This window comes from Sphingomonas sp. Leaf343 (assembly GCF_001423765.1).
Lineage (GTDB): Bacteria > Pseudomonadota > Alphaproteobacteria > Sphingomonadales > Sphingomonadaceae > Sphingomonas.
In genome coordinates this window covers 1-111,581 of the sequence record NZ_LMPG01000014.1, presented here as the reverse complement: position 1 = coordinate 111,581, position 111,581 = coordinate 1, and the positions used below count along the sequence as shown (strand labels likewise).

Annotated in this window: 112 protein-coding genes and 3 tRNA genes (1 of these 115 running past the window's edge); 49 read left to right on the top strand and 66 right to left on the bottom strand. The window is 66.9% G+C overall.

The features are described from left to right. Positions 1-206 carry the end of a J domain-containing protein gene (locus tag ASG07_RS13295; RefSeq protein ID WP_055847538.1) on the top strand. It extends 328 nt beyond the left edge of the window, so the window shows 206 of its 534 coding nt (coding positions 329-534); the start codon falls outside the window, past its left edge; its stop codon occupies positions 204-206. Next, positions 203-493 (top strand): hypothetical protein, encoded by a 291-nt coding sequence (locus tag ASG07_RS13290; protein WP_055847535.1) that lies wholly within the window; start codon positions 203-205, stop codon positions 491-493. Before ASG07_RS13295 ends, ASG07_RS13290 begins: the two co-directional genes overlap by 4 nt. Positions 494-641: 148 nt before the next feature. Here the strand turns inward: ASG07_RS13290 and ASG07_RS13285 are convergent, their stop codons facing one another. From ASG07_RS13285 to ASG07_RS17530, 10 genes are read right to left on the bottom strand one after another with little or no spacing between them, the layout of a single operon-like run. Next, on the bottom strand, positions 642-1,046 hold the full coding sequence (locus ASG07_RS13285; RefSeq protein ID WP_055847531.1) for a SufE family protein: 405 nt from the start codon (positions 1,044-1,046) through the stop codon (positions 642-644). 48 nt (positions 1,047-1,094) lie between these two features. After that, positions 1,095-1,328: a hypothetical protein gene (locus ASG07_RS13280; protein ID WP_055847528.1), complete on the bottom strand. Its 234-nt coding sequence runs from the start codon at positions 1,326-1,328 to the stop codon at positions 1,095-1,097. Positions 1,329-1,341: 13 nt separating this feature from the next. Next, a complete protein-coding gene (locus tag ASG07_RS13275; protein ID WP_055847525.1) occupies positions 1,342-1,587 on the bottom strand; it encodes a hypothetical protein in 246 nt (81 codons plus the stop codon). Between the two features lie 11 nt (positions 1,588-1,598). Further along, on the bottom strand, positions 1,599-1,892 hold the full coding sequence (locus ASG07_RS13270) for a hypothetical protein (RefSeq protein WP_236694681.1): 294 nt from the start codon (positions 1,890-1,892) through the stop codon (positions 1,599-1,601). Next, a complete protein-coding gene (locus ASG07_RS13265) occupies positions 1,889-2,131 on the bottom strand; it encodes a hypothetical protein (protein ID WP_236694680.1) in 243 nt (80 codons plus the stop codon). Before ASG07_RS13265 ends, ASG07_RS13270 begins: the two co-directional genes overlap by 4 nt. A 55-nt stretch (positions 2,132-2,186) precedes the next feature. Beyond that, positions 2,187-2,534, bottom strand: coding sequence for a hypothetical protein (locus tag ASG07_RS13260; RefSeq protein WP_055847519.1), 348 nt, complete (start codon positions 2,532-2,534; stop codon positions 2,187-2,189). Between the two features lie 27 nt (positions 2,535-2,561). Next, positions 2,562-2,939, bottom strand: coding sequence for an envelope stress response membrane protein PspC (pspC, locus tag ASG07_RS13255; RefSeq protein WP_055847516.1), 378 nt, complete (start codon positions 2,937-2,939; stop codon positions 2,562-2,564). Position 2,940: 1 nt separating this feature from the next. Beyond that, the gene (gene pspB / locus ASG07_RS13250; RefSeq protein ID WP_055847513.1) at positions 2,941-3,234 is read right to left on the bottom strand and encodes an envelope stress response membrane protein PspB; all 294 of its coding nucleotides are present in this window, start codon (positions 3,232-3,234) and stop codon (positions 2,941-2,943) included. A gap of 1 nt (position 3,235) precedes the next feature. Beyond that, positions 3,236-3,925: a phage shock protein PspA gene (gene pspA / locus ASG07_RS13245; protein ID WP_055848076.1), complete on the bottom strand. Its 690-nt coding sequence runs from the start codon at positions 3,923-3,925 to the stop codon at positions 3,236-3,238. A gap of 37 nt (positions 3,926-3,962) precedes the next feature. Continuing rightward, positions 3,963-4,103 carry a hypothetical protein gene (locus ASG07_RS17530; RefSeq protein WP_168377351.1) on the bottom strand — a complete coding sequence of 47 codons (141 nt, stop codon included), beginning with the start codon at positions 4,101-4,103 and terminating at the stop codon, positions 3,963-3,965. Positions 4,104-4,275: 172 nt separating this feature from the next. Between ASG07_RS17530 and pspF the strand changes: the two genes are divergently transcribed. Beyond that, positions 4,276-5,319, top strand: a complete 1,044-nt coding sequence (gene pspF, locus ASG07_RS13240) for a phage shock protein operon transcriptional activator (protein WP_055847511.1) — start codon at positions 4,276-4,278, stop codon at positions 5,317-5,319. An 86-nt stretch (positions 5,320-5,405) separates the two neighbouring features. After that, on the top strand, positions 5,406-6,014 hold the full coding sequence (locus ASG07_RS13235) for a superoxide dismutase (RefSeq protein ID WP_055848071.1): 609 nt from the start codon (positions 5,406-5,408) through the stop codon (positions 6,012-6,014). A gap of 44 nt (positions 6,015-6,058) precedes the next feature. On the opposite strand, the gene ASG07_RS13230 is transcribed toward ASG07_RS13235, so the two are convergent. Both ASG07_RS13230 and ASG07_RS13225 read right to left on the bottom strand, forming a co-directional pair. Then, on the bottom strand, positions 6,059-7,495 hold the full coding sequence (locus tag ASG07_RS13230) for a class I SAM-dependent methyltransferase (RefSeq protein ID WP_055847509.1): 1,437 nt from the start codon (positions 7,493-7,495) through the stop codon (positions 6,059-6,061). A 79-nt stretch (positions 7,496-7,574) separates the two neighbouring features. After that, positions 7,575-8,210 (bottom strand): OmpA family protein, encoded by a 636-nt coding sequence (locus ASG07_RS13225; RefSeq protein WP_055847504.1) that lies wholly within the window; start codon positions 8,208-8,210, stop codon positions 7,575-7,577. 218 nt (positions 8,211-8,428) lie between these two features. Between ASG07_RS13225 and tagH the strand changes: the two genes are divergently transcribed. Further along, positions 8,429-9,331, top strand: coding sequence for a type VI secretion system-associated FHA domain protein TagH (gene tagH, locus ASG07_RS13220; protein WP_055847501.1), 903 nt, complete (start codon positions 8,429-8,431; stop codon positions 9,329-9,331). Here tagH and ASG07_RS13215 read toward each other — a convergent pair. Together ASG07_RS13215 and ASG07_RS13210 are read right to left on the bottom strand one after the other, a co-directional pair. Then, the gene (locus ASG07_RS13215) at positions 9,303-11,201 is read right to left on the bottom strand and encodes a serine/threonine-protein kinase (protein ID WP_055847498.1); all 1,899 of its coding nucleotides are present in this window, start codon (positions 11,199-11,201) and stop codon (positions 9,303-9,305) included. The genes tagH and ASG07_RS13215 overlap by 29 nt on opposite strands. Beyond that, positions 11,198-11,953, bottom strand: a complete 756-nt coding sequence (locus tag ASG07_RS13210; RefSeq protein WP_055847495.1) for a PP2C family protein-serine/threonine phosphatase — start codon at positions 11,951-11,953, stop codon at positions 11,198-11,200. The genes ASG07_RS13215 and ASG07_RS13210 overlap by 4 nt, the downstream gene beginning before the upstream one ends. A 116-nt stretch (positions 11,954-12,069) precedes the next feature. Between ASG07_RS13210 and ASG07_RS13205 the strand changes: the two genes are divergently transcribed. After that, a complete protein-coding gene (locus ASG07_RS13205) occupies positions 12,070-13,416 on the top strand; it encodes a M23 family metallopeptidase (RefSeq protein ID WP_055847491.1) in 1,347 nt (448 codons plus the stop codon). On the opposite strand, the gene ASG07_RS13200 is transcribed toward ASG07_RS13205, so the two are convergent. From ASG07_RS13200 to ASG07_RS13185, 4 genes are read right to left on the bottom strand one after another with little or no spacing between them, the layout of a single operon-like run. Continuing rightward, positions 13,391-14,239 (bottom strand): CPBP family intramembrane glutamic endopeptidase, encoded by an 849-nt coding sequence (locus ASG07_RS13200; RefSeq protein ID WP_055847488.1) that lies wholly within the window; start codon positions 14,237-14,239, stop codon positions 13,391-13,393. The two genes, ASG07_RS13205 and ASG07_RS13200, sit on opposite strands and share 26 nt — an antisense overlap. Next, the gene (locus ASG07_RS13195) at positions 14,236-17,415 is read right to left on the bottom strand and encodes a CHAT domain-containing protein (protein ID WP_055847484.1); all 3,180 of its coding nucleotides are present in this window, start codon (positions 17,413-17,415) and stop codon (positions 14,236-14,238) included. The genes ASG07_RS13200 and ASG07_RS13195 overlap by 4 nt, the downstream gene beginning before the upstream one ends. After that, entirely contained in the window at positions 17,412-27,653 is a 10,242-nt protein-coding gene (locus ASG07_RS13190; RefSeq protein ID WP_082474806.1) for a two-partner secretion domain-containing protein, read from the bottom strand. The genes ASG07_RS13195 and ASG07_RS13190 overlap by 4 nt, the downstream gene beginning before the upstream one ends. A gap of 50 nt (positions 27,654-27,703) precedes the next feature. Continuing rightward, positions 27,704-29,500 (bottom strand): ShlB/FhaC/HecB family hemolysin secretion/activation protein, encoded by a 1,797-nt coding sequence (locus tag ASG07_RS13185; RefSeq protein WP_055847475.1) that lies wholly within the window; start codon positions 29,498-29,500, stop codon positions 27,704-27,706. A 196-nt stretch (positions 29,501-29,696) separates the two neighbouring features. On the opposite strand from ASG07_RS13185, the gene ASG07_RS13180 reads away from it, so the two are divergent. Further along, a complete protein-coding gene (locus ASG07_RS13180) occupies positions 29,697-30,932 on the top strand; it encodes a CaiB/BaiF CoA transferase family protein (protein ID WP_055847472.1) in 1,236 nt (411 codons plus the stop codon). Further along, on the top strand, positions 30,929-32,161 hold the full coding sequence (locus tag ASG07_RS13175; protein WP_055847468.1) for an NAD(P)/FAD-dependent oxidoreductase: 1,233 nt from the start codon (positions 30,929-30,931) through the stop codon (positions 32,159-32,161). The genes ASG07_RS13180 and ASG07_RS13175 overlap by 4 nt, the downstream gene beginning before the upstream one ends. 31 nt (positions 32,162-32,192) lie before the next feature. On the opposite strand, the gene ASG07_RS13170 is transcribed toward ASG07_RS13175, so the two are convergent. After that, positions 32,193-33,077, bottom strand: coding sequence for a diacylglycerol/lipid kinase family protein (locus ASG07_RS13170; protein WP_055847464.1), 885 nt, complete (start codon positions 33,075-33,077; stop codon positions 32,193-32,195). Positions 33,078-33,146: 69 nt separating this feature from the next. Between ASG07_RS13170 and hemB the strand changes: the two genes are divergently transcribed. Further along, the gene (gene hemB, locus ASG07_RS13165; RefSeq protein ID WP_055847461.1) at positions 33,147-34,136 is read left to right on the top strand and encodes a porphobilinogen synthase; all 990 of its coding nucleotides are present in this window, start codon (positions 33,147-33,149) and stop codon (positions 34,134-34,136) included. Continuing rightward, positions 34,136-36,364: a fused MFS/spermidine synthase gene (locus ASG07_RS13160; protein WP_201781026.1), complete on the top strand. Its 2,229-nt coding sequence runs from the start codon at positions 34,136-34,138 to the stop codon at positions 36,362-36,364. The genes hemB and ASG07_RS13160 overlap by 1 nt, the downstream gene beginning before the upstream one ends. Before the next feature lie 4 nt (positions 36,365-36,368). Here ASG07_RS13160 and ASG07_RS13155 read toward each other — a convergent pair whose 3' ends face one another. Further along, positions 36,369-36,875, bottom strand: a complete 507-nt coding sequence (locus ASG07_RS13155; protein WP_055847457.1) for a hypothetical protein — start codon at positions 36,873-36,875, stop codon at positions 36,369-36,371. 83 nt (positions 36,876-36,958) lie between these two features. Between ASG07_RS13155 and ASG07_RS13150 the strand changes: the two genes are divergently transcribed. After that, positions 36,959-37,035: transfer RNA gene (locus ASG07_RS13150), tRNA-Arg, on the top strand. 107 nt (positions 37,036-37,142) lie between these two features. Beyond that, entirely contained in the window at positions 37,143-38,312 is a 1,170-nt protein-coding gene (locus ASG07_RS13145) for an alpha-hydroxy-acid oxidizing protein (protein WP_055847453.1), read from the top strand. Between the two features lie 63 nt (positions 38,313-38,375). On the opposite strand, the gene ASG07_RS13140 is transcribed toward ASG07_RS13145, so the two are convergent. Continuing rightward, positions 38,376-39,464: an acyl-CoA dehydrogenase family protein gene (locus tag ASG07_RS13140; RefSeq protein WP_055847450.1), complete on the bottom strand. Its 1,089-nt coding sequence runs from the start codon at positions 39,462-39,464 to the stop codon at positions 38,376-38,378. Continuing rightward, positions 39,464-40,660: an acyl-CoA dehydrogenase family protein gene (locus ASG07_RS13135; RefSeq protein ID WP_055848065.1), complete on the bottom strand. Its 1,197-nt coding sequence runs from the start codon at positions 40,658-40,660 to the stop codon at positions 39,464-39,466. The genes ASG07_RS13140 and ASG07_RS13135 overlap by 1 nt, the downstream gene beginning before the upstream one ends. 138 nt (positions 40,661-40,798) lie before the next feature. Between ASG07_RS13135 and ASG07_RS13130 the strand changes: the two genes are divergently transcribed. Continuing rightward, positions 40,799-41,326, top strand: coding sequence for a hypothetical protein (locus tag ASG07_RS13130; protein ID WP_055847447.1), 528 nt, complete (start codon positions 40,799-40,801; stop codon positions 41,324-41,326). On the opposite strand, the gene ASG07_RS13125 is transcribed toward ASG07_RS13130, so the two are convergent. Genes ASG07_RS13125 through ASG07_RS13110 form a run of 4 tightly spaced genes read right to left on the bottom strand, consistent with a single transcriptional unit; the run spans position 41,301 to position 45,174 of the window. Beyond that, a complete protein-coding gene (locus tag ASG07_RS13125) occupies positions 41,301-42,056 on the bottom strand; it encodes a 3'(2'),5'-bisphosphate nucleotidase CysQ (protein ID WP_055847445.1) in 756 nt (251 codons plus the stop codon). The genes ASG07_RS13130 and ASG07_RS13125 overlap by 26 nt on opposite strands. Beyond that, entirely contained in the window at positions 42,038-43,951 is a 1,914-nt protein-coding gene (gene cysN, locus ASG07_RS13120) for a sulfate adenylyltransferase subunit CysN (protein WP_055847442.1), read from the bottom strand. Before cysN ends, ASG07_RS13125 begins: the two co-directional genes overlap by 19 nt. Before the next feature lie 46 nt (positions 43,952-43,997). Next, positions 43,998-44,897 (bottom strand): sulfate adenylyltransferase subunit CysD, encoded by a 900-nt coding sequence (gene cysD, locus ASG07_RS13115; protein ID WP_055847439.1) that lies wholly within the window; start codon positions 44,895-44,897, stop codon positions 43,998-44,000. 49 nt (positions 44,898-44,946) lie between these two features. Further along, entirely contained in the window at positions 44,947-45,174 is a 228-nt protein-coding gene (locus tag ASG07_RS13110; protein ID WP_055847436.1) for a hypothetical protein, read from the bottom strand. A 100-nt stretch (positions 45,175-45,274) separates the two neighbouring features. Here ASG07_RS13110 and ASG07_RS13105 point away from each other — a divergent pair, with 100 nt between their 5' ends. Then, a complete protein-coding gene (locus ASG07_RS13105; RefSeq protein ID WP_055847431.1) occupies positions 45,275-45,802 on the top strand; it encodes a hypothetical protein in 528 nt (175 codons plus the stop codon). A gap of 4 nt (positions 45,803-45,806) precedes the next feature. On the opposite strand, the gene ASG07_RS13100 is transcribed toward ASG07_RS13105, so the two are convergent. From ASG07_RS13100 to ASG07_RS13075, 6 genes are all read right to left on the bottom strand, one after another. Then, a complete protein-coding gene (locus tag ASG07_RS13100) occupies positions 45,807-47,045 on the bottom strand; it encodes an N-succinylarginine dihydrolase (RefSeq protein ID WP_055847428.1) in 1,239 nt (412 codons plus the stop codon). After that, positions 47,045-48,061: an arginine N-succinyltransferase gene (locus ASG07_RS13095; protein WP_055847424.1), complete on the bottom strand. Its 1,017-nt coding sequence runs from the start codon at positions 48,059-48,061 to the stop codon at positions 47,045-47,047. The genes ASG07_RS13100 and ASG07_RS13095 overlap by 1 nt, the downstream gene beginning before the upstream one ends. Then, on the bottom strand, positions 48,058-49,263 hold the full coding sequence (locus ASG07_RS13090; protein WP_201781025.1) for a hydrolase: 1,206 nt from the start codon (positions 49,261-49,263) through the stop codon (positions 48,058-48,060). The genes ASG07_RS13095 and ASG07_RS13090 overlap by 4 nt, the downstream gene beginning before the upstream one ends. A 19-nt stretch (positions 49,264-49,282) precedes the next feature. Beyond that, positions 49,283-50,182, bottom strand: coding sequence for a DUF481 domain-containing protein (locus ASG07_RS13085; protein ID WP_055847420.1), 900 nt, complete (start codon positions 50,180-50,182; stop codon positions 49,283-49,285). Between the two features lie 82 nt (positions 50,183-50,264). Further along, complete coding sequence (locus ASG07_RS13080) at positions 50,265-50,747, bottom strand: RNA pyrophosphohydrolase (protein ID WP_055847417.1); 483 nt, start codon at positions 50,745-50,747, stop codon at positions 50,265-50,267. Continuing rightward, positions 50,744-51,730, bottom strand: coding sequence for an alpha/beta hydrolase (locus tag ASG07_RS13075; protein WP_055847414.1), 987 nt, complete (start codon positions 51,728-51,730; stop codon positions 50,744-50,746). Before ASG07_RS13075 ends, ASG07_RS13080 begins: the two co-directional genes overlap by 4 nt. A gap of 44 nt (positions 51,731-51,774) precedes the next feature. Here ASG07_RS13075 and ASG07_RS13070 point away from each other — a divergent pair, with 44 nt between their 5' ends. Genes ASG07_RS13070 through ASG07_RS13060 form a run of 3 tightly spaced genes read left to right on the top strand, consistent with a single transcriptional unit; the run spans position 51,775 to position 55,435 of the window. Beyond that, positions 51,775-52,776: a histone deacetylase family protein gene (locus ASG07_RS13070; RefSeq protein ID WP_082474805.1), complete on the top strand. Its 1,002-nt coding sequence runs from the start codon at positions 51,775-51,777 to the stop codon at positions 52,774-52,776. 60 nt (positions 52,777-52,836) lie between these two features. Continuing rightward, a complete protein-coding gene (locus ASG07_RS13065; RefSeq protein WP_055847410.1) occupies positions 52,837-54,186 on the top strand; it encodes a cryptochrome/photolyase family protein in 1,350 nt (449 codons plus the stop codon). A 40-nt stretch (positions 54,187-54,226) separates the two neighbouring features. Next, entirely contained in the window at positions 54,227-55,435 is a 1,209-nt protein-coding gene (locus ASG07_RS13060; RefSeq protein WP_055847407.1) for an SAM-dependent methyltransferase, read from the top strand. A gap of 3 nt (positions 55,436-55,438) precedes the next feature. Here ASG07_RS13060 and ASG07_RS13055 read toward each other — a convergent pair whose 3' ends face one another. Together ASG07_RS13055 and purF are read right to left on the bottom strand one after the other, a co-directional pair. Continuing rightward, positions 55,439-56,149, bottom strand: coding sequence for an SDR family NAD(P)-dependent oxidoreductase (locus tag ASG07_RS13055; RefSeq protein WP_055847402.1), 711 nt, complete (start codon positions 56,147-56,149; stop codon positions 55,439-55,441). 11 nt (positions 56,150-56,160) lie between these two features. After that, entirely contained in the window at positions 56,161-57,615 is a 1,455-nt protein-coding gene (purF, locus tag ASG07_RS13050) for an amidophosphoribosyltransferase (protein WP_055848059.1), read from the bottom strand. A gap of 120 nt (positions 57,616-57,735) precedes the next feature. Here purF and ASG07_RS13045 point away from each other — a divergent pair, with 120 nt between their 5' ends. The 5 genes from ASG07_RS13045 to ASG07_RS13025 are packed head-to-tail and all read left to right on the top strand — an operon-like array spanning position 57,736 to position 61,155. Then, positions 57,736-57,987 (top strand): DUF7218 family protein, encoded by a 252-nt coding sequence (locus tag ASG07_RS13045; RefSeq protein ID WP_055847399.1) that lies wholly within the window; start codon positions 57,736-57,738, stop codon positions 57,985-57,987. 52 nt (positions 57,988-58,039) lie between these two features. Continuing rightward, positions 58,040-58,396 carry a phosphoribosyl-AMP cyclohydrolase gene (gene hisI / locus ASG07_RS13040; RefSeq protein ID WP_055847396.1) on the top strand — a complete coding sequence of 119 codons (357 nt, stop codon included), beginning with the start codon at positions 58,040-58,042 and terminating at the stop codon, positions 58,394-58,396. Continuing rightward, on the top strand, positions 58,393-58,890 hold the full coding sequence (locus ASG07_RS13035) for a hypothetical protein (RefSeq protein WP_236694679.1): 498 nt from the start codon (positions 58,393-58,395) through the stop codon (positions 58,888-58,890). Before hisI ends, ASG07_RS13035 begins: the two co-directional genes overlap by 4 nt. 31 nt (positions 58,891-58,921) lie before the next feature. After that, positions 58,922-59,347, top strand: coding sequence for a MerR family transcriptional regulator (locus ASG07_RS13030; RefSeq protein WP_055847393.1), 426 nt, complete (start codon positions 58,922-58,924; stop codon positions 59,345-59,347). Between the two features lie 5 nt (positions 59,348-59,352). After that, entirely contained in the window at positions 59,353-61,155 is a 1,803-nt protein-coding gene (locus tag ASG07_RS13025; protein ID WP_055847390.1) for an acyl-CoA dehydrogenase C-terminal domain-containing protein, read from the top strand. A gap of 129 nt (positions 61,156-61,284) precedes the next feature. On the opposite strand, the gene ASG07_RS13020 is transcribed toward ASG07_RS13025, so the two are convergent. The 3 genes from ASG07_RS13020 to ASG07_RS13010 are packed head-to-tail and all read right to left on the bottom strand — an operon-like array spanning position 61,285 to position 64,900. Then, positions 61,285-62,691, bottom strand: a complete 1,407-nt coding sequence (locus tag ASG07_RS13020) for a cell wall hydrolase (protein WP_156361888.1) — start codon at positions 62,689-62,691, stop codon at positions 61,285-61,287. 11 nt (positions 62,692-62,702) lie between these two features. Then, positions 62,703-63,623 carry a cysteine synthase A gene (gene cysK, locus ASG07_RS13015; protein WP_055847386.1) on the bottom strand — a complete coding sequence of 307 codons (921 nt, stop codon included), beginning with the start codon at positions 63,621-63,623 and terminating at the stop codon, positions 62,703-62,705. After that, positions 63,620-64,900, bottom strand: a complete 1,281-nt coding sequence (locus tag ASG07_RS13010) for an MFS transporter (protein WP_055847383.1) — start codon at positions 64,898-64,900, stop codon at positions 63,620-63,622. Before ASG07_RS13010 ends, cysK begins: the two co-directional genes overlap by 4 nt. Before the next feature lie 137 nt (positions 64,901-65,037). Between ASG07_RS13010 and pdhA the strand changes: the two genes are divergently transcribed. Beyond that, entirely contained in the window at positions 65,038-66,084 is a 1,047-nt protein-coding gene (gene pdhA / locus ASG07_RS13005) for a pyruvate dehydrogenase (acetyl-transferring) E1 component subunit alpha (RefSeq protein WP_055847380.1), read from the top strand. A gap of 1 nt (position 66,085) precedes the next feature. After that, positions 66,086-67,522 (top strand): pyruvate dehydrogenase complex E1 component subunit beta, encoded by a 1,437-nt coding sequence (locus tag ASG07_RS13000; protein ID WP_055847378.1) that lies wholly within the window; start codon positions 66,086-66,088, stop codon positions 67,520-67,522. 39 nt (positions 67,523-67,561) lie between these two features. Here ASG07_RS13000 and ASG07_RS12995 read toward each other — a convergent pair whose 3' ends face one another. From ASG07_RS12995 to ASG07_RS17305, 3 genes are read right to left on the bottom strand one after another with little or no spacing between them, the layout of a single operon-like run. Beyond that, positions 67,562-68,896, bottom strand: a complete 1,335-nt coding sequence (locus tag ASG07_RS12995) for a pilus assembly protein TadG-related protein (protein WP_168377350.1) — start codon at positions 68,894-68,896, stop codon at positions 67,562-67,564. A 14-nt stretch (positions 68,897-68,910) separates the two neighbouring features. Next, positions 68,911-69,447 carry a TadE/TadG family type IV pilus assembly protein gene (locus tag ASG07_RS12990; RefSeq protein WP_055847370.1) on the bottom strand — a complete coding sequence of 179 codons (537 nt, stop codon included), beginning with the start codon at positions 69,445-69,447 and terminating at the stop codon, positions 68,911-68,913. Further along, positions 69,447-69,989, bottom strand: coding sequence for a TadE/TadG family type IV pilus assembly protein (locus ASG07_RS17305; RefSeq protein ID WP_055847365.1), 543 nt, complete (start codon positions 69,987-69,989; stop codon positions 69,447-69,449). The genes ASG07_RS12990 and ASG07_RS17305 overlap by 1 nt, the downstream gene beginning before the upstream one ends. Before the next feature lie 95 nt (positions 69,990-70,084). Here ASG07_RS17305 and ASG07_RS17300 point away from each other — a divergent pair, with 95 nt between their 5' ends. Further along, complete coding sequence (locus ASG07_RS17300) at positions 70,085-70,729, top strand: squalene/phytoene synthase family protein (protein ID WP_168377349.1); 645 nt, start codon at positions 70,085-70,087, stop codon at positions 70,727-70,729. A 54-nt stretch (positions 70,730-70,783) separates the two neighbouring features. Beyond that, positions 70,784-71,245, top strand: coding sequence for an EF-hand domain-containing protein (locus ASG07_RS12975; protein WP_055848052.1), 462 nt, complete (start codon positions 70,784-70,786; stop codon positions 71,243-71,245). On the opposite strand, the gene trmFO is transcribed toward ASG07_RS12975, so the two are convergent. The 4 genes from trmFO to ASG07_RS17525 all read right to left on the bottom strand — a co-directional run bounded on the left by trmFO (position 71,178) and on the right by ASG07_RS17525 (position 73,794). After that, on the bottom strand, positions 71,178-72,548 hold the full coding sequence (trmFO, locus tag ASG07_RS12970; protein WP_055847358.1) for a methylenetetrahydrofolate--tRNA-(uracil(54)-C(5))-methyltransferase (FADH(2)-oxidizing) TrmFO: 1,371 nt from the start codon (positions 72,546-72,548) through the stop codon (positions 71,178-71,180). The two genes, ASG07_RS12975 and trmFO, sit on opposite strands and share 68 nt — an antisense overlap. 82 nt (positions 72,549-72,630) lie before the next feature. After that, positions 72,631-72,996 (bottom strand): hypothetical protein, encoded by a 366-nt coding sequence (locus ASG07_RS12965; RefSeq protein ID WP_055847353.1) that lies wholly within the window; start codon positions 72,994-72,996, stop codon positions 72,631-72,633. Between the two features lie 110 nt (positions 72,997-73,106). After that, positions 73,107-73,565, bottom strand: a complete 459-nt coding sequence (locus tag ASG07_RS12960) for a VOC family protein (protein WP_055847350.1) — start codon at positions 73,563-73,565, stop codon at positions 73,107-73,109. A 64-nt stretch (positions 73,566-73,629) separates the two neighbouring features. Next, positions 73,630-73,794 (bottom strand): hypothetical protein, encoded by a 165-nt coding sequence (locus ASG07_RS17525; RefSeq protein ID WP_168377348.1) that lies wholly within the window; start codon positions 73,792-73,794, stop codon positions 73,630-73,632. Between the two features lie 301 nt (positions 73,795-74,095). Here ASG07_RS17525 and ASG07_RS12955 point away from each other — a divergent pair, with 301 nt between their 5' ends. After that, a complete protein-coding gene (locus ASG07_RS12955; protein WP_055847347.1) occupies positions 74,096-74,539 on the top strand; it encodes a DUF488 domain-containing protein in 444 nt (147 codons plus the stop codon). Positions 74,540-74,544: 5 nt separating this feature from the next. Here the strand turns inward: ASG07_RS12955 and ASG07_RS12950 are convergent, their stop codons facing one another. The 6 genes from ASG07_RS12950 to yaaA all read right to left on the bottom strand — a co-directional run bounded on the left by ASG07_RS12950 (position 74,545) and on the right by yaaA (position 80,484). Beyond that, positions 74,545-74,847: a hypothetical protein gene (locus ASG07_RS12950; RefSeq protein WP_156361875.1), complete on the bottom strand. Its 303-nt coding sequence runs from the start codon at positions 74,845-74,847 to the stop codon at positions 74,545-74,547. Positions 74,848-74,885: 38 nt separating this feature from the next. Next, the gene (locus ASG07_RS12945; protein ID WP_055847340.1) at positions 74,886-75,752 is read right to left on the bottom strand and encodes an endo alpha-1,4 polygalactosaminidase; all 867 of its coding nucleotides are present in this window, start codon (positions 75,750-75,752) and stop codon (positions 74,886-74,888) included. A 58-nt stretch (positions 75,753-75,810) separates the two neighbouring features. Further along, the gene (locus ASG07_RS12940) at positions 75,811-76,158 is read right to left on the bottom strand and encodes a DUF952 domain-containing protein (protein WP_055847337.1); all 348 of its coding nucleotides are present in this window, start codon (positions 76,156-76,158) and stop codon (positions 75,811-75,813) included. Beyond that, positions 76,155-78,965, bottom strand: coding sequence for a DNA gyrase subunit A (gyrA, locus tag ASG07_RS12935; protein ID WP_055847334.1), 2,811 nt, complete (start codon positions 78,963-78,965; stop codon positions 76,155-76,157). Before gyrA ends, ASG07_RS12940 begins: the two co-directional genes overlap by 4 nt. A 101-nt stretch (positions 78,966-79,066) precedes the next feature. Then, positions 79,067-79,747: an SDR family NAD(P)-dependent oxidoreductase gene (locus ASG07_RS12930; RefSeq protein WP_055847330.1), complete on the bottom strand. Its 681-nt coding sequence runs from the start codon at positions 79,745-79,747 to the stop codon at positions 79,067-79,069. Beyond that, on the bottom strand, positions 79,744-80,484 hold the full coding sequence (yaaA, locus tag ASG07_RS12925) for a peroxide stress protein YaaA (RefSeq protein ID WP_055847327.1): 741 nt from the start codon (positions 80,482-80,484) through the stop codon (positions 79,744-79,746). The genes ASG07_RS12930 and yaaA overlap by 4 nt, the downstream gene beginning before the upstream one ends. A gap of 207 nt (positions 80,485-80,691) precedes the next feature. On the opposite strand from yaaA, the gene ASG07_RS12920 reads away from it, so the two are divergent. Further along, on the top strand, positions 80,692-81,978 hold the full coding sequence (locus tag ASG07_RS12920) for a hypothetical protein (RefSeq protein ID WP_055847324.1): 1,287 nt from the start codon (positions 80,692-80,694) through the stop codon (positions 81,976-81,978). Positions 81,979-82,047: 69 nt separating this feature from the next. Here ASG07_RS12920 and ASG07_RS12915 read toward each other — a convergent pair whose 3' ends face one another. Then, positions 82,048-82,512, bottom strand: a complete 465-nt coding sequence (locus ASG07_RS12915) for an Lrp/AsnC family transcriptional regulator (protein WP_055847323.1) — start codon at positions 82,510-82,512, stop codon at positions 82,048-82,050. Positions 82,513-82,676: 164 nt separating this feature from the next. Here ASG07_RS12915 and ASG07_RS12910 point away from each other — a divergent pair, with 164 nt between their 5' ends. Beyond that, on the top strand, positions 82,677-84,437 hold the full coding sequence (locus ASG07_RS12910; protein WP_236694678.1) for a sensor histidine kinase: 1,761 nt from the start codon (positions 82,677-82,679) through the stop codon (positions 84,435-84,437). Continuing rightward, positions 84,434-85,423, top strand: a complete 990-nt coding sequence (locus ASG07_RS12905; protein ID WP_055847322.1) for a polysaccharide deacetylase family protein — start codon at positions 84,434-84,436, stop codon at positions 85,421-85,423. Before ASG07_RS12910 ends, ASG07_RS12905 begins: the two co-directional genes overlap by 4 nt. Here ASG07_RS12905 and ASG07_RS12900 read toward each other — a convergent pair. Next, positions 85,413-85,772: a Rieske (2Fe-2S) protein gene (locus tag ASG07_RS12900; RefSeq protein ID WP_055847319.1), complete on the bottom strand. Its 360-nt coding sequence runs from the start codon at positions 85,770-85,772 to the stop codon at positions 85,413-85,415. The genes ASG07_RS12905 and ASG07_RS12900 overlap by 11 nt on opposite strands. Before the next feature lie 89 nt (positions 85,773-85,861). Between ASG07_RS12900 and ASG07_RS12895 the strand changes: the two genes are divergently transcribed. The 7 genes from ASG07_RS12895 (at position 85,862) to ASG07_RS12870 (ending at position 90,811) form a co-directional block, all read left to right on the top strand. Then, positions 85,862-85,938 (top strand) — tRNA-Pro (locus tag ASG07_RS12895). 421 nt (positions 85,939-86,359) lie between these two features. Beyond that, positions 86,360-86,809, top strand: a complete 450-nt coding sequence (locus ASG07_RS12890) for a hypothetical protein (RefSeq protein WP_055847317.1) — start codon at positions 86,360-86,362, stop codon at positions 86,807-86,809. A gap of 93 nt (positions 86,810-86,902) precedes the next feature. After that, positions 86,903-88,930 carry an NACHT domain-containing protein gene (locus ASG07_RS16990; RefSeq protein ID WP_236694696.1) on the top strand — a complete coding sequence of 676 codons (2,028 nt, stop codon included), beginning with the start codon at positions 86,903-86,905 and terminating at the stop codon, positions 88,928-88,930. A 524-nt stretch (positions 88,931-89,454) separates the two neighbouring features. After that, complete coding sequence (locus tag ASG07_RS17295; protein WP_156361873.1) at positions 89,455-89,610, top strand: hypothetical protein; 156 nt, start codon at positions 89,455-89,457, stop codon at positions 89,608-89,610. After that, positions 89,610-90,239, top strand: a complete 630-nt coding sequence (locus ASG07_RS12880) for an SOS response-associated peptidase family protein (RefSeq protein ID WP_055847311.1) — start codon at positions 89,610-89,612, stop codon at positions 90,237-90,239. Before ASG07_RS17295 ends, ASG07_RS12880 begins: the two co-directional genes overlap by 1 nt. A gap of 52 nt (positions 90,240-90,291) precedes the next feature. Beyond that, on the top strand, positions 90,292-90,498 hold the full coding sequence (locus ASG07_RS12875) for a hypothetical protein (RefSeq protein ID WP_055847309.1): 207 nt from the start codon (positions 90,292-90,294) through the stop codon (positions 90,496-90,498). A gap of 7 nt (positions 90,499-90,505) precedes the next feature. After that, positions 90,506-90,811 (top strand): hypothetical protein, encoded by a 306-nt coding sequence (locus ASG07_RS12870; RefSeq protein ID WP_055847306.1) that lies wholly within the window; start codon positions 90,506-90,508, stop codon positions 90,809-90,811. A 1-nt stretch (position 90,812) separates the two neighbouring features. Here the strand turns inward: ASG07_RS12870 and ASG07_RS12865 are convergent, their stop codons facing one another. Further along, positions 90,813-91,799, bottom strand: a complete 987-nt coding sequence (locus tag ASG07_RS12865; protein ID WP_168377347.1) for a right-handed parallel beta-helix repeat-containing protein — start codon at positions 91,797-91,799, stop codon at positions 90,813-90,815. Positions 91,800-91,864: 65 nt separating this feature from the next. Continuing rightward, positions 91,865-92,263: a hypothetical protein gene (locus tag ASG07_RS12860; protein WP_055847298.1), complete on the bottom strand. Its 399-nt coding sequence runs from the start codon at positions 92,261-92,263 to the stop codon at positions 91,865-91,867. Between the two features lie 207 nt (positions 92,264-92,470). Between ASG07_RS12860 and ASG07_RS17290 the strand changes: the two genes are divergently transcribed. Continuing rightward, positions 92,471-93,244, top strand: a complete 774-nt coding sequence (locus tag ASG07_RS17290) for a PEPxxWA-CTERM sorting domain-containing protein (RefSeq protein WP_168377346.1) — start codon at positions 92,471-92,473, stop codon at positions 93,242-93,244. A 104-nt stretch (positions 93,245-93,348) separates the two neighbouring features. Here the strand turns inward: ASG07_RS17290 and ASG07_RS12855 are convergent, their stop codons facing one another. The 3 genes from ASG07_RS12855 to ASG07_RS12845 all read right to left on the bottom strand — a co-directional run bounded on the left by ASG07_RS12855 (position 93,349) and on the right by ASG07_RS12845 (position 96,082). Next, positions 93,349-95,055, bottom strand: a complete 1,707-nt coding sequence (locus tag ASG07_RS12855) for a hypothetical protein (protein ID WP_055847296.1) — start codon at positions 95,053-95,055, stop codon at positions 93,349-93,351. Positions 95,056-95,080: 25 nt separating this feature from the next. Beyond that, positions 95,081-95,341, bottom strand: coding sequence for a hypothetical protein (locus ASG07_RS12850; RefSeq protein WP_156361870.1), 261 nt, complete (start codon positions 95,339-95,341; stop codon positions 95,081-95,083). Between the two features lie 285 nt (positions 95,342-95,626). Next, the gene (locus ASG07_RS12845) at positions 95,627-96,082 is read right to left on the bottom strand and encodes a M15 family metallopeptidase (protein ID WP_055847288.1); all 456 of its coding nucleotides are present in this window, start codon (positions 96,080-96,082) and stop codon (positions 95,627-95,629) included. A 77-nt stretch (positions 96,083-96,159) separates the two neighbouring features. On the opposite strand from ASG07_RS12845, the gene ASG07_RS12840 reads away from it, so the two are divergent. Next, on the top strand, positions 96,160-96,357 hold the full coding sequence (locus tag ASG07_RS12840; RefSeq protein ID WP_055847285.1) for a hypothetical protein: 198 nt from the start codon (positions 96,160-96,162) through the stop codon (positions 96,355-96,357). 1 nt (position 96,358) lies between these two features. Here the strand turns inward: ASG07_RS12840 and ASG07_RS12835 are convergent, their stop codons facing one another. The 5 genes from ASG07_RS12835 to ASG07_RS12815 form a co-directional block, all read right to left on the bottom strand. Beyond that, positions 96,359-96,751 (bottom strand): hypothetical protein, encoded by a 393-nt coding sequence (locus tag ASG07_RS12835; RefSeq protein ID WP_236694677.1) that lies wholly within the window; start codon positions 96,749-96,751, stop codon positions 96,359-96,361. 20 nt (positions 96,752-96,771) lie between these two features. After that, entirely contained in the window at positions 96,772-97,230 is a 459-nt protein-coding gene (locus tag ASG07_RS12830; RefSeq protein WP_236694676.1) for a hypothetical protein, read from the bottom strand. Between the two features lie 104 nt (positions 97,231-97,334). Then, on the bottom strand, positions 97,335-98,783 hold the full coding sequence (locus ASG07_RS12825; protein ID WP_156361868.1) for a DUF6441 family protein: 1,449 nt from the start codon (positions 98,781-98,783) through the stop codon (positions 97,335-97,337). Positions 98,784-98,821: 38 nt separating this feature from the next. Further along, entirely contained in the window at positions 98,822-99,160 is a 339-nt protein-coding gene (locus ASG07_RS12820) for a head-tail joining protein (protein WP_443024608.1), read from the bottom strand. 83 nt (positions 99,161-99,243) lie between these two features. Then, positions 99,244-99,579, bottom strand: a complete 336-nt coding sequence (locus ASG07_RS12815; RefSeq protein WP_055847267.1) for a DUF2190 family protein — start codon at positions 99,577-99,579, stop codon at positions 99,244-99,246. A gap of 81 nt (positions 99,580-99,660) precedes the next feature. Between ASG07_RS12815 and ASG07_RS17285 the strand changes: the two genes are divergently transcribed. Continuing rightward, the gene (locus tag ASG07_RS17285; RefSeq protein ID WP_156361867.1) at positions 99,661-100,215 is read left to right on the top strand and encodes a hypothetical protein; all 555 of its coding nucleotides are present in this window, start codon (positions 99,661-99,663) and stop codon (positions 100,213-100,215) included. 361 nt (positions 100,216-100,576) lie between these two features. Here the strand turns inward: ASG07_RS17285 and ASG07_RS12795 are convergent, their stop codons facing one another. Next, entirely contained in the window at positions 100,577-100,816 is a 240-nt protein-coding gene (locus ASG07_RS12795) for a hypothetical protein (protein ID WP_055847252.1), read from the bottom strand. A 123-nt stretch (positions 100,817-100,939) separates the two neighbouring features. Between ASG07_RS12795 and ASG07_RS12790 the strand changes: the two genes are divergently transcribed. The 5 genes from ASG07_RS12790 (at position 100,940) to ASG07_RS12770 (ending at position 103,771) form a co-directional block, all read left to right on the top strand. Beyond that, positions 100,940-101,473, top strand: a complete 534-nt coding sequence (locus ASG07_RS12790) for a hypothetical protein (RefSeq protein WP_156361866.1) — start codon at positions 100,940-100,942, stop codon at positions 101,471-101,473. Further along, complete coding sequence (locus tag ASG07_RS12785) at positions 101,470-101,730, top strand: hypothetical protein (protein ID WP_156361865.1); 261 nt, start codon at positions 101,470-101,472, stop codon at positions 101,728-101,730. The genes ASG07_RS12790 and ASG07_RS12785 overlap by 4 nt, the downstream gene beginning before the upstream one ends. Further along, complete coding sequence (locus tag ASG07_RS12780; RefSeq protein WP_055847240.1) at positions 101,727-102,812, top strand: tyrosine-type recombinase/integrase; 1,086 nt, start codon at positions 101,727-101,729, stop codon at positions 102,810-102,812. The genes ASG07_RS12785 and ASG07_RS12780 overlap by 4 nt, the downstream gene beginning before the upstream one ends. Before the next feature lie 392 nt (positions 102,813-103,204). After that, positions 103,205-103,600: a PEPxxWA-CTERM sorting domain-containing protein gene (locus ASG07_RS12775; RefSeq protein ID WP_055847236.1), complete on the top strand. Its 396-nt coding sequence runs from the start codon at positions 103,205-103,207 to the stop codon at positions 103,598-103,600. 95 nt (positions 103,601-103,695) lie between these two features. Continuing rightward, positions 103,696-103,771, top strand: a tRNA-Ile gene (locus ASG07_RS12770). Between the two features lie 134 nt (positions 103,772-103,905). On the opposite strand, the gene ASG07_RS12765 is transcribed toward ASG07_RS12770, so the two are convergent. Beyond that, positions 103,906-104,172: a hypothetical protein gene (locus tag ASG07_RS12765; RefSeq protein WP_055847232.1), complete on the bottom strand. Its 267-nt coding sequence runs from the start codon at positions 104,170-104,172 to the stop codon at positions 103,906-103,908. A 141-nt stretch (positions 104,173-104,313) separates the two neighbouring features. Further along, the gene (locus tag ASG07_RS12760) at positions 104,314-105,717 is read right to left on the bottom strand and encodes a M20/M25/M40 family metallo-hydrolase (protein WP_055848044.1); all 1,404 of its coding nucleotides are present in this window, start codon (positions 105,715-105,717) and stop codon (positions 104,314-104,316) included. Between the two features lie 178 nt (positions 105,718-105,895). Here ASG07_RS12760 and ASG07_RS12755 point away from each other — a divergent pair, with 178 nt between their 5' ends. From ASG07_RS12755 to ASG07_RS12740, 4 genes are all read left to right on the top strand, one after another. Next, the gene (locus ASG07_RS12755) at positions 105,896-107,692 is read left to right on the top strand and encodes a DUF6055 domain-containing protein (protein ID WP_168377345.1); all 1,797 of its coding nucleotides are present in this window, start codon (positions 105,896-105,898) and stop codon (positions 107,690-107,692) included. 103 nt (positions 107,693-107,795) lie between these two features. After that, positions 107,796-108,374, top strand: a complete 579-nt coding sequence (locus ASG07_RS12750) for a PEPxxWA-CTERM sorting domain-containing protein (protein WP_055847223.1) — start codon at positions 107,796-107,798, stop codon at positions 108,372-108,374. 409 nt (positions 108,375-108,783) lie between these two features. Next, positions 108,784-110,586 (top strand): DUF6055 domain-containing protein, encoded by a 1,803-nt coding sequence (locus ASG07_RS12745; RefSeq protein WP_055847220.1) that lies wholly within the window; start codon positions 108,784-108,786, stop codon positions 110,584-110,586. A gap of 73 nt (positions 110,587-110,659) precedes the next feature. Then, on the top strand, positions 110,660-111,238 hold the full coding sequence (locus ASG07_RS12740) for a PEPxxWA-CTERM sorting domain-containing protein (RefSeq protein WP_082474798.1): 579 nt from the start codon (positions 110,660-110,662) through the stop codon (positions 111,236-111,238). A 70-nt stretch (positions 111,239-111,308) separates the two neighbouring features. Here the strand turns inward: ASG07_RS12740 and ASG07_RS17280 are convergent, their stop codons facing one another. Next, the gene (locus ASG07_RS17280; protein WP_156361863.1) at positions 111,309-111,512 is read right to left on the bottom strand and encodes a hypothetical protein; all 204 of its coding nucleotides are present in this window, start codon (positions 111,510-111,512) and stop codon (positions 111,309-111,311) included. Between the last annotated feature and the right edge of the window lie 69 nt (positions 111,513-111,581).

Sequence of the window (111,581 nt, the reverse complement as noted above, 5' to 3'; positions counted from 1 at the left end):
CGCGCGATGAACTGCGGGCGCTGTCGGCACTCGGGCTGGAAGAGGACGCCAGTTTCGACGATATCCGCGCCGCGTGGCGTCGCATGGCGAAGGAGAACCATCCGGACGTCCGCCCCGGCGATCCCGATGCCGCCGTCCGGTTTCAGGCGGTGCAGGCGGCGTACGAAATCCTCCGCTCCGCCGAGGAACGGCGCAGCCCGGCATGAAGGTCGCGAAAAGCGACTGGCAGGGCGTCGTCCTCGTTTGCGGCAAATGCAGCCGCAAGGTCGATGGCGGCTTCGGTCCCAAGGGGCGCACGCCGCTGGTCAAGCTCCTCCGCAAGCTCGCGGGCAAGGGGCGGAAGGCGCGGGCGGGCGTCGTCGAGAGCCGCTGCCTGAAACTCTGCCCCAGGAACGCGGTCACGGTCGTGGATGCGCGCCGCCCGGGCGAATGGCTGGTGATCGCCCCCGGCGAGCCGATCGACGAACTCGCGGCGAGGGTGGGACTGGGCTGAAGGGTTGAAGCTCCCGCATCTTACCGCACCTCCCCGGCGAAGGCCGGGGTCCCGGTGCGGCGTTTCACGTGAGCCTCGCCACCTTTCACTGAAGCTGGACCTCGGCCTCCGCCGGGGAAGGGCAAATGAAGACCGGTACGTACCGCGCTCAAGCGTACCGCGCGGCCGTGTCCCGAATCAGCGCGATCATGTTCGGAATACCCTGGGTCCGGTTCGAGCTCAGCTGGTTCTTCAGGTCGAACGGCGCGAGTTCGGCCTCGATATCGGTCGACAATATTACCCCGGCGGGACGGTCCTGCACCGCCAGCAGCACCAGCGCGATGATTCCCTTGGTGATGGCGGCGTTCGAGTCCGCCAGAAAGTGCAGCCGCCCCGTCTCCGGCGCGACGGGATAGACCCAGACCGCCGCCGAGCAGCCTTTCACCAGCGTCGTGTCGGTTTTCAGCGCCGCCGGCATCTCTTCAAGTTCGCGACCCAGATCGATCAGCAGCCGATACCGATCGTCAGGTTCGAGAAACTCGTATTCTTCGCGGATATCGCTCAGGCTGGTCATCTCCGCCGCCTAGCCTTCCCGGCCGGAGCGGGCAACCGGACCGGGCAACTACAGGTCAACGCCGGCGGCGATCGCCTCCAGCTTCTTGATACGCTCGCGCAGGTCGGCGATCTCGATCCGGGCGCCGGCGGTCGGCACCGGCGCATCGCCCGGCATCCGGTCCAGCTCGCTCGCCTTCAGCGCCAGCCAGCCGCGCCAGCCGGCAAGGCCGCCGAGAACGACCATGCCCGTGCCCGCCAGTGCGGACAGGGAGAGGGTGACGGTGACGAAGGGGTCGACCATGATGACGCTCCTTTCAACGGTCGCGCAGCCGCTCGATCTCGCGATCGAGGCCGATGCTGCCATGATTGTCGGTGACGACGCGCTCCAGCACGGATACGCGCTCTTTCAGTTGGCGAATTTCGTCGGACGCGGCCTTCAGCGCCTCGATGCTCTGCGGATCGGGACCCGGCATCCGGGCATGCGCCGCGTGGCGACCCGACAGGACTTTGCCGATGGTGGCGATCAGGACGATCAGGACGACCATCGCATAGGCTGACATGTCGTATATCCTCAGTTCAGCGGCGACTTGGCCGGCGCGGGATCGCGCAGATCCTCGATCTGGTCGGCGAGGGACGTGCCCCGATCCGTCACGATCCGCTCCAGCACGCGGATGCGCTCTTCCAGCCGGTCGTTCTTCGCGGCGTTCAGCGCCGCCTGCTCGTTCAAGGTCGTGGCCAGCCGCTCCTTGTGCCTGAGCCACGTTTTGAAGATCTCCAGGCCGATCCCGAGGATCACCGGCAGGCCGACCACGACGAAGGCGATGGCGAACACGGTAAAGCCGTTGACCATGAAAAAGTCGGTCATGCTTCCAGCCTCAATTTCTCGATCTCACGGGCGGTACGGGTACCGGGATCGGTGGCGATCTGCTCCATGATGGCGATCCGCTCCTGCAAACGGTCGATCTGCTGCGACCGGCGTTCGTTCTCGTTGTCGAGCAACTCGACGCCGCGACGTGCCACCAGATCGGGCGCGGTCATCGCCTGCTTCACCTTGCGGCGGCCATACCATTGGATGGCCAGCGTGATGACGGCGCCGGCGAACATGAAAAACACATGATCGGGTCCCATTGGTCTTCCCCTGTTGTCGTTTATGCGCGTCCTAGCGGTCCCGCAGCGCGTCGATCTCGCGGGCGGTGCGCTCGGCGGGATCGGTGGCGATGCGCTCCAGCACCGCGATCCGCTCTTCCAGCCGGCTGACCTGCCCGGTCAGCTTCTCGTTCTCGTTGGTCAGCAGCACGATCTTGCGGTCGTCGTCGATGTCGCCATCGGTGTGACGGCCCGTCATCCAGTTCATGCCGCCGTGCCGCTTGTGCCGGCGTCCGCCGAACCCGCCCCAGTCGTTGGTCGGCTCGTAGCCATGTCTGGCGCGGATCCAGTTGTTCACAATCCAGCCGCCGGTCGACATCGCGATGATCGCGAGGACGAAGAAAGGTCCACCCCAGTCCATCGTATCTCTCCCCTGTTGAGCGGGCGCCTAGCGCAGCCGCTCGATCTCGGCGGCCAGCGCGGTGTTGCGGCTGGTGAAGTGGGTTTCCATGTCGGCCAGCCGGCGGTCGATATCGCGCAGCTTGCTGCGGACCTCGGCGCTCGACCGCTTGGGGTTGCTGCGCACGCCCTGCCAGAACTTGGCGTCCTCGCGGGTTTCGTAGAGGCCGATCGGCTTCGCTTCCGCGACCCACGCGATCACCCAATAGGCCACGATGAGCCACCATTGTTGGGCGACGACGGTGAGCGCGGCGAGCCCCAGCCGGACCCAGAGCACCTCGACCCCCGTGTAATCGGCGATCCCGGCGCACACGCCCTTGTACTTGGCATTCTGCTTGTCGAGGTAGAAACGGGTACGGGCAGCCATGTCACATGCTCCGGTTGGAGTTGCGGTCGTTGGTGTAGCGTGGCGACGGCAGCGGCTGCGTCGCCTGCGGGGCGTTCAGGCCCGGCTTCCAGTCCGGGTGGTCCGCGGCGACGATGCGCTCGACGGTCTGCACCCGTTCCTCCAGCCGGCGAGCGAGATTGTACATCTCGTCCAGCATCTGCTCGTCCTCGGTCGTGATCTTCGGAGCCTGCTTCCACTTGGTCACATAGTGCATGATGAGCCAGGGCAGGCCGACCAGCGCACACAGGATCGCGACCAATCCTTCGATATCCATCTCAACCCTCCCGGTTGCCGTTGCCGCCGGCATTGCCGGACAGGCGCAGCTTCAGCGCGGCCAGTTCGGCATCCACCTTGTCGCTCTGGCGCAACTCGTTGATCTCTTCGTCCAGCGTCTTGCCGACACCCAGACCCATCGCCTCCGCGCGGCCCTCGGCCTCGTCGGCGCGGCGTTCCAGCTCGCCGAAGCGGCTGAACGCTTCCTGCGTCTTGGGTCCGGCATACATGTCGCGCAGGCGGAAGCGGTTGTTCGCCGTCTCCAGCCGCGTCTGGATGTTGGACTGCTTGTTGCGCGCCTCGCGCAGGCGGCCCTGCAACTTGGCGATGTCCTCTTCCGACGCCCTCAGGGCATCGTCGAGCACCTGAACCTCGGCGCGCAGCTGGTCGGCCATGTCCGCCGCCTTCTGCCGCTCGACCAGGGCAGCCTTCGCCAGATCCTCACGGTCCTTGCTCAGCGCCAGTTCGGCCTTCTCGGTCCAGTTGGCCTGAAGGCCGTCAAGCTTCGAAATGTGGCGACGCATCTCCTTTTGATCGGCGATCGTCCGGGCGGCGGAGGCGCGCACCTCGACCAGCGTTTCCTCCATTTCGAGGATGATCATGCGGATCATCTTCGCCGGATCTTCGGCCTTCTCCAGAAGGTCGGCGAAGTTGGCGGCGACGATGTCGCGGGTTCGGGAAAAGATGCCCATCGAATACTCCTGAGGGACGCGGAAGGCGTTCATCCCCTTATGCCATGAAGCGGACGGTGTGTGCGACCGCAGACTTGCTCGCGCCGTTCGCCGCCGCGCTGGCGGGGCCGACCGCGGACAGGACGCAGGTGGCGCTCATCACGGCGGTCAGGGCGAGCGCTGCAAACTTCTGGAACATGATGATCTCCGTTTCCGAACCTGTGGGCCACCGTATCGGCGGTATGTCAGGGTCATTGCAGCCTCCGTGCCAATTTCAAAAATGGCGGATTTCCGCCGCTTACGGAATAAATCGCCGGTCATCTGGCGTTCAGAACTTGCCAAGTGTCGGGATTCTGCGCCAACCATCGGCTATGGAGCGAACCAGTCAGGTCATCGGCCAATCGGGGGCCTTTCTCGACGCGCTCGAACGCGCCAGCCGCGCCGCCGCGCTCGATCGTCCGGTGCTCGTCATCGGCGAGCGCGGGACGGGCAAGGAACTCGTGGCGGAGCGTCTTCACCGACTCAGTCCGCGCTGGGATCAGCCGCTCGTCGTCATGAATTGTGCCGCGCTGCCGGAGACGCTGATCGAAGCGGAATTGTTCGGGCATGAGGCTGGCGCCTTCACCGGCGCGACCAAGGCGCGGACGGGCCGGTTCGAGGAGGCCGACGGCGGCACGCTGTTCCTCGACGAGCTGGGTACGCTGTCGATGGGCGCGCAGGAACGCCTGCTGCGCGCGGTCGAATATGGCGAGATCACGCGGATCGGCTCCTCGCGTCCACTGCGCGTCGATGTCCGCATCGTCGCCGCCACCAACGAGCATCTCCCCGACAAGGTCGACGCGCATGAGTTCCGCGCCGATCTCCTCGACCGGCTGTCGTTCGAGGTCGTGACGCTGCCGCCGCTGCGCAGCCGCCAGAGCGACATCATGGTCCTTGCCGACCACTTCGCACGGCGCATGGCCGCCGAGCTAGGCTGGGACCGTTGGGTCGGCTTCGGCCAGGCCGCGACCGAGCAGCTCACCAAATATCGCTGGCCCGGCAATGTCCGCGAACTGCGCAACGTCGTGGAGCGCGCCGTGTACCGCTGGGATGCGGATGGCCCCGTCGATCACATCGATATCGATCCGTTCGCCTCGCCCTATCGTCCGCAGGGCCGGGCCGGTCCGACGGCGGCTCCGGCCGCGCAATCCGCTGCTCCCGCCGCCGTCGAGGGGCAGGACGAGGAAGTCGTGGCTTGCAATGTCGGACCATCCGACTTCAAGAGCAGGGTGGCCTTGTTCGAACGCGATCTGCTCAGCCGCGCGCTGGCGGAGAACCGCTTCAACCAACGCCAGACCGCGGAGGCCCTGGGGCTTTCCTACGATCAGTTGCGCCACGCCTTGCGGCGGCACGACCTGATCGGTGCGACCGGATAGCGAACTTGTGGAGTGGACACGCGTTATGAGCCTGATCCTAGTCTGACCCTCCACCGCCTTTTCCAATGTTTTCAATGGAGACGTACATGGCCTTCGAATTGCCCCCGCTGCCCTACGATTATGATGCGCTGGAGCCGACCATCTCCAAGGAGACGATGACGGTCCACCACGACAAGCACCACAAGGCCTATACCGACAAGCTCAACGAGGGCGTCGAGAAGGACGCGTCGCTCGCCGGGAAGTCGATCGAGGACATCCTCGCCACCGTGTCGAGCCAGCCGCCCTTGATCCGCAACAATGGCGGCGGTTACTGGAATCACGACTTCTTCTGGAAGACGATGAAGAAGGGTGGCGGCACGCCGTCCGGCAAGCTCGCCGAGGCAATCGAGCGCGATTTCGGCGGCGTCGACAAGCTGAAGGAAGAGTTCAACACCAAGGGCGTGGGCCAGTTCGGTTCGGGCTGGGCGTGGCTGATCGCCGACGACAGTGGCAAGCTGAAGATCACGTCGACCCCGAATCAGGACAATCCCCTGATGGACGTCGTGCAGGACCGGGGTACGCCGCTGCTCGGCAACGACGTTTGGGAGCACGCCTATTACCTGACCTACAAGAACGACCGTGCCGCCTATCTGAAGGCGTGGTGGGACGTGGTCGACTGGGACACGGTCGGTCAGCGCTACGACGCGGTCGCCTGATCAACGGAGCGGCCACGGGCGACATCGCCCGTGGCCGCTTCTCCTTACCGCTGCACCAGACCGAACCGCGCGAGCGTCCGGAATGCCTCACCCGCTCCGATTTCGCCGGCATGGGGTGTCTGCTGCCATTCGCGATCCAGCATCGCCATGTCGCGGCTGCCGTCGAGCAACATCAGGAACGCGCGCGCACCGGCGTCCTCCAGATTCAACAGCGCGTGGTTCAGCGTCACCACCACCTGCTGGCCGCTCGCCACCGTCATCCGCGCCAGCGGGCTGGCGAAAGGCCGCTCCGACGACACGGCTGCGGGATATGCCGCGCTGTGTAGATCGACCGCACCCGCCCGGTAAAGTTCGACCAGCGCCGCCAGCCTCTCTTCGTCGTCCGCTGCGATGACATCCGCGATCCGGACATAAGCCGGCGAAGCCCCGGCCGCCGCCGTCAGCGCCGCAGCGACGATCGGATCGCCGACCGTGAAGCTGCCGTTCGGCAGCGTGAAACGCCCGTCGCCCTGCGGTTGCGCCTTTGTCGCGAGCCACAGCCGATGAACTCCCGTTACGTCCAGTGTTCGCGAGGGACGCCTGTCCGATCGGATCAGCAGCGTATGCGCGAAGAACCGCAGTTGTTCGTAATCCAGCGTCTGCGCCCGCCGGACGAACGCGGCCTCGCCGTCGCCGGCATCGACGCCGCGGGCATCGTCTTCGTCCAGCAACAACCCGCTGCCGATCATCGGCGCCTGCGCCTCGTTCAGGTAGGACAGGCCGCGCGCGTTGGCGGCAGCGACCACATCCTTCAGCGCCTGCGGTGCGAAGACCTCGCCCAGCTCGTCATGGTGCAGCACCTCCGGCCGCTTCCGCGCGATGCTCAGGGCTTCCTCTCGCAGCGATGCGATCCCGGGCAGATCGGGATCGCGGGGCTGGCCGAAATCCAGCAGGAACGCCTGTGCCGCCTCCACCCGCTGCTGCGGATCGCCGATGCCGTCAACATGGTGAAGCATCATGTCCCGCAGCGCCTGACGCAGGTGACCACCCGGCAACGCATTGTAGCTGATATAGACGATGCCGTCGGCGGACAGCGCACGCCCGGCCAGCGTCATGATCGCGGACCGCACGATCTCCGGCACCCAGGCATAGACGCCGTGGGCGATGATATAGTCGAACGGTCCGTCGAGCGTCTGCGCCTCCGCGACGATATCGCCGACCCGGACCTCGATATTGTCGAGGCCGAGCAGTTCGACCAGCCGCCGGCCGCGTCCCACCGGCACGGCGGCGAGATCGATGCTGACGAACCGCGCCTCAGGATACGCCACGGCGAGCGAGATCAGATTCAGCGCATCGCCGCCGCCCAGCTCCAGCACGCGCGCCGTCTCGATCGGAGGCGGGGTCAGGCCGTGCAGCGTGGCGATCGTCGCCATCACGTCGGGGTGCGTCGACGGGATGATCGTCGTGGGATAATCGACGACGTCATAGGCGTTGGCGCTCAAGGGTCGCCTCCGGCAAGTCGGGACGTGGCACCGCCGCCCGCGCCGGGGCGGGGCGGCGGCATGCGCGATGGTCGGGCGATCAGCTCTGGCGAACGAACTCGACACGGCGGTTGCCGGCGGCGCGCGGCGTCAGGCCGGCCTTCGGCTTGTCGAATCCGAACCCGCGGGCGTCCAGGCGCTGCGCATCCACACCCTGTGTCACGAGATAGTCGACGACCGACTGGGCGCGGCGCTGCGACAGATCGCGGTTCGATTCGCGGCTGCCGACCGCGTCGGTGTGGCCCTCGATGGCGAAGCGCATCGGCGCGAGCTGCGGCGACTTCATCGCGGCGGCGAAGGCGCGCGCCTCCGCCTTGGCCTGCGGCGTCATCTCCGCCGAGCCCATGTTGAACGTCACGAGCATGTCCAGACCCGATCCCGACCGGCGTGCGGCCTGACGTACGGGCGCCGGTCGGCGGCGGATCGGCGCATCGGCACGGGCGGCGACGGCGGGAGCAGGCGCTGCGGCAGGACGCGCACCCGACGGCTTGGCGAGGCTGAAGGCCTTTTCGTCGCCGACCTTGATCTTGCCGTTGACCGGCGGTGGCGGCGCGTCGCAGGTGTTTGTCACCGCACAGATAATTTCGTCCGGAGTATTCTTGGCCTGCTGCGCGTCGGCATGGCCCGCCAACAAGGTCGCTGCGGTCATGGCCGCGATCATCGTCGAAGTCCGCATGATGAAATCCCCCTTGAAACAATAACGAAGTCTGGTCGCCGACCGAGTCGGGATTACCCAAATATTAGCGCAGCGTCAGTTGGCGTACAATCGTCCAGTCATGCACCAAGATCATGACGACAGCCGAAGGATTCTTGCCTGTATCGCGGCGACGGCTACACATGGGAATATCGCGGACCCACGAGGTTCGTGTCGTTTTCGCCGATCCGACGAGTGCCATGCCGCTGATCCTCACGCTTCACCCCTCCGCCACCGGCCATACGCTGCCGCCGGTCCGTATCGACGCCAGCGATGTCGTGATCGGCAGCGGGGTCGATACCGATGTCCGGCTTCCCGACGGTCACGGGCGGATCGCGCCGCGCCAGTGCCAGATCGGGTGTCGGGAGGGGGTGTATCTGGTCGTGGATCTGGGCGGCTTCGGCACCCGGCTGAACGACGCCGTTCTCGATCGGCCGCAGCGGCTCTCGCCCGGCGACCGGATCGGAGTCGGCCCGTACGAGTTGGCGGTCACCGCGGCGGGGGTGGGGCAGGCGAGCGGCGCCGCCGACGCGCTGCTGGCGGCGGCGGGGGTGTCTCGGGCGAAAGTCGCGGGCGACGATGCCGCGATCCTGACCACAGCCGGCGTGCTGTTGCGCAAGCTGGTCGACGGCATGGTGTCGCTGCTGGCGGCGCGAGCCCGCGCCAAGGCGGAGATGGGGGCGGAGGCGACCGCGCTGGCGATCGGTGGTGGCAACCCGATGAAGCTGGCGCGCGACGGCGAACAGGCGCTGGCGCTGTTGCTCGCCCCGGCGGCGCGTGGCGTGATGCCCGCCCCGGCGGCGGTCGCGGATTCGTTCGGCGATCTGGAGGCGCATCAGGCGGCAACGCTGCGCGCGATGCAGGGCGCCATGGCGGCGACGCTCGACCGCTTCTCCCCCACGGCGATCCGGGCGCGTGCCGACCGGCGCGGGCTGATGGCGCGCGTGCTGCCCGGATCGCGCGACGCCGCGCTGTGGCAGGCCTATGAACGCGAATTCGACGGCGTCGCGCAAACCTCCGGCGAGGATTTCGTCGACACGTTCGCCCGAGAGTTTCGGGAGGCGTATCAGCGGCTCAGTTCGGCAGCTCGTCCACCATCTTGAACCACACCATCTCCGCGCGCCACCCACCCCTGGCCGCGGCGTCGGCAAACCGCTTCCGCCATTCCGGGCTGCGCGTGCCCGCCCCGGTCGCGACCAGATCGTCCGAGAAGCCGCCATTGCCGGTCAAAAGCAGGATGCCCGACCAGCCGGCCGCATCGGCATCAGCCTGAATGCGGTATTTGCCACCACCCAGATCCGCGACCGGGAATCCGGGCTTCTCCATCGCCTTGAACACCGCCGCATTCTCGATGAGCGGAGAGATCGTCCCCTTCGGATCGAGGCCGTAGAGCGCGAAGTCCTTCACGTCGGCGCCCAGAGTCAGGTTCAGGACCGTGCGCGCGGCGATCTTGCCGGCATAATCGCCATCGGCCAGCCGGCTCATCTCAAAATGCCGTTGCGGCACCGCCAGATGCGTCGTCGCGTCGGGACTGCGGATCGCGCGGAACGCGTCGAGCGAGCTGCACGCCTCCGCGGCGATCGGCGCGACTTCAGCGAAGTCGACGCTGGCGACGCTCGCACCCGTCTTCTGCACGGCCTGCGACACGGCGGCCTCCGCCTGGATCGGCTGTCCTGCGACCCCGGCCAGCGCCAGCGTGACGCCGTCCGCGGTCGTCAGCGCCTGAGTCACGTCCAGCCAGCTGCAGGTCACGTTCGGCAGCACCGCCGTCACCGCCGCGCGCGCCTTCGCCGCTGCCGAAACGGACGGCGCGACGGCCGTCGACGTCGCGGGGGGCGGCGTCGATCCGCTGCCGCCGAACGCGATATAGCCGACGGTGCCGAGCAGCGCCGCCGCCGCGACACCGCCGCCGATGTAATATTTCAGGGAGCTAGAGGACGTCGCCGGGGCCGGTTTCGGCGCAGCGTCGCGGGCGGTCGCTGCCGGCGCGACGGGCGGCGGCGTCGCGGCCCCGCCACCCAGGCGATCCAGCACCGCATCCATCGACCGCAGCCGCTCCGCCGGGTTTGCGGCCAGCATCACCGCCAGCACGCCACGCAACGGCTCGCCAATGTCCGACAGGTCGACCCCCTTGCGCCGTTTGTCGATCGCATCGACGAAGCTGCCGCCGAGATCGACGTTGCGACCCCGTGCCACCGCGAGGATGACCAGCGCGAGGCTGTAGACGTCGGACCACGGCCCGACCTCCCGATCGAAATCGCCGAGCTGCTCGGGGGCGACATAGGACAGCTTGCCCGCGAAACCGTCGCCGATGATCGTCTTCGATCCGGGATCGAGATCCTTGGCGATGCCGAAATCGATGATCCGCGCCCGATCGAGCCGCCCATCCTCCAGCAGCACGTTGTCGGGGGAAATGTCCCGGTGGATCGCGCCGAGCGCATGGGCGGCGCGCAGGCCCTCCGCCAGACAGCGGAGCATGCCGGTCAGCGTCGGCAGGTCCGCCGTCTCGCGGCCCAGCACGTCGGCCAGATTGGCACCGTCGACGAATTCGGTGACGATATACAGCACGCCGAGCTGCGGCTCCTGCGCCAGCACCCGGTACTGGACCAGCGCCGGATGCGACAGGCGCGTCAGCGTCTTGGCTTCCTTGCGGAACATCGCCTGGATGTTGGGATCGGCCGCCAATGCGGGCAGCATCACCTTGATCGCGACGCGTTCGTCGCTCGTGATGTTCACGCCCTCGAACACCTCGCCCATGCCGCCGCGCGCGATGAAGCGCTTCACCTCGAAGATGTGGTTCAGGACATCGCCGACCTGGATGCGATCGCCGTCGAGGCGCGGGGCCATCGGCGCGAACGAGGTGTTGAGCGAGGTCGCCGCCGGAGCAGGCGAAGTTGGCGGGGGCGTCGGCGGGCCGCCAGAGGGCATGAAGACGGTGCGATCGTCGTCGGGCGGGCCGTTGTCGTCGTTCATTGCACGGTATCCGCAGGCTGGAAGATGAGCGCCGTCGTCTCGTCGAGCGCGATGGTGACGATCGTGACGTTGTCCGGCGCGCCGCGGGCCAGACAATGGCGGATCAGCGTCGCCGGCGCATCACCGTTCGCGCGTTCGAGCACGCCCGCGATCTCGTCGTCCGACAACAGGCCGTGCAGGCCGTCGCTGCACAGCAGGAAGACGTCGCCATCGGCCGCGGTGTCGATGACGCTGGCGATCTCCACCGAGGGCTCGACGCCGATCGCCCGCGACAGGACATGGCCCAGCGGATGCCCGGCCGCCGCCTCCGGGGCGAGCAGGCCGCGATCGACCATCTCCTGCACCTGCGAATGGTCGCGCGTCAGCCGGTGCAGCCGACGTCCCCGCAACAGATAGGCGCGGCTGTCGCCCGCCCACAAGACGCCGAAACGCCGGTCGACGATTGCGAGCGCCACGACGGTCGATCCCATCCGCGCGCCGGCGACCAGTGATTCCGAATGGATCGCACCGTTCGCGGCGTGGATCGCGCGCGTCGCGTCGTCCAGCAGCGTTTCGAGATCGCCGCGCCGTCCGACGCCGGCCAGCGCGCCCGCGATCGTACGCGAGGCCCGGTCGCCCGCAGACAGACCACCCATGCCGTCGGCGACCGCCCATAGCCCGGCCTGGCCATCGGCATGCCAGCTATCCTCGTTCAGCCGACGCACCGCGCCGACATCGCTGCCGGCCTGCCACTCGGTTCGCAACGCAGTCATCGCGCGGCCATGCCTGATCCCCCAAACCCCGGCCATCGGTAGCCCGCGCCCGATCATGGCGCAATCCGCTCGATACCTTGGCCGGACCGCGCTATCGGTGGGGCGGGGGAGTTCACATGGCAGATGACGGCAGCACGCAATCGTTCGACCCGCGCAGCTGGGTGCGCCCAGCGGCGGGCCCGATACCTGCACCTCCCGAACCCGCGCCGCCGCCCGTCGCCGGTCGTCGCAGGCCGCCCCTGCTGGCGATCGGCGGCGCGGCGGCGCTGATCGCGGTGGGCGGCGGCGCGGCGTGGCTGTCGCGCGACCCTTCCGTCGCCGGGACGGCGACGACCGCCACCGCCGAGCCGGCCGCCGGCCCGACCCCGGCGCAAGCCGGCACGATGCGGCGGACGCTGGTGCTGTCGGGTCCGGGCGACCTGAAGGCTGCGCTCGTCTCCAGCGGAATCACCGTCGCCGTCGCCGATGCGGCCGTGGCGGCGACGGCGGGCGCGCTGAAACCGGGGGAGATCCGCGCCGTCATCACGCTGGTTCCCGGTGAGGCCGGGCCGACCCTGACCAAACTGGAGGCATCGAACCCCGACAGTTCCGGCGTGGTCGTCAGTGCGGACGGGCAGGGCGGCTTTACGGCGTCGCGAATCGCCGCGAACCTGACGAGCCGCGTCATCGTCAAGCGTGGCACGATGGACGCCGACAGCTTCTATTCGTCCGCGGTCGCCGCCGGCATCACCGACAGCCTGATCCCCGATTTCGCGCAAGCGCTCGCGTTCGACTTCGACTTCCAGCGCGAGGTGCACAAGGGCGACGTGTTCGAGGCGGCGTTCGAGCAGGAAACCGATCCGAACGGCTCGCCCGTGGGTCCGCCGAAACTTCTGTACGCATCGCTGACCACCGCGGACAAATCGGCGGCCGTCTATCGCTTCGCGCCACCCGGAGAGGCTGCGGGCTGGTTCGACGCCAGCGGGCGCAGTATCGTCCGCGCGCTGCTGCGGACGCCGGTGGAGGCGGCGCGCGTGTCGTCCAGCTTCGGCTTCCGCATCCACCCGATCCTGGGCTTCGCTAAGCTGCACAAGGGCACCGACTTCGCCGCGCCGATCGGCACGCCGATCTTCGCCAGCGGCGATGCGCAGGTGGAGTTCGCCGGGCCGAAGGGGCCGAACGGCAATTTCGTGAAGCTGCGCCACGACAATGGCTGGGAGACGCTGTACCTCCACATGAACCGCTTCGGGGACCGTATCGCCACCGGCGTGCGTGTCGCGCAGGGTCAGCGGATCGGGGAGGTCGGCACCACCGGCCGCTCGACCGGACCCCACCTCCACTACGAACTGCATATCGACGGCGAACCGGTCGATCCGATGAGCGTGAAGACCGAGAGCGGCAAGACGCTGTCGGGTCCCGCGCTGGAGGCGTTTACGAAGGAACGTGACCGGATCGACGTCAGCCGGACGCGGGAGGCGAGCTGACCACCGGCGCCGGCGTCGTCCGCCACGCGATCAGAGGCAGGATCAGCGCGATCAGCACCAGCGTCACGCCGATGCTGGCATTGAGCCCCTCGGCCGAGCCACCCCACCACGCGCTGCCGACCAGATCGAGATCGGCGATCGTTCCGAAACTGCCGACGCCGGGATTGGGATCGAGGCCGAACAGCATCGCCTCCGCCCAGTTCCATCCGGTGTGCGCGGCGGCCGCGGCGAGGATGCCACCGGTGCGCAGCGCGATCATGCCGAACAACGTCCCCGCGAGGAAGATGTTGAGCAACGTCATCGGGCTGCGTGCGCCCCCGGCGACATGCAAGGCGGAAAACGCCAGCGCCGCGACGACCACTCCGGCCGCGGCGCCCCAGCCGCGGATCAGCACCGGCTGAAGCCAGCCACGGAAATAAACTTCCTCCGCCGTCGACTGGATGACGACGGTGAGCGTGCCGATCAGCAGCAGGCCGATGCCATGCGTCGCCGCGGTCCGGCCCGGCTGCACCAGTCCGGCGATCATCGCCAGCAGCATCGCCACGGTCAGCCCGCCGATCCCGACCGCCAGTCCGACACCCGTCATGACGTCGCTTCCGAACGTCAGCCGCCGCCGCTCGACCCGCAGCCCTGCCATTGCGACGGAAACCAGCAGGCCGAACAGCACCAGCGTGAACACCGACTCCATTCCGCCGTCGCCCAATCCGGCGAACCACGACCACCCCATTGCGATGCCGAACCCGGCCTGGGCGCTCAGCACCAGCATGCCCGCGGCGGCGACCGCCGCGATCAACGTCGCGCCCGCGCGCATCGTTGCGCTCACCTGGCGGCCACGCGGGTCGCGTCTGTGCCGCTCGACAACATCGTCTTGCTCGCATCGCCGACGAGGAAATAGGCGCCCCAGAAATAGGGATGCGAGAAGTCGGGCTTGGCGATCGTCGTGCGTTGCGCCGCGCGCAGGGCGGCACCGATCGTGGCGGTGCGCCCGGTCGCATAGAATGTGCGGATGAACGCGTCCGTCTCCACCGATGCGGGCACGTTCCAGTATGTCGCCAGCACCGCGCGCGCGTTGGCGGTGATGAACGCCCGGACCAGCCCGTCCAGCGTCGCCGCCGACTCGTCCTGCCCGGACAGCCGCCCGCCCAGCTGCGACACGCCGCTCGCGGTGTCGCAGGCCGACAGGACGACGAGGTTGGCGTTCAGTCTCAGCCCGGCGATTTCGGAGAAGGTCAGCAATCCGTCGGAGGGATAGCCGCCTGCCTCCGCCGGCGGTTCCAGTGAGGTGACGAGCGACGGCGGGATGCGGTGGCAGTCGACGCGCATCTCCGGCAGCCCGTGCGTCGCGAAGTGGATCACCTGGTAACGATCGAAATCGCCGCGCTGCCCCTCCGTCACCAGCGCGGCGTCGTTGAACGCCTGACCGATCACCTCCGGGGCGTTCGGGACGCCGAGTGCCGTCGCGGCGATGCCGATCTCCGATGCGCTGACCGGCCGATTGGCGTTCATGATCTGCGCCAGATCGCCATAGCTGATGTCGCATCCCTGACCGAAACTGATGCGTCGGCTGGTCAACGCGTCCGACAACGCCGCTGCCGGCGCATTCTGGCCGAAGCCGATAAACGGGTTCGCCGCAGTCGATTCCGGCAGTGCGCGGGAGATCAGGAACGATCGGGCCGACAGTGCGCCGGACAGTTGCGCCTGCGACCCGAGAAACGCCACCTTCGAGTAATCATTGGGCTGGGTCGCGCGAGTCGACACGTAACCGCGCACGCTGGCCAGATCGGTGACCAGAACGCCCGCCGGCAGGTTTTCCAGCGGCCCGGAGGGGTCGACGACGATCGCATCCGCCTTCAGCAAGGCGCGTTCGGCCGGGCCGGCGATCAGCTTGAACAGCGTGAAGGCGGCGGGCACATCGAAGAAGGGCAGGCTGCCGCTGTCGTTGCGGATGGAGGTGCGGACCTTTGCCGCGATGCCATCCACTTCCGGCACGGTCGCCGCCAGCGCGTAGACATAGGCGCGGTCGCGATCGATCACGATTCCGTATGTCCGGCTCCGCAGCCTAGTGACCTTCAGATACGCCTCGCCGGGGCGCAGCGCCTGTTGCACCTCGGCGATCGTCGCGGGCCGATCGTCGACCGAGCGATAGCGTTGATCCGCGGCCAGCGTCGCATTGACGCTGGCGAGTTGCACCTCCGCCGCGCCGCGTTCCTGCTCCAGCAGCTTCGCCTCTTCGGGCGATGCCGTCGCCAGTTGATAGCGGATGCGAACGACCTGACGCTCCAGTTCGGCACGGTCGCGAACCTTCGCGCCGAGCGGGCCGTTGGCTGTCACGATCCGCTGCAATTGCGCGACCTGACGCGCGATCGCGGGTTCGCCGACCGCTTGGATCGCGCGGAAGAACCGCTCCTCCACCGCCGCGATCGGCGCGGCCGCATCACGATCCGCGAGCAGATCGAGATAGGTCTCCATCGCCGGGGGCACGATCCCGCCCGCCGCGCTCGATGCGATCAACGCCTCGACCGAGGCATCGAAATCGGCGAGCACCTTGGTCTGGTCCGCGCCCGGCTGTCGCGCGAACAGGCTGGCGCGTTCCAGTCCGGTTTCGGCGATCAGCGGACCGGCGGAATTGCCCGGTGCCTGCGCACCCGACCCCGAGCGGCGAGCGCCGACCGGTGCCAGCAGACAGGTGCGTGGGTCTTCGGGCGCGACGTTCTGGAGCGTCGCCAGCGCGCAGTCGAAGTGGACGAGCGCCGGGCCGATCCGCCCGTCTCGCGCCTCGACCCGCCCGAACTGGCGCTGGATACGCGCCTTGATCGGGATGATCGCCGCCGGATCGACGCTGCGCTGGAGCTGCGTGACATTGCCCACCGCGCGCTGCAATGCGGAGCGGGCACGGCCGGTGTCGCCGGTCGCGAGAAAGGCGACGCTGCGCGCCCATTGCCGTTGCGCCTCCAGCAGCAGCCGCGACAATTGCGCCGTATCGCTGTTCGCGATCGATGCGGTGGCACCGGTGCCCGCGCTTGGCTGGTTGAGATCGGCCAGGACCGCCGGGTCCTTCAGCGGCTGTCCGGCCGCGTCGCCGCTGCCCAGCGCCTCGACCGCCTTCGCGAAATCGCGCCGGTTGATGAGGTCGAGCCCGCGATAGGTCGCGCGCTTCGACTCAAGGAACGCGGCGCGATCGATGTTGGGCTGCTGCGCGAGCAGGGTGCCCGCGCGGTCCAGATGCTCGCTGGCGGCATCGAACTGGCTGATGTTCGAATCCGCCAGTCCCGCCTCCAGCTCCAGTTCGACCCGGTTGAGCGGCGGCGTGCTGGCGGGCAGACGGCTGAGCGCGTCATTGAGCAGGCGCGACGCCTCCACATAGACGCCCCGCTGATTAAGGGCGATGCCCGTCTGCAACGCAGCGGCAGGATCGATCTCGCTCGCCGCGGTGGCCGGCATCGCCGTTGCCGGGGCGGGCGGGATGGCGGCGACGTCGATCGAACTCGCGATCACGACGTCGCGACCGGCGGGGGGTGCCGCAATCCCGGCGGCGGTGCGCAGCGTCGCCTCCAGCGGACCCAGCGCCGTGGCGGCGGCCGCGCCGATGAAGTGGACGCCGTCCCGCTCGAACCGGATCGTCGTGACCGGCAGGCCGAGCGTCGCATCGATGCAGGCGCGCGCCTCGACCTGTCCGACGCCCTCCATGGCGATGGACACCGGGGCGCCGCAGCGTTCCGCGTCCACCGCCGGCGGGGTCGCGCCCCGCACCGCCAGCACCGATCCTTGCGGACGACTGGCCGCGACGCCGCGGCAGGTGATCGCCCATGCGCGGTCGAACAGGCTGGTCAGCCGCGTGTCGTTCCACGCGCGGGTCGCCGCGCAGGGTTCGCCATTGGCGTCGCGCCCCAGGACGAAGCTTTCGGGCGGAGCCGTCATCCGCGCCTGCACCGGCGGTGACAGCGCGCCGCCCAGAACGGCCAGCGTGGCGAGGCCGTGACGAACATCGACGCGCTTCACTTCGTTTCTCCCACGGGCGGGCAGGGGGCATCGGCGGTGCCGCACGCCTGATCGGTGCTCGGCACATAGCCGCCGATGTCGGAGAACAGCGCCTCGTTATTGGTGCCGACCAGAGGATCGAACGGCAGCGACAGGTCGTCCGCGGTCCGGAATATTTCCGACCGGCTGGTGTCGAACACGTTGAGCGTCGCCTGCGCGATCGAACTGGACAGGCAACCGCCACCGGCCGATCCGATCACGCAGCCATTGGCGCGGCTGTTGGTCCGGCTGACCGCCGCGTCCACGATGATCGCGTCGCTGCCCAGCAACGACGTCGCCGTGCTGCCGATGCCGTTGATCGTGCCGAACAGCGCGAAGGCGTTCGGCGTCGCGCCCCCGGTCGCGACCAGCTGCAGCGCGCCGCTGGTCGGCGCGGCGGGTGTCGTGCCCAGCACCGCGCCCGTCGTATCCCCCGCGCGCCCGGTATTCTGAAACAGCGCATATTGCGCATAGCGGACGATCAGCGACCGCGCGGTCAGCACCACCGGATCGGTATAGCCCGGCTGTCCCGTAAAGGAGGGATTGTAGAGCGTGCTGCTTGGCTGGGCGACATAGCGGCTGGCGACCTGATCCGTCGCCAGCGGCGTGCCGCCGGCGGTCAGCCCGAGCGTGGACAGGAAGTCGGTATCCAGCCCGACGCCGATCCGCTCCGCCCGCAGATCGAGCGTGGCATCGCCGACCAGCAGGCGTCCGCCGCCGCCCTGCGTCGCTGCGATCCGCAGCGTGGTGGCGCGCCCGCCCGATCCGTCGGCCGCAGCGCTGCCGTCGCCGCCCAGCACGATCTGGCGGGACGCGCTGGAGCCTGTCGCCGTCATCCGGCCGAGCACGTCCAGCCGGCCGCCGGTCCGCAGTTCGAAGCGGGCGGCGCCCGTCGCCGTGCCGATCGCCAACGCGCCGACCCGCACGTCGCGCAGGCGGGAGTCGACGACGACGGTGTTCGCCGCGATCCGTCCGACCTCCGCCGTGGACAGGTCGAACCGCCGTCCGGACCGGTCGAACTCCGCCCCGTTGTCCGCAGAAGTATCGCCGAGCCGGGTCAGGCCGGTCGCCCCGATGTTCGTCAGCCGGATCGTGTCCGCCGTCATCGCCGCGCCGATCGTCGCATCCTGCGCCGACACTGCGATCGTCCTGCCCGCTGCCGATACGATGCCGAGCGAAGCGGCATCGCCCGCCGCGATCGTCACGTCGCCGCCGGTCGTGCGGATCGTGCTCGCCGCGGCCAGTGCGACATCAGCACTTGCGGTCAGCTTCGCGCCGGCCGTGCCTGCGGTCAGCACCAGGGCCGCGCCGCCGCTGATCGCGCCGTTCCGGGCTGTGATCGTCACGCCGCCGCCCGCCGCCTGACGGGCGGTCGCGGCGGTGCCGATCGCCACGGTCGCGGCGTCGATCGCGTAATCCCCGCCCGCGGCCAGATCGCCGGCGACGCCTGCGCGGCCGGTCGCCGTCAGCGCCACGTTGCCGCTGGCGGAGCCGTTCGCCAGCGAGAGATCGCCGCCGTTGGCCGTCAGCGTCAGGGCACCGCCCCGCGCCGTGGCGTTGCCGATCGTCACCGTACTGCCGGCGGCGGTCAGCGCCTGCCCGGCAATGAGCGATCGGGCGGTCGTCGCGCCGGTCGACCGCGTCCGGATCGCACCGCTCGCATCCGCAGTGTCGATCGCCAGCTCACCGCCCGCGGTGAACGCCAAGTCGCCCGCCGCGGCCAGTGCACCGATGCCGATCGATCCGCCGCTGGTGATCGTCGCAGCGCCGCCGCTGCTGGCGGTCGTCAGCCGGGCGTCGCCGCTGGTCGTCACCGCCAGCGGCCCGCCCGCGACCACCTCGCCAAGGGTCAGCATCGCCGCGCGGATCGTGCTGGCGGCGCCGCTGCGCAGCCTGATGATATCGGCAGTTCCGCCCGCCTCGATCGTCGCCGCGCCAGCAGTCGCGAACAGGTCGGTCGCGGACACGTTCCGGCCGGTCGTAGCGGTCAGGGACGTGCCGGCCGCGACCGTGCCCAGCGCCATGTCCGACCCGCTCTTCGCGGCGATCGCCTGCGCCGCGACCAGCGTCGTCGCCGTCAACGCCTCAGACGCGGCCAGCGTCATCGTGCCCCCCGAGGACAGCGTTTCCGCCGCCAGCGTACGGGCGCTCACAGTCATCGCGCCGCCGCTGGCGAGCGAGGCTATTCCGGCATTGCCACTGTCCGCGACGATCTGCGCTGCACCGCCGGCATTGCCGGTCGCCAGCGACAGGTCGCCTCCGGTCGCGGTCAGGGCCAGCGATCCGCCGCGCGCCGCGGCGCTGCCGATATCCAGCGTCGCGCCGGTCATCGCCAGAGCGCCGGCCGCGATGACCCCGCCTGCCGTCAGGGCGTTGCCGGCCGTCGTCCGGATCGCGCCGCCGCGCGATTCCAGCGTGCCGATCGTCATGGCGCCACCGGCGGCGAGCAGGATGTCGTTCGTGGCGCCTCCCTGCGCCACGCGTTGCCCGGTCGTGCTGACCACCGTCAGCGTGCCGCCGGCATCGACCGATCCGATCACGACGCGATCGGCGCGGATATCGGTCGCACCGCCGCTGGTCAGGGCATCGATCGTCGCAAGCCCGCCTGCCGCCGCGATCGTCGCGGCACTTCCGGCGCGCGTCTCGCGCAGGGTCAGATCGCCGGCGGCTGCCGTCAGCAACAACGCCCCGCGCGTCGCCGTGACGGCGTCGACGGCGATGCTGCCGGCGTCGATGCCGACGCTGTCGCCTGCCGTCAGCCGCGTCGCCACGACCGATCCGCGCGTGCCGATCGTCAGGTCGCCGCCTGCATCGATCGTCCCGATCGCGGCCCGGTCCGCCCGGATCGTCGTCGTGCCGCCGCTCGTCAGTCCGCCGATGTTCGCGAGTCCGTTGACGGCGTCGAGCGTCGTGATGCTCCCGCTGCGTGCGGTGCCCAGCGTCAGGTCGCCGGTCGTTGCCGTTAGCCTCGACGCGCGCAGAGCCTCGACCATATTGATGCCGATCACGGACGCTGTCGCATCAATGGTGTCGCCCACCGTCAACCGCCCCGCCGCCAACGCCCCAAGGGCGGCGACCGACAGGCTGCCGCCGACGTCCGCCGTGCCGATCGTCACCCGATCCGCGCCGATGCTCGTGGAGCCGCCGCTGGTCAGTGCATCGATGCCCGCAAGCCCGTTGCTCGCGATCAGCGTCGCGGTCGTGCCCGCCTTTGCGGAGCCCAGCATCACGTCGGAAGACGTCGCCACCAGCCGCAGGGATCCCCGCACCGCCTCCGTGGCGGCGATCGTCATACCCGTTGCGGAAACATCGACGCTGGACGCCGCGGTCAACCGCGTCGCCGTCAACATGCCAGCCGTGGCGATCTTCAGATCACTCCCCGCATCGATCGTCCCGATCGCACTCCGGTCGGCCGCGATCGTCACCGCATCCCCGGCTATGAGTGTTCCGATCGTCGCCAGTCCGTTCAAAGCCGTCAGCGTCGTGGACCGACCAGAGCGGCCGCTATCCAGCCTCAGGTCGCCGGCCGTGGAGGTCAGCCGCAGGGTGCCCGCGATGGCTTCGGCGGCATCGACGGTCATGCCGGACGCCGTGACGTCGATGTCGGAAGCCGCGGTCAGGCGCGTCGCGGTCAGGCCGCCAGCCGTAGTGACTTCCAGACCGTTCCCGGCATCGATCGTCCCGATCGCACTCCGGTCGGCCGCGATCGTCACCGCATCCCCGGCAACGACCGTTCCGATCGTGATCAGCCCGCTCGTGGCCGTCAGCGTCGTGGACCGACCAGAGCGGCCGCTATCCAGCCTCAGGTCGCCGGCCGTCGAGGTCAGGCGCAGGGCTCCTGCGATGGCTTCGGCCGCATCGACGACCATGCCGGACGCCGTGACGGCGATGTCGGAAGCCGCGGTCAGGCGCGTCGCGGTCAACCCGGCCGACGTGGTGACTTCCAGATCACTCCCCGCGTCGATCGTCCCGATCGCGCCTTGGTCGGTCGCGATCGTCACCGCATCCCCGGCTACGAGCGTTCCGATCGTCGCCAGTCCCTTCAAAGCCGTCAGCGTCGTGGACCGACCGGAGCGGCCGCTATCCAGTCTCAGGGCGCCGGCGGTGGAGGTCACGTCCAGCGTCCCCGATGTCGCTTCGGCTTCGTCGATCGCGTTGCTCGCCGCCGTGACGGCGATGTCGGTCGCGGCGGTCAGGCGGGTGGCGACGAGCGTGCCGTTCGCCAGGATCGACAGGTTCGCCCCGGCGTCGATCGTCCCGATCATGGCCCGGTCGGTCCTGATGTCGGTCGTGGTGCCGCTCGTCAGCGAACCGATCGTCGACAGGCCGGTGGTGGCGGTGAGGAGCGCCGCGCCGCCGGATCGTCCCGTATCCAGCGACAGGTCGCCGGAGGTTGCGGTCAGGCGCAACGCGCCGGCCGTCGCCGTGGCATCGACGATGTCGATCACGCCCGCCGTCGCGCCGATCTCCCGCGCCACCGTCAGCCGGTTCGCGTCCAGCGTCCCTCCTGCGGCGATCAGCAGGTCGCGGCCGATATCCGCCTCGTTGATCGCCATGGCCGTCCCGGCCCGGAGCGAGGCATCCACGCCAGTCGTTACCGTTCCGAACCGGCTGGCGGCTGCGCTGTTCGTGGTCAGCCCTGTTCCGGCCATCAGCGCGTCGGCATCGATCCGGGCCGCCACGACCGTCGTCGTCGTGCCGCTGGTCAGCGAACCGACACGGGCAAGGCTCGCGGCCACGATCGACGCGGTCGATCCCGCCGTTCCCGTGCCGATGCGCGTGTCGCCGCCGGTCGCGGCCAGCGTCAGCGCACCCGTCCGCGCGATCCCGCCCGTCAGGTCGATCGACCCCGCCGTGACCGTCAGGTCGGTGCCGGCATCCACGCTGCCCAGCAACGCCGACCCCACCGCATCGATTCCGATCGCGGTCGCCGCGGTCAGGTTCGCGCGCGTGCCGTTCGTGACCCCGCCGATGCCGCCGTCCAGGTTGGTCAGCTGGATTCGGCCCGACCGGCTGATCGCCGTGTCCAGCGAAATCGCGCCCGTCCCGCCGACGAACGGCACGCCCAGGCCGCTGCGCACCAGCACATCGCCTTCGGCGTCGATCGCACCGATGGTGATGCCGACCGCCGGCACGCCCGCCACATTGCGGCGTGCGGTGATGTCGACGCCGCTGGCCGCGCTGGTCAGCGTGCCGGCCACGATCTCGCGTCCCGTCACCGCGATGCCGTTTCGTCCCGTGACGGTCCCCAGCCGGATCAGGCCCGCGCCCGACAGGCTTTCGTTCGTCGCCACGGTGACGATGGCGCCACTGCTCGCAAGGTTTGCTGCACCGAAGCCGCTGCCGATAGCGCGCCCGGTGATGTCGCCCGTCGCGGTCGCACCGATCGTGTCGCGTGCAGTCGCGCCACCCAGACGCAGATCACCGGTCGCGTCCAGTGCCACGCCGCCAGCGACCGCGCCGACCAGTGTCACGTCCAGCGTCCCGCCCGTGCTGCGCAACGTCGCGCCGGTGATGCCGAGCGCGGTGCCGATCGTCGCCGTCGCGCCGGCGGCGACGATCGATCCACCCGCGGTCAGGCTGGTGGCCGCCAGCGCGCCTGTCGTCGTCAGGCGGATATCACCATCGCTGGTCGCCGATCCGATCGTCAGCGTAGGGCCGGTCGTATCGATGCCGAGCGTGTCGGTCAGCGTTACGGTGCCCAGCGCCACGGGGCCATCATGGCTGAACGTCGTCGCCGTGAAACCGGGGTCGTAGGACACCAGTGACCGGGCATTGACGACGTCGAGGCGGATCGTCGCGCCGCTGTTCGCGCGTAGCCGGACCGTCGAGATGCGACCGATACCGCCGGCGGCGACGGTGCTACCTGACAGGAAATCGATCCCTGCGCCGCTGCGGAGGATCAGGTCGCCGCCATCGCCATCGATATCGGACGCCAGCACCAGATTGCTGCGACCGATGATCGCCCCGCTCTGCGTCTGGATATCGACGGCGCCGGTCGCCGTCTGGCTCAGTGGCACGCCGTTCAGGCCCAGCGTCGCGGACCGTCCGGTCACCGCGTAGAGCCGGCGGGCGGTCACGCCACCGATCATCGCCACGTCGCCACCCGCGACCACCGTTACGCCGTCGCCGCCGACGTTACCCAGTTGCACGTCCTGAGCCGCGATCACCGCCACGTCGCCGCCGGTGGTCAGATCGGCACCGTCGAATCCGGTCAGCAGCCGGCCGTCCGTGGCAATCCCGCCCCGCGCCAGCCCGCTCACCGATCCCGCCGCAGTGACCCCGATCGCCGATCCCCGGACGTCGCCGAGCCGCGCATCGCCGGCGGAATCGATCGTGACGTTCCCCCCGCCGATAGTCCGCAGCGCGGTCGCGATGACATTGCCGCTGCCGGTCGTCCGCAGTGTGGCGGCGCCGCCGGCCACGCCGTCGTCCAGCACGATGCCCGCGACGCTCGCCGACGCGGCGTTGGCGGCCGTCAGCGCCAGCGCGCCGGTCGTGGCCGTCGCGCGGCCGATCCGGATCGCTCCGGCGGACGCGGCATTCAGCGGATCGCCCGCCGCCACGGTCACCGACCGTCCGGCTTCGAACGTGGTCACGTCCGCCAGCAGGCCCGTCGTGACGATCGTGTCGAACGCCGACGCCCGCAACAGCGTCGCCGTCGTGTTGCCGGCCGCCGTCGTGGAGATCGTTCCGCCGCTGCTCGTCAGCGTCCCGAACAGCGCGTCCGTGCTGCTGACGACGTCCAGATTCAGGCCGGTCGACAGCGTACCGGTCACGCGCAGGTCACCCGTCGTGCCGGCCTTTTCCAGCGATGCCGTCGTACCGGCGCTGCCGCCGCCAAGCTCCAGCGTCCCCGTGCGCGCAGTCAGGCTGAGTGCCGTCCCCGCGATTGCCGTGCCAATCGACAGGCTGTTTGCCGCCGCCAGGGCAGAGCGATCGACCGCACCGGAAGACGTTCCGGAGGTCAGGGAGGTCAGCGCCAGCGCATTGGCCGCGCGCACGTCCGCCCGCCCGCCCGCGGCGATCACCCCCGTTCCGGTGATCGCGTCTCCGGCGACCAGCGTGACGTTGCCGACCGATGTCGTCGCCGCGCCCGATGCGGCGAAGGCGATGCTGTTGCCGGCGGTGATCGCGACATCGCCGGCGGCCTGCGCGCGTCCGCGAACGGTCACGCCGCCCGCTGCGATCAGCGCGACGCCCTGACCGGGATCGAGGACGGTGATCGAACGCGTCAGGATGTCGCCGGACGTGTTCGCGCGGAACTCCCCCGACAGCGTTACCGCCCCGCGCAGATCGATCGTGCCGGAGGTCGTCAGCGGCGAGAACAGGGTCTGGCCCGCATCGACCGAGAGCAGTGCGCGCGCGTCGACGATGCCGAGTTGCAGCGTTCCTCCCGCCGTGCCGAGACGCACGCCGACATCTGCGGTCCGCCCGATACCGCCGTTGAGGCGGCTGTCGCCGGCGAACAGGATATCGCCGCCGGTCGCGTCGAGGATCAGCGACCCCGTGCCGCCACCGGCCGCCGTCACCGTCAGCAGCGACTGACCGGTGATCGATCCGTTCCGCGCGGTGACCGCGACATCGCCGGCCGCGATCTGGGTTTCGGCCGTGCCGTTCCCCAGCACGACCTGCCTACCGCCGACGATGTAGTCCCGGCCAACGGCGATGCTGCCCGTCACGCTTGCCGTACCGTTGGCGGCATCGACGATCAGGTCGGTGCCGATCGCCGTGGAGTTGCCGAGTGTCCCGTCCGTGCCCGCGCCGACGCCCGGCCCCGTGCCGGTGGCGGTCAGCGTGGCCGTGCCCGCCCGTGCCTCGATGCTGCCGACGGTGAAGCTCGACGCCGTCAGGCCCAGATCCGTGGCGGCGATCAGACGTGTGGCGCTGGCCGCGTTGCCGACGGTGATCGCCGTCGCCCCGGCGACGCTTTCCAGCGTGCCGAGCGTGGCCGTATCGCCCGCCCGCGCCGTGACCAGCCCATTGCCCTGATACGTCCCCGTCAGCGTCAGCGCGCCGCCCGCATCCAGCAACGTGGTGGTACCCGCCCGCCCGCCAACCAGCTGCAGCGCGCCGGTACCCCGGCTGGTCAGCGACAATGCGCCGCTGTTCGCGACGGCGGTGCCGATCGCGACGCTGCCGCCGATCCCGGTCAGCCCCGTGCCCGCCTGCAAAGTCGTCGCCGCCAGTCGGCCGCCGGCATCGGCATCGATCGTCGCCGCCTCCAGCAGCCCGATCGTCGTCCCACCTGCGGCGCGCAGCGTGGCGGTCGTCTGCGCGAAACCATCGATCAGCCCCATCGTGCCGAGCGCATCGCGCGTCCGGATCGATAGGGTCGACCCGAGCGCGTCGACGGTCCCCAGATCCGTCGATGTGCCGTCCACAGTGACGCTGCCCGTCGCGCGGACGGTCGTCGCCTTGACCAGGCCGCTCGTCGCGATCAGGCTCACGGTGTCGCCAGTTGCGTTGCCGGTCGTCAGATCCGATGCCGTCGCAGTCAGGGACAGCAGGCCACCCGTCGTCGCGACGGACGTCGCATCGATGCTGGCCGCACTCACGCTGGCACCGGTGCGCCCGCCCACCGTGCCCAGCAGCGCCGATCCGCCGACGGTCACGCTCAGGGCACGGCCGGCGGCCAGGTCGGCCCGCGTGCCCGGCGTGGTTCCGGCGATGCGCCCGCCGGTCACCGTCAGGTCGCTGGCGGAGTCGGTCGTCGTAGCCGATCCGATCAGGCTGGCGGTCGTGCCGCCCAGCGTCATCGCGCCGAACGAGGTCGCCGATCCGATCGACAGTGTGCCGCCATTCGCCGCCAGCGACAGCGCCCCCGCCGTCGATATCGCACTCGTTCCGGTCAGGTCGCCGCTGGCCGTGCCCGACAGCACACCCGTCGCCGTCAGCGTGCCGAAGTCCAGATTTCCACCCGTGGCGGCCAGCGTCAGCGCGCCGCCCGTCGCATCGGCGGTGCTCAGCCCGATATTGCCCGTATCGGTGCTCACGGTGACCGACGAACCCGACAGCGCGCCAAGCACGATATCACCGTTCAGCGCATTCGCCACGATCCCCTGGCTGGCGCTCAGGATCGACGCGAAGGGGGAGGGGGCGCTGCCCCGACCGATACCGCCGCTGCTGGCGAGCCGGATCGCGCCGCCCGCTCCGGTCGCGGTCAGCCCCTGATTGAGCGCTGCTCCCCCCAGCGCCAGCGACACCACGCCGCTGTTCGCCGGCGAAGGTCCGCCCAGACCGTCGTCGGCGAAGGTCACGCCGGCATCCGCACCCGGAACATTGCCCGCGATCAGGACGACGCCGCGATCCGTCGCCAGCGCCGACGTCGCGGTGACAGCCGCCCGGATGTCCAGAACGGCCTCGTTCACCGTCTGCCGCGTCGCCGCCACGAACAGCGCCGACCGGCCGCCGATCGTCCCGCTGACGACCATCGGTCCGTCGCCGTCGGTCGTCGTCGTGCCCAGCGATGTACCCTCGCGCACGGTGAAGCCCAGCGGGTTCGCGGCATCGTAGGTCAGCGTGACATCGCTCGCGGCGACCAGTGCTACGTCGCCCGTCGCCGCGATCGTGCCGGCGCTGTCGATGCGCGCGCCGATCAGCGCCACCTGGCCCAGCTGATCCGCCGCCAGACCCGTCGCCGTCAGCCCCGCCGTCGACGCGACCGTGATGCCGGCGGGATCGCCCGGCTGCGCGAAATTATAAAGTCCCGCCGTAAAGTCGGCATCGGAGATCGCCAGCGTGCTCGCGACGAGGCCGCCGACGTTCACGATCGCGTCCGCGCCGAACACGATGCCACTGGGATTGACCAGATACACCGCGATGTTGCTGTCGCTGTTCAGCGTACCGGTGATCTCCGTCGCGGTCCTCGGCAGGATGCCGCCGGTGACCCGGTTCAGGATCGTCATCCGCGAACCGTCCGACGCGACCCGCGCGTCCGAGATCGTCACCGTCTGACCCGTACCGATGTTGAAGCTTTGCCAGTCGACGATCGTGCCCGTCTGTTTCACGCCGATGCTGTCGGTCGGGAGGCCGCGGATCACCCCGTCGGGCGCGCCGATCAGCGTTCCGGCCGGAGCGACGATCGGCAGCGCCTGCCCGTGCGCGGCGCCTGTGGCGAACGTCGCCAGACATCCGCCCAGTGCCGTCGTCAGCACCAGCCTGCCGCGCAATCCCCGGCGGTGGCGGGGCTGGGTGGGGGCGGGCCGGCTGCGGGTCATCGGATAATCCTTGGTTCTTGCGCCGTACTGAAGATGGTGGAGGGTCGGGGCTATCGCGGCCGCGGGGTCAGCTGCGCGGTCACCGACAGCAGCACCCGGTCGGTCGGGCGACGCCTGTCGAACGACAGCGCCCGGTCGAGCGAATGGGCGTAGCCGATGTCCATCAGCATCTTGCCCGGCAACGACACGCGCAGTCCGCCGCCCACCGAGCGCAGCTTGCGGTCCGTTTCGGTCGAAAAGCTGTCGAGGTTCGTCAACCACACCGTGTCCGCGAACCCGTAGAATTGCAGCGGCACCGGCGAGGTCTGGAACAGATCGGCCCGCGCCTCGGTATGGATGCCCGCCGCACGGTCGCCGGTATTCGCCCCCGGATCGTAACCGCGCCCGACCGTCAGGTTGCCGATCGCGAACTCCTCGAAGTTCAGGAGCGGCCGATCGGTGTATTGCGCCCGAATGTTCGTCACGACGCTCAGGACGCGGTTGGCGCGCAGCAGCAGGTCGAGATCCGCGCGCACCACCGTCGCCTTCGGATCGCCCTCGAACCGCGACGGAGTGTAGCCGCCGGCGGACACGGCACCCAATCTGGTGGCGTTCAGGATGCCGAAACCCTGCCGCACCTCCGCCGACGCCCCCAGCGCGAACGCGTCGAGCCCGTCCGGCCGCCGACCGCGCAGATTGCCGTCGAGCCGCACGAACCCGATACGCAGCCGGTCGCGATTGAGCGGTGACGAGGCACCGTCGCCAAAAACGCGCGTCCGTTGCTCGATCACCTCCGCGCCGCCCGTCACCGACAGGTTCCGCCGCACCGTCCGGACGACGGGCAGCGTCACGTCCAGTCCACCGATGAACGACCGCGATCGCAGGTCGAGCAGTCCCAGATCGGGACGCGACCACGCATAGGTGCTCCGCACCCCCAGCGTCAGGCCCTGATTGCCGATCGGAAAGATGTATCCGCCCTGCACGACCTGTTGTTCGTCGAAATCGATCGTCGACGATGCACCGACATAGACGATGTCGCCCGCGGTCAGTACCGAATAGGTTTCCCCACGCAGATACGCCGTGCCACGCCCGATCTGGCGCGATCCGTAATTCTGGATGTTGCCAATGATGGCGAAGTTCTGGGTCGCGACCACCACGTCGCCGATCACGTCGCCGGGGGCGGTGCCGGCCGGGCGCAGCGACAGCCGCACGTCAAGGCCGGGGACGTCGCCGACCAGCAGCAGGATGCGCTCCGCATCGCGTTCGTTGATCGGGTCGAGCGCGCGGATCTGCGCGATGCGCGCCGCCAGCACGTCGCGATACCGTCCCGCCTCGCCATGGATACGGACTTCCGTGATCCGCGCCATTACGACTGCCAGCTTCAGTTCGCCGGTCATGATCTCCTGCGGCGGGATCTGGACCGAGGCGACATAGCCCGACGCCCGTAGCGCGGCATTGGCGGCGTCGCGGATCGCGCAGACGTTGCTGATCGGCTGTTCGCCCCGCACGATAGGGACGATCGGCGCGAGAATCGCGGCGATGGCGGGGGGCAGCGTGTCGCGGCCCGCCGGTACGAACGTCACCCGGTCGATCGCGACCTTCAGCGGCGAACTCGCCAGCGCGCACGGCGGGCGCCCGAACGCCTCGCTGCCATCGACGCTGACGCTGGTGCCGGCCGGCGCGCTTTGCGGCCCCGGCTGCTCCACCTGCTGCCGGGTCGGAAGACCCGTAGGCGTCGTCGGCTGCGGCGTGGTCTGCGCCGCCAGCATGGTCGGCATCGCGATCAGCGCCGGGCTGGCAATCAGCGCAAATCCGAGCGCGACAGGACGCGTGCATATCGCGCTGCTGCGCGTCGTCTTCGGCGCCACCGGCGCTCCACGTCTATAGAGTCCCCACCCCATCGAATCCCCCTGCGGGTCTTTTACCTCCCGTTCATCATGTCGCCAAGTACTAAAACTATCGCTGTATTTTCAGAACGCCGGGTTTTTACTGGTTGCCACGCCCGAACCCTTTGGCAGCGCAGCATGATTGTTACGCGGGTCGCGCTGCTTCTATAGGGGGGCGATGACCGATCCCGCCACGCCAGCCGCCCTGTCCGGCATCCGCATCCTCGACCTGTCCCGGGTCCTGGCCGGCCCTTGGGCGACGCAGATGCTCGCCGATCTGGGCGCGGATGTCGTGAAGGTGGAAGCACCCGGCTGCGGCGACGATACCCGCGCCTGGGGGCCGCCGTTCCTGATCGACGGGGCGGGGCAGGAAGATGCGGGGGAAAGCGCCTATTACCTGTCGTGCAACCGCAACAAGCGATCGATCGCGATCGATCTCGCCGATCCCGCGGGCGCGGCGATCGTCCGCGATCTCGCCGCGCGCGCCGATGTCGTGGTGGAGAATTTCAAGGTCGGCGGCCTCGCCAAATACGGCCTCGACTTCGCCAGCCTGTCGCACTTGAACCCGAAGCTCGTCTATTGCTCGATCACCGGCTTCGGCCAGACCGGCCCCTATCGCGACCGCCCCGGTTACGACTTCGTCGCACAGGGCATGGGCGGCTTCATGAGCATCACGGGGGAGGAGGGTGGCCAGCCGCTACGCGCCGGCGTCGCGATGGCCGACCTGTCGACCGGCCTGTACGCCGCCGTCAGCATCCTCGCCGCGCTGCGCCACGCGGAACGGACCGGACAGGGCCAACAGATCGATCTCGCCCTGCTCGATACGCAGGTCGCGATGCTCGCCAATCAGGCGATGAACTTTCTGGTCGGCGGCATCGATCCGGGCCGGCTCGGCAACCGGCATCCGACCGTCGTGCCCTATACCACGTTCGATGTCGCGGACGGGACGATCGTCATCGCGGTCGGCAACGACCGGCAATTTCGGCTTTTGTGTCGGGAGATGGGTGTGCCCGACCTCGCCGACGATCCGCGCTTCGTCACCGCGCGCGTACGCCAGATCAACCGCGATGCGATCGAGGCGATCGTCCGCGACCATGTCCGCGATCTGCACGCCGAACCGCTCGTCGAGCGGCTGGTCGCAGCGGGCATCCCCGCCGGCCCGGTCAACAGCATCCGCGAAATCTTCGCCGACCCCGTCATCGCCGCACGCGGCACCGTCCACCGGTTCGAGCGGGAGGATGGCGCGACGATCCCCAGTGTCGCCTTTCCCGGCAAGCTGTCCGCGACCCCCGCCACCTTCCGCCATCGCCCGCCGCGCATCGGGGAGAACGCAGTCGCGATTCTCGCCGACTGGCTCGACCTTGACGAACCCTTTTCGAACACGGATCGCGGGGCGCAGGGAGAGACGCGTTGACCAGCTACGATATCCTCATCGTCGGGGCCGGCCATGCCGGCGCGCAGGCGGCGATCGCGCTGCGGCAGCGCAAGTTCGTCGGCAGTATCGCGATCCTCGGCGAGGAGCCCGAGCTTCCCTATGAACGGCCGCCGCTGTCGAAGGATTATCTGGCCGGCGACAAGCCGTTCGACCGCCTGCTGATCCGGCCGGCCGCCTTCTGGGTCGAGCGCGACGTGACGATGCTGACCGGCCGCCGCGTCGTCGCCGTCGATCCCGCTGCCCGCACCGTCACGACCGACGATGGCGCGCGCTTCGGCTATGGCGAACTGATCTGGGCGGCGGGCGGCCACGCCCGCCGGCTGAGCTGTGCCGGCCACGATCTCGCCGGGGTCCATTCCGTCCGCAGCCGCGCCGATGTCGATCGCATGATCGCCGAACTGGACGGCACCACGCGTGTCGCTGTCATTGGCGGCGGCTATATCGGCCTCGAAGCCGCCGCAATCCTGTCGAAGCTGGGCAAGCAGGTGATCGTATTCGAGGCGCAGGACCGTGTCCTCGCCCGCGTCGCCGGGGCCGCGCTTTCGGGCTTCTTTGAAGCCGAACACCGCGCCCACGGCGTCGACATCCGTCTGGGCGCCGCGGTCGACTGCATCGTGGAAAGCGCAGGGCGCGCTGCCGGCGTGCGGCTGGCGGACGGAGACGTCGTGCCGGCGGAGATGGTCATCGTCGGCGTCGGCATCGTGCCCGCCGTACAGCCCTTGCTGGCCGCCGGAGCCGAGGGTGGCAACGGCGTGGCGGTCGACACTTATGGCGCGACCAGCCTGCCGCATGTCCACGCGATCGGCGATTGCGCGCTGCACGCGAACATCTTCGCGGACGGTCTGCCGATCAGGCTGGAATCGGTCCAGAACGCCAACGATCAGGCGACCACCGTCGCCCGTGCGCTGACCGGCGCGCCCGAACCCTATGTCGCCGTGCCGTGGTTCTGGTCCAACCAGTATGACCTCAGGCTCCAGACCGTTGGCCTCTCGACCGGTCACGACCGGGAGGTCCTTCGCGGCGATCCCGCCACCCGCAGCTTCTCGATCGTCTATCTGAAAGCCGGACGCGTCGTCGCGCTCGACTGCGTCAACGCCATCAAGGATTATGTGCAGGGCAGGGCGCTGGTCCTGTCGGGTGCCATGCTCCCTGCCGAACGGCTGGCGGATGCAGCCGTCCCGCTGAAGGAGCTGGCCGCCGCGGGCTGATCCGGCTGCGCGCCGCCAAGGCGACCGGACATCATGGCGCGGGCGGTGCCATCACCTCGATCACGCTCGCCGCGATTCGCGCGGTGACCGGCGTTTTCGCCAGCACCTCGCCGTCGATCGAGATCGGCAGCCGCGGTTCCGTATCGATGTGCACTTCCTTCCCGGAAAAGCTGATCGTGTCGTGGTGCCGCGCTTCGTGCCCGAAGAAGCTGAGCGCCCAGTTCTTCACCAGTTCACGCTTGTAATGGCCGCGCACCGCCTGGACGACGATCTCGCCGGAGTTCACCGACGCCTCGTCCACCAGCCACGTACCGCCGTGATAGGGGCCGTTCGAAATCCGCACTTCCACGACGCGCATCTTCCGCCTGGTCTTGCCGTCGTCGACATGGAGCATGAACGGCTTGAACCGCGTGAACTGATAGGATGCCCAGCCGAGATATCCGATCCGGCCAAGCACTTTCTTCAACCCGTGCGGCACCGTCTCCGCGATCTGCGGGCTGATCCCCATCGCCGCGCAATTGGCGAAATAGTCGCCGTCGATCATACCCAGATCGATCCGCCGCATATGGCCGGCGCGGATCACCTCCACCGCCCCTTCGATCGTCAGCGGAATGCCGAGCGTTCGCGAAAAGCTGTTGGCGGTGCCCAGCGGCAGCACCCCCAGGATCACGTCGTGCCCGACCATCAGGTCGACCAGCCCGCTGATCGTGCCGTCGCCACCCCCCAGGATCAACAGATCGGGTTTGGCCGACAGGACGTCGCGGACCGTCGCCTCCAGCTTCTTCGGATCGTCGACCGCGCGGGCATCGACGTCATAGGGAAGACCCTGCATCGCCGCGCACGCTCGTTTGAACAGTTTCTGCCCTTTACGGGACTTGGCGTTGACGACCATCGCCGCCGACTTGATTTCCCGCATTCGATACGCTCCCGCAACCAACGCCGCCAACGCTTGCGACCGCGCGTTCGATCCCGCAAAGCGTCCGGCATGTCGTCCTATCCCGCCGTCCGCCTTCGCCGTACCCGCGCCTCCGGCTGGAGCCGTCGCCTGCACGCGGAAAACGTGCTCACGCCCGCCGACCTGATCTGGCCGCTGTTCGTGACCGAAGGGCAGGGGGTGGAGGAGCCGGTCGCCAGCCTGCCGGGCGTGTCGCGCTGGTCGGTCGACGGTATCGTCGCCCGCGGACGGGAGGCTCGCGATCTCGGCATCCCGTGCATCGCGCTGTTCCCCAACACTCCTGCGCACCTGCGCAGCGACGACGGGCGGGAGGCGCTGAACCCCGACAACCTGATGTGCCGCGCCATCCGCGCGTTGAAGGATACCGTTCCGGAGGTCGGCGTGCTGACCGACGTCGCGCTCGATCCCTATACCAGCCACGGCCATGACGGGCTGGTCGATGCCACCGGCTATGTCGTCAACGACACGACCGCCGACATGCTGATCGGGCAGGCGCTGGTGCAGGCGGAGGCGGGAGCCGACATCGTCGCGCCGTCCGATATGATGGATGGGCGCATCGGCCTGATCCGCGCGGCGCTGGAGCAGGGCGGCCACCACAACGTCCAGATCATGAGCTACGCGGCCAAATACGCGTCCGCCTTCTACGGCCCGTTTCGTGACGCGGTTGGTTCGCGCGGCCTGCTGAAGGGGGACAAGAAGACCTATCAGATGGACTCCGCTAATGCGGAAGAGGCGCTGCGCGAGGTCGCGCTCGATCTTGCGGAGGGGGCGGACACGATCATGGTCAAGCCGGGCCTGCCCTATCTCGACATCGTCCGCGCCGTGAAGACCCGGTTCGAGGTGCCCGTCTTCGCCTATCAGGTGTCCGGCGAATACGCGATGATCGAGGCGTCGGCCGCGGTGGGGGCCGGCGACCGCGATGCGCTGGTGTTGGAGACGCTGATGGCGTTCAAGCGGGCGGGATGTTCGGGCGTCCTCACCTATCACGCAGCACATGCTGCCCGGTTGCTCGGAGCGTGATGGCCGGGGATCGTGACGGGATAACCTCCCGCATCTCCGGCACTACTCCTCTGGGTCGCGCGCTGTTCGTCGCGACGATCCTTGCCGGGTCGTTCCTGCTGTTCCTCGTCCAGCCGATGGTCGCGCGGATGGCGTTGCCGCGGCTGGGCGGTGCGCCCGCCGTGTGGAACTCGGCGATGCTGGTCTATCAGGCGCTGCTGCTCGGCGGCTATGCCTATGCCCATGCGCTCGGCCGCGTGCGCCCGCGGATGCAGGCTGCGATCCATATCGGCGTGCTGCTGGTCGCCGCGCTGTGGCTGCCGATCGGGCTGATGTCCGCCGATCTGCCGCCCGATGCGCAGCCGGCGGTGTGGGTGCCGTGGCTGTTGCTCGGATCGATCGGCCCGCTGTTCTTCGCCGTCTCCGCGCAAGCGCCGCTCATCCAGCGCTGGTTCTCCCTCGCGAGCGGCGGGCGCGATCCCTATGCGCTCTACGCGGCGTCCAATTTCGGCAGCTTCGCCGGGCTGATCGCCTATCCGCTGCTGGTCGAACCCGGTCTGGCGCTTCACGAGCAAAGCCTGATGTGGAGCGGCGGCTATGTCCTCGTCATCGCGTTCGTCCTCGCCTGCGCCGGCCTGCTGCCACGGACGCCGGCCGAGGCGCATGTCCGCGCCGACAGCCCTCCGCCCGCGCGCGCCGCCGTCGTCCGCTGGATCGCGCTCGCGCTGGTGCCGTCGGGGCTGATGCTCGCGACCTCGACATACATCACCACCGACATCGTCGCGATGCCGCTGCTCTGGGTGCTGCCGCTCGGCCTGTATCTGCTCAGCTTCACGATCGCCTTTGCCGACAATCGCGCGCCCGCCGACCTCATCACCCGCATCGCGCCGGTCACCATCCTGCTGTTCGGCGGCGTCATGATGGCCGGCTACAATCAGGGGCCGTGGTTCAGCCTGGGCGTATCGCTGCTGCTGCTGTTCATGGTGTCGGTCGCGCTGCATACCGCCATGTACCGCTCGCGCCCCGCGCCCGACCGGCTGACCGGATTCTATCTGGCGATGTCGCTGGGCGGTGCGCTGGGTGGCGTATTCGCCGGATTGCTCGCGCCCGTGCTGTTCGACTGGACCTACGAATATCCGATCCTGATCCTCGCGGCGGGGGCGCTCGCGCCGCAGACCTTCCTGACCAACGCCATCCGCGATGTCTGGTTCGTCGGCACGACCCGGCGCATCGCCTTTCTGACGGTCGGGCTGGCGATCGGCATCCTGATCCTCCTCCGCTTCAACGGTCCGGCGGCCCTGTTCGGCGAAGGCCATGACGGTTTCGCCTTCATCATCGTCGCGGCGATCGGCCTCGCCACGATCGGCTTCCGTCCGGCCTATCTCTGCGTTCTCGCCGCCGCACTGATGATCTTCGGCGGCTATCGCTCGATCGCGCTGTCGCTCGACCCCGGCGCTCGCACGCGCAGCTATTTCGGCGTCTACACCGTGCGTGGCGACGACCGTGTCCGCGAACTCGATCACGGCACGACCGTCCACGGCATCCAGTTGCGCGGCAGCGTTGCCCGGGAAAAGACGCCGACGACCTATTACGCTCCCGGCTCCGGCGTCGGTCAGGCGATGCGGGCTGCCCCCGCGCTCTATGGTCCGGCGGCCCGCATCGGCGTCGTCGGTCTCGGCACCGGCACGCTGTCCTGCTATGCCCGGCCCGGTCAAAGCTGGCGCTTCTACGAGATCGATCCCGCCGTCATCCGCATCGCCCGCGATACCGGCCAGTTCACCTACCTGTCGCGCTGCCTGCCGAACCCGACGATCCGGCTCGGCGATGCCCGCCTCAGCCTCGCCGCCGAACAGGCGTCGTCGCTCGACCTGCTCGCGCTCGACGCCTTCTCGTCGGACGCGGTACCGATGCACCTGATGACGCGGGAGGCGTTCGCGACCTATGCCCGCGTCATGTCGCCGCGCGGTCTGGTGCTGGTCCACATCTCCAACCGCTTCCTCGATCTGGAGCCGGTGGTCGCCGCGGCGGCGAAGGCCGGCGGCTGGCATGCGGCGGTGATGAACTACCGGCCGTCCTCGCTGGAACGCGATGCCTCATCGTCGCTGTGGGTGGCGCTGTCACGCGATCTCGCCGTGCTGGCCACGCTCCGCCGGCAGGAACCCGACTGGCGCGATATCCGGCCGCGGCCGGGGATGGCGGCGTGGACCGACGATTATTCGACGATCCTGCCGCTGTTGAAGCACTTCTAGGCGATCAGGCGGCGGGCAGGGCCGCCTGCAACCGGTCGATCGTTGCGGTGTGCCGATTGCCCTCCGCCGCGATCCGATGCTGGATCGAATCAAGCGTCGGATAGGGCGGCTCCAGCGCCGCCGCCCGCGCGGTCGCCAGATCGCCGGCCTCGCTCGCCAGCCCGCTCGCCTGCGCGCGCCAGTCGTCGAGCGAACCCAGCGCCGTCTGCGCATCCAGCCACGCATCGCTGCCGACCGCACGCCCCTTCGCCGCGCGCGCCGCCGTCTCCGCGCGCGCCGCATCCCGGTCGAAACCGCTTGTCACCGCCGCCAGCCGCGCCGTCAGGTCGGCGATCTTCGCGTCCAGCGCGACGTCGACCTTCAGCGGCTCTGGCGGCGGCGGCGCGGGCTCCGCGAACCCGACCTTCTCCGTCGGCCGCACGGCAAGCGACGGATAGACGCTGGCATCCCGCGCACACGCGCCCAACAGAACGAACGACGAGACGAGCAGCGCGGGCAGGACCTGTTTCATGCTGTCACCCCTAGAAGCGCCACTTTTTCCGCGCAACGGACTTGCCACCCCGGAGGAGCCTGCTAAGAGCGCACCTCCATTGCGCGCCCGTAGCTCAGCTGGATAGAGCATCAGACTACGAATCTGAGGGTCGGACGTTCGAATCGTTCCGGGCGCACCATTTGGAACTCCTGAAAAGCCGGACCGGCGACGGTTCGGCTTTTCCCGTTTATGGCCTATCGAAACGCGCATCGGCCGCTATCCTCCCGCAAAAGCACGGAGAGGATCATGACCGACCATCCCGCCCCCGGTCCCCTGCGGCTGGCGCAGACCTATGCGGCTGGCCTGATGGGCCACCGCGCAACTGTCCCGTTCCGCATCGACGAACTGGAGGCGAAGGCCGGGGCGACGATGACGCCCGAAGCATCAGGCTATCTGCGTTCGGCCGGCGCGGAGGCAACGGCGCGCGCCAATCGCGCGGCGCTCGATGCGATCCGCCTCGTCCCGCGGATGCTCCGGGACGTGGCCAAGCGCGACCTGTCGGTGGAGCTGTTCGGCCGCCGTCTGCCCGCCCCCGTGCTGCTCGCCCCGATTGGTGTTCAGGACCTGGCGCATCCCGATGCCGATCTCGCCACGGCGATGGGCGCGGCGGTGCGTGGTATCCCGATGATCTTCTCCAATCAGGCGTCCGTCGCGATGGAGGACTGCGCCGCCGCGATGGGCGACGCGCCGCGCTGGTTTCAGCTCTACTGGACGCGCTCCGACGCGCTCGCCGAGTCGCTGGTGCGCCGCGCGGAGGCGTGCGGATGCGATGCGATCGTCGTGACGCTCGACACGACGATGCTGGGCTGGCGACCCGTCGATCTCGGCCACGGCTTCCTGCCGTTCCTGAAGGGGCAGGGGATCGCGCAATATGTCACCGACCCGGTGTTTCGCAGCATGCTCGCCCGGCCGCCGAAGGAGGACCCGCTCGCCGCCGCGCAGCTGTTCACGCAAATCTACTCCGATCCCGGCGTCGACTGGACCCGCCTGCGCAGGATCCGCGAGTGGACGCACCTGCCCGTCGTGCTCAAGGGCATCCAGCACCCCGCCGACGCGCAACGCGCTGCGGAGGAGGGATGGGACGGCATCGTCGTGTCCAATCACGGCGGCCGGCAGGTCGACGGCGCGGTCGGCTCGGCATCGCAACTCGCGGCCTGCGTCGACGCGGTCGCCGGCCGCGCCCGCGTCCTGTTCGACAGCGGCATCCGTGGCGGGGCCGATGTCGTCAAGGCACTGGCGCTGGGCGCGGACGCCGTGCTGCTCGGGCGACCCTATATATGGGGACTGGCGATCGACGGTGCGGACGGAGTCACGGCGGTCATCGACAATGTCGTCGCCGAACTCGATCTGACGCTGGGTCTGATCGGCTGTCACTCGGTCGCCGGGCTGGGGCGGGAGTATCTCGCCGACCGGTAAGGACGTGGGTTACACGCGCCCGGCACAGCCAGCCGTATGCCTTTCGTCACGCCACCCCGGTTTCTACGCCGCCTCCGCCCTGCCCAGCGCGATGTAGCGCTGCAGATGCTCGTCCTGATCGCCCAGCTGGTGATCGATCATCGTCAGCCGCTTGGCGTAATGGGACAGCGGCAACTCCCACGTCATGCCGATGCCGCCGTGAAGCTGGATGGCTTCCTCCGCGACCAGCTGCCCCGTCGCGCCGACGGTGTACTTCGCCGCCGCCAACGCACGGTCGGCACCCGGCTTCCCGAACGCGTCGGCCGCATTGATGACGGCGGAGCGCGCCTGCTCCACCTCCAGCAGCACGGTGGCGATACGATGCTGAAGCGCCTGGAACTTGCCGATCGGCACGCCGAACTGCTTGCGTGTCTGGAGATATTCGATCGTCGCCGTCTTCGCGATATCCATCGCGCCCAGCGCCTCCGCCGACAGCGCCAGCAGTCCCGCCGCCTCCGCCGCCGCGAGCGCGGCCCCGGCATCGCCGCCGACCGCCTCCGCGACGCGCACGCCGTCCAGCCGGACCTCGCCCGCGCGCCCGCCGTCGACGGTATTGTAACCGTCGATCGTCAGCCCCTCCGCCCCTTTCGGCACGACGAACAGCGCGACACCGGCGTCGGTCTGGGCCGATACCAGCAGCACGTCCGCCGCCTCCGCCTGCGCCACGACCGCCTTCGCGCCGGTTAGCGTCCAGCCATCTCCGTCCCGCGTCGCGCGGGTCATCAGCGGCTCGTCCGGCGCGCGGTCTTGCGGCTCGGCATGGGCGAACGCCGCGATCGTGGTGCCCGCGACGATGCCCTCCGGCACCTCGCCCGCCGCCGCCAGCGCGCGGCCGACCATCAGCGTGCCGAGGAACGGTTCCACCGCCAGCGCCCTGCCCAGTTCCTCGAATACCACCATGATGTCGAAGCCGCTGCCGCCGAACCCGCCGATATCCTCGCCGAACAGCGCGCCCGCGATCCCGAGTTCGCCCAGCCCAGCCCAAACCTCGGGCGAATATCCCGTCTCGCCATACGCAGCCTTGTTGCGCGCATCGACCGGCGCCGCGTCCGCCAGATAGCGGCGTAGCGTGTCGGCCAGCATCTGCCGGTCCTCGCTATGCTGAAAATCCATCAGAGCCCCACGATCATCTTGGAAATGATGTTCTTCTGCACTTCGTTCGATCCCCCGAAGATCGACAGCTTGCGCATGTTGAAATAGGTCGGAGCGGCCGCGCCGGCGTCCTCCGGCCCGACCGGCTCGCCGTTGTAACCCTCCTCCAGCGCCTCCGGGATGAACGGGATCGCATAGGGACCATAGGCGCGGCGGGAGAGGGCGGTGATCGCCTGCCGGATTTCCGTGCCCTTGATCTTCAGCATCGAGCTCTCCGCCCCCGGCGCACCGCCCCCCGCCGCCGCCGCGACGACGCGCATGTTGGTCGTCGCCATATTGGCGAGGTCGATCTCGATCCGTGCCATCCGCGCGGCGAACAGCGGGTCGTCGACCAGCTTGCGACCGCCCCGCGTGATCTTGCCCGCGACGGTGCGCAACCGGTCGAACGCCGCCGCCGACGATCCGACCCCCGCGATATTCGTCCGCTCGTAGGTCAGCAGGTATTTGGCATAGGTCCAGCCCCTGTTCTCCTGCCCGACGAGGTTCTCCACCGGCACGCGTACGTCGGTGAAGAACACCTCGTTCACCTCTGCATCGCCATCCAGCAGCACGATCGGCCGTACCTCGATGCCGGGCGACTTCATGTCGATCAGCAGGAACGAGATGCCCTCCTGTGCCTTCGCGGCAGGATCGGTGCGGACGAGGCAGAAAATCCAGTCCGCGAACTGGCCCAGCGTCGTCCACGTCTTCTGGCCGTTGACGACATAATGGTCACCGTCCCGGACCGCGCTTGTCTTCAGGCTGGCGAGATCCGATCCCGCGCCCGGCTCCGAATAGCCCTGGCACCACCAGTCGGTGCCATCCAGGATGCGCGGGAGGTAGTGCTGCTTCTGCTCCTCGCTGCCGTATTTGATGAGCACGGGGGCGAGCATGCTCAGCCCGAACGGCACGATCCGAGGCGCATTTGCGCGGGCGATTTCGTCCTCGAAGATCGACCGCTGAACGACCGTCCAGCCCGGCCCGCCATATTGCTCCGGCCAATGGCTCGCCAGCCAGCCACGCGCATTCAGGACAGCGTGCCATTCGACCATGTCTTCCCTGGTCAGCGACAGGCCGTGCGCGACCTTGTTCGACAGCCGTGCGGGAAGCTTCTCCTTCAGGAAGCTGCGTACCTCATCGCGGAAAGCCTCCTCGTCGGGCGTGAAGCTGAGGTCCATCATCCGTCTCCGTATCTTGTACGGTCGGCATATCACGCCCGGTCGCGGACGCAAACGCTTCCATACCGGATATTCGATAATTGGCGTCGTTGCGTCGATTGTTGCTACATGTCACGATGTTCATCAAAGGGGCATCGAATGAGTGAATGGCAGGCGGCCGTGGCCGCAATGCGCCGCGGCGACACGGTGGGTGCTGCGGGGTGTGCGATCGTACTGGGCGCCGGCGGCCGCGTCGGCTCGGCCTTCGCGCGCCGGCTACACGACGACGGTTTTCTGGTGCTGACCGATCCTGCCGATCCCGTTACCGTCGCCCGTGCCGCCGCCCCCGCTTATCTATTCGACTGCGCCTATGCGGATGGCGATCCTGCCGGCCACGTCGAGCGCGTCGTCCGCCATTTGACGGATTGGCGCGACTATGCGGGCATCTTCGTGCCCTCGTCGGGCTGGATCGACAGCGACAGCGACTATGCCCGCGCCAAGCGGGCCGTCGAGGCACTGGTTGCCTTCTACGCCGCGCTCGGCGCGCCCGTCGTCACCGATCGCATCGGCTACTTTCCGGGCGACGGTGTCACGCCCGATCCCACGGAGCCGATGATCGCGCAGGCCATCGATGGCGACACGCTCTACGCGCGCGTGATGGCTAGGCTGTACCAGCCTGCGCGATGACGCCCAGCACCTGCTGCGCCAGCTCCGGCCGGCAGATCAACAGGTCGGGCAGCAACGGGTCCGCACAGTTATAGACCAAAGGACTGCCGTCGATCCGCGACGCGTGCAGCCCCGCCGCCAGCGCCACTGCGGCGGGCGCGCAATTGTCCCATTCATACTGTCCGCCGGCATGCAGATAGATGTCGGCGCGCCCGTCCACGACCGCCATCGCCTTCGCACCCGCCGATCCCATGCCCAGCATCTCCGCATCGAGCGCGGTGGCGACCCGCTGCGCGATGTCGGGGCAGCGCGTCCGGCTGACGACGACCCGCGGCCTGCCGGGCGGGGGAGGGGCGGCGACCCGCGCGTGATCCGTGCACCAGACCTGGCCCCATTGCGGCACCGCCACCGCCCCGAACGCTGGCCGACCGTCGATCGCCAGTCCGATATGGACAGCCCAGTCGTCCAGCCCATCGGCATAGTCCCGCGTCCCGTCCAGCGGATCGACGATCCACACCCGCCGCGCCCCGCACCGCGCGCGGTCATCCAGGCTCTCTTCGGACAGGATGAAGTCGTCCGGCCGCGCTTCCGCCAGCCGGCGCAGGATCAGCGTGTTGGCTTCCCGGTCGCCGCGATCGCCCAGCGCCCGGCCCGTCTCGGCACGCTCCGCCCGGATCGCGCGCAGCAGGTCGCCAGCCTCGTTGGCGATGGCGGCGGCGAGCTCGGTGTCCGTCACAACTCGTGGCTCCATACGCCAACGACATACTCCACGATCCGCTCGGCCGCAGCTTCGGGAGTTTCGCGCGTCGTGTCGATCCTGATCTCTGGCCGCTCCGGCGCTTCGTAGGGGCTGGAGATGCCGGTGAAGTCCCGGATCTCACCCGCCCGCGCCTTGGCGTACAGGCCCTTCGGATCGCGCGCCTCCGCCGTCGCCAGTGGCGTATCGACGAAGATCTCCACGAACTCGCCCGCCGGCAGGCGCGACCGCACCATCGCCCGCTCCGCCCGGAACGGCGAAATGAACGCGGTCAACACGATCAGCCCGGCGTCCGCCATCAACCGTGCGACCTCGCCGATCCGCCGGATGTTCTCGATCCGCCCCGCATCCGAGAAGTCGAGATCGCGGTTCAGCCCATGCCGGATATTGTCGCCGTCCAGCAAGAAGCTGTGCTTGCCTAACGCGTGCAGCTTCTTCTCGACCAGATTGGCGATCGTCGACTTGCCCGATCCCGACAGGCCGGTGAACCACAGCACCCGCGGCGACTGCCCTTTCTGCCGGGCATGCGCCTCCCGCGTCACATCCACCGACTGCCAGTGGACGTCGGTGGCCCGCGCCAGCGCATGCTGCACCATCCCCGCCGCGACCGTCGCGTTGCTCGCGCGATCGATCAGGATGAAGCCGCCCAGATCGGCACCCTCCTCATACGGCTCGAACACGATCGGCCGATCGGTATAGACCTCCGCCACGCCGATATCGTTGAGCGCCAGCGTCGTCGCCGCGACCTCCGCCTGCGTGTTAACATCGACGGTGTGGCGCGGCGGCTGCACCGTCGCATTGACCATCTGCGTGCCCAGCTTCAGCCAGTATCCGCGTCCGGGCACCAGCGGCTGGTCCGCCATCCACACGATCGTCGCGAGCATCTGGTCGGCAGCCTGGGGCGGTGCATCCGCCGCGGCGATCACGTCCCCGCGCGAACAATCCACTTCGTCCGCCAGCACCAGCGTCACCGACTCGCCCGCCGTCGCATGCCCGCGCTCGCCGTCGGCGGTCAGGACACGCGCCACCGAGGTGTTGCGCCCGGACGGCACCACGCGCACCCGGTCGCCGACCGCCACGCCGCCGCTCGCGATCATCCCCGAAAAGCCGCGAAAATCGAGATCGGGTCGATTCACCCACTGCACCGGCAACCGGAACGGCCGCGCCGCCGAGCGGTCGCTGTCGACCGGTATCGCCTCCAGATGCGCCAGCAGCGTCGGCCCGTCATACCAGTCCATCGCCGGTGACGGCGTTGCGACGTTCTCCCCGGTCAGTCCGGACAGGGGAATCGCCGTGAAGCGCTCGATGCCGATCCCCCTCGCAAACTCGGCATAATCGGCAACGATCGCGTCGAACCGCTCATGATCGTGGCCGATCAGGTCCATCTTGTTCACCGCCAGCACGATCTCGCGAATGCCGACCAGATGGGCCAGCCAGCTATGCCGCCGCGTCTGCGTCAGCACGCCCTTGCGCGCGTCGATGAGGATCACGGCGCAATCGGCGGTCGACGCGCCCGTGACCATGTTGCGCGTATATTGCTCGTGTCCGGGCGTGTCGGCGACGATGAACTTGCGTTTCTCGGTCGCGAAGAACCGGTAGGCGACGTCGATCGTGATGCCCTGCTCGCGCTCGGCCGCCAGCCCGTCGACCAGCAGCGCGAAGTCGATATTCGCCCCCTGCGTCCCCATCCGCACAGAATCGGCCTCCAGCGCGGCGAGCTGATCCTCGAAGATGGTCTTCGAATCATACAGCAGGCGACCGATCAGCGTCGACTTGCCGTCGTCCACCGACCCGCAGGTGATGAACCGCAGCATCGTCTTCGCGGCATGGCCGGCGAGGTACGCGTCGATATCCTCACCGATCAGCGCCTCGGGGGTGTAGGCCGTCATTCTGCCCTCTCCCTCTCAGGGAGGGGAGCTTCGATCAGCACACCCATCAGAAATATCCCTCCCGCTTCTTCTTCTCCATGCTCGCCGCCTGATCGTGATCGATCGCGCGGCCTTGACGCTCGGAGGTCGTCGTCAGCAGCATTTCCTGTATCACCGCTGACAGCGTATCCGCCCGGCTCTCCACCGCGCCGGTCAGCGGGTAGCAGCCGAGCGTGCGAAACCGGATCGATCGCTCCACCGGCACTTCACCGGGCAGCAGGCGGAACCGGTCGTCGTCCACCATCAGCAACATACCGTCGCGCTCGACGGTAGGGCGAGGGGCCGCGAAGTAGAGCGGCACGATCTCGATCCCCTCGGCCAGGATGTATTGCCAGATATCCAGCTCGGTCCAGTTCGACAGCGGAAATACGCGCAAGCTTTCGCCCCGGTTCAGCCGTGCATTGTACAGCCGCCACAATTCGGGCCGTTGCGCCTTCGGGTCCCAGCCGTGGCTGGCCGACCGGAACGAGAAGATGCGCTCCTTCGCGCGGCTCTTCTCCTCGTCGCGCCTCGCGCCGCCAAAGGCCGCGTCGTAGCCGCCCGCGGTCAGCGCCTGCTTCAATCCCTCCGTCTTCCACAGATCGGTGTGCCGCCCGCCATGATCGAACGGGTTGATCCCCGCCGCCACCGCGTCCGGGTTCTTGTGGACGATCAACTCCATGCCGGCGTCCGCCGCCGCCTTGTCGCGCAGGTCGTACATCGCCCTGAACTTCCACGTCGTATCGACATGCAGCAGCGAGAAGGGCGGTCGCCCCGGCGCGAACGCCTTCTTCGCCAGATGCAGCATCACCGCCGAATCCTTGCCGACGGAATACAGCATCACCGGTCGCTCCGCCTCGGCGACGACCTCGCGCAGGATGTGGATGCTGTCGGCTTCGAGCCGTTGAAGGTGGGTGAGCGTACTCATCGACGCTTCAGATAGTCACGTCGCCGCACCATGCGACCAACTTATCCTGTCAGTCGCAAAAGTCCGCCCGCTCGCGCTCCAGCGAATCGAGGATGCGCGCGCCCGCCATGAACACCGCGACGGGGCACAGCGCGAACAGCATCACGCCGCCCCAGCCAGGATACTGGTTCATGTAATGCACGCCCCGCTCCGTCGCGCCGTTGGCGAGACCGTAGATCACGAGGAACGCCTCGAACTTGGTCTTGATGACGAACAACCGGGCGAATCGGGACCACATGTGCGAAGCCTAGCAAGGCCGGTGCCAATGGCGGAAGTGCGTGTTGTTTTCGTAACCGACATGGTAAATCGTAAATTAATTCGACAGGAGTGGGGGCTTCATGACGATTTTGAACGGTTCGGCAGGCATCATGATCGGGGCGGAGGAGGCGGGTTGTTTTCGCGGGACTCCCGACCGTGTCATCCTTGGCGGACCGCTGAAACTCTACCGCCTCGCGGGATCGCGATCGGGCATCGCCGGTCCGGAGCGGGGCGCATGGTGGTTCGACGGGGAGATGCTCGCCGCCCTTGCCGACGACGTGCTTGAGGCGACGTATGACGGCAATGCCTTCACCCGCCGCAACATTCTCGCCGGCACGCGGACAGATCTGGCGGTGAAATCATCCTGGAGCAATATGGGCTGGTTCTGCTGCCTGACACTCGACGCCGCCCAGCAACTGATTGGCTGGCGTGGCGAGGCGCTGGCGCAAAAGGACCATGGTGCCGGCTTTTTCGAAGGTCTGTTGCCGGGTGGCGGCACTCAGTTCTTTATCCCCGGCCTCGTGACGGCGCTATCGGTGGCAATCACGCGAGAGCCGACGCACACGGCGCTGTCGCGCCTGTCGCGTACCCCCAACTGGCGCGGCTGAAGCGTCAGGCGAGCGCCTTCAGGTCCAGCGCTCGCAGCAGTTCGGCCCGCGCCGCCTCGACCGCCGCCACCAGTGCCGGGTCGCGCAACCCGTCCGCCGCGATCTCCTCCGGCCAATGCGCCTCGATCACTGCTGCAATCCGGTCCAGCCGCGCATGGTCGACCAGAAACCGCGGATCGACCGTTACCGGGTCGGCGACCACCCGTAGCCGCAGACACGCCGGTCCGCCGCCGTTCGCCATCGATTCCCGTACGTCCACCACCTCGACGCGGCGGATCGGTCCGTTGCCGGCGACATGCTCCATCAGCCACGACCAGACGGGCTCCGTCTCCCGCACTTCGCCCGGCACGATCAGCGACATGCTCCCGTCCGGCAGCGTCACCAGTTGGGCGTTGAACAGATAGCTCGAAATCGCATCGGCCAGCGAAACCCGCGCCGCCGGCACCTCGACGATCTCCACCGCTGGCAGCGCCGCGCGCAATTCTGCATAGAAGCCGTCACGATCCGCGAATGCCTGCTCGTGCGCGAACAGCACCCGCTCGTTCGCCACCGCGACGACATCGTTGTGGAACGCGCCCGCCGCGATCGCCGCTTCCGACTGTTCCACGAACAGCGCGCGGCCGACTCCGTGTCGCCGCGCGACAGCGGCGCTCGCATCGCGATGCTGGCGGGCAGGGAAGGGGCCGCCACTGCGCCCGTAGACGAACACCTCGACGCCCGCCTCGCCATGCCGCTCGCACAGCCGCATGTGATTGGCCGCGCCCTCGTCTCCGAACGGGGCCGGCACCGGGCCATGCACCATGAACGACGGATCGACGAACGCGACGCGCAGCTGCGCCAGCGTCGCCGGCCATTCGTGGCTGCGATGCGGCATCGTCACCAGATTGGCGACGGTCAGGTGACACCGGCCGTCCGCACAGTCAGCGGCGGGCGACACCGTCGCCGCATTCGCCGCCCACATCGCCGACGCCGACATCGCCTGCGCCAGCAGATGCGGCTCCGCTGCTTCTACATCGCTCGCCAGCGTCGCCAGCCAGTCGCGGTCGGGCCGCGGGTGCGGCAGCAATATGCCCTGCACCAGCCCGAGATCGAGGTTCGCGCGCATCTTGGCGAGGCCCTGCAACGCCGCCGCGCGCGGCCGCGACACCAGCCCGGCGTTGCGCGTCGCCGCCAGATTGCCCGGGCTCAGGCCCGCGTAATTGTGGCTCGGCCCGACGATCCCGTCGAAGTTGATCTCGCGCATCACAGCCGCCCGACGTGCATGACGCGATCATCCTCGCCGACGTTCAGCGTCGCCGCTGCCTCGGCGGACAGCGCGATCCCGTCCGCCGCCTCTCGCACCAGCCCGAAAGTACAGCGGAAATCCGCCATGTGGCCGCAGGCGACCAGCGCCTCCGCGCCGCCGTCGCGATCGACCGCGACGATACGGCTCTCCCGCGCCTCCCGGATCGATCGCACGGCATCGGTCCGCGCCGTCATCGTCGGTCCCCCATCGAAGATGTCGCAGTAATTCTCGTACGCGAAGCCTTCGTTCTCCAGCATCCGCATCGCCGCGCGCCCGCTGGGGTGGGGCAGGCCGATTACCGCCCGCGCATGGTCCGACAGCATCGCCGTATAGATCGGATGCTTCGGCATCAGGTCGGCGATGAACTGGTGGCCGTTCGTCGCATTGAACTGGTCCGCGTCCTGAAAATTCATGCCGAAAAACCGTCCGGCCAGCCCATCCCAGAACGGCGACCCGCCCGCCTCGTCGATCACCCCCCGCAACTCCGCCAGGATCCGATCCGCGAACCGCTTCCGGTGCATCGCAATGAACAGGTACCGCGCCCGTGCCAGCAACAGCCCGAGCCCGCCGGCCCGCTCGCCCGGATGCAGGAACAGGCCGCCGACCTCCGACGCCCCCTCCAGATCGGTGGTCAGGGTCAGCATCTCGGCGCGGAATGTCCGCCCCAGCTCCTTGCTCGCCTGCGTCAGCGTCCCCAGCCGATAGCTGTAGAAGGGGTGCCGCTGCCCGACCCGCGTGAAGATCTGGCACGTGCCGCGCACGTCGCCGCTCTCGACATCCTCCAGGACCAGCACGAACAACTCGTCCTCGATCGCCTCGTCCCGGCGCGCGAACGCCTCGTGACTGCGGTCCAGCTTTGCCTTCAGTGCGCGGCGATCGGGCGGCAGGTTCGTGAAGCCGCCCCCGGTCAGCTTCGCCATTTCGTAAAGGTGCTGAAGATCGTCGTCGGTCGCGGCGCGGATGCGATGGCTCATACAGGCAGCCTAGCCGCGATCCGCAGCATCGTCACGGCGGTCAGCGCGGCGCGTTCGACGAGGCTGTCGACCAGCAGGAACTCGTCGCTGGAATGGATCGCGCCGCCGCGCACGCCCATCGTGTCGACCACCGCCACGCCCGCCGCGGCGATGTTGTTGCCGTCGCACACCCCGCCGGTATCGCGCCAGCCGACCGCGATGCCCAGCGATCCCGCCGCATCCTCGATCACCGCCTGCAATGCTTCCGCCCCCGCATCCACCGGCTTGGGCGGGCGATTGAACCCGCCATGCACCGCCACCGACACATTGCGCCGCCCTGCGACGTCCGCCGTCACCCGGTCCACCACCGCCTGTGCGCGCATGATTGCTCCGGCATCGCGCGGGCGGAAGTTGACGCGCAGCACGGCCAGCTCGGGCACGACGTTGTTCGGCCCACCGCCTTCAATCCGCGCCGGATTGACCCACAGCCCGTCGCCGCGTGCGTCCGCCAGCCGCACGGCGATCTCCGACGCCGCGACGATGGCGTTGCGGCCCTCTTCGGGATTGCGCCCGGCATGCGCGCTCCTGCCGCGCACCACGATCGAAAAATTGCCCGTGCCGCCGCGCGCGCCCACCAGCGTACCGTCCGCCAGCGCCGGCTCGTATCCCAGTGCCGCGACCTTGCCGGCCGCCACCTCCGCGATCAGTGCGGCGGACGACAGCGATCCGGTCTCCTCGTCGGAGTTGATGAGGACGTCATACCCCAGCGCGCAACCGCCCTCCGCCTCGATCGCCGCCAGCGCCGCCAGCATCGCCGCCAGCCCGCCCTTCATGTCGGCCACGCCCGGCCCGATCAGCACGCCCGGTTCACGCCAGTGCAGCGTCTGGAACGCGTGGTCCGCGCCATAGACCGTGTCCATATGCCCCATCAGCAGCACGCGCCGTCCGGCATCGGGCCGCACCCGCACCAGCAGATGCCGGCCATGCGCCAACGGCGACACATTCCCGTCCGCCGCCACGCTCTCGACCGGTGCCGGCTCGATCAGCGACACGTCGCCCGGTAGGACGGCGAACGCGTCCGCCAGCACCGTCGCCATCCGCGCCAGTCCGTCGATATTGCGCGTGCCGCTGTTGATCGCCGCCCAGTGCTCGACCTGTGCCAGCATCGCCGCCGCATCCAGCCGCGCGACGACGGCCTGCTCGTTCGAAGTCATCCCCGCCATCGGCAGGGATGTACCGGCGTCAGAAGGAATAGACCAGCGACGCCCGGCTGATCGTGTCCGTCGTCTTGCGCCCGGCCGGCGGCATGCTCTCATACTGGACGTTGTACGACAGCTGCGCGGACAGCGGCCCGATCAGCTTCGCCTGCACCGCGCTGTTGGTGTTCACCGTCGAATTGAACCGCTGGACATAGGCCGATGCGGTCTGCGTGAAGCCCAGCCCCGGCAGGATGCGGATGCGGAAATCGATCGTTCCGCGCCCGGCGATGCTCGACTGCACGGTGCCGTCGGTAAAGGCGGTGTGCCGGTATGCCGGCCCCAGCTCCAGATCGAGCTGCATGTTCGCTTCCTTGATCGCGCTGTACCCCGCACCGCCCGATATCGCCACACGGTCGTAATAACCGAGGAACCTGTCGCTCTCATATTGCGCCGCACCGTACGCATAGGCGCGGTCGCCAAACTTGTAATTGGGTTCGTAACTGGCGAGGTAATGTTCGCGCGTCGTGATGCCCAGACTTTCCTGATAGTCTGCCTGCGCCCGGAACTTGTGCCGCCATTGCAGCCCCTCGCGCGTCAGGTCGACGACCGCGCTGCCCCCCGCCGTCTCCGAATTGCCCGTCGATACGAAGCCGCCGAGCTCCGCCTTGCCCGTCCAGAGCGTCAGGAAGCTAGCCTGCCGGATCACCCGCTCGCGCGCCGCGGCCCGATCCGCGCGCCATTTGTCGGCGATCGCCAGCACCGCATCGCCGCTCAGCGGATCGGCCGAGCGCGCGTATTTGACGATGGTCGAAACCTCGCCCTCGTTGCCCGAATCGAGCGCCGCATCGAGCATCGCCCGGATATTCTCGGGGATCATCGCGCCAGCCGCGGTCTGCTGCGGGGGGGAGGGAGCGGGGGCCGACACGTCGACCGGGGCGCTCATCAGAAGGACGAGGGTAAGCACGGGTGTCCTAGTATAACATTGTCGGCGGCTCGCAACCGGCTGCGACCGATCGCCAGATCGGCTAGCGGATCGGCACGTCCAGATGGTCGGCAAATGCGGCCAGTACATCCTCGTACAGCTGGCGCTTGAACGGCACGATCACGCGCGGCAGCTCCGCCGGTTCGATCCAGCGCCACGCACGAAACTCCGGATGCGGCGTGCGGATATCGACGTCGTGGTCCTCGCCCAGAAAGCGGAACAGGAACCAGCGTTGCACCTGCCCTCGCCACTTGCCCTTCCACACCTTGCCGATCAGCTCCGTCGGCAGATCGTAGGTGAAGTCGCGCCCGGCCTCCGCAACCAGCTCGACCCTGTCGGCGACGACCCCCGTCTCCTCCCGCAATTCCCGCGTCGCCGCCGTCAGCGCGTCTTCGCCCGGATCGATCCCGCCCTGCGGCATCTGCCAAGCCTCCAGCGTCGAATCGAGCCGCTGGCCGACGAACACCAGTCCGTCACGGTTGACCAGCATCACGCCCGCACAGGGGCGGTAGGGCAGGTCGCTCACGATCCCGCCGCCTGCCGCGTGACACGGTCGCCTTCCATCTCGACGATCATCGCCTTCACTGCCAGCAGGAAGCCCGCGACATCCGCCTGCGACGAGGGGATCGCCTTGCGGACGTTGAGGAAGCCGTGGATGTTGCCCACCGCCTCCCGGTACACGACCGGCACCCCCGCCTGCGCCAGCGCCGCGACATAGGCACGCCCCTGATCGCGGATCGGGTCGAGGCTGGCGGTCACGACGACGGCCGGCGGCATGCCCGCCATGTGCTGATGCAGCGGCGACGAGCGCGCGTGATGCAGGTCCGCGGCATAGGCGTCCTGAAACCACAGCAGCGTCTCGCGATCGAGCAGATACCCCTTCGAGAACGCCCGCACCGACGCATAGTCGCCGCCGGTCATGTCCGCCGCCGGATAGAGCGGAGCCTGCACGATCACCGGCACGGACGCGGGCCGGTCGCGCAAACTCATCGCCGTGACGATCGTCAGATTGCCCCCCGCGCTATCCCCGCACAGCACCAGCGCCGTGACGCTCCGCCCGAGATCCGCCGGGCTGTCCGCCACCCACCGCGCCGCCGCCTCCGCATCGTCCGGCGCGGCCGGCCATTTCGCTTCCGGTGCCAGCCGGTAATCGACCGCGATCACCGGGATATCCAGCACGCGCGCGATTTCCGCACAGGCGCTGGCATGGCTCTCGAGATCGCCGATCACGAAGCCGCCGCCATGATAGAAGACCATCGCCGGCCCCGGCACGCGCGTCTGCTGCGCGTCGAACAGCCTCGCCTTGATCGGCCCGCCGGGGCCGGGGATCGTCAGGTCTCGCATCACCGCCAGTTCACCGATCGGCGGCTCCGCCACGCCCGGCATCGCCGAATACACGGCACGCGCGGCGGGCGGTTCGAGCTGGTACGTACGCGGACCGGGCAGGTTGTTGAGATACTCCAGGAACTTGCTGACGTCCGGGCGGACATACGGGCTGGCGTCGGTCATTCCTGCTCCTCGCGCTTCTGGCGTGCCGACCCTACCTAGGGGCCGTGATCCATGTCGTCCATCACCCCGCCTATGTCGCGCCCGCACCCGCCCGGTCCACCTATCGCTGGGGCAAGAACGGCCTGATCCGCGACCTGCTGCGCGAACGCGGCGACGCGCTGACGTGGCATGTACCCGATCCGATGCCGGTCCGCTGGCTGGAGGCGACGCACGATCCCGATTACGTCGCGGAGGTGCTGGAGGCGCGCGTGCCACCCCTGAAGACGCGCCGGATCGGCTTTCCGATCACACCCGAAGTCGCCACCCGCGCCGCCGCCGTGCCGGGCGGAACGTGGCTCGCCGCGCACCTCGCGCTGGAACACGGCTTCGCGGCCAATACGGCGGGCGGCAGCCACCACGCGCTGCACGATACCGGTGCCGGATATTGTGTGTTCAACGATCTGGCGGTCGCCGCGACGCGGTTGATCGAGGAATGTACAGTGGACCGCATCCTGATCGTCGATGTCGACGTGCATCAGGGCGACGGCACCGCCGCGCTCACCGCCGGCCATCCGCAGATCGCGACCTATTCGATCCATGCCGACAAGAACTTCCCCGCTCGCAAGGCCCGATCGACGCTCGACGTGCCGTTGGCGGACGGGATCGGCGACGACGACTATTGCGCGACGCTGGAGACGACGCTGACTTCGATGCTCGATGGTTTCGCGCCCGACCTGATCCTCTATCAGGCCGGAGTCGACCCGTTCGCCGACGACCGCCTCGGTCGCCTGTCGCTCAGTCTGGCGGGCCTCGAACGTCGCGAGCGGCTGGTGGCGCGGCTGGTGTCCGATCGCGGCATCCCGCTCGCGAGTACCGTCGGCGGCGGCTACGGCGACGACGCGCTGGAAATCGCCCGCCGCCATGTCGCTGCGATCATGACACTGGGCGATGCGCTCGAATCCTCCCCGGCCCGGGGGGATAGCGGAGCGGCGAATCCGGTGGAGGGGCAGCCACGGGCGGTGACGCCTGAGGCTACCCCTCCGGCGCATTCGCGCCACCTCCCCTGAAGAGGGGAGGATTAGGTCATCAACGGAACGCGACGGCCCGCCGGAGCGTACCCCCCGTCGATGCCGAACCCCGTGATCCTCTGGCTCCGCCAGGACCTCCGCCTCCACGATCAACCCGCCCTCGTCGCCGCCGCCCATGAAGGCCCGGTGATCCCGGTCTATATCCTAGATGACGACACCCCCGGCGAATGGCGGATGGGCGGCGCGCAGCGCTGGTGGCTCCACCACAGCCTGACCGCGCTGGCGGAGGCGCTGGAAGAAAAGGGGAGCCGCCTGATCCTCCGCCGCGGCAAGGCCGTGGAGGTGCTGACCTCGTTGATGCAGGATACGGGTGCCGATACGATCCACGCCATCCGCCATTACGAACCGTGGTGGCGCAAGGCGGAGGCCGCGCTCGGCGACCGTCTCAGCCTTCATGACGGCAACCACCTCGCGCGGCCCGAAGATGTCCGCACCGGCTCCGGTGGCCAGTTTCGCATCTACTCCTCCTTCTGGAAGGCGCTCCAGAACCACCTCCCGCCGGAACATCCCCATCCGGCGCCGCGCGATATCCCCGCACCCGCGACATGGCCGAAGTCGGAGACGCTCGCCCACTGGGACCTGCTGCCGACCAAGCCCGACTGGTCTCCCGGCTTCGATGAGGATTGGGTGCCCGGCGAGGACGAGGCGCTTCACCGCCTGAAAGCGTTTGCGAAAAAGGCCGATGCCTACGACACCGCCCGCAACATGCCGTCGGAGGAGGGAAGCTCCCGCCTGTCGCCGCACCTGCATTTCGGCGAAGTCTCCCCGCGCACCGTCTGGCACGCGACGTCCGGCACGACCTGGCGCAAGGAACTGGCGTGGCGCGATTTCACCGACGGCGTCGTCCTCGCGCTGCCCGATTACGCCACCGACAACGGCCGCCCCAAATACGATGCGCTGCAATGGCGGACCGGCAAGCAAGCGGCATCGGACCTGAAGGCGTGGCGGACCGGCCATACCGGCTATCCGATCGTCGACGCCGGCATGCGTCAGCTCTGGACGACGGGCTGGATGCACAACCGCGTCCGGATGATCACAGCCAGCTTCCTCATCAAGCATTTGCTGATCGACTGGCGGGAGGGGGAGCGCTGGTTCTGGGACTGTCTGGTCGATGCCGATTACGGCAACAATTCCGTCAACTGGCAGTGGGTCGCCGGCACCGGCGTTGATTCGAATATGTTCAGCCGCATAATGGCCCCGCTGACGCAGTCGGAAAAGTTCGATGCGGCCGATTACATCCGCCGCTGGGTGCCCGAACTCGCCAAGGTGCCAGACACCGCGATCCACGATCCCGAGGCCGCCGGTTGCCTGCCCAGGGGCTATCCGCCGAAGATCATCGGCCACCGCGAAGCCCGCGAACGTGCATTGGCAGCGGCGGCGGCGCTGTAGGGCTTCCCTCCGGGCGTCGGCCGGTGCAAAGGCGCGCCGCATGGAAGCAGGGGGCATCCACCTTCACCGCCACAGCCGGACGGCGCGCCTGATCGCGCGGCCGTTTCACCGGCTGCTCGACCGTATCGATCGCGGACTGGAATGCGGCGCGATCGAGGCGCGGCTTCCGGACGGCACGGCGCTCCTGATCGGGGGTCGTGCTGACGGTCCGGTGGCGATCGTCGCCGTTCACCGGTGGCGCGCGCTCGTTCGCCTCGCGACCGCGGGGTCTGTCGGCTGGTACGAGGGGTGGGAGGCCGGCGACTGGTCCAGCCCCGATCCCGTGCCGCTGTTCGATCTGTTCATGCGGAATCGCGTCGCGCTGGGCCGGGCCGCACGATCCGGCGGATTGGCACGGCTGGCGGCGCGGTCGTGGCATCACCTCCGCCGCAATCACCGCGCCGGCTCGCGCCGCAACATCGCCGCGCATTACGATCTGGGCAACGACTTCTACCGCGAGTGGCTGGACGACAGCCTGACCTATTCCAGCGCGATGTTCGAGGAAGGCGATACGCTGGAACAGGCGCAGGAGCGTAAGCTCATGGCCGTGCTGGATCGTACCGCGACGAAGCCAGGCGAAACGATCCTGGAGATCGGCTGCGGCTGGGGCTCGTTCGCCGCGCTTGCGTCGGGGCAGGGGCGTAACGTCCACGCCCTGACGCTGTCGACCGAGCAGAAGGCGATGCTCGACGCCCGCGACCTGCCGGGCGTCACCGTATCGCTCACCGATTACCGCGACACCGCGGGCCGGTTCGATGCGGTCGCCAGTATCGAGATGGTGGAGGCGGTGGGGCAAGCCTATTGGCCAGCCTATCTCGACACCATCGCCCGCGTCCTGAAGCCGGGCGGGCGTGCCGCGATCCAGTATATCGCCATCGCCGACGACGTGTTCGACGCCTATGCCACCAGCGTCGACTTCATCCAGCGCCACGTCTTCCCCGGCGGGATGCTGCTCTCCGAAAGCCGCTTCCGCGCGCTGGCGGAGGCGCGCGGCCTGTCGTGGCAGGACGCGCGTCATTTCGGCCTCGATTATGCGGAAACGCTGCGCCTGTGGCGCGAACGCTTCGACGCTGCCGAGAGGGAAGGGCGCTTGCCCGCCCGCCTCGACGCCCGCTTCCGCCGCCTCTGGCGCTATTACCTGATGTATTGCGAAGGCGGTTTTCGCGGCGGCGGCATTACCGTCGCGCAGGTCACGCTGGTCCGGAACTGAGGCTCAGGCGCCGACCCGCTCGCGGTGGCCGTCCGCGAAGCCCTCGACCGCCAGCGCTACGATCGCCTCCGCCACGATCTCCGGTGCCTTGACCGATGCCGGGTCCTCGCCCGGATAGGCCCGTGCGCGCATCTTCGTCCGGGTCGCGCCCGGATCAATGATCGCAGTACGGACGCGGCTCATCTCCGCCACCTCGTCGCCATACGCGCCCAGCAGCGTCTCGAACGCCGCTTTCGACGCACCGTAAGCACCCCAGAAGGCTCGCGGCGTTTGCGCCACGCTGGAGGTGACGCCGATCACCCGGCCGTGCTCGGCGCGGCGCAGCATCGGGTCGAACGCCGCGATCATCGCCGCCTGCGCGCTGACGTTGAGCGTCAGCACCTGTGCGAATTCCTTGGGATCGATCGACGGCACCGACGCGAGGCTGCCGAGCATCGCCGCGTTCAGGACCATCACGTCCAGCGCCTGCCAGCGCTCGCCGACGGCGGTGGCCAGCTTGGCGATCGAATCGGTCTGCGTCAGGTCGAGCGGCGCGATCGTCGCCGATCCTCCGGCATCGAATATCGCCTGCTCCACCTCTTCCAGGCCGGCGGCAGTCCGAGCGGTGATGACCACGTGGGCGCCGCGTGCGGCCAGAGCCCTGGCAGTGGCTGCGCCGATGCCGCGGCTGGCTCCGGTGACGAGCGCCAGCCGGTTTTCGAGTGTCCTGTCCATCGTCGGTCCGGTCAGTTGACGCGTTCGGCCAGCAGCGCGAACTGGTCGACCTCGGCGCTTTCGTCCTGATCGGTCAGCGTCGTGGGGTAATCGCCCGTGAAACAGGCATCGCAATAGCGCGGCCGCGCATCGCGCTGCGCCTCGCCCAGCGCCTTGTACAGGCCGTCGATCGACACGAACGCCAGGCTGTCCGCGTGTATGAAGTCGGTCATTCCGCCGATATCGAGCTTGTGCGCCAGCAGCTTCGTGCGTTCCGGCGTGTCGACGCCGTAGAAGCAGCTGTGCTTGGTCGGCGGCGATGCGATCCGCAGGTGAACTTCCGCCGCGCCCGCATCGCGCATCATCTGCACGATCTTCAGCGAAGTCGTCCCGCGGACAATCGAATCGTCGACCAATATCACGCGCTTGCCCTCGATCAGCGCACGATTGGCATTGTGCTTCAGTTTGACTCCGAGGTGACGGACACTGTCGCCCGGCGAGATGAACGTCCGACCCACATAATGCGAGCGGATGATGCCCAGTTCGAACGGAATGCCCGACGCCTGCGCATAGCCGATCGCCGCGGGTACGCCCGAGTCGGGCACCGGTATGACGAGGTCCGCTTCGACCGGCGATTCCGCCGCCAGCTGAGCACCGATTTCTTTACGTACCGAATAGACGGAGTGATCGTCGACGATGGAATCGGGTCGTGAGAAATAGACCCACTCGAAGATGCAGGGACGCGGGGCCTGTTGCTTGAACGGGTGGATCGAACGCACCTCGGTGCCCTGCACGATCACCAGTTCGCCCGGCTCCACGGCACGTTCGAAGGTCGCGCCGCAGACATCGAGCGCGACCGTCTCGCTTGCGAAGATGATCGCATCGCCCAGCCGACCCATCACCAGCGGCCGGATCCCAAGCGGATCACGGCAGGCGATCATCCCTTCCGGCGTCATCACCAGCAATGAATAGGCACCCTCGACCTGCTTCAACGCGTCGATGAAGCGGTCGAGCAGCGTCCGGTAATTGGAGGTCGCGACGAGATGGATGATCGTCTCGGTATCGCTGGTCGACTGGAAGATGGACCCACGCCGGACGAGGTCGCGGCGCAGCTTCATCGCGTTGGAGATGTTGCCGTTGTGCGCCACTGCGAAGCCGCCCGACTGCAATTCGGCATACAAAGGCTGCACATTACGGAGCGCCGTCTCGCCCGTGGTCGAATAGCGGACGTGCCCCGTTGCGACGCCACCCGGCAGGCTGCGGATCACGGAATCGCTGTCGAAATTGCCGGCGACATGGCCCATCGCGCGGTGCGTATGGAAATGATGGCCGTCGAAGCTGGTGATCCCCGCCGCTTCCTGGCCGCGGTGCTGCAAAGCGTGCAGTCCCAGCGCCACCAGTGCCGCGGCGCTGTCGCTGCCGGAAACACCGAAGATGCCGCACTCCTCGCGCAGCTTGTCGTCGTCGAAAGGATGGGTCGTCAGCATGATGTCCGCAGGTCCGCCGGCTGTGTGGCCGGGCATATAGGGCGGGTAACATGGTTTGTCGCCCCGCCCGTGGAGCATCTCGTCGAAAGGATCGTTATGGCCGCCCGAAGGAGAGGTGTCATGGCGCGCGACCACGGACCGCAGATCAAGGACGACAAGCTTTACGAGGACCTGCTGGATCAGGGTAATTCCAAAGAGAAGGCCGCCCGGATCGCCAACGCCAGGGCCGCCGGGACGCTCGACCATCGCGGTACGCATCTCGAGGACCGCACCAAGTCGGATCTGGTGCGTGAAGCGAGGGAGATCGGGATCAAGGGCCGCTCGAAGCTCGACAAGGCCGGGCTGGTGAAGGCGATCCGCGATCATACATGACGGCGACGCCCCGGCTGGTCCGGAAACGCCGATCTACGCTACACCGTCCCTTATGACCGATCGTGATACCAGCCTCCGCCTCGATCCCCGTTTCGACGAGAACGGGCTCGTCACCGCCGTGGTCAGCGACCGCACCGGCGCGCTCCTGATGGTGGCGCACATGAATGCCGAGGCGCTGGCTGCGACGCAGGCGAGTGGACAGGCGACCTTCTGGTCGCGCAGTCGGCAGCGTTTGTGGAAGAAGGGCGAGACGTCCGGCAACGTGTTGACGGTGGTCGAGATACGCATTGATTGCGATCAGGATGCGCTGTGGTTGATCTGCGACCCGGCCGGCCCGGCCTGTCACACCGGCGCGACGAGCTGCTTTTATCGCCGGGTGGAAGGCGACACGCTGGTTCCCGTCGCGTGAGAGCGAGCATCGCGCTGTCGCTATTGATGGCAGGGTGCAGCGGCGAAACGCCCGTTCGGACATCCGATACGGCCGGGGCGAGGCTCGAGGCAACTGCCCTGCAGCAAGGGCTGATCGTCGATCCCGCCACCGTTACGCTGGGCGGGTCATGGGCGCGTGACTCGGATCGGCTCTGCGTCGTCGGCGAGGAGAATGGCGATCAACGGGTCGGCATCGTCAGCGATTATGGCGAAGGACCGGCGTGTAGCGCGACCGGCCGTGTTCGCCGCGACGGAGAACGTCTCGAACTCGAACTTCGTGACGGGTGCCGGTTCGATGCGCGGTTCGAAGGGGATCGCATCGAGTTTCCCGCCGAGATCCCAGACGCCTGCGCCGCTTTGTGTACGGGCAGGGCGACGCTCGCGGCGATCAGGGTCGAGCGGCTGAGCGCTTCCACCTCTGAAGCGCGGACCTTGCGCGGGCGCGACGGCGAACAGCTCTGTCCCGGTTCTTGACGTTGACGTAAAGGGAACATAGGTTGCCTGCATGGTGCAGGCTGCTTCCTATGCGCCGATCGCGGCCCACCCCGATCGGCAGACGTTTTCGATCTCGGACCTGTCGGCGGAGTTCGACATTACCGCGCGCGCCCTGCGGTTCTACGAGGACGAAGGCCTGATCGCACCCGAACGTCGCGGAACGCAGCGTATCTATTCGCAGCGTGACCGTGCGCGGCTGGCGTGGATATTGCGCGGCAAGCGCGTCGGCTTTTCGCTGGGTGAAATCAGGGAAATGATCGACCTCTACGATCTCGACGACGGCCGCCGCGTCCAGCGTCAGGTGACGATCGAACGCTGTCGTGCGCGGATCGCGACGCTGGAGGCGCAACGTCGCGACATCGATGCGGCGATCACCGAATTGACCGGATTCATCGCCATCGTCGAACCGGTGAGCGACAACCATAACAAGGATTGAGAGAGATGCCGCAGTACACGCCCCCCGTCCGCGACACGCGCTTCGTGCTTGAGCATGTCGTCGGCCTCGACCGCCATGCAGATGTCGAGGGATTCGCCAACGCTACGCCCGACACGGTCGACGCCGTGCTGGAAGAGGGCGGCCGCTTCGTTGCCGAAGTCCTGTTCCCGCTCAATCAGATCGGCGACCTGCACGGCTGCACCCGCGCCGACGACGGCAGCGTCACTGCGCCACCGGGCTTCAAGGATGCGTATCGCCAGTTCGTCGAGTCGGGTTGGGGCACGCTCAGCGCGCCGGAGGCGTTCGGTGGGCAGGGCATGCCGCACGTCGTCTCGACCGCCTTTCAGGAATACATGATCTCCGCCAACATGGCGTTCGCCATGTATCCGGGCCTCGCCCATGGTGCGATCGCCGCGCTCGTCGTGAAGGGAAGCCCCGAGCAGCAGGCGAAGTACCTGCCGCGCATGGTGTCCGGCGAGTGGGGCGGTACGATGAACCTGACCGAGCCGCAGTGCGGCACCGATCTGGGCCTGATCCGCACCCGCGCGGAGCCGCAGGCGGATGGCAGCTACAGCATTACAGGCACCAAGATATTCATCTCGGCGGGCGAGCACGACCTGACCGACAACATCATCCACCTCGTCCTCGCCAAGACGCCGGGCGCACCGGACAGCAGCAAGGGCATCTCGCTGTTCGTCGTGCCGAAGGTGATGGTGGAGGACGATGGCTCGCTCGGCGCGCGTAACGCGGTGACGTGCGGCTCGATCGAACACAAGATGGGCATCCACGGCAATTCGACCTGCGTCATGAACTATGACGGCGCGACCGGCTGGCTGGTCGGCGAGGAGATGAAGGGGCTGGCCGCGATGTTCATCATGATGAACGCGGCACGCCTCGGCGTCGGGCTTCAGGGTCTGGCGGTGGCGGAGACGGCGTATCAGAATGCGGTGCACTATGCCCGTGACCGGCGCCAGGGCCGCGCCCTGACCGGTCCCGTCGAGCCGAACGAAAAGGCCGACACGCTGTTCGTGCATCCCGACGTGCGTCGGATGCTGATGGAGGCGAAGGCGTGGACGGAGGGGCTGCGGGCCCTGTGCCTGTGGGGCGCGTTGCAGGTCGATCTTGAGCACAAGGCGGGCACCGAGGACGAGCGCCAGATCGCGGCCGATCTGATCGGGTTGCTGACGCCGGTCATCAAGGGCGTCGGCACGGATAAGGGGTACGAGATCGCGACGACGGCGCAGCAGGTGTATGGCGGGCACGGCTACATTCGCGAATGGGGCATGGAGCAATATGTCCGCGATGCCCGTATCGCCCAGATATACGAAGGCACCAACGGCGTGCAGGCGATGGACCTCGTCGGCCGCAAGCTGGCTCAGAACGGTGGTCGTGCGGTGCAGGCGCTGTTCCGCATCGTGACCGGGGAGATCGTGGCGGCCAAGGGCGACGCGGCGACCGCCGACTACGCAACCCGGCTGGAGCGCGCGCTGAACGAGCTTCAGGCGGCGACGATGTGGTTCATGGCGAACGGGATGAAGGACCCGAACAATGTCGGTGCCGGCGCGACCGCGTACATGCACCTGATGGGGCTGGTCGCGACCGGCCTGATGTGGCTGCGCATGGTCGTCGCGGCGACCGCGTTGAAGACGACGGGTGAAGGCGACGTGGCGTTCCTCGACGCCAAACTGGTCACCGCGCGCTTCTTCGCGGAGCGGATCCTGCCGGACGCGGGCGCGCTACGCCGAAAGATCGAGGGCGGCGCGGGCTCGATCATGGCGCTGCCGGAGGAGATGTTCCTCGCGGCGTGAGGGTGGCGGCAACTCTGGCGACCGCGTAGTGGCCGCCGACGCGTCCCCACATCGTCACGTCAGTTTCGTCCCGACCTGACGACAGTGTCCATTGGGCGCTGTTTCGGCGAAAACCGGGACTTGACTGATCTAGCCGCCCGGCGCTGTCTCGGGAGATGCCGGCTTTCTCCGGGCTGACGGGAGGGGCTGGACCGGGGTCTTTGCCGAAGTGGCACGTGGCATCGTCTGCGGCGAGTCGGGTGCGGTCGCCTCCCTTGCAACTGCCGGCCGCGTCGGCTTTGTTGAATCCGACCCGACACCTGTCCGCCGCACACCCGTTAACTCCGGTCCCACGCGCGCCGCGGACGGCTGGGAGGGCGGCTGGGGGGGCGGCGTCGCCGTGGGCAGCGGACCCGCCACCGGCGCGGCCAGCACCTGTTGTCGCATGCAACCGCGCGGATCGAGCCGTTTGATGGTTCGGCAATTCCACAGCGTCCGCTCGAACCCGAAACCTCGATCGCGCAGATAGCTGAAGGTCATCGTCGCGACCTGGGCCGGCTCCAGCGGCGCCGTCGTCGGCGCGCTGTCGCTCCAGGCGGAGAATTTGCAGATCGGCCGATCGCCGCAGGCGAGCGCCGCCAACTGCGGCCACGCGTCCGGTGCCAGACCTTTCGGAAGGCTGACGAGGAATACCGTCGGATCGCTCGCAAGCGGTTGTGGGACTTCCTTCATTAGCAGCATGGCGCTTTCGGCCAGCGCGCCCGTCGCTTCCTCCAGCGCGGCTCCAGTCTTGTGGGCGCCGGAGAAGGGGGCGATCGCCGCGATCACGGGTTCCGCGCCGACAACGCGGCGATTGAACGCCGGGGGGGTGCCCCACCAACCCGACCAGCGGAAGAACAGGTGGCTGTGCACGGCCGCGATCTTGTCGAGGCTCGACTGCCAGTAAGGAACCACCCAATCGGTGTGGTAATGGGTGGCATATCCGACCTTGCGGTACACTGTCCCGGAAAGCGCCGCGGCCGCGATCTTCCGCGCAGCGGCCCAGAGCGCCTCGGGGGGCGTCCAACGGGTCAACGCGCCGTCGCAACTGAAGCTGAACTGGCAGCCGGTGCGCCGCTCTTGACCCTCGAACACCACGCCGCAGACCGTCTTGGGGAAGGCGGGGTGCCGGATGCGATTGACGACGACCTGCGCGACGGCGCGCTGACCCTCCGGATCGGCCCCCGCCTCGTACAGGACGGCGGTCGCGAGGCAGTCGGTCGCGCGAGCCCGGTTTTCCTCATCCTCTGCCAAACGAAACGGACGCGCGGCTGGTATCGGGGCGCGCGAAAACGGGACCGACGCGTTGAACGCACGGGCATCGTCGGGTGCCAGATCGACGAACTCGACCGGCTCGACCGGCGGCAGCACCGTCGGCGGGACGACCTTGGTCGCGATGCGCAGTTTCGGCACACGAACGTGCCGGATTGTCGCCGCGTTCAACACGACCAGGGTCGGGATCGCCAGCGCCAGCGCGGCGACGACCAGCAGGACGACCCGGAGCCAGGCACCGGGCACGGGGTGCGATGTCACTGTTCCGGCAGGAAGTCCGGAACCGACAGATATCGCTCGCCGGTGTCGTAATTGAAACCGAGCACGCGGACGTCGTCCGGCAGATCGGGGAGCTTTTGCAGGATGGCTGCCAGCGTCGCTCCCGACGAGATGCCCACAAGCATGCCCTCTTCGCGCGCTGCCCGACGGGCCATGTCCTTGGCGACGTTCGCGTCGACTTCGATCACACCGTCCAAGGTCTGTGTATGCAGATTGGCCGGAATGAAGCCGGCACCGATGCCCTGGATCGGGTGCGGCCCCGGCTGGCCGCCGGCGATCACCGGGCTTGCGGCCGGTTCGACGGCGTAGACTTTCAGGTTCGGCCAGACCTTCTTCAGTGTCTCCGCCACGCCGGTAATATGGCCGCCTGTGCCGACGCCCGTGATGATGACGTCGATCGGCGTATCCGCGAAGTCCGCCAGAATCTCCTGCGCGGTGGTGCGGGTATGGACCTCGATGTTCGCGGGGTTCTCGAACTGCTGTGGCATCCATGCGCCGGGGGTTTCGCCGACGATCTCGATCGCCCGCTCGATGGCACCCTTCATGCCCTTTTCACGCGGCGTCAGATCGAAACTGGCACCGTAAGCGAGCATCAGGCGGCGACGCTCCAGCGACATCGACTCGGGCATGACGAGGATCAGCTTGTAGCCCTTCACCGCTGCGACCAGCGCCAGCCCGATGCCGGTATTGCCGCTGGTCGGCTCGACGATCGTTCCGCCGGGCTTCAGGTCGCCGGAGGCCTCCGCCGCCTCGACCATCGCCAGCGCGATGCGGTCCTTGATCGAGCCGCCGGGGTTCGACCGTTCCGACTTGATCCACACTTCGGAATTCGGGAACAGGCGCTGGACGCGGATGTGCGGCGTGCGACCGATCGTGTCGAGGATCGTGTTGGCCTTCATGGCTGGGCTACTCCGTGTTGCGGTTCTATTGCGAGGTTATCTGGCGGGTCAAACGTCCGCGCGCGCTTCAGTTCCGGGAACAGCCGTGCCCATAGCAGCGTCACGGCGATCGCGCCGACGCCGCCGGCCACGACCGCGCCGACCGGGCCGAGCAACGATGCGAGCAGGCCGCTCTCCGCCTCGCCCAGTTCGTTGCTGGCCGAAATCGTGAGCTGCGACACCGCGCTGACCCGACCGCGCATATGGTCCGGCGTATGCAGCTGTATCAGTGACGAGCGTACATAGACCGATACCATGTCGGCGCACCCGGCAACGACCAGCGCAATCAGGCTGAGCCAGAAATTGGTCGACAGTCCGAAGGTCAGGATCGCAAGGCCGAATATGACGACCGCGATCAGCATCTTCACTCCGACGTTCGACGTCATCGGTCGGAACGAGAAGAAGATGGCGGTAGACGCGGCACCGATCCCCATGCCTGCCGCCAGGAACCCCAGTCCCCGCGATCCGACGTGCAGGATATCGCGCGCGTAGATCGGCAACAGCGCGGTCGCACCGGCCAGCAGCACGGCGAACAGGTCCAGCGTGATCGCCGCTAGCACCAGCCGGTTGCGGCGGACATAGGCGAACCCCTCGAGGATCCTGATTAGCGGGCGGCGATCGGTCTGCGCGGGCGGCTGCGGAACCGGGCCGATCAGGAAGATCGCGCCCAATGCAATGAGGAAAAGGATCGAGATCGTACCGTACGCGACATCGGGATGGATAGCGTAGAGAAGGCCGCCGACCGACGGACCCCCGATCGTACCCACCTGCCACGCGATCGAACTCACCGCGATCGCCGTCGGGAGCGATTCGCGCGGCACGAGATTCGGGGCGAGCGCCGAATAGGCGGGACCTGAAAACGCCCGCGCGATACCGATGAAGATCGCTGCCCCGAACAGCGCCGGCAGCCCCAGCATCCCCGCCCAGGTGAACACGCCCAGCGTTCCCGCGGTCAGCACCAGCAGCCCGGTCGTGAACCGCACGATCCAGCGCCGGTCGACGCTGTCCGCGACCAGCCCGACCAGCGGCGTCAGCAGGAACAACGGCACGAACTGCGCGACGCCGATCATGCCGAGCAGGAACGCCGCTTCCCGGATCGACATCGTTTCGCGGGCCAAGGTGTAGACCTGCCAGCCGATCACGATCGCAAGGGCGCTGAGGGCGACCGTGCCGGTGAACCTGGACAACCAGTATGCGCGGAAGTTGGCGATCCGGAGCGGGTGGAGCGGTTTATCCATCGGTCAAGGGCTGTAGTCGCCCCGCCGAGCGGCACGCAAGCCGACTTCCTGTATCGATCGCCCAAGCGCGGATTGATGTTGCAGCGCGACCGGTTCTATAGGCACGGCCTGATCCCTTACGGAAACGAGGAAGTTTCGTGGCCAAAGCCCCCGCTCGCGCGATTGCCGATCCGCCCATCCCCAACCGCGAGCGCCCGGGCGAACCGCTCCCGTTCGAAGCGACGAAGGAGCAGTTGCTCGATTTCTATAAACAGATGCTGTTGATCCGGCGCTTCGAGGAAAAGGCGGGACAGCTTTACGGGCTCGGTCTGATCGGCGGTTTCTGCCACCTTTATATCGGCCAGGAAGCGGTTGCCGTCGGTCTGCAGTCGGCGCTCGACGGCGACAAGGACTCGGTCATTACCGGGTATCGGGATCACGGCCACATGCTGGCCTATGGTATCGATCCGCAGGTCATCATGGCCGAGCTGACGGGGCGTGCCGCGGGCATCTCCAAGGGCAAGGGCGGCTCGATGCACATGTTCTCGACCGAGAAGCGCTTCTACGGTGGCCATGGCATCGTCGGCGCGCAGGTGTCGCTCGGTGCCGGCCTGGCGTTCAAGCACAAGTACAGCGGCGATGGCGGCGTGTGCATGGCCTATTTTGGCGATGGTGCAGCCAATCAGGGCCAGGTCTACGAAGCCTTCAACATGGCCGAGCTGTGGAAGCTGCCGATCATCTTCGTGATCGAGAACAACCAGTATGCGATGGGCACCAGCGTCAATCGCGCCTCCGCCGAGGACCAGCTCTATCGTCGCGGCGAGAGCTTCCGCATCCCGGGCATCCAGGTCGACGGCATGGACGTGCTGGCGTGCCGCGGTGCCGCCGAGACGGCGCTGGAGTGGGTGCGCGCGGGCAAGGGTCCGGTCATCCTCGAGATGAAGACCTATCGCTATCGCGGTCACTCGATGTCCGACCCGGCCAAGTATCGCAGCCGCGAGGAAGTGCAGGCGGTGCGCGACAAGTCCGATCCGATCGAACATGTGAAGCAGTTGCTCGCCGAACACGGCGTCAGGGAGGACGAACTGAAGACCGTCGAACAGGCGATCCGCAAGACCGTCAACGAAGCGGCGGATTTCGCCGAAAGCACGCCCGAGCCGGATCCGGCGGAGCTGTATACCGACGTTCTGGTGGAGACGTACTGAGATGCCGATCGAGATCAAGATGCCTGCGCTCTCCCCGACGATGGAGGAAGGCACGCTGGCCAAGTGGCTCGTGAAGGAGGGCGATACCGTCAAGTCCGGCGACATCATGGCCGAGATCGAAACCGATAAGGCGACGATGGAGTTCGAAGCCGTCGACGAGGGCACCGTCGCCCGGATCGTCATCGCGGAGGGCACGGATAACGTGAAGGTCGGCACCGTCATCATGACGCTGGCCGCCGAGGGCGAGGATGTATCGGCTGCTCCTGCCGCCGCGGCGACCAAGGATGACAGTCCGAAGCCGGACGCCAAGGCCGACGAGAAGCAGCCAGCGGACAGCGTCGAGGACTCCGCCCATCCCGCGCAGGAGAAGGTCGACACCGGCGCGCGCCAGATGTTCGAAGCGGCCGGCCACACCGCCGAAGCCGCCGATCCGGAAGTTCCCGCCGGTACCGAGATGGTGAAGACCACCGTTCGCGAGGCGCTGCGCGACGCGATGGCCGAAGAAATGCGCGCCGACGATCGCGTGTTCGTCATCGGCGAGGAGGTCGCCCAGTATCAGGGCGCGTACAAGGTCACGCAGGGGTTGCTGGACGAGTTCGGCGAGCGCCGCGTCATCGACACGCCGATCACCGAATACGGCTTTGCGGGTGTGGGCACCGGCGCGGCTATGGGCGGTTTGCGCCCGATCGTCGAGTTCATGACCTTCAACTTCGCGATGCAGGCGATCGACCACATCATCAATTCGGCCGCCAAGACCAACTACATGTCCGGCGGCCAGATGCGCTGCCCGATCGTGTTTCGCGGCCCGAACGGCGCCGCCAGCCGCGTCGGCGCGCAGCACTCCCAGAACTACGGTCCGTGGTATGCCAGCGTCCCCGGTCTGATCGTCATCGCCCCCTATGACGCGGCCGACGCCAAGGGCTTGCTGAAGGCAGCCATCCGCAGCGGCGACCCTGTGGTGTTCTTGGAAAACGAACTGCTCTACGGCCGCAGCTTCGACGTGCCGAAACTGGACGACTGGGTTCTGCCGATCGGCAAGGCGCGGATCATGAAGCCGGGCAAGGACGTGACGATCGTCAGCTATTCGATCGGCGTCGGCCTCTCGCTCGAAGCCGCCGACAAGCTCGCGGGAGAGGGCATCGACGCAGAGGTCATCGATCTCCGCACGCTGCGCCCGCTCGACAAGCACGCGGTGCTGAAGTCGGTCGCCAAGACCAACCGGCTCGTCGTCGTCGAGGAGGGTTGGGCGACCTGCTCGATCGCATCGGAGATTTCGGCGATCGTGATGGAAGAGGGCTTCGACGACCTCGACGCCCCGGTGCTGCGCGTCGCCAACGAGGATGTGCCCTTGCCCTATGCCGCCAATCTCGAAAAGCTGGCGCTGATCGACTCCGCCCGTATCGTCGCGGCGGTGAAGAAGGTCTGCTACAAGAAGTAAGCGGATTGGCGGGCAGTCGACGGCTGCCCGCCTATCTGTTTATTTGATGAGGCGCGAGCTGATGACGGTCTTTCGAAACAATGCCGAGAGTGCGTCCGATATGCTGCCATCTGTGGAAACTTCGAAGAACAAGCCGCTGGACGCGCATGACTGCAATGCTGGCGCTAGTTTGTAGAGGTTCGGGACGACGTTGTCTTTCGACCATTGGTCGTAGTTGACCGACTCTACCTGATAGGTCGTATAGAGAACTGCGATGCGAATGCCTCTGGCCTTGATCGCCGTGCACTGGTCGGTCGTAATCGGCCCCATCTGACGGCCCCATAGTTCCTCGTCACGCATTCCATCGGTGATGATGAACATCACGGCCTGTGGGTTGTCGCCCGATGCTCGGGTACCCTGGCCGATCACCTTGATAAGGTCGGAGCCTTTCTGCAACGAGCCGCTATATTCGGTCTGTCGGTCATAAAGATTCGCATGCATGGCAACGGCGACCGTTTCGGCGGTCGCAGCTTGTGCGCGAGCCGTGGCATATTCCGTCGTGAGTGGTGCGATGTTCTTAAAATTGGCAGCGCGATCGAAAGTAGATACCGAAAAGCGGTATGTCGCCCCATTTTCCTTACTTTCCGCCTGAGCTTCGGTCAGCATGTCCCCGATCGCATGTTTGCCGGCATCGATGCGCAGTTCGATCCCGTTCAGATGGGCAAGGTCGTAATAATCCATATATTGCCCCTTGGCATTACGCACCTTGGGGTTGTCGGGATTGGACTGATGACAGGCGAAGGCGCAGCCATTGGGATTCCAGATATAATCCGTTCTGACCGTCTTCGACTTCATCAGGTTGATACCCGCCGTCGTCGTCGGCAGCGCCATCGAAGACGATGCATCCAGTAGGACGTAGAAGTCGATGTTCGGCGGCGTGCTGGCACTCGCCGTCGCCGTTCCGCGGATCGTCAGCGTCTTCCGACCCAATACTCCGGCGAAGACGTTCGTCGATTCGCCACTGTAGGTCACGGTCGAAGTCCGCACGGTACCGTTGGCGGCGGTCTGGACATCCTGCACGACGATGTTGAGCTGGTTCGGGTCCAGATAGTTCATCGGCACGAGGCCGGCCGACCCGGTTACCTGGGTCGTGAACACGTTGTAGGCTTGGGCTTTCGCGTCGAGGATCGGCTGATCCAGCATGGCCGCGCTCGTTGCCGACAAGGCGGCGGCATCCGCCGCTGCGTTGAGCTTCGTCTGAAGCTGCATGGCGGAGCCGTAGTCGAGACCCATCCCCGTTGCAAAGATCAGAGGCGGCAATGATAGACCGAAGATCATCAAGACGTTGCCGCGCCGGTTGCGACGCAGGCGGCGAAAGAATGCGGGGATCAACATCGAAGTCATTCGCTTTATGAAATCGTGATGGAAGAGGATCGGCGCGGAAGCATCCATAGATCACGGCTGAACGTCGTTGCCGGAAAGTACTTGTCCAAAGCCGCGTCATAATCGTATGAGCTCTCGGCGTAAATAAATGAACTGCTAGGTCTCCTGAACGCCGCTGGTAGATAGACGATGGGATACCACGTGTTTTGTTGACGCGTATCGATGTTGCGACCACGGCTCCAGTCGATCTTGAAGAGAAGGCCCAGCGGATGGACGGTGATTTGTGAAACCCGAACCTTTGCATTATCGGTATCGTAGGGAGCCATGATCTGCGTAGATGCGGAAAGGATAGATGCGATCTGCGCTTCGGTCAGCGTGCGATACTGCGACGTGATGTCGGCCATCGCGCGATTCATGATCGTGACGCGGCGTTTGCACGCCATCGCATCCGATAGTTGATAGCCGCCGAGAAACATCAGCACCAGCACCGGCAGGACGATTGCGAATTCGATCAGCGATGTCCCCCGGCGGTTTCCGCGCAATCTCGTCAGCAGGCGCGTCATCAGTAAAGCTCCGACTTGAAGACCATCGTGCCGATCACCAGACGCGATCCGTTCGACTGATTGCCGATGTTGAAGCCCAGCGGCGCGCTGCTGATTGGCCACATGTAAAGAAGTCGCAGGATGACGATACTGCCCGGCGATCCGGGGCTATACTGCCAGCTATTGTTGATGTTTCCCGCGGCATCGTAGGTCAGGGCGATCGTTGACGTATCGATCTGGCCGAAATCATTGGCGTTGCGCACATCCACGAAGAGCTTCGAGCACGACATGTAGGAGGGCAGTTGCGCGCACGCGGCTGCCTTGAACTGCGCCTGATTCGTGTTCAGCGTCGTGATCTGACCGGTCAGGACCCTGCGCGCGACGTTTTCCGCGGCGGTTTGAATGGTCTGTTGTACGAAGAAGACCAGTACGATCTGCAGAGTAGCGACCAGTAAGCCGATGAAGGCCGTCCCGCAGATCGCGAATTCGATCGCCGCGCCGCCACGCCGCTCCGAGAGGAGGCGCGGGAGAAGCGACGGACGCCGGAATCCACGGAACAACATGGATCGCCAATGCCATCTACACGGTAAAGATATGGTGAAGCCGCCCCGACAAGGGATAGAGCGACATGATGGAAGCCGATCAAATCGACGAGGCCATGATCCGAAGCGCCGTGCCGCCGCCCGCGCGGGCCGGCTGGCATGCGCTGCGCGAACTCGACGCGACATTTGGCGGCATTTTGCGCAATACACGCGAGCCGATGATTGGACAGATGCGGCTGACGTGGTGGCATGAGGCGCTGACGGCGCTCGACGTCGCGCCTCCACCGGCGCAGCCGGTCTTGCAGGGATTGGCCGGGTACGTTCTGCCGCGGGGCGTTCGTGGCGATGCGCTGGCGGACATGATCGACGGGTGGGAGTTGCTGCTCGACGGACCGGCGCTGGAGGACGCGACACTGTCTCGATTTGCGACAATACGGGGGGGAGGGCTGTTCCGGGCATTGGCGGGAGTGTTGGTCGACGGGCGACCGGATGACGTCGTCGCGTCGACCCTGTCCGCGGCCGGAGAATGTTGGGCGTTGGACGACCTGGGCACGCGGTTGAGCGACGCGACCGCCGCCAGACGAGCGGCGCGGCTTGCGGATGAGCGATACGAAGCAGCCTTCGATCTGCGATGGCCGCGAGCTTTGCGGCCGCTGGGCGTGTTGACGATCGTCGGACGAGCGCACCGGACGGGCGATCCTGCGCCGGGTAGTCCCGCACTGGCATTACGCCTGATCCGGTTCCGCATCACAGGGAAGTAGATCGCCGGCAAAAACCGCTTTACCCTGCTGCCGGGATAAAGGAGGAAGGCGATGATGTGGCGATATGTGGCGGGCGGGGCGGCGGGCGTTTCGGCGATCGCGGCGGCGGTGATGATGTGGGATGGCGAGGCGGCGAGCACCCGGCCGCTGTTGCCCTCCGCGCCGGCGGTGCAGGTCGCGACGACGGCCCCGGACGGCGCAGTGCCGGAGGCGTCTCCGGCGACACGCGAGCAGAAGCGGTTCGGGCGGTATGACAAGGACCGGGACGGCTCCGTCACGCGCGACGAGTATCTGGCGCAGCGGCGCAAGGCCTATGCGAAGCTCGACGCCGATGGCGACGGCCGGCTGTCGTTCGACGAATGGGCGGTGAAGGCGACCACCAAATTCGCCGCCGCCGATCGCGACAAATCGGGCGGCATGACCGCCGCCGAATTCGCCACGACGGCGGTCAAGCGGAAGCCGAAGCTACGCTGTCCTCCAGTTGCGGAGCGGGAGCAGCCGGCGGAGGAGAGTTGAGCCATTCCGCCAGCGCGGCCCGGCCGCGGTCGGTGTACATGCGCTTGCGATCCGCCTTCTTCGTACGGCCGGGGATCGGCGGGAACAGGCCGAAATTGACGTTCATCGGCTGATACGTCTCCGCTTCCGCGCCACCGGTGATGTGCCCGAGCAGCGCACCCAGTGCCGTCTCCACCGGCGGCGGCGCCAGCGTTTCGCCGCGCAATTCGGCCGCCGCGAACCGTCCTGCGAGCAGGCCGATACCGGCGCTTTCGATATAGCCCTCGCACCCGGTGATCTGCCCGGCGAACCGGATGTTCGGCCGCGATTTCAACCGCAGCGTCGGGTCGAGCAACTCGGGCGAGCGGATGAAGGTGTTGCGATGCAGCCCGCCGAGCCGCGCGAAGTCCGCGTTCTGCAGGCCGGGGATCGTGCGGAACAGGCGCACCTGTTCGGAATGCTTCAGCTTGGTCTGGAAACCGACGATGTTCCAGAGCGTCCCCTGCGCATTGTCCTGACGCAATTGCACGACGGCGTAGGGCCAGCGGCCGGTGCGCGGATCGTCGAGGCCGACGGGCTTCATCGGACCATAGCGCAGCGTATCGACGCCGCGCTCGGCCATCACCTCGATCGGCATGCACCCCTCGAAATAGGGCGTATCCTTTTCCCAGTCCTTGAACGGGGTCTTCTCGCCATCGATCAGGCCGGCGTGGAAGGCGAGATACTCGTCCTTCGTCATCGGGCAGTTGATGTAATCCTTGGTCTCGCCCTTGTCCCAGCGGCTGGCGAACCAGGCGATGTCCATATCGATCGTCTCGCGGTGGACGATCGGTGCGAGTGCGTCGAAGAAGGCGAGCGACTCCTTGCCCGTCGCCGCGCCGATTGCCTCCGCCAGCGATGCGGCGGTGAGCGGGCCTGTCGCGAGGATCGTCGGGCCATCGGGCAGCGCGTCCACCCGCTCCCGAACCAGCGTGACGTTCGGGTGACCGGCCAGAGCGGCGGTGACCCCCGCCGAATACCCGTCGCGATCGACCGCCAGTGCGGAGCCGGCGGGAACGCGATGCTTGTCCGCCTCCCGCAGGATCAGCGAGTTCAGCCCGCGCATCTCCTGGTGCAGCAAGCCGACGGCATTGGCGTCGGCATCGTCGGAGCGGAAGCTGTTGGAGCAGACGAGTTCGGCGAGGTCGTCCGTCTGGTGCGCGGGCGTCCGTTCGCCGGAGCCGCGCATTTCCGACAGGCGGACACGGAAGCCCGCCTCTGCCAGTTGCCATGCGGCTTCGGACCCGGCGAGGCCACCGCCGACGATATGGATGTCGTGTGTCATGCCCGTCGTTCACCGCGAATGGTCCCAAAAGTCACGGGAAAACGCATGCAGCCGGGACCATTCGCCACATCCGGCCGCCGCGTCATTCCCGGGGCGGCTGGGCGTAGCAGGCGGCGTAGAGCAGGCGATTGTCGTAGCGCCGCCGGACGCCGATGATGTGCCCTTCGCGATAGACCGGCACGAGGTGACCGTTCATCGCGCGGTCCATCGCCTGATCGAAGCTGCGCATCACGCCTTCGTCCTGCGCCGCGGCCCACGCTTCGGCGAAGGCGGGCGAGCGGTCGCGCAGGCGATAGGCGGACTTGGTGCTCATCCGCACGGCCCGTGCCGCGGCGCTGGCCCCGCCGAAGCGGGCGAGATGGGTCAGGAACATGTTCTGGCGATCGACCGACCAGCCGTCATGACGGCGGGACGGCGCGAGCGGCGGCGGTGATGCGGGATCGGTCATGCCGGGGAGGGTGACCGACCTTTTCCAACATTTGAAGGGGCGGTGGTCAGTTCGGGCGATTGGGGTCAGCGCCCATCGTCATGGCGCGCCCGCCCCCGGCATGACGAAAGTCAGGGCGCCTTCGTACCACGCGTGTCGCTGACCTCCAGCCAGTAACCGTCGAGATCCTGCACGTAGATCTGACGGACGCCGTCGAACCGCGTCTGCATCGTGCCGTGGTCGCCGGCGAGATTGGTCCACACGATCTTGCGGCCGTCCAGCCACGCGGTGACCGTCGCGAGATCGTCGACGTGGAGCGCGAGATGTTCGTTGCGGTTCGATGGCTTCGGCGCGGTCCGTCCGTCGAGGATATGCAGCGCCATGCCATGGCCGAGATCGAGCCAGCGGCGGTTCTTCAGCGGCGTCGGGATCATCCGCAGGCCGAATGCCTCCCGGTAGAAGGCGGCACTGCGATCGATATCCGCCGCCTGGATCGCGACATGCTCCATCTCCGCGGCGGGACGGGACGGTGGGGCAGTCGAGGCTTGCGGCGCGAGCGCGAGCAGCAACAGGGCGGGGATCGACGACATCGGGGAACTCTCCTGGATAGCGCCCGACACGCTATCGGATTTTTCCGGGCGCGCCAGTCGTCGTTCAGCCGCCCCCGATCCCCTCGATCACGATACCGGTGCCCTCACAGACCGGGCAGGTGCCGGAATCGATCCGGCCGCTGCCGTTGCAACGAGGGCAGCTATTCTCACCGGTGCCGGGGGTGCCAGCCGGGGCCTGATCGCCGGGCTTCGTCGGTTCGTCCGTCATCGTTCCTTCTCCTTCGAGACGGCAACGCATGAGCAGAGGATGGGCTTCGTGCCGCATCGGGGATGGCCGTTCATGGGACGACGGCGCACGATCATTCGGTCGATCCTGTTGCCGTGTGGGTTCACAGAACGACCGGCCCGCCGCGCTCCTCGAAAGCTATACGATCGCCAGCAGCTTCGGCTCGTCCAACTCCCATCGGACGTGCCGTCCATATTCATCGTGACAGACGGAGCGATGCTTCCGGTATGCAATCGTGATGGCATCCGTTGAGCGGCGACGCCGCAGCGCCCATCTTGGTCCGATGAAGATCTTCACCATCGGGTATGAAGCGACCACGGTCGACGGGTTCATCGCGGCGTTGGCGGCCGCCGGGGTGGAGCGGGTGATAGACGTGCGGGCGCTGCCCCTGTCGCGGCGACCGGGCTTTTCAAAGTCGTCGCTGGCGGCGGCGCTGGGGGAGGCGGGGATCGATTACCGTCATCTTCGCGCACTCGGGACGCCGAAGCGCGGGCGGGACGCGGCGAAGAAGGGCGATGTCACGACGCTGGAGGCTGTGTACGCCGACCAACTGGAACTGCCCGAGGCGCAGGCGGAAGCCGCGACGATGCTGGCGCTGGCGGCGGAAAAGCCGAGCGCGCTGGTCTGTTACGAACGGGACCCGTGCCACTGCCACCGCACGCTGTTGCTGACGGCGATGCGGGGCGAGGTGGCGGGGGCGATCGAGGTGGTGGACCTGTTTCCCTGACGCGGTCAGGCCGGCTTCTTCGACTTCGGCGCGGATTTGGGCTTCCGGGCGGCGGCCTTGCCCTTGGACCTTTTGCGCTTCGGCGTGTCGCGGAACGTCATGAACAGTCCGCCGGCAATCGCGGCCAGCCCCAGACCCAGCCCGGCACCTACAGCGATGATGCCGATGGTGTTGGGACGCGTCGGTGGAGGCGTGGTGGCGACGCGCGGATCGCCGGGGGGCGGGGCGTGGTCGTCATGCGGCTTCGGCGGCGTCTGCAACGGATAGGGCGACTGGTTGCCCGCGGGCACTGGTGGTGTGTGGGTCATGCGGGTGCAACCGGCGAGCGCCGGGTTCGGTTGCGCGATCAGTCGCAGGCGAAGCGATAGCTGCCGTCCAGCGCCACGGGCAGGACCAGGGTGCGCAATCCCTCGCTGCGGGCGGCGATGCAGAGGCGGTCGCGCGCGCCGTCCGCGTTGGTGCGATAGGCGGCGCGGTATTCGGCGTTGAGCACGGGTTTGCCGGTGGCGACGAACGCGCGATACGCGCCGCATTCGTCAAATTCGTGGCATTGCTCGTTCACCGCCAGGTCGAAATCGGGAGCGAGCGTGGCGATCTGCGCGAGATCGTTCTTGAGCGCGATGGCGAGGCCGGCACGGTGTGCTTCCGTGGCGAGGAAGCGGTTGAAGGCGAGCTGATCGGCGGCGGTGAAGCTGAGGCCGGAGCGATTGTCGGGTTCGAACCCGTCGACATTGTCCGGCTCGACGCCGTCGCACCCCTTGGTGGCGGCGATGGCGATGCGCGCGGTCATGGTCGCGCGGACCCTGGCGGAGCGGATGTCCAGCCAGCGTTCGCCCGCCCAGCCGTCGAGCGGATTGCCGAGATCGGCGGCGGCGAACTGCGCGTAGTCGGGCCGCCAGTTCTCCGCGCTGCCGGCGGAGAAATAACAGAGGACGCGGCGGCCCTGCGTGTGCAGCGTGGCGATCGTCGTGGCGGGGGTGTCGAACAGATCGATGTCGTAGATCGCGACGTCAGCGCGGGTGTCGACGGTGCCGCTCAGCTGCCACTGCCAGCTGTCGGTGGCGCGCGGGCTCCAGCGCATACCGGTGGGTGGCGCTGGGGTCGGGTCGGGCGTGGTCGTCGCGGTCGGGGCGGGAGCGGGCTGTTCCGCGTCGTCGCTTCCGCCGCCGCCACAGCCGGCAAGGAGGACGGCGATGAGGGTCGTGCGGATCATCTTTGCCCTTTTACCTGTTGGCTTCGGGCGCAATGGATCGGTGTGCCGTACAGGTGGCTCAGCCCGCAACGGGGAGCTTCACTGCACCGTCAGGGTCGCGCTCCAGCGGGCCATAGGCGATGACGGTTTCCAGCAACAGCGGGCCGTAGAGATGCGGGAAGAGCTGACCGCCGCGGCTTTCCTCCCACTTCAGCGATGCGCCGAAGCTGCCGAGATCGACGGCGGCGACGTGGAGGTCGTGCTGCCCGGCGAGATGCTTGTCGACCGTCTCCGTTAGTTGATCGGCGGTGGAGAGGTGGATGTAGCCGTCGGCCACATCCACCGGTGCCCCGTCGAAGCGGCCGTCCCGCTCCAGCGCTGCCATCTGGTCGGCGGTCAGCACCTTGTACGCGGTTTGGGTCGTCATTCCGCGTCGTCCCCGTCGTCGCTCTCGTCGACCTGCTCGTCCAGCGTCTGCGGACCGGTGCCGTCGTCGAGCGTCAGCGCATCGTCCGCTGGCATCGCCGGGGTGTCCGACAGCTCCTCGGCGACGATCGCCTCGGCGTCGTTCTCCGGCTCCTCCTCCTCGTCGATGCGGGCGGCGGAGACAACGTGTTCGCCCTTGCCGACGCTGAACAGGGTGACGCCCTGGGTGTTGCGGCCGGTGACGCGGGTGTCGCCGACCGACAGGCGGATGAGCTTCGCCTGATCGGTGACGAGCATCAATTGCTCGCCCGAATGCGCCGGGAAGCTGGCGACGACCGGACCGTTGCGGTCGGAGGTGACGATGTTGGTGATGCCCTGACCGCCGCGATTGGTGCGGCGATATTCATAGGCGGAGGTGCGCTTGCCGTAGCCGTTGGCGGTGACGGTGAGGATGAATTCCTCCGCCGCCTCGAACTCGGCCATGCGATCGGCGGGAAGGGTGATCTCGCGCTCGCCTTCCTTCCACGGCGCGGCCTTCAGATACGCCTCGCGCTCGGCCGGCGTGGCGTCGAAGCCCCGCAGGACGGAGAGCGAGATGACCTCGTCACCGTCCGCCAGCCGTGCGCCGCGGACGCCGGTCGAATCGCGGCTCTGGAATTCGCGCACGTCGGTGGCGGAGAAGCGGATCGCACGCCCCTGACGCGTGGCGAGCAGGACGTCGTCCTCCTCGGTCAGCAGCGACACGCCGATCAGCCGATCGTCGGAGCCTTCGTCGAAGCGCATCGCCAGCTTGCCCGAGGTACGGATGCTGGCGAACGCGTCCATGCTGTTGCGGCGCACCGAACCCCTTGCGGTCGCGAACATGACGTGCAGGTCACCCCAGCGCAGTTCGTCCTCCGGCAGCGGCAGGACGGTGGAGATCGTCTCCCCCGGCGCCAGCGGCAGCAGGTTGACCATCGGTCGGCCGCGCGTGGCGGGGCCACCCTCCGGCAGGCGCCAGACCTTGAGCCTGTAGACCTTGCCGGCGGTGGAGAAGAACAGGACCGGCGTGTGCGTCGAGGTGACGAACAGGCTGGTGACGGCGTCCTCGTCCTTCGTCGCCATACCGGCGCGGCCCTTGCCGCCGCGACGTTGCGAGCGGAAGGTGTCGAGCGGGGTACGCTTGATATACCCCTCCATCGTCACCGTGACGACCATGTCCTCGCGCTCGATCAGGTCCTCGTCGTCGATGCCGTCGGCGGCGGCGGCGATCTCGGTCCGGCGCGGGGTCGCGAACTGGTCGCGGATCGCCTTCAACTCGCCGCGCATGACCTCGTACAGCTTCACCCGGTTGGCGAGGATTTCAAGCAGTTCGGTGATCGAGTCGGCCAGCGTCTTCAGCTCGTCGCCGATCTCGTCGCGGCCGAGCGCCGTCAGGCGGTGGAGACGCAGGTCGAGGATCGCGCGGACCTGCGCGTCGGACAGGCGATAGACGTCGCCGACATGGTCGACCTCGACTGCCTCGACCAGCCGCAGGTACGGCGCGATCTCGGCGACGGGCCATTCCCGCGCCAGCAACGCCATGCGCGCGGCGGTGGGGCTGGACGATCCGCGGATGATCCGCACCATCTCGTCGAGGTTGGTGACGGCGATGACGAGGCCGAGCAACAGATGCGCCCGGTCGCGCGCCTTGGCCAGTTCGAACTTCGAGCGGCGGGTGATGACCTGCTCGCGGAAGTCGATGAACGCGGCGATGATATCGCGCAGATTGAGCAATTCGGGCCGGCCGCCGCGGATCGCGAGCATGTTGGCGGGGAACGACCCCTGCGCCGGCGTATGCCGCCACAACTGGTTGAGCACGACCTCCGCCGTCGCATCGCGCTTCAGGTCGATGACGATCCGCACGCCCTCGCGGTTCGATTCGTCGCGGATGTCGCTGACGCCCTCGATCCGCTTTTCCTTCGCGGCCTCGGCGATCTTCTCGACCAGCGCGTTCTTGCCCTGCTGGAACGGGATCTCGGTGAGGATGATCGACTGGCGATCGCCGCTCTTCGTCTCGATCTTGTAGCGCGAGCGGACGATGATCGAGCCGCGGCCGGTGCTGTAGGCGGAGCGCGCGCCGGCCCGACCCAGGATGATCGCGCCGGTCGGGAAATCCGGACCCGGAACGATCTCGGTCAGTTCCTCCGACGTGATCGCGCCGTTGTCGAGATAGGCGAAACACGCATCGATGACTTCGCCGAGATTGTGCGGCGGGATGTTGGTCGCCATGCCGACCGCAATGCCGCCCGCGCCGTTGACCAGCAGGTTCGGAAACTGCGCCGGCAGGACCGACGGCTCACGCTCCGACCCGTCATAGTTCGGCGTGAAATCGACGGTATCCTTGTCGAGCCCGTCGAGCAGCGAATTCGCGACCTTCGCCAGCCGCGCCTCGGTGTAGCGCATCGCGGCGGGGGGATCGGGGTCCATCGAGCCGAAATTGCCCTGACCGTCGATCAGCGGCACCCGCATCGACCAATCCTGCGCCATGCGGGCGAGGGCGTCGTAGATCGCGCTGTCGCCGTGCGGGTGATATTTACCCATCACGTCGCCGACGATGCGGGCGGATTTGCGATACGCCTTGCCCGCGACGAAGCCGCTTTCATACGCCGAGTAGAGAATACGGCGATGCACCGGCTTCAGACCGTCACGCACGTCGGGCAACGCACGAGCGACGATGACGCTCATCGCATAGTCGAGATAGCTCGACTTCATCTCGTCGACGATGGAGATCGTCGGCATGCCATCAGGATTGGCGGGAGGATCGGCGAGGACGATGTCGTCGGCCAAGGTCAGTATCCGGATCGTTACAGGGGTGTGGCAGTCCTAGGTCGTCCGGCAGCCATTGTCCACGCGTGCGCGCGTGCGAGAGGGACGCAGGCCGGCGTCCGCTACGGCGTGACTTCCTTGCCCTCCCAGTCGAGCAGCTTGCCGGTATCCGGTGCCTTCAGGGCGTCGATCACGTCGAGCAACTGCACCGCCGCGCGTGACGGCGTGAAGAGCTGGTCGGCGCGGACGTTGCCCTGGAACGGTTTCGACAGGGAGGTGTCGACGGTTCCGGGATGAAGGCCGACGACGATGCTGCGATCGTTGCGGCGCTTTTCCTCGATCGCGGCGGTGCGGACGAACTGGTTGAGCGCCGCCTTCGCCATGCGGTAGCCGTACCAGCCGCCAAGCCGGTTGTCGCCGATGCTGCCGACCCGCGCGGACAGCACGGCGAACACGCAGCGGCCGGTGCGCGGCATCTTCGGCAGCATGTGCTTGGCGACGAGGGCGGGGCCGATCGTGTTGATCGCATATTGCCGCATCAGCCACCCGGCATCGAGCGCGGCAAGGCCCTTTTCCGGCGATCGTTCGTCCTCGTGCAGCAGGCCGGTGGCGACGAATACGAGCGTCGGCGGTGTGGTCAGCGATGCGGCGGCGGCGGCGACGCTCGCCTCGTCGATCAGGTCGAGATGATCCGCGCCCGTGAAGCTGCGGGCGAAACCGCGGACCAGGATATCCTCCTCGCGCAATGCCTCGACCATCGCCGCGCCGATGCCGCCCGACGCTCCCACGACGATCGCGGTCATCGCGAGAACCTCCAGCGGGTCGCGTCACTCTCGGCGGCGACGAAGCGATAACCGTCGGTATCGAAGCCCTTCATCGCCTCGACATCGTCGACGCGGTGTTCGACCAGCCAGCGTGCCATCATCCCCCGCGCCGTCTTGGCGTGAAAGCTGACGAAGCGGTCGCCATCGCGGAAATCGACCGCGATGACGCGGACGTCGGCGGGCAGCTTGCCGTCGACCGCCGCCCAATATTCCTGACTGGCGAGATTCAGGACGGTGTTCGATCCCTCCGCCGACAGGTCCTGCGCCAGCGCATCGGCGATCCGGCCCTGCCACCAGTCGGTCAGCTTCGCCTTTCGCGGCGCCCAGCGCGTGCCCATCTCCAGCCGGTACGGCTTCATGGCATCGAGCGGGCGGAGCAGACCGTACAGACCGGACAGCATCCGCAGATGGTGCTGCGCGTAATCGACCGCCGCCTCGTCCAGCGTCGTCGCGTCCAGCCCGGTATAGACGTCGCCCGCAAAGGCATAGAGCGCCGGTCGTTCGGGCGCGTCGGCGAAGTCGCGGAACCGGTCTGCGTTGAGCTTCGCCAGCGCGGGCGAGATGTGCATCAACTCGCGCAACCGCTTCTGCGGCAGCCGTGCCGCAGACCGGGCGAGGGCGCTCGCCTCTTCCGCAAAGCGCGGCGTGGTCGGGGTGAGCGCCGGCAGCGGCGTTTCATAGTCGAGGGTCTTGGCGGGCGAGATGACGGCGATCATCCCCGGCGGTTAGCGGGCGCGGCCCGCGCGTTCAATCGGCGGGTCGGCGTTCAAACACGGTTCAGCGCGGACCGGCGAAGGAACCAACATCCTCGCACTTGCTTGAAGGGGTGGAGCGGCATCGTTAATGACGCTTGCCACGCGACCGTTCCGGTCGGCAGATTACGGTCAACGGGGCTTAAACGCCCGATTGGAGAGACTTTCCCGATGAAGACGATCTCGAAATTCGCGCTCGCGCTGGCGCTGACCGGTGTCAGCGGCCTCGCCCTGACGGTGCCTGCCACCGCCGCGAAGAAGGAAGAGAAGGCCGGCCCGAAGTACAGCCCGGAGGTCATCAAGGCCGCGCAGGTCGCGCAGCCGGCGATCGCCGCGAAGGATTTCGCCGCCGCCGCGACGGCGCTGGGGCAGGTCGACGCCGCGGTGAAGACCGACGACGACAAGTATCTCGCCGCCGCTCTGCGCTACGACATGGAGAACCAGAAGCTGGTTCAGCAGCAGACCGCCAATCCCAACGCGCCGCTGAACGAGACGGCGCTGGCCGGTCCGCTCGACGCGCTGATCGCGAATCCCCAGACCCCGGCCGCCGACAAGGCGAAGTACGCCTATCGTCGCGGTGCGCTGGCCTATAACGGCAAGCAGTATCCGGTCGCGCTCCAGTATTTCGCGCAGGCCAAGCAGCTCGGCTACACCGATCCGAACCTGAACCTGCAGATCACGCAGGCGAAGGTCAGCAGCGGCGACGTGGCGGGCGGTCTCGCCGACCTTCAAGAGTCGATCAAGGCGCAGGTCGCCGCCGGCCAGAAGCCGCCGGAGGATTATTTCCGCTACGGCATCGCGCGCGCCAACGCCGCGAAGCTGCCGACGACGGGCGACTGGCTGCGCAGCTACGTCGCCGCCTATCCGACCGCCAAGAACTGGCGCGACGTGATCGTGACCTATGGCCTCTCGGGCAACTCGATCGCCAAGCTGACCGATCCGCAGAAGATCGACCTGTTCCGTCTGATGCGCCTGACGAAGTCGCTGGCGGACCAGAACGACTATCTGGAATATGCCGACGACGTGCAGCGCCGCGGTCTGCCGAACGAGGCGCAGACCGTGCTGAAGGAAGGCATGGCGAACGGCAAGATTCCGGCCGGCAATACGCAGGCGAAGGACCTGCTGGCGGCGGCGACAACGTCGATCAAGGCGGACGGCCCGATCGCTCCGCAGGAAAAGCGCGCGACGGCGGCGGCGGACGGCAAGATCGCCGTGGCGACGGCGGACGGTTATCTGGGTTTGGAAAACTACACCAAGGCGGCGGAACTGTACCGGCTGGCGCTGACCAAGGGCGGGGTCGATGCCGACGAGGTCAACACCCGGCTGGGCATCGCGCTGGCCCGCGGTGGCGACCGCGAGGGTGCCAAGGCGGCGTTCGCGGCGGTCAAGGGCGCGCCGCGCTCCGGCATCGCGCAGCTTTGGACCGCGTATCTGGAGGCTCCGGCGCCGACCGCCTGAGCCGTTCTGCCAGTAGCTTGAAAGAGGGGGCGGCCGCGACGCCGTCCCCTTTTTATCAGGCGTCGGGCGTTATTCCTGCGGCACCGGCACGCCGGAGACCGACTTCGCGGTGCGGATCGTCAGCGAGGTCTTGACGCTGGCGACGTTCGGAGCCGGCGTGAGTTGTGTCGTCAGCAATTCCTGAAAGCTCTTCAGGTCCGCGGCGACGATCTTCAGGATGAAGTCGATCTCGCCGTTGAGCATGTGGCATTCGCGCACTTCGGGGATGGCGGCGACGTGGTTCTCGAACGCGGTCAGGTCCGCCTCCGCCTGGCTGCGTAGCGACACCATGGCGAAGACCGTAATTGGAAAGCCCAGTCGCGTCGCGTCGAGATCGGCATGATAGCCGCGGATCGCCCCCGCTTCCTCCAGTGCCCGCACGCGGCGCAGGCAGGGCGGTGCGGTCAGCCCGACGCGGTCGGCGAGCTCCACATTGGTCATGCGACCGTCCGCCTGTAAAAAGGACAGGATCTGGCGGTCGATACGGTCCAACATTGGGATGCTCCGTGGTTCGTTCGATTCGGGTTATGAAATCAGCTCTAGCCATAATAATGTTGCGAACAACCGCAATTGTCCCACAATGTGACGGACCGAAATCGACCGTTCCGCAGCGTCAGCTTCATCGTTAAGGAAGCGTTACGAGCCCATTCCAACGGCATTTGGACCTGCATTTGCGCTTCGACGACAGCCTTCGCACCGTTCTTTCCGCCGGCACGGCGACGGGTTTCGGCGCGTCGGCGGCGTGGCGGCAACTCGTGGACCTGATGGGCCGCGGCCGGATCGGGACGGACGACGCCGTCCTGGCGCGATTGCGGATGCTGCGTCCGGAGGTTCCGGTCGGCGTGCGTGCCGCCAGCGCCCGGGCGCTGGCCTTCGCCCGACCTCCCGCCAGTCTGGTCGCGCTGTTCGCGGAGGACGAGCTGATGGTGGCGGCTCCCGTCTTGCGCGCGGTGGAGCTCGACGCCGGAGAATGGCCCGAGCTTATGGCGCGTCTGACGCCGCCCTGCCGCGCGGTGCTGCGCGGCCGCCGCGATCTGCCGGCGGAGGCGGTTCGCGCGCTGGAGAGTTTCGGCAGCGTCGATTTCACGCTGGTCGACCACCGGCCCGCAGTCGCTGCGCCCGAAATCGTTCCGGCAGCACCAGCGGTCCCCCGGGCGCCGCTGTCGCCCAGCCCGTTCATGGCATTGGGCGACATCGCGCGCAGCCTGCCACTGGTCGCGGAGGCCTTGCGGCAGGCGGAGCAGCCGCCCGCGAACGACGTGACGGCGGGCACGGTCGCCGGCGACGGCGACGGCGACGGCGAGCCGAGCTTCGCGATCAGCGACATCGTAGCGCGGATCGACGCCTTCCGACGGGAGCACCCGACCCCCGCCGCGGTCCCCGCGGTCGAGCCGCCGACGGGATTCCGCTTCCTGACCGATGCCGCCGGTGTCATTCGCTGGGTCGACGGCGTCGGCCGGGCCGGGCTGGTCGGCGTCGCGCTGGCGCGGCCCGGACAGCAGGGCATGGTCAAGGTCGATGCCGGCATCGCCGCGTCGCTCCGCCGCCGGGCCCGCTTCATCGATCTCAGGCTGGAGGTCGAGGGCGCCGGTGATGCGGCCGGATCGTGGCGCGTCGCCGGAATGCCCGACTTCGATCGCGCGACGGGCCGTTTCACGGGGTTCGCCGGCACCGCACGCCGGCCGTTTCGCCACGAAAGCGCTGCGCCCGTCGAACCGCGCCGCTCGGCCGCATCGGATTCGCTGCGCCAGCTCGTCCATGAACTCCGCACGCCGGCCAACGCCGTCGCCGGCTTCTCGGAACTGATCGCCGCCGAGCTGATCGGCCCGGTACCGGAAACCTATCGCGAGCGTGCGGAACAGATCGGACGGCAGGCGGCGGACCTGATCGCGGCGATCGACGATCTCGACACCGCGGCCCGGCTGGAAAGCTCCGCGCTCGACCTGCGTGCGTCCAGCGTCGCGTTGCGCCCGCTGATCGAGCGGGTCGCGGCGGATCTGGCGACGCTGATCGCCACGCGCGGTGCGGTGCTGGAACTCGACGTCGACGACGTGCTGATCGCGGCCGACGACCGGGCGGTCGAGCGGGTGGTCGCGCGGTTGCTCGCGACGCTGGTCGCGGCGACGGTTCCCGGAGAGCGGATCGGCATCCGTACGGATGCCGATGGGCCGGTCGCGACGATCGTGATCGACCGGCCGGGCGCGCTGGGCGATCTGGTCGGCAACGCGCTGTTCAGCCTCGACGATCTCGGCGAAGAGGCAGGCGGACCGTTGCTGGGCGCGGGCTTCACCTTGCGGCTGGTCCGCAACCTCGCCGCCGAGATGGGTGGATCGCTGACCGTCGCCACCGACTGCTTGACGCTGTGCCTGCCCGCGGTTCAGGACCATGTCATGGAACAGGCATCGTCCGAACTGCGGTGACCGTCGCGCCGTACCGGCCTGCCGCCGCTCGCCCGGACGAGCAGATCGTCTGGCCCGCGATGTTCGGCACGCGCTTCCTGATCTCCGTCGACGTGGAGGAGGAGTTCGACTGGTCCGCGCCGCTCGACCGGACGCATCGCGCGACGACGGCGCTGTCCGCACTGCCGGCTACGCATCGCCGCTTCGCGGACCGCAACATCGGGCTGCTCTGCCTCATCGATCACCCGGTCGCCACGGACCCGGCCGCCGGCCCGATGCTGCGCGCCATGCTGGCGGATGGCCGCTCGGCGGTCGGTGCCCAGCTCCACGGCTGGGTCAATCCGCCGTTCGATGAACCCGGTGCGGCGGCGGCGGCCTATCCCGGCACCCTGCCGGAGGCGCTGGAGGCGGCCAAGCTCGACCGGTTGACCGATGCGATCACGGCGGCGGTCGGGACGCCGCCGATCGCCTATCGGGCCGGTCGCTACGGCATCGGGCCACGCACGCTGCGATTGCTGGCGGCGCGTGGCTACCGCGCCGACAGCTCGATGCGCAGCGGCTATGATTACGCGGGGCAGGGCGGGCCGGACTTCACCGCCATCGGCCCCCACGCCTTTCGCCGCGAAGACATTCTGGAGCTGCCCCTGACGACGATCTTCACCGGCTTCGCGAGGGCAGGGGGAGCCCGCCTGCACCGCCTGCTGGGTCGTCACGGCCGCGGCGCGTTCGCGCGCACCGGACTGCTCCAGCGAGTGGCCCTGACGCCGGAGGATATGCCGGTGCGCGCCGCCGTCGCCGCGATTGATCGCGCAGTGGCGGACGGCGTGCGGCTGCTGACGCTGTCGTTCCACTCTCCGTCGCTGGTACCGGGACACACGCCCTATGTGCGCGATGCCGCCGATCTGACGGCGTTCCATCGCTGGTGGGACCTGGTGCTGGCGCATCTCGAGCGGCGCGGTGTCAGGCCGACGACGCTGGCGGAGGTTCTCGCCACGGCTATGCCGTGACGATCTGTCCCTCCGCGACGGCGACCGGCCACGCCGTCAATCTCTGCCCCTTGCACGGCCCGCCGACGCATTCGCCCGTTTCGATCGCGAACAGCGCGGAATGCCAACTGCACGCGATCAGCTCGGCATCGGGCGTCAGATACCGGTCGAGTTCCTGCGCCAGCGGCAGGCCCATATGCGGGCAGCGGTCGACATAGCCGTGTACGGCATCGCCCCGTCGCACGACGAAGCCGTGAAACCGGCCGGCGCGAAGCTGCAGCACGAAGTTCCGGGCCGCCCCGTCCGCGATCAGCCCGACCGGCCCCAGCCGCACGCCCGGCGGCGTCGCGAACACCCTTTCATCGCTCATCCCGCCGCGGTGGCGATGCACGCCGGTGCTGTCAAACCACGAAGCGGCTTGCGTTCAGCGTCCAACGATGGCTAGGGCCACAACAGCGTCGGGGAGTGGCGCAGTCCGGTAGCGCGCCTGCTTTGGGAGCAGGATGTCGCAGGTTCGAATCCTGTCTCCCCGACCACTTTTCCGCCATTTCCGCGATAGCACCGCCGAGGCGGTTTACAGGCGGTTTACACTAGCACAAGTTTGAGAGAGCTCAGGCAGGTGATATTTCGCTTTGCGAGTGTCCGATTATGGCGGCGGCTTGGCTGAGCGGCATGGGATATTTTCCGGACCAATCAAGCTCGATGCGGAGGCCCGACCGGGGCCACAACATGCACGGTTTTCCGCTCAGTCGCAGCGTTCAACCTGAGGTGCTCGTGCGATGGCGTTCTGCGGTGCGCCAACACGACTGTCTAACCGAATGACAATCCCGCACGTTGCGCGCCTTCCTTACAAACACAGATTGCGCACTCGGGAAGCCCACTCTTTCTGTCGCTTGCCAGCGCACGGCGACTCCCTGATCATGCCTGATAACGAATCAGCGGGGGCGAAGGATCAGCATGGCGACCGAAGCGATAAGCGGCGAGAAGACGGGTACTTTCACTGCTGAGAGCTTGCCGGTAGCGATCGGAAGCCTCCTGGAAATGAACAACTATCGCGTCACCCACGACGTCCACCTTCATGGTGCGCAGATCGATCTAGTTGCGGAGTCGAAGGGTGATCCGTTCGCGCCCAAGCTGTATATAGAGGCGACGATCGAGTATGTCTCGACGGCGAAGTTTGGCAAGGATGTGACCAAATTCATCTTAATTCAGCGGCAGTCGCCTGGAAGCGTATGCCTCTGCGTTTCATCCACCGGTTTCACCGCTGACGTCAACGAGCGCGCTGCGGCGAGCGGCGTGACCACGCTTACTTATCAGCAGCTATTTCAACGGTTCGAAAAGTTCGGCGAATACGCCGAGCATATTTTGGCGGACAAACCAATCGGCCAGCTGGTTGCTACGTATTAAGAGCCACAATTTAGTGACACAAAAGGTAAAGAATACGCAACCAAATGGCTCGGGCAATGGAAAGGCTTCGCACCTGATGAGGCAAAATGGCTCATTGTTCTTGGTGAGTACGGGACGGGTAAGACGTCTCTAACAAAAGTACTCCAATATCGATGGCTTCAAGAATATCGCGACGACCCATCGAAGCCTCTCCCAATTCGGGTAGAACTGCGGAATTTCTCACGGCAATTCGACGCGCGGGGGTTACTTCATCATTTTCTCGATTCGAACAATCTTGGGCATATATCAATCGAATTCTTATTGCATCTGATAAGAACCGGCCGAGTAGTTCTTCTACTAGACGGTTATGACGAGATGGCGCAGTTTCTTAACGCGCGAGAAAGGCGTGCATGTCTGAAAGCATTAGCAGACCTTTCAATGGATGGTGCAAAAGGGATCATCACAAGTCGCCCGAATTATTTTACGGAAAGCGAAGAACTCAATGTCTTCGAAGCGCTTTATTCTACGCTAGAGCAAAATAAATATTATATTTCTCAATCAGAACGCTCGTTTATCAACGAAGAAAGGGCGGTCGATCAGCTTGTCGAACGGTATGTCCTCTCCCGTTATGAGCGCTCGCTTCAGGATCTTACGCCAGAACAGACGGAGGCACTTGTCCGACGTAAGCTAGCAAGAGACAAGAGCGGGCAGGATATCATCTTGTCCATCCTTCGGCGTGTGTTCCGGGATGAGGACAATGGTAAACGGCAGGCTCTTTCGGGTAAGCCCGTAATCATAACGTACTTGCTTGAGCTCGTAGATGAGTTGCGAAAGGATGAACGGTCGGTTTCTGTAGAAGCTTACAGTGAATGGCAGCTATACAGAATGATTCTTGATCGCCTGATGTTGCGTGATGCTGGACGCACGTCACTGGCTGCTCCTGTACGTCGCAAGGCGCTTCAGTCACTTGCTTTAGCACTTTCGGCTCGCGGTGCTAAGGTTGCGGATGAAGAAGTCTTCGCCGCGATTATCGAAGAGGAATTCAAGGGTGAGTTGCGGCGGTTGCAGCCAGAGGAGCGCCGCTCAAAGCGCGATGAGCTTTTTGAGGAGTTGCGCAGCTCTGCCACGTTGACGCGCGTTAGTGGGGGCGGCAAAGATGGATATCTATTTTCCCACAACTCGTTGCGGGAATTTTTAGTGGCTGAGGTAGTACTTCAGTCGCTCGTTAGCCGGTCTCCTATGCTGGTACGGGTTCCAATTACAGCAGCTATGCGGGTGTTTGTAGGCTCAGTCTCAGGTGATGACGCTAACACTCTGTTAAATAGCCTAACTGATCTTTGGCCGGTTCGAGCGAATGGCTTTGCACTCGGCCCTTACCTTGTTCTTATGTGGGATCTTATCCGACGACATGCCGCCAGTCCCCTGATTGGTCTCTTGCAAATTACTTCGGAGGGAACAGGAAATGTCGCCCGTCTGTCGAATGTCACGCTACGAGACTGGGACCTTTCGTCGAGCATTCACGGCGAAACCGTGGCGATTGATGCGACGGGCAGCGATCTTTCCGGCGTACATCTGTCAGGATTGGCTCTTGTCGGCTCCGATTTCAGTGAGGCCGTGCTTGATGGTGTAAACTTCTCCGGTTCGGATCTCACGGGGGTGAGCTTTAAGTCGTCGATGTTGTTCGAGTGTAACTTCATCGATGCTAACCTAGACGGAGCCGATTTCATCGGAGTAGACCCGGACATTGATATAATCGCGAAGTCGGCAGATGGCGCGGAGTCGGTATTAAGTGGTAAGCATGCCATCGGGTACTTGCGATTTGCAGGAGCGTCGACCGATTACATTGACAACTTCTACATTTATTCTAACCACAGGCTCTTTCCGATTATTGCTAAAATCAGCGAAAAGCTGACGACGAACCGGAACAATCAACTTCGTGGCTTGACGCAGCGTGGCGAGGCGCAAGTCGACCCGCGCTTTGCCCGGGCCTTCGTTGATCGCCTTAATCAGCTCGGGTGGTCAGAGGTAGATAAAAACCAACTAGTCTCCATAACTGCCCTTGGGCGTTCGGCTCTAGGTAAACTAGTCGACGCGGAAACGATGGCGGACGAGGTTAGCGCGTTTATTTCGAGTTGGAGGTGATCGCCGCTACTTCCCGCGGGTAGGTGACCGGCCAATGGCGCTGGCCTTGTACCTTATAACGTAGGAATGCGCTTTTGCGCGGCTGTCGAATACAGCGATTGGTTTATCTACAGCGTTTTTCAAGACTTCATATCGACCATCCATCCTCTCGCGGAGGGTATAGGGGATTGTCGACATAGCGAGTCACCTTCTGCAGCGAGTCATTAGGGCAGCATCGTCAACAGCGCATCCGCCGTCAACAAAACTCGTCCGCCCCCCCCTAATCCGTCACTCTTAAAAGATCATTAGACCAAAGTACTGGTGATCCGCATCGAGCGCTCGGCTGTCGACCGCATGTCCGCTTGTGGCAACCACCCAACGCTTTCGCCGTGGAGCCGTAAAATCGAGCGATATCAACGCCGGTTGCCCGTACAGGCCTGAAATCCGGTGTCATGCAGATCAATGGCTTACGCGGGCAGGGGCAACAGCTCGCGGCCGAAAACGCCACATAGACTCTCACCAATCGGTAGGCGTAGGTTGGCGGTATGGACAACGACAGCAGCGATGCGGAAGCCAAGGCGGCTGGCATGATGACCGACGAGTTCCTGCGCCGCGCTTTTGAGCGCACGACCGGCGACGTCGGCGATCCCGAAGCGGATGCCCTGCTCGCCGAGATCAAGCGCCGCGGCCTCGATATCTGATGTGCAACCGGGCGCGGTTCGCGGGGGAGCCTGAGACGCTGTTCACCAAGTTCGGGGGCGACTGGCTGACGCCGAAGCCGATGGATAACCGCTTCAACCCGAAGGAACTGTTCCCCAAAAGCCGCGCCTACGTGGTGCGCGAGGAGAGCGGAAGCCGCGGCGTCGACACAATGATCTGGGACGTGACCGCCGGGCAGGCACCTTGGCCGATGACGAACGTCCGCAACCTGAAGCTGCAGCAGTGGAAGGCGCTGGCCGAACGTCCGGAGAACCGTTGCCTGATCCCGCTGACCGAGTTTGCCGAGTGGACGCCGGACAAGCACCAGGCTGGCGAGGGCAAGCCGATCAAAGGCGAAATGTGGTTCAGCGTCACCGACCAACCGGTGTTCGCAATCGCCGGCTTCTGGCGTGCCATCGCTGACGCCCGCTACTTTGCGATGGTCACCTGCGATCCGAACGAGCTGGTCGCGCCGATCCATCCCAAGGCGATGATCACTATCCTCGCTCCTGACGATCACGAGCGCTGGCTGTCGGGATCGTATGACGACGTGCTGGCGCTGCAGCAGCCTTATCCGGCCGACCTGATGACGGTGCGCGGACCGGTGTTTCCGACGCGCAAGGCGGGTTGACCGGAGAAGAACATACGTAGAACAAGGCTGCTCCACGAATCAGGGATGCAGCATGCTCACCGCCGAGATCACCCAATTCGCGATGCGGCGAGACGACGCGGTCACCCTTGCCGCCGCATTGATCGCCCAAGTCGGGGCGCCGGCCGCAATCGGCTGGCTGGAAGACCGCCTCGTGGCCTGCGATACGGAGGAAGAGGCGAGGGCGTGCTGCTCGATCATCGAAGCTGTCGAGGCGTCCGTACGGCGAAGGCTGCACTGATCGCGCGATGGGCGCCAAGAAGTTCGACCGCCTCTGGGACTTCGTCCGGTTCGGCATGAACATCCAACTCAGCTGCGCCAACGGCCACTGCTCGCATCGCGGCATCGTGGACGCACACTCGGCGTGCATGTGGTTCCGCCTCCACCGCTGGCCCGACGCGATCGGCGGGAGCTGCCTGACGCATTTCCGCTGCACCAAGTGCGGCGCGATCGCCGGCAGCGCCCGCCCGACTGATGGTCAACCGACCGTCCCCGACTTCTTTCCGGCTGATGAGCGGGGCTGGAAACAGCTGGCGAGGCGGCTGCGGCGATAATCTACTTACACGCCCCCGTGCCTTCGCCGCCCGGCATCGCCGGCACGTCGTTCCCGCAGGCCACGGTGTTGACCGGGGACCGTAGATAGATCCACGTCTTGATCGGCTGGCCGTTGTTCCGTGCGATCGCGCCCCGCTTTGTCATGACGATGTTGTTGCGGATCGCGCTGTTCCGCGCCTCGTACATGACGATGCCGTTCCAGTATTCGAGGCCGTCGAGCAGGTTTCGCTCGATCAGGATGCGGTCCAGACCGCCCGCGCCGGCATTGAACGCCACGATGCCCTGCATCTCGCCACGGCAATAGTTGTTGCGGATCGTCAGGTCGGCCGTGGGGGCCTTCCCAACCGTCGACCAGAACTGGATGCAGTCCGAATGGTCGCCGTCGACCAGCAGCTTGCCCCTGGCGTCATAGGTCGCCCGGATGGGGCGGGTGTCGACCACCTGATTGCCCTCGATCAGCACGCGCTGCGCCATCGTCACGTTGATGCCGTCGCTGCGCAGACCCTGCATGCGGTTGCCGACGATCTCGTAGTCGCTGCCGCGAACGGCGGTGATCCCGACCTTGTGGCCGCGGACGGTCACGCCGGCGACACGGACGAAGCGCGAGCTGTCGATCGACACGCCGGGCGTGTCGACGCCCAGCGGCGCGGACACTACGCCGCCATACCAGCTGACGCCGTGCAGCCCACGCAGCGTGATTGTGCGGAACGTGCCCGCCTCCGCGCGGATCTCGAGCCGGTTGGCGGCCGAACACTTGGCCGCAATCGCCTTGGCTTTGTCTGTCGCCGGCACCTCGGCCGCGACGCCCGGCGCGCTGTAGTTGCTGAGCGCGACTGCGCCGTACTCGCCTGGCTGGAGGGTCACCACGTCGCCGCATGTGGCCTTCTTCAGCTGCGCGGCGAACGTCGAAGGTGTGGCGGTGAGATCGGCCGCGACTGCCGGCGAGGCGAGCAGCGACAGCGCCGCGATCATGAGGATCCGGATCATAGGTTCTCCTGGGCTGGGACGGGTGGCCTGACGGGTCGGTTTCAGGGCGGCGAGGAGCGCGTAAATCATGCGGCTGCGACCCACGTGGACAGGAAGGGCGCGAGGTCGTTCGCTACGTCGATATGCACCGGCCCGCGCGGGTGGGTGCTGTCGAACACAGGCGCGCCCCCCGATGTTTTGGTCTGCCCGTTCGCAGGCCAGACCCTGCGGGGAATAGCCGGGACCTCCCAACCGCGCAGAGCTGCCCGCGCGTAGAGCGAGTCCGCCGTCATGAATGCCCGGTGCGGATCGCCCGCGGCGGGGTTGAGCGCACCCCGCAGATAGGGATCGAGGACAGCCCACTGATAGGCTCCGCTGGTGTCCGTCTGACCGGCAACGTCGATGTAATCGTTCGACGACGTCGTGATCGGGAACAGCGTGCCCTGTGCCGACTGGCAACCGGGACGTGCGAATCCCCGTAGCATGGTATGCGATCGCAGGCAGCGCTCGACCGACGGTCAACCAGCCTTCCTCGACTTCTTTCCGGCAGACGGCCCCGGCTGGAAGCAGCTAGCAATTCGTTTGAGAGGCTAGCGCCGAAAAGTAAGGGCGGGGGACGGGCATTCGGATTGCTAACAGATTGATTGCTCTACCGATATGACTATGACTCGCGTCACTGACAGGGGGGAATGATGATTACGTTGCTTGCCGCTTCTTTGATACTCGGAAACGTCGGCGCCGACGTGCCGATCCGATCGCTTCAATATGCCGTTCGGGGCCAGATCGAGGGTACTTTCGCCATCGACCATTATAATACCGACGGCTCGTGGACTGGCGGAACGACGACGGCATCGTTCTCAAATGGTGGCTCTTCAGGATCTGCGTCCGGGAGCGTTCAAGTCGGAGGTGGTGGCTCAGTTAGCTCCCTGATCCGAGCATACAACGTTTCGACCGGCACATCCTCGGGTCGGATAGGCTACGAGGGATCATTCAATCTCAGCAATCCATTTCCGAGCGACGGTGCGTTTGCGAGCAACGGTGGCATCGTGGGCGGCGGTGGCGACGTGACATTCGACGCTAGCGCTGCGTTCAAAATGAAATTCTCTCCTTTTACTTTGATAGACGGCTCTCGCTTCTATGATGTGCGACTTAAGAATTTAGACACGAACGTTATAGCTCAATACATTACCTACTCGGCAGGATCTATCGGGAGCAATCCCGACTTTGTGGATTTGGAAAATCACTATTTTGACGCAGGCCGGTATCAGCTATCAGTTGATATAAGTTCGTTTGCGGGCGGCCTTTATTATGGTTTACCGTACTTGGACTACACGTCCGGCCTTGATTGGTCCGTGACAGCAGTTCCCGAGCCTGCAACTTGGGCAATGATGGTCATGAACTTTGGCGCGGTCGGTTATGTGATGCGACGCAGGCGGCGGGCGCACCTTCAGTTGGCCGTCGCCTGATCCGTGCCGGCCGCGCTCGGATCGTCCCGCGTGGATCATAGTTTCTCCTGCGGTCAAACGGGTGGCCAGACGGGTCGGTGTCAGGGCGGCGAAGAGCGCGTGGATCATGCGGGCATGATCCACGTGGTTAGGAACGCTGCGAGATCGATCGCTACGTCGATATGCACCGGCCCGCGCGGGTGGGTGCTGTCGAACATGGGTGCGGTTCCCGATGCTCTGGTCTGCCCGTTCGCTGGCCAGACCCTGCGGGGAATGGCCGGTACCTCCCAACCGCGCAGAGCCGCCCGGGCGTAGAGCCAATCCGCCGTCATGAACGCCCGGTGCGGATCACCCGCAGCGGAGTTGAGCACGCCCCGCAGATAGGGATCGAGGACGGCCCACTGATAGGCTCCGCTGGTATCCGTCTGGCCGGCAACGTCGATGTAATCGTTCGACGACGTCGCGATCGGGAACAGCGTGCCCTGTGCCGACTGGCAACCGGGCTGGGCGAAGCCCCGCAGCATGGTGTGCCAGCGCCGCATCAGGGCGATGATGCCAGCCTGCCCGCGATCGTTATGGCCCATCTCGGAATAGATGTGCGTGCAGTACCGCAGTGCGATCCCGCGCTGGGCATAGCCGGTCTGCCCGGCATCGATGGCGGCGAAGATTGCCGTCATGTTGTCGCCAAAACGGGTAATCCGAACGGCCGGGATCTTCGCCGTGCTGGCAGCGCGCATGACAAAGCCGGTCGCGCCATCAGCGTCGCCGACCTTTGCGGTCTGGCCATCGGCCGCGTCCAGCTGCGCGTCGGCAATGCTGTCGCCCGGTGCGCCCAGGCACGGGGTGCCGGCTGGCGCTTCTGCCCAGATGATCGCCGCTGGAATGGAGCCAGCGCCCCGGCCGGTCCAGTTCTTGGTCGTGATCTGCCCTGCCAGCGTCCAACTCGCGTCGGCGAGATCGTTGCGGGCGGCCGTGGCCGTCGTCGTTGCGTACTTGTCGCCCTGCACGCCGACGAACTCGGTGGCCCAGTAATAGGGCACGTTTTTCAGCCCGCTTAGCGGCACGGCATCGGACAGCGCCCGCCAGCCGTCGGGAACCCAAAGCTGCTGTTGATCGGCAGAGAGGCGGGTTGCACCGGCTGCGGCGCACGCTGCCGCGTATTCAGCTTCGGTGGGCGTCTGCCCGTTCAGTTTCCAGATGTAGCCGGCGGTGCAGGATGCGGCCTTGGCGTGCGTTGGCGGCGTAATGGTGGCGGCAGACTGATCGAGCGACTTGTCCGGTCCACCGGTGATGAGGGCGTGGCGGATATAGATGCCGTTGCCGAGCCCGATTTCGGTCGGCGAGCCGTTAGTTGCGGCGGTTTGCCCCTGCCAATATTCGAAACGTGGATTGGCCCAATCGAAGAACGGCACGTCCCGAGTGCGCGTCGTGATCGTGCCGGTGGCGCCGAGCGTCCCGTTGGAATTGCCACCGGCCGAGTTGCGCAGGCTCATCGATGAGGTCGTTGCGGTCGGGGTTGGCGTTGGGGTGCCGCCGCCACCTGCCACAGGTGCGTTGACGCCGGCGACCAAGCCGAGGGTCCCACCAACGACTACGACGCTCAAGGGCAGGGATATGCGGATCATCCCGCGTCCGAAACCGGCGTCGAGTGTCACGAGCGTCGGATCTGCAGCGCTGAGCGGCCCGCCCGCCGACAGCGGCCCCGCGTCAGCGGGATCGACGGGAGCAGCGACGCCGGCGCGCACGCAGGCAGATGCGAGCGCATCGTCTAGCGAGACGCGGATGGGTGGACGTTCCGGGAAGCGCACGCTCCACAGCTTTATCGTCTTCATGTGAATCTTCCTTTTCCGAGTGGGATCAGCGAGGCCACGCGTCGATCAGCAGCCGGCGCTTGTCGTCGCAGGAGCCGAGATCGAACCGGCCGTCGCGAATGGTCGCGTCGTCGTCGGCAGCGGTCGCGCTACCGTCGGACTGGCGGTGCTGCGGTGTCGGACTGCACGCGACCAGCGCGGAGGCTGGCGGCTCGGGCGGCGTCGGCAATTTCAGCGTCGAGTGCGTCGATCGAGCGCACCCGGTCAGCGCCGCGGCACACAGCGCGGCCAGCATCAGTCTGGGCATATTCCCTCACGGTGTCAGTGGATCGGACGATGATCGGCTGCCGGGCAGCCTCGCGATCGGTCTGGGCTTGTGCGGCGGTGACCTGCTGCTTCGCCCAGCCGGCTTCAGCCTTCGCCGCGGCGGCTTCGGCGTTCGCGTGGTCGACCTTCCGCGCGGACTGGCATGCCGCGAGGTCCGCCTTGTGGCTGGCCCGCAAGTTGTCGAGACGCGCCGCCCAGATCGCGAGCGCGAGGATCGGGATGGCCGGCCAGAAGCGGCGCAAAAGTGCGCCAGCCGCCGCCCACGTCACGCCTGCCCCACAGCAGGGCTCTTGCCCGCGCGCAGGTCTGCCAGCGCGAGCGTACCGGACCACTCGAAGTGCGGCCGATCCTTGATCGACTTGAAGTCACCACCCCAGCGGAAGCCGATCGCCTTGCCGATCGCGCCGACCTGCCGCCAGAGATCGTCCGTCCGCTTCTGGTGCCCCTTCGTGTCGCCCCAGTTCGGCAGCTTCAGCAGCTCGGTCGGCACAACGTCGAGTGCCAGGCCGAAGTTGTGGAAGCTGTACCCGGCGCGCGCGTTGGTCACGACCTTGCCCGGCTTGGTCCGGCCCTGCGCATAGAGCGCGGCCTGCGTCTCCATCGAGCGCAGGGTGAACGTTACGGTGAGCGGGATGCCTGCCGCCTTTGCGTCCGCCAGCAGCCGTTCGGCCATGCCGCGGACGCGCGGGTGCAGATCTTCCAGCCGTCGGCTGTCAGCCATGTTCAATACCTTTCGATGTGGATCAGGAACCTATGCGGCTCGCTGGGCGCTGACGTTGCCCGATCAGGAGAAGGCAGATGCCGCTGGAGCCAGTCGCGAAACCAATCGAAGTCGACACCGAAGATGGCGCGGTGTTTGTCGAAGGCGATGCCGGGTGCGTCCTGACGCTGACGGCGGACGCTGCGCTAGAAAGTGCCGACCGACTATACGACGCCGCCACCCATGCGATCGGCGCGGAGGTCATTGCGAAGGCACAACAAGCCGCGCGCGACTAGATCAATCCGCCTTGTCAGGCTCCGCGCCGAAGACCGCGGACGCCTTGCGCAGGTAGGCTTCCGCGATCTTGAAGATGCCCTCACCCAGCACGCCGAGGCCAGCGCCGTACATCAGGCCGCCGAGCGGCTCAGGCCGAAGCGAGATCACCAGCGCGGCAGACACGGCGAGCGCCATGCCGCTGATCGGGATGTCGAGGCCCCAGCGATGCTCCTGACGCAGCGACTGACCGGCGCCGATCCAGAACCGAGCGGAAAAGCAACCGAACAGCGCCGCGATCATGCCCGCCGCCTCGAACGGATACCCGAGGAAGTGCCAGATTGCTGGCGTCGAGGTCGCAACGGTCGCGCCGCCGTTTGCCGCCGCCGCCGCGACGACCGGTAGTATTGCCCCCATCGTGGCCCCCACTTTCCAGATCATCGCGTCGAAACTACGCCGACGGCCGCAACGAAGGTCGAAAGGCCGAGCCACAGCATCCGCTGCACCATCGGCCACGCCAGCCACATATCCACCGGGAACGGCTCTTTCCGCTGCTGCTCGATCATGCCGGGCTCAGACAGGATGTAGACCATGAGCGCCGTGATCCCGCAGCTGACGGCGATCGGATCAATCAGGCGCTTCGCTGTTAGGTACATGCCTGTCGCCAGCGGGTCGTGCGGGTTCCACCCCCAAAGGTTCACCGCCTCGGCACCGCAGCGCAGGGTGATGCCGGCGGCGAACATGATGCCGAGGAAGCGGTAAATCGCTGCCGGCGAGAACCGCACATCCTGCCGGCGATGCTTCCACCAGTCCCCGACCAGCTTCACGATCACCATGACGCCGATCAGCGTTGCGATCGTCATCACGGCGAGGTTTGTGACGACCAGCCACCCCATGCCGTTGAAGCTGGGCGGCGCGATCGTCTGTGGTCCGTCCGCGACCGCCTGGGCCGCGAAGCTGCTGTTGTGCATCATCATCTCCGGTTGGCAGGGCAGTTTAATCAGACGCGATGCCAGACCGCGCCGCCCCATTCGAAACGGATCGGCTGGTTGACGGTACGCGCCACATCCCCGGTCTCGATGTTGAGGTTCCCGCCGGCAGCGCTGTTCGCGAAGGTATACGGGAAGCCTGAATTGGGGATCACGGTGACGGTGTAGCCTTCCGGCAGCGTCGCACCGCCCGGCGCGACACTGATGATCGCGATGACGGTGACCGCCGCGTTGGCGTCCAGCTTGACGAGGCTGTGCATGCTGTCGAGATCAATCAGTGGGCTGATCGCCACCGAATTGCCGACCGCCAACTGACCCCTGAAGCCCTTCAGCGGCAGGTTGCCGTCGATCCTACAGTCGATGTTCGACAGGCGATTGTAGCCGCGCGGAGACTGGAGATAGAGGGTCGGGACCGTGTTCCCGGCGCCGCGGTTCTCCTCCATCTTCAGATTGTCGCACGAGAACCCGACAACGCCCGGCTCTACCCGGAAGAAGTCGTCGGCGTGCGCCGTCGAACCCGACTTCATGGAGACGTAGATATCGCGCGTGGTGATGCGGCCGCTTAAGAATTGAGCGGCGTAGGTTGCGACGTCGATGAGGTTGATGGCGCTCAGGCTGATCTCGTCGATCGCTCCGGACGCCTTCATGCCGAATCGACGTACGTCCCGGGCAGTACCCTGGGCGATCGTGACGTCCGACATGCGGGTCGCCGCCTCGATTTCGACCGCGGTATCGATCGATTCGATGTCGAACCCGGTGACGTTGATCGATGTGGCTGCGGCGTTGGCCGAGAAAAGCCGCAAACCGTGCGTCGTCCCGCCCACACCTTCGCCGACAAGGCCGGATACAAAGATCTTGCCTGCGGTCCCGGTTCCGACTGCGCTTCCGTCCGACTTGATGATCCAGAGGTTGCTGCCTCCCGCCGCATAAGAGCCGCTGATGGTCACGCGCCGGGACTTGATCGCCAGACAGTATTGGCCGTTCAGCCCGTCGACATTGGTGGCCATCACCTGACCGTATCCCGATCGTCCGGACGACGCGACGGCGTTGATGAAGGCGAGCACGCGACCAGCCTTTCCGCGCCGGTAGAACAGGTCCTGACTAAACGACTGCTCGACCTCCGCAGGCGTCATGCGCTTGGTCGACGTTCGCCGACCCCGCCCCGGTGAGCGGGGTACGTTGTCGGTCGGGATCGCTAGGAAGCGCTTGCCGCCCCGAGGGGTGATCTGGGCGCCGCGGTCGAAGGCGTCCACGATGTCGGGCGCGTTCGACCAGATGTAGCCGGATGGGTTGATGCTTTTGCGAGAACCCGGATAGACCTCACCGCGCCACGTGTTGGCAAGACGCGTTCCGAGCCCGGCACCGGTAATTTGCTCCCGCAGCTCCTGCCGCGCATGCGGCATGGCCTCGCGCATCGCACCCGTGGCCGCAGATGCCAGGTCGCCTTCGAGTTCTCGCATGATCGCGGCGACGCCGGTCAGCCCTACATCGATCCGCATCAGGCCGGCTCCGCACCAATCGTCCACGTCAGCCCTTCGAGATCGAGCATCGCTTCACCCAGCAGGGAGAACCGCTCGCCACCCACGACCACATCGTTCTCGATCACGGCTCCCACCGCTACGACATCGTGCTGGATCGGCTCGGCCACATCCGACTTGCGGACCTCGAACTGGTTGGTACCGAGGATGGTCTGACCATCACCGAAGCCGACAGTTCGATCGGGGCGACCCTGAATGACGCGAATGACGCGCGGGGGCTCGCCAGATCGGACGAACACAGCCGCGGCTGATCCCGGCCCTATGAACATCGCGTCGAGCGCCATCTGCCAAGGATTCATGACGACGCTCCGAAAGAGGCGGGCGGCATCGCCAAAACGACGCCGCCCGAGGTTGCACCGGTAAGGGGTAGGGGACCGGTGGGTTAGGTGATCTGGCCGGAGAGCAGCACGCGCCCGACGGTGTCGGCCGACGCCTGCGCCTGCGTCGCTGCACCGATCAGCGTGTTGCTGCCGGCGGTGGAGGTCACCCGGAAGTTGGTGTTGTCCCAGTAGAGCTTCTGACCAGCTGTCCACGCTTCGCCGGTGGTTTTGGTCAGGTCCCAGACCTCAACACGCCGGATCTCCACCGGCGTGCCTGAGGCGGCGTCAGCCAGAGCGACGCCGAAGATCGCGCCGATCAGAAGGCCTGCGCCGCTCCCGACGGTGCGGGGGGCGGTGACGGTCAGGGTCTGACCGGGCTGCACGTAGTTCCTTGCCATGTCGGCTTACTCCTTGTCGGCCGGGGCCTTGCGGCGCGGCTTGGCTTCTGTCTCCGCCGCCTGCGGGGCGACTTCGGCCTGATGCGGATGCTCGGACGCCGGAGCGGCTTCGGCACCGCCCGGCGCGGTGATCGTCTCGACCGGCGACGCCTTGTCCTGCTTGGCAGTGAAGTCGCCCGAGACATCGGTCGCAGTGCCGGAGCGGATCAGTTCCTCCGCCTCGACATCCTCGACGTGCAGGACACCCTCGTGCGGGTGCCGGAGGCTGCCGCCGCCCGCGTCCGCGCGAACGCCGAGAAGGCCTGCTTCGAAGCGGGCGACCTGTTTGAGATCATGCAGGTGATTGCGATGGCAGAGGGCGTCACGGCCGCAGGTCTGGAAAGCGTTCTTACTCGTCACGCTGTCCAGTTTCCGCTTAGGGTGCTCGGCGATGGCGACATCGAGGACGCTGTTGGCAGCGCTGTTCTGCAGATCGACCCGAACTGCGAGCGGCTAGACGATCAGGTCGCGGAGATCGCGAATGTTGTCGTCCTTGCGCTGAATGCGTGTGCCGGCTTCGCTCCACGCACCCCGCTCGACAACGTTCTACTCGAAAGCACGAACTCGTCGGCCAACGTGATCGCAAGCGTTCAATGATGTCGGCTCAGTCGATCGTCAGGACCTCGCCCGGCTGGAGGGAGCGTGATCGCTCGATGATCAAAGGCTTGAGCCGAGGCAGGTTGGACTCCAGCGCCTCCTGCCCCGTGCGCTGGGCGGCGTTTTCAAGCCGGCTGCCCCGGACAATGTACCGGACAACTCCGACGTTCGTAGCTGCGTCGAAAACAAGGTCTGCGCCTGCCCATCGGGCACTAACTAGGTTTGGCTTCCAATACATCGATGCCGCGTCTCCAGAGCCGCGGTTGTCCGAGAGAGGAACACGTCGATTAATCTCGGTCAACCGGCTAAACCACTATGATAGTCGAGACTTAACAACTCATGTTAGTTTGGGGGCATCGCATCAAATTAGGACCGGGAAATCCGCCCGGGTCGAAAGCTCCGAAAGCTCACGAAAGCTCAGGCGCTTCTTGGTGCCGAGATCGTGCTGGATGAACAGGCCGGGCTGGTCGTGCGCGTCAAAATCCAGAGCGGCCGCGATCATGTCGCTCAGCTGCCCACGGGCGATAAGCTCACCCGGTCGGCCACCATCAGCACTGATGCGAAAGAGGCCGACGCCTGCTCGCCAGTCGATGTACGTCATGTGGTTGGAAACGCTTTGTTTCGAGGATGTCGCTTCTAACACTTTACCGCCGAATAGGTTCTATTCCGTTGCAGCGTTGCTGTGCCAAATCGAGAGTTCAAGCTCTCGGCCCGGCCGGTCATGATGACGCGTCCCCGCTTTGCCGATGCCACGCATGAGCTGGCGATCGTCGCCCGCAATCTGCGCGACAGCCGCGCAGCCGGCGATCCCAAGATGGTCGCCGATGGCAAGCTGACCCCGGCGCAGGCAGCGGACCGGCTCCGCGTGGCCGACGCCGTCGCGGTGGATTGGTCAGCCTATGCAGCCATGCAGCTGCCGGCCGGCGCCGGAGCCACTCAAGCGGAGAAGCGGGACATGCTGGCCGGCGCTCTGAAGGTCATCACCATACGCCGCGATCGCGCGCATGCCGCCATGCTCGCCGAATGCGCATGGATGGGGCAGCTGGCGATCGGCGCGCTCTGGCAGCTGGTCGACGCGCACGTGCCGCAGACCGGCAGGATCGAGCCTTACCTGCACTGGGAGAGCTACGCGGCTGCCGTCGAGGCGCTGCTGTGGTGGCAGGATCGCACCGGGCAGGCCAGCAAGCGCTGGTCTGTCGATGCCACGCTGTGGATGCGCGAGCAGCTGGCGGCGGGGCAGGGGAGGCTGGCCGCGTGAGCCTCGCACGTCTCAGCGAATTGCCGGACTGGCCAGCCCGCATGACGTCGGACGTCGCCGCGGCTTACATGGGAATATCGAAGACAACCTTCCTCGACCGGTTCGGCGCCCGCGGCGTCAAGGAGGGCGGCAACACCCTATGGGCGCGCGCTCAGCTTGATCGTATAGTCGTCGAGCAATTCGACCTTGCACCTGCAATTCTCGCGGCTGCCGATGATCCGTACGAGGAGTGGAAGCGAGGTCGCGAAAGGAGATGAGCGTGCCCGCCGGCCTCCATATCGTCAGCAAGCGAAAGCCCGGGAAGCCGGTCGTCCACTACGTCTACGCGTGGCGCGGCGGTCCGCAGATCGCGCGCAAAGAAGGTGGCAGCAAGCCGACGATCACTGCGGAGCTGACCGACGCCGCAGCGCGGGTGCGGCCCACCTCGGCAGGGATCTCTGCCGACACGATCGACGGTCTGATCGCACGCTACACCAGCGGCACCTGTGCCGAGTGGAAGCGCCTCGCGTCGACCACGCGCGTCAATTACACTACGTGGCATGTTCGCATCAGCGAGGAGTTTGGCGCAGCCCCCCTGAAGCTGTTCGCCGATAGGCGCATTCGTGGCGACGTGCTGGAATGGCGCGACCGCTGGGCTGGCCAGCCGCGTAGCGCCGACGCGGCGATCACGGCTTTCTCAGCACTGCTCAGCTGGGGCATGGACCGCGGCTTGCTGCCATTGAACGTGCTGCTCGGCACCGATCGGCTGTACGATCAGGACCGCTCGGACATCATCTGGGAGCCTGCGCACTTCGAGGCGTTCGCGAAGGAAGCGTCAGTCGAGGTCCAGGAGGCGGTCGATCTGGCCGCAGCGACCGGCTTGCGACGGAGCGACCTGGTCGAACTGCCGTGGGCGGCCATTGGCGATCACGCCATCGTATGGCGCACTTCGAAGAGCCGTGGCCGCAACCTGATCACCGTCCCGCTGCTGCCCGAAACGAAGGAGCTTCTGGCGCGGATCAAGGCCCGACACGCGACCGAGATGGCGGCGAAGCCGGAGAGCAAGCGCAAGCCTCTACCCGACACCGTTCTTTCGAATAGCCGTTGGGTGGCTTGGACGCGGACCGGTCTGGGCAGCAGGTTCAATGATGCCAAGCAGGCAAGCGGCATCACGGTCCATCTGCACGATCTCCGCGGCACGTTCGCGACGCGCTGCATGCTCGCCGGCCTCACGGATCAGGAGATATCGGACATTCTCGGCTGGGCCACAAAGGATGTCGCCGCGATCCGTGCGAAGTACGTCAGCTCAGCGCGCGTCGTCGTAGCTATCGGCGAACGCATCGCCGCGATGCGGGCCTGATCGGCTCCGCGCGCGGTTTACGCGGCGCGCGTAACTCATTGATATACATCGGACGGAAATCCGGTCGGTTTACACGCTACCCCGCAGAATACCGCGTTTCCTTGCAGCTTTGGGAGCAGGATGTCGCAGGTTCGAATCCTGTCTCCCCGACCATCTCCTTCATCGCTGTCCCATATCGACGATCCTGCGCATCTGTACGCCGGGGGCGGTTTGGGCTATGTCTTCATCCGATGTTAAGCTTCGGTTCTTGCAGGGCGACCATGCTGTCGGGGGCGGCGGGTCTCGCCGCTCTCGCCGTACCTGCGTCCGCGGCGGGGGCTCCGCACCGGATATCGGCGGCGTGCGCCGGGGTCACCGGTACTCCGGCGTGCCGGGCGATCGAAAATCGGCCCGTGTCCGGTGAGCAACTGCGTCGCGAGGGCGGTCGGCTGACGATCATGCGCGCGCGCGAAGCGGGCGGCGTCGACGTGACCTTTTCGGGCAGGAACGCGGGCAGGGGCGACGCGGGCGATGCCCGGCTGTTCGGCTCGCTGTTTCCCGTCGCCGGCAGCCGGCCCGGGTCGTTTACCGACACGATCGCCATGGCGGCAAACCAGACCTTCGATCTGGCGATAGCGTCGGCGCCCGGCGTGACGGGCACGATCGCGGCCGTGCCGGAGCCGGCCGGATGGGCGACGATGATCCTGGGCGTGGGATTGCTGGGAGGGGTGCTGCGCCGGCGTATCCGTCAGTCGGAAGCTCGGTTTGCGGAGAAACTGCGCCGGATCGAGGCGGGCGAAACGATCTGAGCGGCCCCGACGCGTCGGGCTTTTCGGGAAACCGTCGTCAGCCATGACGGCGGTCTTTTTTTGCGCCGTCGTCTGCGCTACCGCGATCCGTGGTGGGGCCTGTAGCTCAACGGTTAGAGCTGGCCGCTCATAACGGCTAGGTTGCGGGTTCGAGTCCTGCCGGGCCCACCAAATTCCCGCCCGTCGTAGTGAAGAACAGACCGTCGTCATGGCATCGGCGCGCCGTACGTACGAAAAAGGGCGCCTCCCTGCGGAAGCGCCCTCTCGACGTGCAGTCGTACCGGGTCCGGAGACCCGACACGGCGTTACTGCATGTTGTCGGTCTTCTCGTCGGCCGCGTCACGGACGTTGTCCGCTGCCGAGTTCATGTTGTCGGCGGCGTTCTCGAGCGCGCCGGCAGCCATCGAGTTGGAGGCGTTGTCGGCCATGGCGTCCATGTTGTCGGCAGCCATTTCCATGTTGTCCGCCATCATGTCGGCGTTGTTCTCGACGGCAGCCGCCTCGGGCGACTTCGAGCAAGCCGCCACGGACATCAGGCCGGCGGCAGCGAGAACGAAAGCGATCTTCTTCATTCTAATGCTCCCAAGCATAGCAATTCTCGCGGCCGACCCGATCGCCGTCGCGAGCGGGTGTGCATAGCGGACCGGTCCCCGCGGTCAATGCACAATTCATCGCAGCGCAACCTCGCCGACACCATTTCGCCGCATTTCGGTTCATCGGCGCGGCGTTACCGATCCGATCTCCTCAGGCGCGTTGGCGACGATCGCCAGCATCGCGGTCCATGCGGCGACATTCTGCCGCAACTGTTCGGGATCGATCCGGTCCAGCGTATCCTCCGGCGTATGATGCCAGTCGAAATAGCGCAGGCCGGACTGGTTGAGATCGACGCCCGCGACACCGGTGCGGATCACCGGCGCGATATCGGTGCCGTCGCCCGCCACGCCGTCACCGCGAACGACGCCGAGCGGCGCGAGCGCCATAGCCAGCCGGTCGCCGACCGGCTTCGCGGCATCGGCGAAGTTGGTTTCGACACGCCACACGCGATCCGCGCCGAAATCGCTCTCGCTCGCGGTGGCATGGCGTTCGCCCTTGTGCGCCTCGGCATAGGCCTGCCCCCCGAAGCCGCCGGTTTCCTCGTCACCGAACCAGACGACGCGGATCGTGCGACGTGGACGACCGGCATCCATCACCCGCTTCGCCGCCGCCGCGGTGATCGCGATGCCCGACGCATCGTCGATCGCACCGGTGCCGAGTTCCCAACTGTCGAGATGGCCCCCGACCAGCACGATGCCGGCGTCCTTGTCGGTGCCGGGCACCTCCGCCACGACATTCCCCGACTGGCGGTCGCCGACGAAGCGGGGCGTCAGCACGAGGCGCAACGTGACGGGCTTGCCGAGCTTCATCATGCGTTCGAGGTTCGCGGCATCCGCGACCGACAGTGCCGCCGCGGGGATGGGCGTGACGCCGGGTTCGAAACTGGTGGTGCCGGTGTGCGGCCCACGTCCGTGATCGGTGCCGATCGAGCGGATGACCAGCGCTGCCGCGCCCTTTCGTGCAGCGACGTTCGGGCCGACGAAGCGGGCCGGCCCCTGGCTGCCATAGCTGGAGCCGTCCTGGGTCGGTTGCATGGCGTTGGACACGAACGCGATCTTCCCGCGCAGACTGCCCTCGGGCGCGAGCATCAGATCGTTGAAGGTCGCGAAATACGCGACCGGCGCGGTCAGCCCGGTCGCGGGAGTCGCACCGGAATTGCCCAGCGCGGTCAGGCGCAGGGGCTGCGGATAGGGCGAGACGACCTCGCCCGTCTCCGCCCCGCGCTCCCACACGTTATGCAGTGTGTAGGGTTCGATGCGGACATTCCGGAACCCCATCGCCTTGAGCCGCGCCACCGACCAGTCGCGCGCACGCGCCTGTGCTGCCGAGCCGCCGGGCGGGCGCGGACCGATCTCCGTCGTCAGTCCCTCCACGATCGCATAGGCCGTGTCGTCCGTCAGAGCCTTGTCGCGCAGGGCCGCCACGGCGGGATCGACGGTAACGGCCGGGGGCGTCGGGCGTTGCGCGGGCAAGGGCGCAGCGACCGCAACTAGCACCAGAAACAGGGTGGGGCGTATGGTCATCGTGAGCAATTCCTTTCGTGGCACCCGGCTGTACCGGCTCGCATCGGTCGTGACCATTCGTCGCATCCGCCCGCGGAAATCCAGCGTTCATGAAATTTGCCGGCGACATCAATTTTTACTGGACTCGATCATTTTGACGGAGTTTATATCGTATACAGACAGGATAAAGGGGAAGATGATGAGGCGTTCGTTACTCGCCGGTTCAGCGATGCTGGCCGTTCTCTCGGGCTGCAACGAGGATGGCGAGCAAGTTTCGCCGACCATCGGTCTGTCGGGCTTTACCCAGTCGGCCGCCACCCCGTCGTTCGAATGTCAGGCAAAATCCACCCGACTGCCCTGGGGTGCGATGGCCATGCGGACGTGGACCCCGCGTCGCGCCACCGTTCCCGATCGGCCGAGCGATATCGCCGGCGCCGCTTACGGCGAGCCGTTCCAGGCCCGCCTGATCCAGGCGTGGGGCGACGATTATGGCGAGTCCCGCCGCACCGTCATTCTGGAGATGCAGGACGGCTGCCGGCGGCAGTTCCGCACCGACTCCTTCTCGGATGCCGACAACGCCCTGATCGCAGCGGAGATCGCGAAGCGGCCCACCGCGCCGGATCCGGCGACCTATCGCATCGTCTACGACAGTTCCTTGACGTCGCCCGAACTGGTCGAGAGCGGTGAGTTGCGGCTGTACCAGACGCAGCATTTCGCATTCTGGTACGGCAATGGCGCCGACGATTCCTATGACTTCTACAAGACGATCACCCAGCAAGGCCGCACGATGGAGCAGGCCGTTCGCGAAACCGCTGAGCAGTTCGAGCGCCAGTGGTTCATCAGCCGGGATATCGTCGGTGCGCCCGTCCCGTTCGCGAACAGCACCGACAAGCAGAAGCTGAACATCTATCTGTGCGGGACGGGACGGCCGAATGCCGCTGGCGATCGCGACGGCTGCGGTGCCGGTGCCGGCATGGCCATGGGGATCTCCGCCTGGGCGCTCGGCAAGGGGTCCATGGTGATCTCGCACGAATTCGGACACATGATCCAGTACTACACGGGCGGCTTCCGCGACAGCCCGACGGCAGGTCCGATCTGGGAGACGGGCGCGGAATGGACCGCGTTTGCGGTCAGCCCGCATTTCAACACGGCCGGCTTCTATCTCGACAACCTGGAATACGGCCCGCTGTTCTCCGTGTCCCGCTACGCCGCCTTTCCGTTCATGAACTATCTGTACGAAACGGACCGGACGCGCCCGCTCGTGTTCGACGCGTGGAAGACGAGCGTGAACAACGGCGCATGGAGCAGCGTCACCAGGGATTTCCTCCCCACCCTCGTGCAGCTCGGGCAAAAGACGGGTGCCTACCCACAGGGCTTCGTCTCCTTCGCCAACGACATGGGCTGGTACGGTGCGCGCCTGATCGCAATGGACTTCTTCAACCAGCCCGTGCTGAACGACGGCACGCGCGCATCGCAGACCACGCGCTGGCAGGGCCATTTCTACACGCCGCTGGCCGCCGCCGGTCAGGCCGGCACCTATACGCCGCCCGCCGAGCGGGCGCTGCGCCAGTGGGGCACGCATCTCATTCCGCTGACGAGCAGCGGTGCGGTGGCGAAGGTGACGCTGACGGGGCAGACGACGGCGAGCTCCGCCGCGTGGCGCTTCAGCATCGTTGCCGTGAAGAACGGTGGCACGCCGGTCTACTCCACGCTCGGGGCGGCAGTCGGCACCGGCAGCGGCAGCACGTCGCTGACGGTTCCCACCGGCGCGAAGCTGTATCTCGCCGTCACCGCGACGCCATACCGGTATGAGAGTCTGGGATGGCAGAAGATCGGTGATCCGGCGGCGGGCACCCGCTTCCCGTACAGTGTCAAGATCGAAGGTGCGACGCCGCTGACCGGGTCGGTGACCGCCTGCAACCCGGGTACGGAACCGGGTAGCTGGACCCTGAACTACGGATTGTCCGGCAACGGCGAGGCCGGGCGTCCGTGCTGATGCGAGCGTCGTCGTCCCGACGCGGTCGGGGACATCGACGTTTGCCATGCTTCACCGCCAGCGTGTTCCGGCACGCCGACAAACACAAAGGGGAAGGTTCGACATGAGCATCATGTTCAAAACCGCGCTCGGCCTTTCGGTCCTGACGATCGCGCCGGCGGCACAGGCGGCGACCTATCTGATCGGACCGGTCACCGCCACGGCCTCCGGCAACATGGGAAGCCCGGCGAGTACCGTCCTTACGGGTGCGCTGGGCGCTGGCGCGCGCATCACCGGCATCCGATACGCGATGACGATGACGGCGTCGGGCGATTCCTATCTGAGCGATCTCGCCATTCTGTTCGGGAACAGCGAGGACTATCTGGTGCGGTTCACGCCCGCCCGGGATCGGCTGGAGGGCGGCACCGTCGACCTGACCGGTACGGCCGATCTCGTCGACATGGGACTGGACTTCTTCCTTCTTGGCGATGGCGTGTTCAGGCTTGAGTTCATCGACACCTACAATGCGGGTGCCGATCCGGCGCGCGGGGCATGGACGGATACGATGTTCGAGGTGACATACGACGCGGCGATGGCCGGCGTGCCGGAGCCGTCGTCGTGGGCGCTGATGATCCTGGGTTTCGGCGCGCTGGGTGGACGAATGCGCCGCCGGGGCCGGACGAGGGTGGCTTTCACGGCCTGATCCGACAAACTGAAGTGTCGCAGGGTCATTCGGGGCGGGTCGGGCGGCAGCGCGTATAGACCTGTCCCGTTCCCGTCCCGTTTTCCGTGGCCGATACCGGGTTTGGTGCGGATATTCCGGACCCCTGGGCCATCTACTGGCGATGGCGCCGCCATTTGCGGTGGTTGAAAACGGGCAAGGCTGGTCTTCGCGAGGATCATGCCAGCCCGCGATGTGTCGTGCCGACGATGTTTCGGCTGGAAAGCATCTCGACCGGGAAACGGGGTCCGTCGCGTTGGTGCGAAGACGATCCCGAGACATGCGTCCTTCCTGCAAGACCAAGGGTTAAATATTTACTGACAAGATCAGCTTTCGCTAGACTCATTGCAATATAAGTATGAGTATATCGTATATACTAAGGGGGGCGGGAATGCGGGGCGGTTTTCTATTCGCGGGGTCGGCGTTGCTGGTGATCCTGGCCGGCTGTGACGAGGACGGGCAGCAGTCTTCGCCATCGATCGGTCTGGCGAGCTTCACGAGAGCGGCCGCCATCGAGAGCGATATCGGTTGTCAGGCGAAGTCGTCCCGGTTTCCATGGGGCGTGGCGGAATTGCGAACCTGGTCGCCGCGCAGCGCGTGGATTTCCTCCTCGCCATATCTGAATCCCGGTACCGCCTTTGGTGCCCGGTTCACGGCACGTCTGGTGCAGGCCTATGGCGCCGATTATGGCGCGTCCCGTCGCACCGTAATCCTCGAAATGGCGGACGGCTGCCGCCGGCAGTTCCGGACGGAAAGCCTGTCGGCCGCCGACAACGCGCTGATCGACGCCGAGATGGCGAAGCGACCGACGGCACCGGACACGAACACCTACAATGTCCGCTACATGGCTCCGCTGTCGACGCCGGAGCTGGTCCAGAGCGGCGCACTGCGGCTGTACCAGACGCAGCATTATGCGATATGGTACGGGAACGGGGCCGACGACAGCTACGAATTCCACCAGTACATCACGGCGCGCGGCCGCAAGATGGATCAGGTCGTTCAGGAAACCGGCGAGCAGCTGGAACGGCAGTGGTTCATCAACCGCGATGTCATCGGCACGCCGATGCCGTACGCAAACACGGCCGAAAAGCACAAACTGAACGTCTTCCTTTGCGGCACCGGCAGGCCGATCGACGGCGGCGACAAGGTAGGATGCGGCGCCAACGCGGCCGAGATCATGAACATCTCCGCCTGGGCGCTGGATAAGGGATCGGCGGCGATCTCCCACGAAGCGGGCCATATGACCCAGTTCTACACGGGCGGCTTCCAGGGGCGGGGCGACGCCGGACCGATCTGGGAAACGGGTGCCGAATGGAACTCGTTCATCGTCAGCCCGCATTTCAACTCGTCGCGGTTCTACTTCGACAATCTGGAATATGGTCCGATCTTCTCGGTGTCGCGCTACGCCGCCAGCCCGTTCATGGGCGCACTGTACGAAAACGACCGGACCCGCGCGCTGGTCTTCGACGCCTGGAAGACCACGGTGAACCAGGGTGCCTGGAAAAGCGTCGTTCGCGACTTCGTGCCGACCCTCGTCGAACTCGGCCAGAAGACCGGAGCCTACCCTCAGGGCTTCGCGAGTTTCGCGGACGACATGGGCTGGTACGGTTCACGACTGGTGACGATGGACTTCTTCAACCAGCGTGCGCTGTTCGACGGGTTCCGCTACACCCCTACCACCAGCTTGCTGGGTCATTTCTTTACGCCGCTCGTAGCCACTACCCAGGCGCAGGTCTTCACGTCGCCGACGGAACGTGCGCTGCGTCAATGGGGAACGCATCTGATCCCGCTGACCGCGAGCGGACCGACCGTCCAGGTCACGCTGACCGGTAAGACCACCGCGAACCAGGCTGCATGGCGGTTCAACATCGTCGCGGTCACCAACTGGGACGTTCCGCATTATTCGACGCTCGGCCGCGCGATCGGCACCGCCAGCGGCACGACTACGCTCGCCGTTCCGATGGGGGCGAAGCTCTATCTCGCCGTCACGGCCACACCGTACCGTTACGAAAGCCTGGGATGGCAGACGGTTGGAGAGCCCGCCAAGGGCACCCGCTTCCCCTACAGCGTCAAGATCGAGGGCGCGACGCCGCGGACGGGTTCGGTCACCGCGTGCAACATAGAGGCGCAGCAAGGCACCTACACACTGAACTATATGGTGAACAACAACCGGGACTCGGGACGTCTCTGCTGAACGACGTGCTGCACCCGCGACGCCCGACCTGGCGATCGACGGGACGACGAAACCTATAATCGGGAGAAAGACGATGAGGATCACGATGAAGGCCGCATTTGCGATGGCGGCGATCGGTCTGGCGCCGGTGTCGGCCGAGGCGGCCACGCTGATGGTCGGTCCGCTTGCGGCGGTTGGCATGGGCCCGCAGGGTACGACGGGCAATTCGATCCTGACCTATGCGGTCGGTGCGAACGCGCATATCACCGCGGTACGTCATGCGCTGACGCTGACTACGGTCGGCTATAGCTGGCTGAACGAGCAGGTCGTCCTGTTCGGGAATAGCGAAGAGACCCGTGCGGCCTGGACGCCGGGTTACGAACTGGCCGAACATGGAACGATGACGTACACCGGCATGACCGACCTGACCGCGATCGGGCTGGACTTTTTCCTGCTGGAAGACGGTTTGCTGAAGCTGGAGTTCACCGACATCTACAATGACGGCGTCGAGGGGCGCGCCTTCTGGCAAGATGTTCGCCTCGAGATCACCTATGACACGGGTATGGCCCGGGTTCCCGAACCTGCGTCCTGGGCGTTGATGATCGTCGGCATCGGTGCGGTGGGCGGAGCTGCCCGTTACCGGCGGCGCCCCATGCGAGTGACCGTCGGCTAACGACGATGTTCACGGGCGACCGGCGGGTCGCCTGTGAACATCCCCGACCGGACGCCGCGCGCCTGGTCCTTCAGTCGAGTGCGCGGCAATCCCCGCCGGGGGTCGTCGTGAAGGGTCCCGACCGGCTTCCGAGTTCGATGCCGTCGCGCTTCGACAGCAACAGCGTCGTCGCCCCGTTCCTGCCGGGCATTTCCACCTGCCATGCCGGCACCGGACCGGTGGGGGTGGCGACTTCCTCCGTGCCCTTTGACGTGCTCCCCAGAAACTCTGCCAATTTGAGCTAGAGTCCGCCTTCGCGAGGAGACGGAAGTGAAGAAGACGAGGTTCAGCGAGGAGCAGATCA

Excerpts from the sequence above, each read along its gene's own strand:
- ASG07_RS17305 (WP_055847365.1), bottom strand. The coding sequence starts at position 69,989 with ATGTTGTTCCGTGGATTCCGGCGTCCGTCGCTTCTCCCGCGCCTCCTC.
- ASG07_RS12830 (WP_236694676.1), bottom strand. The coding sequence starts at position 97,230 with ATGGGGTGGCTGGTCGTCACAAACCTCGCCGTGATGACGATCGCAACG.
- ASG07_RS13075 (WP_055847414.1), bottom strand. The coding sequence starts at position 51,730 with ATGACCGACGCCAGCCCGTATGTCCGCCCGGACGTCAGCAAGTTCCTG.
- ASG07_RS17290 (WP_168377346.1), top strand. The coding sequence starts at position 92,471 with ATGATTACGTTGCTTGCCGCTTCTTTGATACTCGGAAACGTCGGCGCC.
- ASG07_RS13155 (WP_055847457.1), bottom strand. The coding sequence starts at position 36,875 with ATGAAACAGGTCCTGCCCGCGCTGCTCGTCTCGTCGTTCGTTCTGTTG.
- ASG07_RS12790 (WP_156361866.1), top strand. The coding sequence starts at position 100,940 with ATGACGCGTCCCCGCTTTGCCGATGCCACGCATGAGCTGGCGATCGTC.
- ASG07_RS13210 (WP_055847495.1), bottom strand. The coding sequence starts at position 11,953 with ATGACTGCGTTGCGAACCGAGTGGCAGGCCGGCAGCGATGTCGGCGCG.
- ASG07_RS13270 (WP_236694681.1), bottom strand. The coding sequence starts at position 1,892 with ATGACCGACTTTTTCATGGTCAACGGCTTTACCGTGTTCGCCATCGCC.
- ASG07_RS13025 (WP_055847390.1), top strand. The coding sequence starts at position 59,353 with ATGCCGCAGTACACGCCCCCCGTCCGCGACACGCGCTTCGTGCTTGAG.
- ASG07_RS13160 (WP_201781026.1), top strand. The coding sequence starts at position 34,136 with ATGGCCGGGGATCGTGACGGGATAACCTCCCGCATCTCCGGCACTACT.
- ASG07_RS13225 (WP_055847504.1), bottom strand. The coding sequence starts at position 8,210 with ATGCGGACTTCGACGATGATCGCGGCCATGACCGCAGCGACCTTGTTG.
- cysN (WP_055847442.1), bottom strand. The coding sequence starts at position 43,951 with ATGACGGCCTACACCCCCGAGGCGCTGATCGGTGAGGATATCGACGCG.
- ASG07_RS13010 (WP_055847383.1), bottom strand. The coding sequence starts at position 64,900 with ATGGATAAACCGCTCCACCCGCTCCGGATCGCCAACTTCCGCGCATAC.
- ASG07_RS12940 (WP_055847337.1), bottom strand. The coding sequence starts at position 76,158 with ATGACGACCCAAACCGCGTACAAGGTGCTGACCGCCGACCAGATGGCA.
- ASG07_RS13145 (WP_055847453.1), top strand. The coding sequence starts at position 37,143 with ATGACCGACCATCCCGCCCCCGGTCCCCTGCGGCTGGCGCAGACCTAT.
- ASG07_RS13135 (WP_055848065.1), bottom strand. The coding sequence starts at position 40,660 with ATGGACCTCAGCTTCACGCCCGACGAGGAGGCTTTCCGCGATGAGGTA.
- ASG07_RS13100 (WP_055847428.1), bottom strand. The coding sequence starts at position 47,045 with ATGCGCGAGATCAACTTCGACGGGATCGTCGGGCCGAGCCACAATTAC.
- ASG07_RS13065 (WP_055847410.1), top strand. The coding sequence starts at position 52,837 with ATGCCGAACCCCGTGATCCTCTGGCTCCGCCAGGACCTCCGCCTCCAC.
- ASG07_RS12990 (WP_055847370.1), bottom strand. The coding sequence starts at position 69,447 with ATGACGCGCCTGCTGACGAGATTGCGCGGAAACCGCCGGGGGACATCG.
- ASG07_RS12860 (WP_055847298.1), bottom strand. The coding sequence starts at position 92,263 with ATGCTACGGGGATTCGCACGTCCCGGTTGCCAGTCGGCACAGGGCACG.
- ASG07_RS12840 (WP_055847285.1), top strand. The coding sequence starts at position 96,160 with ATGCCGCTGGAGCCAGTCGCGAAACCAATCGAAGTCGACACCGAAGAT.
- ASG07_RS12825 (WP_156361868.1), bottom strand. The coding sequence starts at position 98,783 with ATGCGAGAACTCGAAGGCGACCTGGCATCTGCGGCCACGGGTGCGATG.
- ASG07_RS13045 (WP_055847399.1), top strand. The coding sequence starts at position 57,736 with ATGGCGCGCGACCACGGACCGCAGATCAAGGACGACAAGCTTTACGAG.
- pspF (WP_055847511.1), top strand. The coding sequence starts at position 4,276 with ATGGAGCGAACCAGTCAGGTCATCGGCCAATCGGGGGCCTTTCTCGAC.
- ASG07_RS13285 (WP_055847531.1), bottom strand. The coding sequence starts at position 1,046 with ATGACCAGCCTGAGCGATATCCGCGAAGAATACGAGTTTCTCGAACCT.
- ASG07_RS12745 (WP_055847220.1), top strand. The coding sequence starts at position 108,784 with ATGCGGGGCGGTTTTCTATTCGCGGGGTCGGCGTTGCTGGTGATCCTG.
- ASG07_RS13090 (WP_201781025.1), bottom strand. The coding sequence starts at position 49,263 with ATGGCGGGGATGACTTCGAACGAGCAGGCCGTCGTCGCGCGGCTGGAT.
- ASG07_RS13110 (WP_055847436.1), bottom strand. The coding sequence starts at position 45,174 with ATGTGGTCCCGATTCGCCCGGTTGTTCGTCATCAAGACCAAGTTCGAG.
- tagH (WP_055847501.1), top strand. The coding sequence starts at position 8,429 with ATGCCGCTGATCCTCACGCTTCACCCCTCCGCCACCGGCCATACGCTG.
- trmFO (WP_055847358.1), bottom strand. The coding sequence starts at position 72,548 with ATGACACACGACATCCATATCGTCGGCGGTGGCCTCGCCGGGTCCGAA.
- ASG07_RS12875 (WP_055847309.1), top strand. The coding sequence starts at position 90,292 with ATGCTCACCGCCGAGATCACCCAATTCGCGATGCGGCGAGACGACGCG.
- ASG07_RS17530 (WP_168377351.1), bottom strand. The coding sequence starts at position 4,103 with ATGTTCCAGAAGTTTGCAGCGCTCGCCCTGACCGCCGTGATGAGCGCC.
- hemB (WP_055847461.1), top strand. The coding sequence starts at position 33,147 with ATGTCGTCCTATCCCGCCGTCCGCCTTCGCCGTACCCGCGCCTCCGGC.
- ASG07_RS13260 (WP_055847519.1), bottom strand. The coding sequence starts at position 2,534 with ATGGACTGGGGTGGACCTTTCTTCGTCCTCGCGATCATCGCGATGTCG.
- ASG07_RS12760 (WP_055848044.1), bottom strand. The coding sequence starts at position 105,717 with ATGACCATACGCCCCACCCTGTTTCTGGTGCTAGTTGCGGTCGCTGCG.
- ASG07_RS13205 (WP_055847491.1), top strand. The coding sequence starts at position 12,070 with ATGGCAGATGACGGCAGCACGCAATCGTTCGACCCGCGCAGCTGGGTG.
- ASG07_RS12855 (WP_055847296.1), bottom strand. The coding sequence starts at position 95,055 with ATGAAGACGATAAAGCTGTGGAGCGTGCGCTTCCCGGAACGTCCACCC.
- ASG07_RS12815 (WP_055847267.1), bottom strand. The coding sequence starts at position 99,579 with ATGGCAAGGAACTACGTGCAGCCCGGTCAGACCCTGACCGTCACCGCC.
- ASG07_RS12890 (WP_055847317.1), top strand. The coding sequence starts at position 86,360 with ATGGCGACCGAAGCGATAAGCGGCGAGAAGACGGGTACTTTCACTGCT.
- ASG07_RS12975 (WP_055848052.1), top strand. The coding sequence starts at position 70,784 with ATGTGGCGATATGTGGCGGGCGGGGCGGCGGGCGTTTCGGCGATCGCG.
- ASG07_RS12945 (WP_055847340.1), bottom strand. The coding sequence starts at position 75,752 with ATGATCCGCACGACCCTCATCGCCGTCCTCCTTGCCGGCTGTGGCGGC.
- purF (WP_055848059.1), bottom strand. The coding sequence starts at position 57,615 with ATGCTGACGACCCATCCTTTCGACGACGACAAGCTGCGCGAGGAGTGC.
- ASG07_RS13170 (WP_055847464.1), bottom strand. The coding sequence starts at position 33,077 with ATGCGGGAAATCAAGTCGGCGGCGATGGTCGTCAACGCCAAGTCCCGT.
- ASG07_RS12955 (WP_055847347.1), top strand. The coding sequence starts at position 74,096 with ATGAAGATCTTCACCATCGGGTATGAAGCGACCACGGTCGACGGGTTC.
- yaaA (WP_055847327.1), bottom strand. The coding sequence starts at position 80,484 with ATGATCGCCGTCATCTCGCCCGCCAAGACCCTCGACTATGAAACGCCG.
- ASG07_RS13085 (WP_055847420.1), bottom strand. The coding sequence starts at position 50,182 with ATGAGCGCCCCGGTCGACGTGTCGGCCCCCGCTCCCTCCCCCCCGCAG.
- ASG07_RS12995 (WP_168377350.1), bottom strand. The coding sequence starts at position 68,896 with ATGTTGATCCCCGCATTCTTTCGCCGCCTGCGTCGCAACCGGCGCGGC.
- ASG07_RS13215 (WP_055847498.1), bottom strand. The coding sequence starts at position 11,201 with ATGAACGACGACAACGGCCCGCCCGACGACGATCGCACCGTCTTCATG.
- cysD (WP_055847439.1), bottom strand. The coding sequence starts at position 44,897 with ATGAGTACGCTCACCCACCTTCAACGGCTCGAAGCCGACAGCATCCAC.
- ASG07_RS12780 (WP_055847240.1), top strand. The coding sequence starts at position 101,727 with ATGAGCGTGCCCGCCGGCCTCCATATCGTCAGCAAGCGAAAGCCCGGG.
- cysK (WP_055847386.1), bottom strand. The coding sequence starts at position 63,623 with ATGAAGGCCAACACGATCCTCGACACGATCGGTCGCACGCCGCACATC.
- ASG07_RS12845 (WP_055847288.1), bottom strand. The coding sequence starts at position 96,082 with ATGGCTGACAGCCGACGGCTGGAAGATCTGCACCCGCGCGTCCGCGGC.
- ASG07_RS13105 (WP_055847431.1), top strand. The coding sequence starts at position 45,275 with ATGACGATTTTGAACGGTTCGGCAGGCATCATGATCGGGGCGGAGGAG.
- pspA (WP_055848076.1), bottom strand. The coding sequence starts at position 3,925 with ATGGGCATCTTTTCCCGAACCCGCGACATCGTCGCCGCCAACTTCGCC.
- ASG07_RS13130 (WP_055847447.1), top strand. The coding sequence starts at position 40,799 with ATGAGTGAATGGCAGGCGGCCGTGGCCGCAATGCGCCGCGGCGACACG.
- ASG07_RS12865 (WP_168377347.1), bottom strand. The coding sequence starts at position 91,799 with ATGATCCGGATCCTCATGATCGCGGCGCTGTCGCTGCTCGCCTCGCCG.
- ASG07_RS13290 (WP_055847535.1), top strand. The coding sequence starts at position 203 with ATGAAGGTCGCGAAAAGCGACTGGCAGGGCGTCGTCCTCGTTTGCGGC.
- ASG07_RS17285 (WP_156361867.1), top strand. The coding sequence starts at position 99,661 with ATGCGGATGCTCGGACGCCGGAGCGGCTTCGGCACCGCCCGGCGCGGT.
- ASG07_RS13000 (WP_055847378.1), top strand. The coding sequence starts at position 66,086 with ATGCCGATCGAGATCAAGATGCCTGCGCTCTCCCCGACGATGGAGGAA.
- ASG07_RS12795 (WP_055847252.1), bottom strand. The coding sequence starts at position 100,816 with ATGACGTACATCGACTGGCGAGCAGGCGTCGGCCTCTTTCGCATCAGT.
- ASG07_RS13125 (WP_055847445.1), bottom strand. The coding sequence starts at position 42,056 with ATGGAGCCACGAGTTGTGACGGACACCGAGCTCGCCGCCGCCATCGCC.
- ASG07_RS12930 (WP_055847330.1), bottom strand. The coding sequence starts at position 79,747 with ATGACCGCGATCGTCGTGGGAGCGTCGGGCGGCATCGGCGCGGCGATG.
- ASG07_RS13055 (WP_055847402.1), bottom strand. The coding sequence starts at position 56,149 with ATGGACAGGACACTCGAAAACCGGCTGGCGCTCGTCACCGGAGCCAGC.
- ASG07_RS13095 (WP_055847424.1), bottom strand. The coding sequence starts at position 48,061 with ATGAGCCATCGCATCCGCGCCGCGACCGACGACGATCTTCAGCACCTT.
- ASG07_RS12915 (WP_055847323.1), bottom strand. The coding sequence starts at position 82,512 with ATGTTGGACCGTATCGACCGCCAGATCCTGTCCTTTTTACAGGCGGAC.
- pspB (WP_055847513.1), bottom strand. The coding sequence starts at position 3,234 with ATGGATATCGAAGGATTGGTCGCGATCCTGTGTGCGCTGGTCGGCCTG.
- ASG07_RS12900 (WP_055847319.1), bottom strand. The coding sequence starts at position 85,772 with ATGAGCGATGAAAGGGTGTTCGCGACGCCGCCGGGCGTGCGGCTGGGG.
- ASG07_RS12755 (WP_168377345.1), top strand. The coding sequence starts at position 105,896 with ATGAGGCGTTCGTTACTCGCCGGTTCAGCGATGCTGGCCGTTCTCTCG.
- ASG07_RS17525 (WP_168377348.1), bottom strand. The coding sequence starts at position 73,794 with ATGACGGACGAACCGACGAAGCCCGGCGATCAGGCCCCGGCTGGCACC.
- ASG07_RS12750 (WP_055847223.1), top strand. The coding sequence starts at position 107,796 with ATGAGCATCATGTTCAAAACCGCGCTCGGCCTTTCGGTCCTGACGATC.
- ASG07_RS13180 (WP_055847472.1), top strand. The coding sequence starts at position 29,697 with ATGACCGATCCCGCCACGCCAGCCGCCCTGTCCGGCATCCGCATCCTC.
- ASG07_RS13235 (WP_055848071.1), top strand. The coding sequence starts at position 5,406 with ATGGCCTTCGAATTGCCCCCGCTGCCCTACGATTATGATGCGCTGGAG.
- ASG07_RS13060 (WP_055847407.1), top strand. The coding sequence starts at position 54,227 with ATGGAAGCAGGGGGCATCCACCTTCACCGCCACAGCCGGACGGCGCGC.
- ASG07_RS12880 (WP_055847311.1), top strand. The coding sequence starts at position 89,610 with ATGTGCAACCGGGCGCGGTTCGCGGGGGAGCCTGAGACGCTGTTCACC.
- ASG07_RS13140 (WP_055847450.1), bottom strand. The coding sequence starts at position 39,464 with ATGGATTTTCAGCATAGCGAGGACCGGCAGATGCTGGCCGACACGCTA.
- ASG07_RS17295 (WP_156361873.1), top strand. The coding sequence starts at position 89,455 with ATGGACAACGACAGCAGCGATGCGGAAGCCAAGGCGGCTGGCATGATG.
- ASG07_RS13190 (WP_082474806.1), bottom strand. The coding sequence starts at position 27,653 with ATGACCCGCAGCCGGCCCGCCCCCACCCAGCCCCGCCACCGCCGGGGA.
- ASG07_RS12740 (WP_082474798.1), top strand. The coding sequence starts at position 110,660 with ATGAGGATCACGATGAAGGCCGCATTTGCGATGGCGGCGATCGGTCTG.
- ASG07_RS12765 (WP_055847232.1), bottom strand. The coding sequence starts at position 104,172 with ATGAAGAAGATCGCTTTCGTTCTCGCTGCCGCCGGCCTGATGTCCGTG.
- ASG07_RS12820 (WP_443024608.1), bottom strand. The coding sequence starts at position 99,160 with ATGAATCCTTGGCAGATGGCGCTCGACGCGATGTTCATAGGGCCGGGA.
- ASG07_RS13280 (WP_055847528.1), bottom strand. The coding sequence starts at position 1,328 with ATGGTCGACCCCTTCGTCACCGTCACCCTCTCCCTGTCCGCACTGGCG.
- ASG07_RS12920 (WP_055847324.1), top strand. The coding sequence starts at position 80,692 with ATGAAGACGATCTCGAAATTCGCGCTCGCGCTGGCGCTGACCGGTGTC.
- ASG07_RS13030 (WP_055847393.1), top strand. The coding sequence starts at position 58,922 with ATGGTGCAGGCTGCTTCCTATGCGCCGATCGCGGCCCACCCCGATCGG.
- ASG07_RS12950 (WP_156361875.1), bottom strand. The coding sequence starts at position 74,847 with ATGACCCACACACCACCAGTGCCCGCGGGCAACCAGTCGCCCTATCCG.
- hisI (WP_055847396.1), top strand. The coding sequence starts at position 58,040 with ATGACCGATCGTGATACCAGCCTCCGCCTCGATCCCCGTTTCGACGAG.
- ASG07_RS13275 (WP_055847525.1), bottom strand. The coding sequence starts at position 1,587 with ATGTCAGCCTATGCGATGGTCGTCCTGATCGTCCTGATCGCCACCATC.
- ASG07_RS12960 (WP_055847350.1), bottom strand. The coding sequence starts at position 73,565 with ATGTCGTCGATCCCCGCCCTGTTGCTGCTCGCGCTCGCGCCGCAAGCC.
- ASG07_RS17300 (WP_168377349.1), top strand. The coding sequence starts at position 70,085 with ATGATCCGAAGCGCCGTGCCGCCGCCCGCGCGGGCCGGCTGGCATGCG.
- ASG07_RS12870 (WP_055847306.1), top strand. The coding sequence starts at position 90,506 with ATGGGCGCCAAGAAGTTCGACCGCCTCTGGGACTTCGTCCGGTTCGGC.
- ASG07_RS12965 (WP_055847353.1), bottom strand. The coding sequence starts at position 72,996 with ATGACCGATCCCGCATCACCGCCGCCGCTCGCGCCGTCCCGCCGTCAT.
- ASG07_RS12835 (WP_236694677.1), bottom strand. The coding sequence starts at position 96,751 with ATGGGGGCAATACTACCGGTCGTCGCGGCGGCGGCGGCAAACGGCGGC.
- ASG07_RS13265 (WP_236694680.1), bottom strand. The coding sequence starts at position 2,131 with ATGTTCGCCGGCGCCGTCATCACGCTGGCCATCCAATGGTATGGCCGC.
- pspC (WP_055847516.1), bottom strand. The coding sequence starts at position 2,939 with ATGGCTGCCCGTACCCGTTTCTACCTCGACAAGCAGAATGCCAAGTAC.
- ASG07_RS12850 (WP_156361870.1), bottom strand. The coding sequence starts at position 95,341 with ATGCCCAGACTGATGCTGGCCGCGCTGTGTGCCGCGGCGCTGACCGGG.